The organism is Thermaerobacillus caldiproteolyticus (assembly GCF_013761245.1).
In the GTDB taxonomy this organism is placed as follows: Bacteria; Bacillota; Bacilli; order Bacillales; family Anoxybacillaceae; genus Thermaerobacillus; species Thermaerobacillus caldiproteolyticus.
In genome coordinates this window covers 1-115,343 of record NZ_JACDUT010000008.1, presented here as the reverse complement: position 1 = coordinate 115,343, position 115,343 = coordinate 1, and the positions used below count along the sequence as shown (strand labels likewise).

General features: G+C 39.9%; 106 protein-coding genes and 6 pseudogenes (1 of these 112 running past the window's edge). 89 read left to right on the top strand and 23 right to left on the bottom strand.

What is annotated here, in order from left to right; translation table 11 throughout:
* Window positions 1-50 carry the 3' portion of a class I SAM-dependent methyltransferase gene (locus HNR31_RS13035; protein ID WP_181556666.1) on the top strand. It extends 631 nt beyond the left edge of the window, so the window shows 50 of its 681 coding nt (coding positions 632-681); its start codon lies off the left edge, out of view; the stop codon is at window positions 48-50.
* Between the two features lie 239 nt (window positions 51-289).
* Here HNR31_RS13035 and HNR31_RS19350 read toward each other — a convergent pair whose 3' ends face one another.
* The 3 genes from HNR31_RS19350 to metA form a co-directional block, all read right to left on the bottom strand.
* Entirely contained in the window at window positions 290-370 is an 81-nt protein-coding gene (locus tag HNR31_RS19350) for a YjcZ family sporulation protein (protein WP_181556740.1), read from the bottom strand.
* Window positions 371-541: 171 nt separating this feature from the next.
* A complete protein-coding gene (locus HNR31_RS18845; RefSeq protein WP_258561079.1) occupies window positions 542-670 on the bottom strand; it encodes a hypothetical protein in 129 nt (42 codons plus the stop codon).
* A gap of 1,117 nt (window positions 671-1,787) precedes the next feature.
* Window positions 1,788-2,696, bottom strand: coding sequence for a homoserine O-acetyltransferase MetA (metA, locus tag HNR31_RS13025; protein WP_181556665.1), 909 nt, complete (start codon window positions 2,694-2,696; stop codon window positions 1,788-1,790).
* 141 nt (window positions 2,697-2,837) lie between these two features.
* Here metA and HNR31_RS13020 point away from each other — a divergent pair, with 141 nt between their 5' ends.
* From HNR31_RS13020 to HNR31_RS12950, 15 genes and pseudogenes are all read left to right on the top strand, one after another.
* Window positions 2,838-4,526, top strand: a complete 1,689-nt coding sequence (locus tag HNR31_RS13020; RefSeq protein WP_181556664.1) for a formate--tetrahydrofolate ligase — start codon at window positions 2,838-2,840, stop codon at window positions 4,524-4,526.
* A gap of 16 nt (window positions 4,527-4,542) precedes the next feature.
* Window positions 4,543-5,070, top strand: coding sequence for a hypothetical protein (locus HNR31_RS13015; RefSeq protein WP_181556663.1), 528 nt, complete (start codon window positions 4,543-4,545; stop codon window positions 5,068-5,070).
* Between the two features lie 60 nt (window positions 5,071-5,130).
* A complete protein-coding gene (locus tag HNR31_RS13010) occupies window positions 5,131-5,613 on the top strand; it encodes a glutathione peroxidase (protein WP_181556662.1) in 483 nt (160 codons plus the stop codon).
* 158 nt (window positions 5,614-5,771) lie between these two features.
* The gene (locus HNR31_RS13005; RefSeq protein WP_181556661.1) at window positions 5,772-6,434 is read left to right on the top strand and encodes an HD domain-containing protein; all 663 of its coding nucleotides are present in this window, start codon (window positions 5,772-5,774) and stop codon (window positions 6,432-6,434) included.
* Complete coding sequence (locus HNR31_RS13000) at window positions 6,415-8,307, top strand: ABC-F family ATP-binding cassette domain-containing protein (RefSeq protein WP_181556660.1); 1,893 nt, start codon at window positions 6,415-6,417, stop codon at window positions 8,305-8,307. The genes HNR31_RS13005 and HNR31_RS13000 overlap by 20 nt, the downstream gene beginning before the upstream one ends.
* A gap of 20 nt (window positions 8,308-8,327) precedes the next feature.
* Window positions 8,328-9,458 carry a conserved virulence factor C family protein gene (locus HNR31_RS12995; protein WP_181556659.1) on the top strand — a complete coding sequence of 377 codons (1,131 nt, stop codon included), beginning with the start codon at window positions 8,328-8,330 and terminating at the stop codon, window positions 9,456-9,458.
* Window positions 9,459-9,942: 484 nt separating this feature from the next.
* Entirely contained in the window at window positions 9,943-10,377 is a 435-nt protein-coding gene (locus tag HNR31_RS12990; protein WP_181556658.1) for a BrxA/BrxB family bacilliredoxin, read from the top strand.
* Window positions 10,378-10,434: 57 nt separating this feature from the next.
* Window positions 10,435-11,217 (top strand): class I SAM-dependent methyltransferase, encoded by a 783-nt coding sequence (locus HNR31_RS12985; RefSeq protein WP_181556657.1) that lies wholly within the window; start codon window positions 10,435-10,437, stop codon window positions 11,215-11,217.
* A gap of 43 nt (window positions 11,218-11,260) precedes the next feature.
* Entirely contained in the window at window positions 11,261-11,392 is a 132-nt protein-coding gene (locus HNR31_RS12980; RefSeq protein WP_181556656.1) for a YuzL family protein, read from the top strand.
* 500 nt (window positions 11,393-11,892) lie between these two features.
* Window positions 11,893-13,059, top strand: a complete 1,167-nt coding sequence (locus tag HNR31_RS12975) for an LL-diaminopimelate aminotransferase (RefSeq protein WP_181556655.1) — start codon at window positions 11,893-11,895, stop codon at window positions 13,057-13,059.
* Window positions 13,060-13,386: 327 nt separating this feature from the next.
* Window positions 13,387-13,455: pseudogene (locus HNR31_RS19345) on the top strand (hypothetical protein); the annotation flags it as partial.
* A 152-nt stretch (window positions 13,456-13,607) separates the two neighbouring features.
* On the top strand, window positions 13,608-14,303 hold the full coding sequence (locus HNR31_RS12965; RefSeq protein WP_181556654.1) for an anthrax toxin lethal factor-related metalloendopeptidase: 696 nt from the start codon (window positions 13,608-13,610) through the stop codon (window positions 14,301-14,303).
* A gap of 51 nt (window positions 14,304-14,354) precedes the next feature.
* Window positions 14,355-15,149, top strand: a complete 795-nt coding sequence (gene thyA / locus HNR31_RS12960) for a thymidylate synthase (protein ID WP_181556653.1) — start codon at window positions 14,355-14,357, stop codon at window positions 15,147-15,149.
* 14 nt (window positions 15,150-15,163) lie between these two features.
* Entirely contained in the window at window positions 15,164-15,652 is a 489-nt protein-coding gene (locus tag HNR31_RS12955) for a dihydrofolate reductase (RefSeq protein WP_181556652.1), read from the top strand.
* Between the two features lie 107 nt (window positions 15,653-15,759).
* A complete protein-coding gene (locus HNR31_RS12950; RefSeq protein ID WP_181556651.1) occupies window positions 15,760-16,206 on the top strand; it encodes a YndM family protein in 447 nt (148 codons plus the stop codon).
* 18 nt (window positions 16,207-16,224) lie between these two features.
* Here HNR31_RS12950 and trhA read toward each other — a convergent pair whose 3' ends face one another.
* A complete protein-coding gene (gene trhA, locus HNR31_RS12945; protein WP_181556650.1) occupies window positions 16,225-16,842 on the bottom strand; it encodes a PAQR family membrane homeostasis protein TrhA in 618 nt (205 codons plus the stop codon).
* Window positions 16,843-16,942: 100 nt separating this feature from the next.
* On the opposite strand from trhA, the gene HNR31_RS19340 reads away from it, so the two are divergent.
* From HNR31_RS19340 to HNR31_RS12910, 9 genes are all read left to right on the top strand, one after another.
* Window positions 16,943-17,101 (top strand): hypothetical protein, encoded by a 159-nt coding sequence (locus HNR31_RS19340; RefSeq protein WP_374058311.1) that lies wholly within the window; start codon window positions 16,943-16,945, stop codon window positions 17,099-17,101.
* On the top strand, window positions 17,079-17,579 hold the full coding sequence (locus HNR31_RS19335; protein WP_374058310.1) for an amidohydrolase family protein: 501 nt from the start codon (window positions 17,079-17,081) through the stop codon (window positions 17,577-17,579). Before HNR31_RS19340 ends, HNR31_RS19335 begins: the two co-directional genes overlap by 23 nt.
* Window positions 17,580-17,740: 161 nt before the next feature.
* Window positions 17,741-17,989 carry a hypothetical protein gene (locus HNR31_RS19330; RefSeq protein ID WP_374058309.1) on the top strand — a complete coding sequence of 83 codons (249 nt, stop codon included), beginning with the start codon at window positions 17,741-17,743 and terminating at the stop codon, window positions 17,987-17,989.
* 194 nt (window positions 17,990-18,183) lie between these two features.
* Complete coding sequence (gene ilvA / locus HNR31_RS12935; RefSeq protein WP_181556649.1) at window positions 18,184-19,455, top strand: threonine ammonia-lyase IlvA; 1,272 nt, start codon at window positions 18,184-18,186, stop codon at window positions 19,453-19,455.
* Between the two features lie 120 nt (window positions 19,456-19,575).
* Window positions 19,576-19,827 carry a YpmP family protein gene (locus HNR31_RS12930; protein ID WP_181556648.1) on the top strand — a complete coding sequence of 84 codons (252 nt, stop codon included), beginning with the start codon at window positions 19,576-19,578 and terminating at the stop codon, window positions 19,825-19,827.
* Window positions 19,828-19,950: 123 nt separating this feature from the next.
* A complete protein-coding gene (locus HNR31_RS12925; RefSeq protein WP_181556647.1) occupies window positions 19,951-20,793 on the top strand; it encodes a DegV family protein in 843 nt (280 codons plus the stop codon).
* A 20-nt stretch (window positions 20,794-20,813) separates the two neighbouring features.
* On the top strand, window positions 20,814-21,389 hold the full coding sequence (locus tag HNR31_RS12920; protein WP_181556646.1) for an SCO family protein: 576 nt from the start codon (window positions 20,814-20,816) through the stop codon (window positions 21,387-21,389).
* Window positions 21,390-21,454: 65 nt separating this feature from the next.
* Entirely contained in the window at window positions 21,455-22,246 is a 792-nt protein-coding gene (locus tag HNR31_RS12915) for an SGNH/GDSL hydrolase family protein (protein WP_181556645.1), read from the top strand.
* Complete coding sequence (locus tag HNR31_RS12910; protein WP_181556644.1) at window positions 22,243-22,815, top strand: YpmS family protein; 573 nt, start codon at window positions 22,243-22,245, stop codon at window positions 22,813-22,815. Before HNR31_RS12915 ends, HNR31_RS12910 begins: the two co-directional genes overlap by 4 nt.
* A gap of 39 nt (window positions 22,816-22,854) precedes the next feature.
* Here HNR31_RS12910 and HNR31_RS12905 read toward each other — a convergent pair whose 3' ends face one another.
* Window positions 22,855-24,222, bottom strand: coding sequence for an RsmF rRNA methyltransferase first C-terminal domain-containing protein (locus tag HNR31_RS12905; RefSeq protein ID WP_181556643.1), 1,368 nt, complete (start codon window positions 24,220-24,222; stop codon window positions 22,855-22,857).
* Window positions 24,223-24,387: 165 nt separating this feature from the next.
* Entirely contained in the window at window positions 24,388-24,951 is a 564-nt protein-coding gene (plsY, locus tag HNR31_RS12900) for a glycerol-3-phosphate 1-O-acyltransferase PlsY (protein ID WP_220129533.1), read from the bottom strand.
* A gap of 1,031 nt (window positions 24,952-25,982) precedes the next feature.
* Between plsY and HNR31_RS12895 the strand changes: the two genes are divergently transcribed.
* The 9 genes from HNR31_RS12895 to HNR31_RS12855 all read left to right on the top strand — a co-directional run bounded on the left by HNR31_RS12895 (window position 25,983) and on the right by HNR31_RS12855 (window position 36,857).
* Window positions 25,983-27,308: an FAD-binding oxidoreductase gene (locus tag HNR31_RS12895; protein ID WP_181556642.1), complete on the top strand. Its 1,326-nt coding sequence runs from the start codon at window positions 25,983-25,985 to the stop codon at window positions 27,306-27,308.
* Window position 27,309: 1 nt separating this feature from the next.
* Complete coding sequence (locus HNR31_RS12890) at window positions 27,310-28,668, top strand: (Fe-S)-binding protein (protein WP_181556641.1); 1,359 nt, start codon at window positions 27,310-27,312, stop codon at window positions 28,666-28,668.
* Window positions 28,668-30,146 carry an FAD-linked oxidase C-terminal domain-containing protein gene (locus tag HNR31_RS12885; protein WP_181556640.1) on the top strand — a complete coding sequence of 493 codons (1,479 nt, stop codon included), beginning with the start codon at window positions 28,668-28,670 and terminating at the stop codon, window positions 30,144-30,146. The genes HNR31_RS12890 and HNR31_RS12885 overlap by 1 nt, the downstream gene beginning before the upstream one ends.
* A gap of 166 nt (window positions 30,147-30,312) precedes the next feature.
* On the top strand, window positions 30,313-32,493 hold the full coding sequence (locus tag HNR31_RS12880) for a malate synthase G (RefSeq protein WP_181556639.1): 2,181 nt from the start codon (window positions 30,313-30,315) through the stop codon (window positions 32,491-32,493).
* Window positions 32,494-32,575: 82 nt separating this feature from the next.
* Window positions 32,576-33,772 carry an NAD(P)-dependent malic enzyme gene (locus tag HNR31_RS12875; protein ID WP_181556638.1) on the top strand — a complete coding sequence of 399 codons (1,197 nt, stop codon included), beginning with the start codon at window positions 32,576-32,578 and terminating at the stop codon, window positions 33,770-33,772.
* Window positions 33,773-33,785: 13 nt separating this feature from the next.
* Window positions 33,786-34,565 carry a fumarylacetoacetate hydrolase family protein gene (locus HNR31_RS12870; RefSeq protein ID WP_181556637.1) on the top strand — a complete coding sequence of 260 codons (780 nt, stop codon included), beginning with the start codon at window positions 33,786-33,788 and terminating at the stop codon, window positions 34,563-34,565.
* A 64-nt stretch (window positions 34,566-34,629) separates the two neighbouring features.
* Window positions 34,630-35,409 carry an IclR family transcriptional regulator gene (locus HNR31_RS12865; protein WP_181556636.1) on the top strand — a complete coding sequence of 260 codons (780 nt, stop codon included), beginning with the start codon at window positions 34,630-34,632 and terminating at the stop codon, window positions 35,407-35,409.
* A gap of 490 nt (window positions 35,410-35,899) precedes the next feature.
* On the top strand, window positions 35,900-36,325 hold the full coding sequence (locus tag HNR31_RS12860; RefSeq protein ID WP_181556635.1) for an OsmC family protein: 426 nt from the start codon (window positions 35,900-35,902) through the stop codon (window positions 36,323-36,325).
* A gap of 352 nt (window positions 36,326-36,677) precedes the next feature.
* Window positions 36,678-36,857 (top strand): hypothetical protein, encoded by a 180-nt coding sequence (locus tag HNR31_RS12855; RefSeq protein WP_181556634.1) that lies wholly within the window; start codon window positions 36,678-36,680, stop codon window positions 36,855-36,857.
* Window positions 36,858-36,985: 128 nt separating this feature from the next.
* Here HNR31_RS12855 and HNR31_RS12850 read toward each other — a convergent pair whose 3' ends face one another.
* Both HNR31_RS12850 and HNR31_RS12845 read right to left on the bottom strand, forming a co-directional pair.
* Window positions 36,986-37,258 carry a hypothetical protein gene (locus HNR31_RS12850; RefSeq protein ID WP_233414595.1) on the bottom strand — a complete coding sequence of 91 codons (273 nt, stop codon included), beginning with the start codon at window positions 37,256-37,258 and terminating at the stop codon, window positions 36,986-36,988.
* 691 nt (window positions 37,259-37,949) lie between these two features.
* The gene (locus HNR31_RS12845; RefSeq protein ID WP_181556632.1) at window positions 37,950-38,567 is read right to left on the bottom strand and encodes a sulfite oxidase-like oxidoreductase; all 618 of its coding nucleotides are present in this window, start codon (window positions 38,565-38,567) and stop codon (window positions 37,950-37,952) included.
* A 252-nt stretch (window positions 38,568-38,819) separates the two neighbouring features.
* Here HNR31_RS12845 and HNR31_RS12840 point away from each other — a divergent pair, with 252 nt between their 5' ends.
* The 11 genes and pseudogenes from HNR31_RS12840 to HNR31_RS12790 all read left to right on the top strand — a co-directional run bounded on the left by HNR31_RS12840 (window position 38,820) and on the right by HNR31_RS12790 (window position 55,973).
* The gene (locus tag HNR31_RS12840; protein ID WP_181556631.1) at window positions 38,820-39,857 is read left to right on the top strand and encodes an LLM class flavin-dependent oxidoreductase; all 1,038 of its coding nucleotides are present in this window, start codon (window positions 38,820-38,822) and stop codon (window positions 39,855-39,857) included.
* Window positions 39,858-40,819: 962 nt separating this feature from the next.
* Window positions 40,820-42,451 (top strand): bifunctional metallophosphatase/5'-nucleotidase, encoded by a 1,632-nt coding sequence (locus HNR31_RS12835; protein WP_181556630.1) that lies wholly within the window; start codon window positions 40,820-40,822, stop codon window positions 42,449-42,451.
* Between the two features lie 749 nt (window positions 42,452-43,200).
* The gene (locus HNR31_RS12830; RefSeq protein WP_181556629.1) at window positions 43,201-44,607 is read left to right on the top strand and encodes a cytochrome ubiquinol oxidase subunit I; all 1,407 of its coding nucleotides are present in this window, start codon (window positions 43,201-43,203) and stop codon (window positions 44,605-44,607) included.
* A gap of 1 nt (window position 44,608) precedes the next feature.
* Window positions 44,609-45,622: a cytochrome d ubiquinol oxidase subunit II gene (gene cydB, locus HNR31_RS12825; RefSeq protein WP_181556628.1), complete on the top strand. Its 1,014-nt coding sequence runs from the start codon at window positions 44,609-44,611 to the stop codon at window positions 45,620-45,622.
* Window positions 45,622-47,337, top strand: coding sequence for a thiol reductant ABC exporter subunit CydD (gene cydD, locus HNR31_RS12820; RefSeq protein ID WP_181556627.1), 1,716 nt, complete (start codon window positions 45,622-45,624; stop codon window positions 47,335-47,337). The genes cydB and cydD overlap by 1 nt, the downstream gene beginning before the upstream one ends.
* On the top strand, window positions 47,337-49,088 hold the full coding sequence (gene cydC / locus HNR31_RS12815) for a thiol reductant ABC exporter subunit CydC (protein ID WP_181556626.1): 1,752 nt from the start codon (window positions 47,337-47,339) through the stop codon (window positions 49,086-49,088). The genes cydD and cydC overlap by 1 nt, the downstream gene beginning before the upstream one ends.
* A gap of 376 nt (window positions 49,089-49,464) precedes the next feature.
* Entirely contained in the window at window positions 49,465-50,451 is a 987-nt protein-coding gene (locus tag HNR31_RS12810; RefSeq protein ID WP_181556625.1) for a carbon-nitrogen hydrolase family protein, read from the top strand.
* A gap of 751 nt (window positions 50,452-51,202) precedes the next feature.
* Window positions 51,203-51,730, top strand: a pseudogene (locus HNR31_RS12805) (GNAT family N-acetyltransferase).
* 593 nt (window positions 51,731-52,323) lie between these two features.
* Complete coding sequence (locus tag HNR31_RS12800; protein ID WP_181556624.1) at window positions 52,324-53,100, top strand: MerR family transcriptional regulator; 777 nt, start codon at window positions 52,324-52,326, stop codon at window positions 53,098-53,100.
* 2 nt (window positions 53,101-53,102) lie between these two features.
* Window positions 53,103-54,134 (top strand): C45 family autoproteolytic acyltransferase/hydolase, encoded by a 1,032-nt coding sequence (locus HNR31_RS12795; RefSeq protein WP_181556623.1) that lies wholly within the window; start codon window positions 53,103-53,105, stop codon window positions 54,132-54,134.
* Window positions 54,135-54,302: 168 nt separating this feature from the next.
* Entirely contained in the window at window positions 54,303-55,973 is a 1,671-nt protein-coding gene (locus HNR31_RS12790) for a DUF6044 family protein (RefSeq protein ID WP_374058315.1), read from the top strand.
* A 98-nt stretch (window positions 55,974-56,071) separates the two neighbouring features.
* Here HNR31_RS12790 and HNR31_RS12785 read toward each other — a convergent pair whose 3' ends face one another.
* Window positions 56,072-56,710 carry a DUF2238 domain-containing protein gene (locus HNR31_RS12785; RefSeq protein WP_373367407.1) on the bottom strand — a complete coding sequence of 213 codons (639 nt, stop codon included), beginning with the start codon at window positions 56,708-56,710 and terminating at the stop codon, window positions 56,072-56,074.
* Window positions 56,711-57,050: 340 nt separating this feature from the next.
* Here HNR31_RS12785 and HNR31_RS12780 point away from each other — a divergent pair, with 340 nt between their 5' ends.
* The gene (locus HNR31_RS12780; RefSeq protein WP_181556620.1) at window positions 57,051-57,479 is read left to right on the top strand and encodes a GNAT family N-acetyltransferase; all 429 of its coding nucleotides are present in this window, start codon (window positions 57,051-57,053) and stop codon (window positions 57,477-57,479) included.
* 195 nt (window positions 57,480-57,674) lie between these two features.
* A complete protein-coding gene (locus HNR31_RS18830; RefSeq protein ID WP_258561078.1) occupies window positions 57,675-57,809 on the top strand; it encodes a hypothetical protein in 135 nt (44 codons plus the stop codon).
* A gap of 170 nt (window positions 57,810-57,979) precedes the next feature.
* Here the strand turns inward: HNR31_RS18830 and HNR31_RS12775 are convergent, their stop codons facing one another.
* Complete coding sequence (locus HNR31_RS12775; RefSeq protein ID WP_181556619.1) at window positions 57,980-58,156, bottom strand: hypothetical protein; 177 nt, start codon at window positions 58,154-58,156, stop codon at window positions 57,980-57,982.
* A 5-nt stretch (window positions 58,157-58,161) separates the two neighbouring features.
* Between HNR31_RS12775 and HNR31_RS12770 the strand changes: the two genes are divergently transcribed.
* The 9 genes from HNR31_RS12770 (at window position 58,162) to HNR31_RS12740 (ending at window position 66,740) form a co-directional block, all read left to right on the top strand.
* Window positions 58,162-58,626, top strand: a complete 465-nt coding sequence (locus HNR31_RS12770) for a hypothetical protein (protein ID WP_181556618.1) — start codon at window positions 58,162-58,164, stop codon at window positions 58,624-58,626.
* 165 nt (window positions 58,627-58,791) lie between these two features.
* Window positions 58,792-59,076: a heterocycloanthracin/sonorensin family bacteriocin gene (locus HNR31_RS12765; RefSeq protein ID WP_181556617.1), complete on the top strand. Its 285-nt coding sequence runs from the start codon at window positions 58,792-58,794 to the stop codon at window positions 59,074-59,076.
* Window positions 58,982-59,176, top strand: a complete 195-nt coding sequence (locus HNR31_RS18825; protein WP_309505708.1) for a hypothetical protein — start codon at window positions 58,982-58,984, stop codon at window positions 59,174-59,176. Before HNR31_RS12765 ends, HNR31_RS18825 begins: the two co-directional genes overlap by 95 nt.
* Window positions 59,177-59,234: 58 nt before the next feature.
* Complete coding sequence (locus tag HNR31_RS12760; RefSeq protein ID WP_181556616.1) at window positions 59,235-61,199, top strand: putative thiazole-containing bacteriocin maturation protein; 1,965 nt, start codon at window positions 59,235-59,237, stop codon at window positions 61,197-61,199.
* Entirely contained in the window at window positions 61,199-63,142 is a 1,944-nt protein-coding gene (locus HNR31_RS12755) for a TOMM precursor leader peptide-binding protein (RefSeq protein WP_181556615.1), read from the top strand. The genes HNR31_RS12760 and HNR31_RS12755 overlap by 1 nt, the downstream gene beginning before the upstream one ends.
* A gap of 220 nt (window positions 63,143-63,362) precedes the next feature.
* Window positions 63,363-63,905: a transposase gene (locus tag HNR31_RS18820; RefSeq protein WP_258561075.1), complete on the top strand. Its 543-nt coding sequence runs from the start codon at window positions 63,363-63,365 to the stop codon at window positions 63,903-63,905.
* Complete coding sequence (locus HNR31_RS18815) at window positions 63,871-64,407, top strand: hypothetical protein (RefSeq protein WP_258561074.1); 537 nt, start codon at window positions 63,871-63,873, stop codon at window positions 64,405-64,407. The genes HNR31_RS18820 and HNR31_RS18815 overlap by 35 nt, the downstream gene beginning before the upstream one ends.
* Window positions 64,408-64,431: 24 nt before the next feature.
* Window positions 64,432-64,938, top strand: coding sequence for a hypothetical protein (locus HNR31_RS18810; protein ID WP_309505702.1), 507 nt, complete (start codon window positions 64,432-64,434; stop codon window positions 64,936-64,938).
* A gap of 221 nt (window positions 64,939-65,159) precedes the next feature.
* Window positions 65,160-66,740: a SagB family peptide dehydrogenase gene (locus tag HNR31_RS12740; protein WP_181556614.1), complete on the top strand. Its 1,581-nt coding sequence runs from the start codon at window positions 65,160-65,162 to the stop codon at window positions 66,738-66,740.
* Window positions 66,741-67,877: 1,137 nt separating this feature from the next.
* Here HNR31_RS12740 and HNR31_RS12735 read toward each other — a convergent pair.
* Window positions 67,878-68,393: a DUF2269 family protein gene (locus HNR31_RS12735; RefSeq protein ID WP_181556613.1), complete on the bottom strand. Its 516-nt coding sequence runs from the start codon at window positions 68,391-68,393 to the stop codon at window positions 67,878-67,880.
* A gap of 531 nt (window positions 68,394-68,924) precedes the next feature.
* Between HNR31_RS12735 and HNR31_RS12730 the strand changes: the two genes are divergently transcribed.
* Window positions 68,925-69,086: a DUF255 domain-containing protein gene (locus tag HNR31_RS12730; protein WP_181556612.1), complete on the top strand. Its 162-nt coding sequence runs from the start codon at window positions 68,925-68,927 to the stop codon at window positions 69,084-69,086.
* Window positions 69,087-69,173: 87 nt separating this feature from the next.
* Here HNR31_RS12730 and HNR31_RS12725 read toward each other — a convergent pair whose 3' ends face one another.
* The 3 genes and pseudogenes from HNR31_RS12725 to HNR31_RS12715 form a co-directional block, all read right to left on the bottom strand.
* Window positions 69,174-70,100 (bottom strand): recombinase family protein, encoded by a 927-nt coding sequence (locus tag HNR31_RS12725; protein WP_181556611.1) that lies wholly within the window; start codon window positions 70,098-70,100, stop codon window positions 69,174-69,176.
* 246 nt (window positions 70,101-70,346) lie between these two features.
* A pseudogene (locus HNR31_RS19325) lies at window positions 70,347-70,622 on the bottom strand (recombinase family protein); the annotation flags it as partial.
* A gap of 163 nt (window positions 70,623-70,785) precedes the next feature.
* On the bottom strand, window positions 70,786-71,076 hold the full coding sequence (locus HNR31_RS12715) for a hypothetical protein (RefSeq protein ID WP_128999959.1): 291 nt from the start codon (window positions 71,074-71,076) through the stop codon (window positions 70,786-70,788).
* 126 nt (window positions 71,077-71,202) lie between these two features.
* Between HNR31_RS12715 and dcm the strand changes: the two genes are divergently transcribed.
* Entirely contained in the window at window positions 71,203-72,192 is a 990-nt protein-coding gene (gene dcm / locus HNR31_RS12710) for a DNA (cytosine-5-)-methyltransferase (protein WP_253263640.1), read from the top strand.
* On the top strand, window positions 72,179-73,360 hold the full coding sequence (locus HNR31_RS12705) for a type II restriction endonuclease (protein ID WP_171334669.1): 1,182 nt from the start codon (window positions 72,179-72,181) through the stop codon (window positions 73,358-73,360). Before dcm ends, HNR31_RS12705 begins: the two co-directional genes overlap by 14 nt.
* Window positions 73,361-74,089: 729 nt before the next feature.
* On the opposite strand, the pseudogene HNR31_RS12700 reads toward HNR31_RS12705, so the two are convergent.
* Together HNR31_RS12700 and HNR31_RS12695 are read right to left on the bottom strand one after the other, a co-directional pair.
* Window positions 74,090-74,872 (bottom strand): annotated as a pseudogene (locus HNR31_RS12700) (IS256 family transposase); the annotation flags it as partial.
* A gap of 53 nt (window positions 74,873-74,925) precedes the next feature.
* A protein-coding gene (locus tag HNR31_RS12695; RefSeq protein ID WP_181556609.1) for an IS3 family transposase occupies window positions 74,926-76,094 on the bottom strand; the annotation gives its coding sequence in 2 pieces (ribosomal slippage) (window positions 74,926-75,827 and window positions 75,827-76,094; 1,170 coding nt in all).
* A gap of 176 nt (window positions 76,095-76,270) precedes the next feature.
* On the opposite strand from HNR31_RS12695, the gene HNR31_RS12690 reads away from it, so the two are divergent.
* The 7 genes and pseudogenes from HNR31_RS12690 (at window position 76,271) to HNR31_RS12655 (ending at window position 84,794) form a co-directional block, all read left to right on the top strand.
* Entirely contained in the window at window positions 76,271-76,672 is a 402-nt protein-coding gene (locus tag HNR31_RS12690; protein ID WP_181556608.1) for a hypothetical protein, read from the top strand.
* Window positions 76,673-76,907: 235 nt separating this feature from the next.
* Entirely contained in the window at window positions 76,908-77,075 is a 168-nt protein-coding gene (locus HNR31_RS12685) for a hypothetical protein (protein WP_181556607.1), read from the top strand.
* A gap of 90 nt (window positions 77,076-77,165) precedes the next feature.
* Window positions 77,166-79,287, top strand: a pseudogene (locus HNR31_RS12675) (thioredoxin domain-containing protein).
* A 132-nt stretch (window positions 79,288-79,419) separates the two neighbouring features.
* A complete protein-coding gene (locus HNR31_RS12670; RefSeq protein ID WP_181556604.1) occupies window positions 79,420-79,839 on the top strand; it encodes a CoA-binding protein in 420 nt (139 codons plus the stop codon).
* Window positions 79,840-80,002: 163 nt separating this feature from the next.
* Window positions 80,003-81,979, top strand: coding sequence for a DNA topoisomerase IV subunit B (parE, locus tag HNR31_RS12665; protein WP_181556603.1), 1,977 nt, complete (start codon window positions 80,003-80,005; stop codon window positions 81,977-81,979).
* On the top strand, window positions 81,979-84,423 hold the full coding sequence (gene parC / locus HNR31_RS12660) for a DNA topoisomerase IV subunit A (RefSeq protein ID WP_181556602.1): 2,445 nt from the start codon (window positions 81,979-81,981) through the stop codon (window positions 84,421-84,423). Before parE ends, parC begins: the two co-directional genes overlap by 1 nt.
* Window positions 84,420-84,794 carry a PilZ domain-containing protein gene (locus HNR31_RS12655; protein WP_181556601.1) on the top strand — a complete coding sequence of 125 codons (375 nt, stop codon included), beginning with the start codon at window positions 84,420-84,422 and terminating at the stop codon, window positions 84,792-84,794. Before parC ends, HNR31_RS12655 begins: the two co-directional genes overlap by 4 nt.
* 273 nt (window positions 84,795-85,067) lie before the next feature.
* Here the strand turns inward: HNR31_RS12655 and HNR31_RS12650 are convergent, their stop codons facing one another.
* Window positions 85,068-85,817 (bottom strand): MerR family transcriptional regulator, encoded by a 750-nt coding sequence (locus HNR31_RS12650; RefSeq protein ID WP_181556600.1) that lies wholly within the window; start codon window positions 85,815-85,817, stop codon window positions 85,068-85,070.
* Between the two features lie 289 nt (window positions 85,818-86,106).
* Here HNR31_RS12650 and treP point away from each other — a divergent pair, with 289 nt between their 5' ends.
* The 7 genes from treP (at window position 86,107) to HNR31_RS12615 (ending at window position 95,428) form a co-directional block, all read left to right on the top strand.
* Complete coding sequence (gene treP / locus HNR31_RS12645; RefSeq protein ID WP_181556599.1) at window positions 86,107-87,522, top strand: PTS system trehalose-specific EIIBC component; 1,416 nt, start codon at window positions 86,107-86,109, stop codon at window positions 87,520-87,522.
* Between the two features lie 77 nt (window positions 87,523-87,599).
* Window positions 87,600-89,291, top strand: coding sequence for an alpha,alpha-phosphotrehalase (treC, locus tag HNR31_RS12640; RefSeq protein ID WP_181556598.1), 1,692 nt, complete (start codon window positions 87,600-87,602; stop codon window positions 89,289-89,291).
* Between the two features lie 23 nt (window positions 89,292-89,314).
* Window positions 89,315-90,031 carry a trehalose operon repressor gene (treR, locus tag HNR31_RS12635; protein ID WP_181556597.1) on the top strand — a complete coding sequence of 239 codons (717 nt, stop codon included), beginning with the start codon at window positions 89,315-89,317 and terminating at the stop codon, window positions 90,029-90,031.
* Between the two features lie 134 nt (window positions 90,032-90,165).
* Window positions 90,166-91,578 carry a Na+/H+ antiporter NhaC family protein gene (locus HNR31_RS12630; protein WP_181556596.1) on the top strand — a complete coding sequence of 471 codons (1,413 nt, stop codon included), beginning with the start codon at window positions 90,166-90,168 and terminating at the stop codon, window positions 91,576-91,578.
* Window positions 91,579-91,747: 169 nt separating this feature from the next.
* Window positions 91,748-92,170, top strand: a complete 423-nt coding sequence (locus HNR31_RS12625; protein WP_181556595.1) for an acyl-CoA thioesterase — start codon at window positions 91,748-91,750, stop codon at window positions 92,168-92,170.
* A 520-nt stretch (window positions 92,171-92,690) separates the two neighbouring features.
* Complete coding sequence (locus HNR31_RS12620) at window positions 92,691-94,190, top strand: aminotransferase class V-fold PLP-dependent enzyme (protein ID WP_181556594.1); 1,500 nt, start codon at window positions 92,691-92,693, stop codon at window positions 94,188-94,190.
* A gap of 74 nt (window positions 94,191-94,264) precedes the next feature.
* Window positions 94,265-95,428, top strand: coding sequence for an acyl-CoA dehydrogenase family protein (locus HNR31_RS12615; protein ID WP_181556593.1), 1,164 nt, complete (start codon window positions 94,265-94,267; stop codon window positions 95,426-95,428).
* 216 nt (window positions 95,429-95,644) lie between these two features.
* On the opposite strand, the gene speE is transcribed toward HNR31_RS12615, so the two are convergent.
* The gene (gene speE, locus HNR31_RS12610; protein ID WP_181556592.1) at window positions 95,645-96,514 is read right to left on the bottom strand and encodes a polyamine aminopropyltransferase; all 870 of its coding nucleotides are present in this window, start codon (window positions 96,512-96,514) and stop codon (window positions 95,645-95,647) included.
* A 276-nt stretch (window positions 96,515-96,790) separates the two neighbouring features.
* Window positions 96,791-97,228: an Rrf2 family transcriptional regulator gene (locus HNR31_RS12605; RefSeq protein ID WP_181556591.1), complete on the bottom strand. Its 438-nt coding sequence runs from the start codon at window positions 97,226-97,228 to the stop codon at window positions 96,791-96,793.
* Between the two features lie 180 nt (window positions 97,229-97,408).
* On the opposite strand from HNR31_RS12605, the gene hmpA reads away from it, so the two are divergent.
* The 9 genes from hmpA to HNR31_RS12560 all read left to right on the top strand — a co-directional run bounded on the left by hmpA (window position 97,409) and on the right by HNR31_RS12560 (window position 106,403).
* Window positions 97,409-98,647, top strand: a complete 1,239-nt coding sequence (hmpA, locus tag HNR31_RS12600) for an NO-inducible flavohemoprotein (RefSeq protein ID WP_181556590.1) — start codon at window positions 97,409-97,411, stop codon at window positions 98,645-98,647.
* 84 nt (window positions 98,648-98,731) lie between these two features.
* Window positions 98,732-99,682, top strand: coding sequence for a peptide-methionine (S)-S-oxide reductase MsrA (gene msrA, locus HNR31_RS12595; protein ID WP_181556589.1), 951 nt, complete (start codon window positions 98,732-98,734; stop codon window positions 99,680-99,682).
* Window positions 99,683-99,754: 72 nt separating this feature from the next.
* On the top strand, window positions 99,755-100,657 hold the full coding sequence (gene purU / locus HNR31_RS12590) for a formyltetrahydrofolate deformylase (protein WP_181556588.1): 903 nt from the start codon (window positions 99,755-99,757) through the stop codon (window positions 100,655-100,657).
* Between the two features lie 161 nt (window positions 100,658-100,818).
* Window positions 100,819-101,193, top strand: coding sequence for a helix-turn-helix transcriptional regulator (locus HNR31_RS12585; RefSeq protein WP_181556587.1), 375 nt, complete (start codon window positions 100,819-100,821; stop codon window positions 101,191-101,193).
* Between the two features lie 190 nt (window positions 101,194-101,383).
* Entirely contained in the window at window positions 101,384-102,226 is an 843-nt protein-coding gene (locus tag HNR31_RS12580; protein WP_373367408.1) for an ATP-binding protein, read from the top strand.
* A gap of 10 nt (window positions 102,227-102,236) precedes the next feature.
* A complete protein-coding gene (locus HNR31_RS12575) occupies window positions 102,237-104,156 on the top strand; it encodes a vWA domain-containing protein (protein WP_181556585.1) in 1,920 nt (639 codons plus the stop codon).
* A 49-nt stretch (window positions 104,157-104,205) separates the two neighbouring features.
* Complete coding sequence (locus tag HNR31_RS12570; RefSeq protein WP_181556584.1) at window positions 104,206-105,447, top strand: DHH family phosphoesterase; 1,242 nt, start codon at window positions 104,206-104,208, stop codon at window positions 105,445-105,447.
* A gap of 674 nt (window positions 105,448-106,121) precedes the next feature.
* Window positions 106,122-106,262, top strand: coding sequence for a YjcZ family sporulation protein (locus tag HNR31_RS12565; protein WP_181556583.1), 141 nt, complete (start codon window positions 106,122-106,124; stop codon window positions 106,260-106,262).
* A 57-nt stretch (window positions 106,263-106,319) separates the two neighbouring features.
* Window positions 106,320-106,403 carry a YjcZ family sporulation protein gene (locus HNR31_RS12560; protein ID WP_081260451.1) on the top strand — a complete coding sequence of 28 codons (84 nt, stop codon included), beginning with the start codon at window positions 106,320-106,322 and terminating at the stop codon, window positions 106,401-106,403.
* A gap of 436 nt (window positions 106,404-106,839) precedes the next feature.
* Here the strand turns inward: HNR31_RS12560 and HNR31_RS12555 are convergent, their stop codons facing one another.
* Together HNR31_RS12555 and HNR31_RS12550 are read right to left on the bottom strand one after the other, a co-directional pair.
* Window positions 106,840-107,043, bottom strand: coding sequence for a YppG family protein (locus tag HNR31_RS12555; protein WP_181556582.1), 204 nt, complete (start codon window positions 107,041-107,043; stop codon window positions 106,840-106,842).
* A 710-nt stretch (window positions 107,044-107,753) separates the two neighbouring features.
* Window positions 107,754-108,368 carry a TetR/AcrR family transcriptional regulator gene (locus tag HNR31_RS12550; protein ID WP_181556581.1) on the bottom strand — a complete coding sequence of 205 codons (615 nt, stop codon included), beginning with the start codon at window positions 108,366-108,368 and terminating at the stop codon, window positions 107,754-107,756.
* A 122-nt stretch (window positions 108,369-108,490) separates the two neighbouring features.
* Here HNR31_RS12550 and cyoE point away from each other — a divergent pair.
* A pseudogene (cyoE, locus tag HNR31_RS12545) lies at window positions 108,491-109,410 on the top strand (heme o synthase).
* A gap of 435 nt (window positions 109,411-109,845) precedes the next feature.
* On the opposite strand, the gene HNR31_RS12540 reads toward cyoE, so the two are convergent.
* Complete coding sequence (locus HNR31_RS12540) at window positions 109,846-110,661, bottom strand: lipid II flippase Amj family protein (RefSeq protein WP_181556580.1); 816 nt, start codon at window positions 110,659-110,661, stop codon at window positions 109,846-109,848.
* A gap of 358 nt (window positions 110,662-111,019) precedes the next feature.
* Between HNR31_RS12540 and HNR31_RS12535 the strand changes: the two genes are divergently transcribed.
* The 3 genes from HNR31_RS12535 (at window position 111,020) to HNR31_RS12530 (ending at window position 111,902) form a co-directional block, all read left to right on the top strand.
* Window positions 111,020-111,484 carry a DUF4163 domain-containing protein gene (locus HNR31_RS12535; protein ID WP_258561072.1) on the top strand — a complete coding sequence of 155 codons (465 nt, stop codon included), beginning with the start codon at window positions 111,020-111,022 and terminating at the stop codon, window positions 111,482-111,484.
* On the top strand, window positions 111,481-111,618 hold the full coding sequence (locus HNR31_RS18805; RefSeq protein ID WP_258561071.1) for a hypothetical protein: 138 nt from the start codon (window positions 111,481-111,483) through the stop codon (window positions 111,616-111,618). Before HNR31_RS12535 ends, HNR31_RS18805 begins: the two co-directional genes overlap by 4 nt.
* A gap of 89 nt (window positions 111,619-111,707) precedes the next feature.
* Complete coding sequence (locus HNR31_RS12530; RefSeq protein WP_181556579.1) at window positions 111,708-111,902, top strand: hypothetical protein; 195 nt, start codon at window positions 111,708-111,710, stop codon at window positions 111,900-111,902.
* A 114-nt stretch (window positions 111,903-112,016) separates the two neighbouring features.
* Here the strand turns inward: HNR31_RS12530 and HNR31_RS12525 are convergent, their stop codons facing one another.
* Entirely contained in the window at window positions 112,017-113,066 is a 1,050-nt protein-coding gene (locus HNR31_RS12525; RefSeq protein WP_233414621.1) for a sulfite oxidase, read from the bottom strand.
* Between the two features lie 377 nt (window positions 113,067-113,443).
* Between HNR31_RS12525 and HNR31_RS12520 the strand changes: the two genes are divergently transcribed.
* From HNR31_RS12520 to HNR31_RS18800, 3 genes are all read left to right on the top strand, one after another.
* The gene (locus HNR31_RS12520) at window positions 113,444-113,803 is read left to right on the top strand and encodes a site-specific integrase (RefSeq protein WP_181556578.1); all 360 of its coding nucleotides are present in this window, start codon (window positions 113,444-113,446) and stop codon (window positions 113,801-113,803) included.
* Window positions 113,804-113,846: 43 nt separating this feature from the next.
* Window positions 113,847-114,143: a tyrosine-type recombinase/integrase gene (locus HNR31_RS12515; protein ID WP_258561070.1), complete on the top strand. Its 297-nt coding sequence runs from the start codon at window positions 113,847-113,849 to the stop codon at window positions 114,141-114,143.
* 186 nt (window positions 114,144-114,329) lie between these two features.
* The gene (locus HNR31_RS18800; protein ID WP_258561069.1) at window positions 114,330-115,154 is read left to right on the top strand and encodes a hypothetical protein; all 825 of its coding nucleotides are present in this window, start codon (window positions 114,330-114,332) and stop codon (window positions 115,152-115,154) included.
* The last annotated feature ends 189 nt before the right edge of the window (window positions 115,155-115,343 follow it).

The following is a 115,343-nucleotide window of genomic DNA, read 5'->3' as shown; positions in this document are numbered from 1 at the left end:
TAAAACAAGCGCTCACATTTATGTGGCTCTTTATGTTGCGAAAAAAATGACAACTTAGGGTGTATGCGCACAACAGCGGCTTCTTGCATAAACTAAAATAAGAAAAGCGTAAGTGCAAATGTTTCTTCCCATAGAAGTACTTACACTTCGTAGAGGGATAGTTTGCTCCCAACCTGCCTTGCGTAAGTGTTGCAGCAATGCTTGTTCAAGAAGCAAACCGGTTGAGCGATTTTCTTTTAAAAAAGAGTTGTTTTGATGAAGACAGTTCCCTATGTTTGATTTCTATTTCCTACATTAATAGCCGTATCCAACGAACGATAATTAATAAAATAAACAACACAACAATCAATGAAAAACGGTTACCAGCTATAACTCATCTTGTACTCACCTCCTATGCCGAAGCTATCGTATGTATGATAAAGGGATAAGAGATGCGCTGGACAGCTGTAGGGAAACAACAAAATGAGAAAGATACCTGTCGAAAAACGAAAAAAACCTTGGTATGAAACCAAGGTTTTTTTTCGATTCATAAATTTTTAGCTTAACTGGCTACATATTTTTCTTCCCATTTATGCCGCCATTTGTTGCGCCGCTCCATTCGCGAACCTTTATACAAATGTTTATACTTTCGCCAATGAGTTTTCCATTGCTTTCTTCGTTCTGCTCTCACTTGTCCTTCATCCTTTCTAGTTGCGTAAGTTTCTCCATATTCTCTTTTTCGTTCTTCCCGCTGTCGAACCCTTTGACTTTTTTTGTCGAGGAAAAAGAAAGTTTTGGGGATAGACGAAGCATTAGGCAAATTTCTTCACAACGGGATAAAAGTATGGGCTTGACCAACCTAGGCGAAGGGAGTTAGTGTATCAAACCGAATAAATAGAAAGAAATACATGACGATAGAAGGGGAGAAGCTCAAACAGAAAATGATTCTCTTTGTTTTTCTCCTGTATTAATTATACTCATTTTATGTGTTGGGTGTAGGGGAAATTCAAAAGAAATTGTCGGAAGCATTGTCCAAAAAAGATAATTGAATGGACATTTAGAATAGAAAAGTAAAAATTACCAAAAATAAAAACGTTGAAGACATCCTGCTAAAACAAGTGGAAGCAAAAGCGTAAAGGCAGAGATGTCACGAAAAAAAGATATATTGCTAACAATAGAGTATAAAATGATAAATAAGCTAGAAGTGATGAATTAAGGTATGGATGAATGGCAACAGAACAGCAACGAGGATGAGACAAAGAGGTGACGGAAAGTTAAACAAGGAGAATGATAGAGTCAAGTAACGAATATCGGCTTTATCTGATTTTATGGGAAAGCAGTCTCATTAAACCTTACTTGTTGAGCTATTTCTTGCATTTTTTTCAGTTAGACTATCTCTATTTACGATAGCTGCTGGATTGCCTTTGTTCGCTTTATTACTGAACGCATTGTAATGATATACCCTAACCTTCCAATGATGGTTGGTTACTTCTTCTATTCTTCTATTTGTTTAAAGCATATGGTTTGAGGCTATCAAATTCGTTAATGGAAAGGGGGGATATGCCAGCTTACCTGAATAAACTTTCTATTAATGGGGATTTAGGCGGTTTTATTATCATTCTCTACACAAATATGTTCCTATATAATCTGAAGAACCTAAAAAGAAGGCGGAGTGGGAGTTCCGCCTTCTTGACCACAAATAAAAATGAGTTGAAATCAATAAAAATGTTAGGAGGAATAAGTGGAAAGACGTTGATTTTATAGGCGTTCTATTCAAATTAAATTATTTTAAAGAAAACAGAATATATTTATTCCCAAATATACGGTGTTTCTTGATAGACGTAATAGTTGAGCCAGTTCACAAATAATAGATTCGCGTGAGACCGCCAAGTGTTCAACGGCGCTTTTGTCGGATCATCATTAGGGAAGTATGATTCCGGCATTTGGATCGGCAGTCCTTTCGCTAAGTCGCGCTCGTATTCTTCTTTTAATGTAGTCGCATCGTATTCAGGATGGCCGGTTAAAAAGATTTGCTTCCCGTCGTTAGAGGCTACTAGACAAACTCCGGCTTTCTCAGAAACAGATAAAATCGTTAAATCGGGAACTTGTTCGATATCTTCGCGCAGTACATCAGTATGGCGCGAATGTGGAATGCGGAACACATCATCAAATCCACGTAACAATTTTACATTTTTTACTTCTAACGAATGTTCAAAAATGCCGAAGCATTTTTGCGGCAACATATATTTCGGAATGCCGTAATGATAGTAAAGCCCCGCTTGTGCCCCCCAACAAATGTGCAAGGTAGAAGTGACATGGGTTTTTGTCCATTCCATAATATCCGCTAGTTCGTTCCAATATGTAACCTGTTCAAATGGCAAATGCTCGACAGGCGCCCCTGTAATAATCATTCCGTCAAACTTACGATGACGAATATAAGGAAATGTCGTATAAAACTGTTCAAGATGGTGTTTGCTTGTCGTTTTTGCTTCATGAGTTTCTGGACGCAAAAAGGTGATGTTTACTTGAAGCGGAGAGTTCCCTAGCAGACGCAATAATTGTGTTTCCGCCTTTTCTTTTTGCGGCATTAAATTCAAAATGACTATATTTAACGGACGGATGTCTTGAGAATACGCCCGCTCTTCATCCATAACGAAAATATTTTCTTGTTCTAGTATTTCTTTGGCAGGGAGATTTTTTGGAATATTAATTGGCAACGGTCTCATCCTCCATTCCTTTATTTTTTAAATAATTCAATTATAAAAATATTATAAATTTTATTCAACGAATTTTTTTTCGGACGATACGAATGGTACAATAAATATATTCAGTTTTTTATTTATAGTGGAGGAAAAGCAATGACAGTGACGGCAAATGGGAAAACTGACTTAGAAATCGCACAACAAACAAAGTTGAAACGAATTGAAGACATCGCTGGTGATCTTGGACTTTTAGAGGAAGAATGGGAACCGTACGGTCATTATAAGGCGAAACTCTCCTTAAACATCATGAAGCGGCTTGCAACGAAGCCTGATGGGAAAGTCATTTTAGTCACATCTATCAACCCAACGCCGGCAGGAGAAGGAAAATCAACAGTTACGGTAGGATTAGGACAGGCTCTCCATCGCCTTGGTAAAAAAGCGATTGTGGCCATGCGTGAGCCCTCGCTTGGACCGACGATGGGAGTCAAGGGCGGAGCGACGGGCGGCGGCTATTCACAGGTGCTGCCGATGGACGAAATTAACCTTCACTTTACGGGAGACTTGCATGCGATTACGGCTGCCAATAACGCTTTAGCGGCCTTTATCGATAACCACATTCACCATGGCAATGAATTGCGGATTGACCCACGCCGCATCGTTTGGAAACGTGTTGTTGACTTAAACGATCGGGCACTGCGTCACGTCGTTGTCGGTTTGGGAGGACCGGCACAAGGTGTGCCGCGGGAGGACGGATTTGATATTACCGTTGCATCGGAAATCATGGCTGTTTTTTGTTTGGCGAGTGATCTACAAGATTTAAAACAGCGTCTTGCCCGCATTGTTGTTGCGTACAATGTAGACAAGCAGCCAGTGACGGTAAGAGATTTAGGTGTTGAAGGGGCATTAACGCTTTTATTAAAAGATGCGTTCAAACCGAATCTTGTCCAAACGGTCGAACATACACCGGCGCTTGTGCATGGCGGTCCGTTTGCCAATATCGCACATGGCTGCAATAGCGTTATTGCGACGAAAATGGCACAAAAGCTCGGTGACTACGTTGTGACAGAAGCAGGGTTTGGCGCTGATTTAGGAGCGGAAAAGTTTTTACATATTAAAACGCGTTTTTCACAAATCAAGCCGGAAGTGGTTGTTATTGTCGCCACCATTCGCGCCTTAAAAATGCATGGTGGAGTGGAAAAGGAACATTTACATATAGAGAATGCAGAGGCGTTACGCGCAGGATTGGCGAATTTACAAAAGCACATTGAAACGATTCAAGCATTTGGATTGCCGTTTGTTGTGGCGATCAATCGCTTTATAACAGATACAGAACAAGAAATTAAAACGCTTACAAATTTTTGTGAAAAACACGGCTATCCGGTCGCATTAGCAGAAGTATGGGAAAAAGGCGGAGAAGGTGGACTTGATTTAGCGAAAAAAGTGCTTGACGCAATGGAAAGCGGCAATAGCAAGTTCACACCTTTATATGATGTCAACGAACCGATTCCCGACAAGATTCGCAAGATCGCACAAATCGTCTACGGAGCGAAGGACGTAGAATTTTCGCCAAAAGCGAAAAAACAAATGACCCAGCTTGAGATGCTCGGATGGGGTCATTTACCAATCTGCATGGCCAAAACGCAATATTCTCTTTCTGACGACCCGACAAAGCTTGGCCGACCGACCGATTTTACGATTACGGTACGCGAATTAAAACCATCGATTGGAGCAGGTTTTCTTGTCGCGTTAACCGGTGATGTCATGACGATGCCGGGGTTACCGAAACGACCAGCCGCGCTACGTATGGATGTAGACGAAAACGGAAATGCGATCGGACTGTTTTAGAAAAAGGGGGGAGTGTATGTTTGACCCAACCGTATTTGATAATTTAAAAACTGTACTCGAAGGAGCGATTTACGATCTTGATCTAGATGGAACCATTGTTATCACCGATCGTCACGATTTTGTCGACTTGGCTCATTTTTCGCGGACGTATCACATTACGTTTCGATTGCAGGAGAGCGAAGAGACAGGCGTTCTATGCACAGTAACGTTACAAACAAAATTAGAACAAATTGCCGGAGAGTTGCTTCAGCAAAACCTAACTAAGCCGGGCTGTATGTTAACAATTACGTTTTATATGCCGATACAGCAAATTGAAACAACATGTCCGCTCATCGAAGATACATTGTTAGGCATTTGGGGAGCTAACCGCCTTATTCGCCAAACGTTACGGCGTGATTATAAAAGCAAAACAGAAGCGTACGATAATGAAATTACAATCGAATTCGGCCGACTGATTCATGAAGAGAATGTCACTGATTTACAGGCAATGGTTCCGTACATGCTTAAATCGCTTCAACAGCTTCAACCATTTTACGGGATGTAAAAGCGCCGAAGTGGAAAAACGCCGGAAAATTTCTTATGATGAAAAAGAGAGGTGAGAATGATGAGCATTTATGATTTTACTGTCAAAACGATTCGTGGCGAGGAGAAATCGTTAGCGGACTACAAAGGAAAGGTGCTATTGATCGTCAATACAGCAAGCAAATGCGGATTTACTCCACAATATAAGGAACTTCAAGAACTGTATGAACAATATCGTGATCACGGGTTTGTTGTGCTTGGATTTCCTTGCAATCAATTTGGCCAACAAGAACCGGGAACAGAGCAAGAAATCGAACAGTTTTGTCAAGTGAATTACGGTGTGACGTTTCCGATGTTTGCGAAGGTGGATGTCAACGGAGAACATGCACACCCGCTTTTCGTATATTTAACAGAAAAAGCGCCGGGTATTTTTGGAACGAAAGCGATTAAATGGAATTTCACAAAATTTTTAGTCGATCGATACGGGAACGTTGTTGAACGGTTTGCGCCAAAAACGAAGCCGAGCGATTTAAAAGCCGAAATTGAAAAACTGTTGAACGCGTAGCGATAGAAACTGTCTTTCCGCTTAGGAAGGACGGTTTTTTGTGACACAAGGCTAGCTTTCTTGTGCCGAATCTTCTTTCTTCTTCAAACGGAAAGAAAGAACATGTGATTGTTGCGAGTAGGCAGAGCGTTTCCATTTTTCTAAACGGAAGGGATTGTATGAACAAACAAGAATGTATTCAACGGACAGCGGACTATGTGAAAATGCTATTGGAACATGACACAAGCGGTCATGATTGGTGGCATATCAAGCGCGTTCGGCGCCTGAGTCTAATGCTTGCGACACAAGAAGGAGCGGACCCATTTATCGTGGAAATGGCTGCACTTCTTCATGATATCGCCGATGAAAAAATTGCCGGAAGCGAAGAAAAAGGAATGGCGACGGTGAGAGCGTGGCTTACCCAGCTGCCTTTATCAACGGACGAAATCGAGCAAATAATCGAAGCCATTTCTACCGTTTCTTATAAAGGCGGGCACGGGAAAAAGCCGCTTACGCAGGAAGGAATGGTCGTCCAAGATGCTGACCGCCTTGATGCGCTTGGAGCGATCGGAATTGCGCGCACGTTTATGTATGCAGGCAGCCGCGGACATTCCATGTATGATCCGGCGATTCCTGTTCGTGAAACGATGACAAAAGAAGAATATCGTTATGGCCGCAGTACGGCGCTCCATCACTTTTACGAAAAATTGCTGAAGCTAAAAGATCTGATGAATACAAAAAGCGCTAGGAAACTGGCAATGGAGCGCCATCGATTTATGGAGCAGTTTTTACAACAGTTTTATCGAGAGTGGGATGGTCACGATGAAGATGTTAACCGTTGAAAACCTTGGAAAAAGCTATGGAGAAAAGACGCTGTTTCGCCATCTTTCATTTACGATTAAAGAACAGGAACGCATCGGCATCATTGGCATCAACGGCACCGGAAAATCGACGTTATTAAAAATCATTGCCGGTGCGGAGGCGGCTGATGAAGGACAAATCACTCATTCCAAAGACTATACGATTGGCTATTTGTCGCAGCATCCGGATTTTCAAGAGCATTTCACTGTGCTTGAACAAGTATTTCATCGCGATACACCGCTTATTCGCTTATTGCGCGATTACGAGTTGGCGCTCGCAGAGCTCACAAAGCATCCGCTTGATGAAAAAAGACAAGAGCGTCTGTTTTTCTGTCAACAACAAATGGATGCGATGAACGCTTGGGAGGCAAATGCCAATGCGAAGGCGATTTTGACGAAACTCGGCATCGATGATATGACGAAACGGATAGGGGAGCTATCAGGAGGACAAAAGAGACGCGTCGCGCTGGCACAAGCGTTAATCGAAGCACCGGATTTGTTGATTTTAGATGAGCCGACGAACCATCTCGATTATGAAGCGATCCGTTGGTTGGAAGAATATTTGGCCCGCTATCAAGGAGCGGTGCTATTTGTCACACACGATCGTTATTTTTTAGATCGTGTCACAAATCGCATTTTTGAGCTTGATCGCGGCACTCTTTACACGTACACAGGCAATTATGCTTCTTTTTTGGAAGCAAAAGCGATTCGGGAAGAGCAAGAGCGCGCTTCGGAAGCGAAGCGGCAAAACTTATATCGTCGCGAGCTCGCTTGGGTGAAGCGGGGAGCCAAAGCACGGACAACAAAGCAAAAAGCGCGCCTAGAGCGGTTTGAAGAACTGGAAAAATCGCTTCATGTCGAACAAAAAGCAAGTTTAGAAATAGCTTTAGGGGGCAGCCGCCTTGGAAAAAAAGTCATCGAGCTGAAGCAAGTCAGCAAATCATTTGGAAATCAAAAGATTCTCCATCGGTTTAGCTTTCTCATTAAACCGGGGGACCGAATCGGCATCGTCGGACCAAATGGAAGCGGAAAATCGACTTTATTAAATTTGTTGGCTGGACGGATTCAACCGGATGAGGGAGACATTGACATCGGGCCAACGGTCAAAATCGCCTACTATACCCAAGAACATATCGATATGAATGAGCAGCAGCGAGTGATCGAATATGTTCGCGAAGCAGGGGAAGCCGTTCGCACGATCGGCGGTGCCACGATTTCAGCTGCGCAATTGCTGGAGCGTTTTCTTTTTCCTATGAGCATGCACGGCACGCCGGTTCGTAAGCTGTCAGGCGGAGAAAAGCGCCGCTTATATTTATTGCGGCTGTTGATGACAGAACCAAATGTTTTATTGCTGGATGAGCCGACAAACGATTTCGATACGCAAACATTGACCGTTCTTGAGGATTATTTACAATCGTTTCCTGGCGTTGTCATCACGGTGTCTCACGATCGCTACTTTTTAGATAAAATCGCCGAGCAACTCTTCATTTTTGAAGGGAACGGACAAATCGCAACATATGTTGGGGAATATTCTGCGTACTTAGAAAAACAAATAGCTAAACAAGCCATGCAAAAACAAGAAAAGGCACCGGCCAAAGAAGCGACAGCGCCAAAAAAGACAGTGAAACGTCGTCTTAGCTTTAAAGAGCAAAAAGAGTGGGAAGAAATTGAAGACAAAATTGCTGCTTTAGAAACAAAACTACAGCAATTGACCGAAGAAATGGAGAAACACGCTAGCGACTACGAAAAAGTGCGAGAGCTAGCGAACGAACACGAAAAACTCACAGCGGAACTCGATTTGCTTCTTGAACGCTGGGCGGAGCTATCTGAACTTGTTGAATCATTGCAATCTTAAGCAAGAAGGAGGGGTACATGTTGCGAATCCAATCAATTGAACCAACACCTAGTCCTAATACGATGAAAGTGCTGTTAGATGAAGAACTTCCATTCGGCACAAGCCATAATTATAAGCCGGACAATGTTCATACCGCTCCCCCGATCATTCAGCAGTTAATGAAAATTGATGGGGTGAAAGGCATTTATCATGTTGCTGATTTTTTAGCGATTGAACGAAATCCAAAATACGACTGGAAAGAGATTTTAACTAAAGTGCGTGAAGTGTTCGGTGAAGATGTAGAGCGCGTTCAAGGTGAACAGCGGCAGCATAACGAACATTTTGGCGAAGTGAAAGTATATGTACAAATGCTGTACGGTTTGCCAATGCAAGTGAAATTAACGGACGGTGAACAAGAGCGACGTGTCGGTTTGCCAAAGCCGTTTATGGATGCCGTCATCGAAGCGCAAAAATATGCTGGAAACGTCGTTCTGGAGCGAAAATGGGTCGAAAAAGGTGTTCGTTACGGTACGTTCGAAGAAATTGGCAACGAAATCGTTGAAGAGCTTTCCGCTGCGTATCCACCGGAGCGGCTGGAACGCATCGTGCAAATGTTTCGCCGCGGAGAGCAGGGAAAAACGCAAAAGCGCACAAGCGTTAAGGTAACAGAAGAAATGTTAGACAATCCGGATTGGACAAAACGCTACGCCGCACTAGAGCAAATGGCAGAGCCAACAGAAGAAGATTTGCCGATACTAGCCAAAGCGCTCAAAGATGAAAAAGTTTCGATTCGCCGCTTGGCAACCGCCTATTTAGGCATGATCGGCGGCAAAAAAGTATTGCCTTATTTATACGAGGCGTTAAAGGATAAAGCTGTTTCCGTTCGCCGTACGGCCGGTGACTGTTTGTCCGATATTGGCGATCCTGAAGCAACTCCGGTAATGATCGAAGCGCTCAAAGACCCAAGCAAACTCGTGCGTTGGCGTGCGGCTATGTTTTTATATGAAGTCGGTGATGAATCAGCGCTCCCAGCCTTAAAAGCGGCAGAAAACGATCCAGAGTTTGAAGTAAGCATGCAAGTAAAAATGGCAATTGAACGCATCGAAGGTGGCGAGGAAGCGAAAGGTTCGGTGTGGAAGCAGATGACGGAAAGCAGGAAACAAGAGAAATAGCAATGAATTTTTTAGCGTAAAGGATATTATGATTTAACAAAAAAACAGAGAAGATATTGCTGGCGTTTTCGCTGTAAGTATGTATATAGTAAAGAAACGTTTTGACTTTTGTAAAATGATTCTACAAAAGTTTTTCCTCGAATCCTGTGAAAACGAAGGTGGAGGAAGAAATGATTGAACGAGTGTTTGCGGACATGGTCTGTGTTGGGCGGTCTATCTAGGGGGAATTTTTTATATGAGGACGATGCTTGTTTGTGCTGCTATGAATCGAAAGAACTAGCTGCATGTCTGTGGAGAGTGACTCAAAATTTCTATCTAGGCTCTTTTTTCAGCAAAATAGGGCTCAGAGCTATGATGTGGGTTCTATTTTGTTTGCAGTCTGAAGGGCTTGCTTATTTTTGCAAGCCCTTTGCTATTTTGGTTGATTTTTCGGGCATAAAATAGTATTCTGTTGACATTGAGCATGGTTTGGAGGGATGTATTGATGTCTATGGCTTATGAAGAATATATGCGTCAGCTCGTTCAACCGATGCGCGATGAGCTTGTTCGTGCAGGGTTTCAAGAGTTAAGAACGGGCGAAGAGGTAGAAGAGTTTATGGAAAACGTCCAAGGAACGACATTTGTTGTTGTCAATTCCGTTTGCGGCTGTGCCGCGGGATTAGCTCGCCCGGCAGCGACACAAGCAATTTTACGAAGCGAGAAAAAACCGGATCACTTGGTTACTGTATTTGCTGGACAAGACAAAGAAGCGACAGCGAAAATGCGCGAATACTTTGTCGGTATTGAACCGTCTTCTCCATCGATGGCGCTGTTGAAAGGAAAAGAGGTCGTTCATTTTATTCCGCGCCACGAAATTGAGGGAAGCTCGATGGAAGCAGTTATGGAAACTATTATGACGGCATTAGAAAAATATTGCTAATAGGATGTCTTATACAGGCATCCTTTTTATATACGTTAGGAAGGAATTTATGGTGGTATGATTGTCACAACAGCAGGAAGAACGAACAAAGAAATGATCGAAAAAGCAAAGCAAATCGCTGCGGAACTCCGCATCCCGTATGTAGCAAGGAGGAAAATGTCGGTGGAAGAGCTGCAAAAGCAGCAACACGATGATGTTCTTGTTGTCGGTAAAAAACGTCTTGAAATGTATTCTGCTGACGGGGCTCCGCCGTTCTTTTTCCATCCGAATTCGGCGATGTTTCGTGTCAAGCGGGTGTTGCGCGGGGAATCAGAGCCGTTTTTAGAAGCGACAAAATTACAAAAGGGGATGTCGTTTTTAGATTGTACGCTTGGACTTGCCGCGGATAGTATCGTTGCGAGTGTCGTTGTCGGTGAAAGCGGCAATGTGACTGGAGTGGAAGGAAATCGTTACATCGCTTATTTAGTTGAACAAGGGTTACACCAGTGGGATTCCGGCATTGCGCAAATGAATGAAGCGATGAAGCGCATCCGCGTGGTTCATGCCGATTATCGTTCCTTTTTATCTTCCCTTCCAGATCGCTCTTTTGACGTCGTTTATTTCGATCCGATGTTTGAGCACCCCATTATCGAATCCGATGGTATCCAAGGAATCAAATCGTTTGCAATTTATACAGAGTTAACGGAAGAAGTGATTCGCGAGGCAAAGCGAGTCGCACGTCAGCGAGTTGTACTTAAGGATCATTGGCAAAGCACCCGATTTCAACGGTTTGGCTTTTTTGTGTATGTGCGCAAAACAGCGAAATTTCATTTTGCGACGATAGAGCTTACAGAAGAATAGAAAAAAGAGAGGAAGGGAACGTTAAAGGCGGAGGTGAAACGACATGACAAAACGGCGAAAAGACCCATCTAAAGCCGGCCTAGGCGCTCCCAACGTGAAAGGGCAAGGAACAACTGAAACAGAAACAGGAACATATGAATTAGACTCCGCTCGCAAAAAAACAAAGACGCGCTAATGACAAAACTCGCAGCTTCACTGCGAGTTTTTTTTATCATATCAGAATTTGACTGCGATTTTTAAAGAGAACTGTCTAGCGCAAGCGCCCAAGAAGTTTGCCTGTTGAATCGACATTGATGCAACATTTGCACAAAGCATGACTTTGAAGCGTGGTGCTTGAGAGCTCCGGGGTCAAGCTGGCTTAAGGGAGAAGAACATTTGCCCATCGCAGGAGCCAAGGTGGCGAAATTAGAGGCACTTACGCTGTGCTTATGATCTCTTTCACATCCTACGGATACGTGAATGCTTTCCTTTTTATGATTCCGCAATACAACTATAAATAAAATAAATCAATGTCAGTAAGCTTGCCGCAAAAAAGATCGCATTCATGTTTGTTTCCCGCCTTTCTTATATATACATAGGTGAAAATATGGTAAACTACTTATACACCCATAGTATATACCATATAAAAGAAAAAAAGAAAACGGTTTTATACAGCAAGATAAGGGGGATGGAGTCATGAGGAAAGCAGAGCGCATGAAAGAATTTGGCACATCGGTTTTTAGTCAATTAGCGGCATATAAACAGTCGAAAATTTCCCAAGGTTATGACATGATTGATTTAAGTATCGGTAGCCCTGATTTACCCCCACCTTCTTTTATAAGGAAAACGCTTGCTTTTTACGCGAACAATCCAGATACGTATGGTTATACGTTGGAGGGAACGCACGAATTTCATGAAGCGGTCGCAAGTTATTACGAAATGAATCATCATGTATCTCTTAATCCGAACAAAGAAGTTGCTTGTTTAATGGGCTCTCAAGATGGCCTCGTTCATTTACCGATGGCGTTTGCGAATCCTGATGATGTGATTCTTGTTCCTGATCCGGGTTATACGGCGTATGCGACGGGAATTGCCATGGCCCAAGCTGTTCCTTTTTTTATGCCGCTTCGTAAAGAAAATTCGTTTCTTCCAGATCTTCAAGCCATTCCAGAAGAAATAGCGAAACGGGCAGCGCTCATGTTTTTAAATTTTCCGGGCAATCCTGTTCCTGCATTGGCGACGGAATCGTTTTTTGAAGAAGTCATTGAGTTTGCCAAACGATACGAAATCATCGTCGTTTCCGATTTTGCTTATAGTGAGCTTTATTATGATGGGCAGAAACCTATCAGCTTTTTATCGATACCGGGAGCAAAAGAAGTCGGTGTTGAGATGAACTCGCTTTCGAAAAGTTACAATATGGCTGGTTGTCGAATTGGCTATGTATGCGGAAATGAACAAGTGATTGAAGTGCTTACCCATTTTAAATCTAATTTAGATTACGGCGTATTTTTACCGATTCAAAAAGCAGCAGTGGCTGCCTTGACAAAGGGAGCATCGTTTTGTGAAGAAAATCGGAGAATCTATCAATCTCGTCGCGATCGCTTCATTGATGGGCTCATTTCGATGGGCTGGCATGTCGAGCGCCCAAAAGCGAGCATGTTTATATGGGCAGAAATTCCGAAAGGATGGACATCTGTTGAATTTGCTTATGCTCTCATGGACCGTGCTCATGTCGTCGTGACGCCTGGCCAAGCGTTTGGACCAAATGGGGAGGGATTTGTACGCATCGCTCTTGTTCAAGAGGAAGAGAGGCTTATGCAAGCGGTAGAGAATATGAAGAAGAGCGGAATTTTTACAGGATGAGGTGATAAAGTGCCAACCGACTACTACGTAGCAGAAATTTGAAGAGGGGGACTCGCGAGTGTCCAACAGTTCGAATGTGTACGTAATTTTGCCTTCAATTGCCCTCTGCATTAGGGGCAGGTTGACAGCTCCGACTACAAGACGCTTAGACGGTCTTTGTCTGCAAGAAAGATACACGATTAGGTTCAACGTTTTACGGCTGCAACGACTTCAATCTCATACGTTGAATTGTATTTATAACGCCGATACTGGAAAAGACAATATCCGCTTCCATGCTAGACAGGAACATCCGCCACAAGTGGATATTCGTTCGCATTTCACTACTATACGTATCGCAATGCGTTTCAAACTCATTATAAGCTAGGAAAAATTGATGGGGTAAAAATGCGTCACTGAAATGGTAAAGAGAACGGTAAAAGAAGTAGCCATGTCCATGCATTTCAACGTTTTCCTAATTTTATTCATTTCTCCGCCTTTCCTTGCATGCTATAATGTTTTAAAACTATCGATCATCATGATAGACAGCGAGTAAGACGGGGGAATGATAGATGAGACGGTTGGCTTTATTCGTAGGAATGATTATGCTTGTCGTTCCACTTCTTTCTTTTTCGCCTTATCCAGCAACTCACGGTGTACTGTTAAGTGCTAGTTCGCTTCGTTTGAAACATGTACCATCCTATGAAACATTGAAACAAATCATCATTTTACCAGATACATCATTTAACCATTCAGAAGCAAAAAAAATGATTAAAACGCTCTCGCATATCGATCCCCCTTTATTAAAAAAGATTGCTGATGAGCATATTTATGTAAAACTTTTTAACGGAAAACTTACTGATGAACCATCAGCACGCCATTTGCAGGGGAAAACGCCGCGTGGATACATATATTCTTCCGTCACGTGGGATGATGTTCCGGGTCTTGGCGGTTCTCATCTTGTCTTAGCGAAAATCGGCCATAGTGAGAAAGGAAGAGGGCACGGTTCAGTTAACTTGGAGTTGCACGAGTTGGCTCATTCTGTTGATTACATTGTATTTGACCGCATTCACGAAACTCCGGTATTTTTAATGATTTGGCAGGAAGAAGCAAGCCGCTTATTTCCTCATAACTACTATCTTTTACACTATCCTGAAGAATATTTTGCCGAATCGTTTGCCTATTACTATTATAATGACAAAACACGCGCCTATTTGAAAGCGACGGCACCGAAAACGTATCAATTTATTGATCACTTAGTGAAATAGAGCTCGAAAATGGGCTCTTTTTCGTTTATGATAGAGAGTGAGGTGAGAACATTGCAGCAATATTTACAATTATTAGAAGATATTTTAGAAAATGGAGTTCAAAAAGATGATCGTACAGGGGTCGGGACGTTATCCGTTTTTGGACGTCAGCTACGATTTGACTTACAAGAAGGTTTTCCGTTGTTAACGACAAAAAAATTACATATTCGTTCGATCATTTACGAGTTATTATGGTTTTTAAGCGGCAATACAAACGTTCGCTATTTGCAAGAAAATGGGGTCACGATTTGGGACGAATGGGCTGATGAAAACGGGGAATTAGGTCCTGTTTACGGAGCACAATGGCGTTCGTGGAAAGGCGCCGACGGAAAAACAGTCGACCAAATTAGCGAGGTCATTGAACAAATCCGAACAAATCCGAACTCGCGCCGTTTATTGGTAAGCGCATGGAATGTCGCGGAAATTGATAAAATGAAACTCCCGCCTTGTCATTACGCGTTCCAATTTTACGTCGCTAATGGGAAATTATCATGCATGTGGCAGCAACGCTCTGTCGATACGTTTTTAGGATTGCCGTTTAATATCGCAAGCTACGCATTATTAACACATATGATTGCCCAACAATGCGATTTAGAAGTTGGCGAGTTAATTTTTACAGGCGGAGATGTTCATTTGTATATGAATCATATCGAACAAGCGAAACTGCAATTAACAAGGGAACCGCGTCCGCTTCCAAAGCTCGTGATTAAAAGAAAACCGGCTTCGATCTTTGAGTATCAATTTGACGATTTTGAAATCGTGGACTATCATCCGCACCCGCATATTAAAGCGCCAGTAGCGGTGTAAAAAGGGGAGATACGATGATTTCTCTCATTGTTGCAATGGATAACAGTCGCGTCATCGGGAAAGATAACAAATTGCCGTGGCATTTGCCAGCGGATCTGGCTTATTTTAAAAAGGTGACAATGGGGCATCCGATCGTAATGGGACGAAAAACGTTTGAATCGATCGGTCGCCCTTTGCCGGGACGGGAAAATATTATCGTCACTCGAAATCGCTCGTTTCAACCAGGAGGATGTACTGTCATTCATTCCGTCGAAGGCATTAAACAAATCGCAGCGAAACGGAGCGATGAAGTATTTGTCATTGGCGGGGCGGAACTATTTGCAGCGATATTGCCGCTGGCGGATCGCCTCTACATCACGAAAATTGAAGCGAACTTCCCTGGTGATACGTTTTTTCCGGTATTTAACGAAGCGGAATGGCGCTTGATTTCCTGTGAGAAGGGACAAAAAGACGAAAAGAATCCATACGATTACTTTTTTCTTGTGTATGAACGCAAGTGTTAAAAGTGTTTCACTTGATGTGGAACACTTTTTTCTTTTGAAAAATCGAATAGAGACCGTACAGAAAAGGAACGATAAAATTATACGATCAAGGAAATGGAGGAATATGGATGAAACATGTCGTTCCATTAGCGCTAAAGTTCGTTTTATGGAGCACGGTCTTATTTTCGATTTTCACGATTTTTAATCCGCCGCTCCTTCTCATTTTTTTCATCGTTTTAGCAACAACAGTCGTTTCTTATGTGCTCGGTGACTTATTCGTATTGCCAAGTTTTGGAAATTTTTTTGCCGTCATTGCTGATCTTCCGTTGGCCTTCGCCGCTATTTGGTTATGCAGTTATGCTCTCATTGAGCCGACAATCAATATGGCGTATGCTTCTTTTTTTGCAGCGTTGGCAATTGCGGCGATTGAAGCGTTTTTCCATGTTTTTATGGAAAAACGCGTGCTCGATGAAACGGACGAACACAAGACGCCGCGATGGTTTGGTCAAGGGAGATGGGCGACAGAATTTGCCGAAGAATACGAAGAAAGAAAAGAAAGCGACGATCGCTCGTAGGCGAATCGCCGCTTTCTTCTAAATGTAAAAGAGTACACAAAAATACATCATCGCACTGCCACCGAGAACAAATACATGCCAAATCGCATGATGATAAGGAAGTCTTTTCCATAAGAAAAAGATCGCGCCAATTGTATATAATATTCCACCGCCTAACAATAAGGAAAAGCCGGCCGGCTTCAATAATTCATAAAGCGGCCGGATTGCAATAACCGCAAGCCACCCCATAAAAATATAAACAACAGTCGAGGCAATGACAAACCGATCGACGAAAAAAATTTTAAAGACGATGCCAACAACCGCAAGCCCCCAAACGATACCAAACAATGTCCAGCCAAGTGCACCGCGCAATAATAAAAGCGTAAACGGCGTATACGTGCCAGCAATGAGCAAAAAAATTGCTGAATGGTCAAAAATTTGTAAGAGCCGTTTTCCTTTATGCCAAAACAACGAATGTAGCAGCGTCGAACAAACATAAAGAACAATCATGCTCGCTCCAAAAATCGCAAAACTAATAATACGTGAAACATCTCCATATGCCGATATAAGGAGAATCACCAATGCAGGTATGCTGAGCAGCACCCCGAGTCCATGAGTCAGGGCATTGGCAACTTCCTCTTTCCAAGAACATTCCATTTTCTTCCCTCATTTTCATAAAATATTAGTTTCATTCTACTTCATTACAGCATAATAAACAATAAAAATTCATATCGGCCGCCAAAGGAGACGTAAGAATATGTTGACGTTAATTAAACGATCAGAAGTCTATGCCCCTTCGGGAATAGCTGGCGACAAAATTGGTTATATCAAAGACAATATTGATGTTCCAAAACAGCTCGTCAATATTAACGTCATTGATGCTGACGGAAAACTTGCTTTTTCCCGGATTTATTGACTCGCACATTCACATTATCGGTGGTGGGGGAGAAGGAGGCGATAAAACACGCACGCCGGAGCTAACGCTTACCGGCGCGACAGCTGGAATGACAACGATCGTTGGCGTAATTGGTACAGATGGAACTACGCGCACGATGCCTGACCTAATTGCCAAAGCGCATGCTCTTGAAGAAGAAGGAATCAGCTGTTATGTCCATACGGGTTCGTATCAAGTGCCAGTAAAGATGCTAACAGAAAAAATTGAAGATGATCTTATCTTAATTGACAACATTATCGATGTCGGCGAAATTGCCATTGCCGATCATCGTTCTTCCCAACCAACGTGGCAAGAGATGACGAAAATTGCAGCAGCTGCTCGGATCGGTGGCTTGCTTTCTGGAAAAGCAGGAATTGTCAACGTTCATGTTGGCGATAGTCAATCAAAATTAAAAGTATTAGAAGAGGTTGTGGAGTATACAGATATACCGATTTGCTAATTTCATCCAACTCATATCAATCGTAATCGTGATTTGTTTGAAGCGGGATTCGTTACGCGAAACAAAGGGATATGTCGATTTCACAACGAGCACGATTCCAACCTTTTTAGAACAAGGAGAAATCAAATGCAGCAAAGGGTTAAAAGAAATGTTAGCAACAGGTGTTTCCATCGAACAAATTACTTTTACATCCGACGGTCAAGCAAGTCTGCCGAGCTTTAACGAACGAGGAGAATTCGCTGGATTACAAAGTCGGGCGTGTTTCATTCCTTTACGAAGAAGTGTGTGCCGCGATTCTAGAAGAACAAATTCCGATTGAAATAGCGATTCGCGTCATTACCTCTAATCCTGCTGATCTCTTAAAGTTAACACAAAAAGTAAGTATATATCGAACAAGGCTGCACCGCTGATTTTGTCCTTGTCAATCAAAAAGACTTGCAAATTGATACGGTCATTTCCAAAGGAAAGATCATGGTTGAACAGCAAAATATCGTAGTAAAAGGGACGCTTTTATAAATTTTTCGAAAATTCTCTTTATTTTTTCTGAATTTGTGATATAATTTTCAAATTAAAAAAACAACATAGAAAGAAAGGAAACGAGAACATGGAACAACAGCTTAAACGAAAACAAGGAGCCGTATACGTAGAGGATATTTTAATTGCGCACCATACGTTAAAAGATGTTGTTTACCATACTCCTTTACAAAAAAATCCATTGCTATCGGAGCGGTATGGTTGTCATGTGTATTTAAAACGGGAAGATTTACAAGTCGTGCGCTCTTTTAAAATTCGCGGTGCCTACAACCGGATGAAACATTTAACCGATGAAGAACAAAAAAATGGGATCGTCTGCGCGAGCGCCGGAAACCATGCTCAAGGAGTGGCTTACTCATGCCGGGCGTTAGGAGTGCATGGAAAAATTTATATGCCGGCCACGACACCGCGACAAAAAGTCTCTCAAGTGCAATTGTTCGGAAAAGAAATGGTTGAGATCGTGTTAATCGGGGATACGTTCGATGATTCGTTTAATGAAGCAATAAAATGTGCAAGACAAGAAGGCCGGACGTTCATTCATCCGTTTGATGATGAGTATGTCATCGCCGGACAAGGAACAATTGGCGTAGAAATGTTAAACGATTGCGAAGAACCAATTGATTTTGTATTCGCTAGTATCGGTGGCGGCGGATTGATGGCGGGGCTTGGCACTTATGTGAAAAGCATTTCCCCAACCACAAAGCTTATCGGAGTTGAGCCGGAAGGAGCTCCATCGATGAAGGCTGCCTTGCAGCAAGGAAATGTCGTAACGCTTGAAGAAATTGATAAATTTGTTGACGGGGCAGCGGTCAAAACAGTCGGAGAGAAAACGTACGCGCTCTGTAAGGAGATGATTGATGACATTGTCATTGTTCCTGAAGGAAAAGTATGTACGACGATTTTAGAATTATATAACGAAAACGCGATTGTCGCCGAACCAGCAGGAGCACTTCCGATTGCTGCACTTGATTTTTATAAAGACCATATTCGCGGAAAAACAGTTGTGTGCGTTGTTAGCGGCGGAAATAACGATATTGACCGCATGCAGGAAATTAAAGAGCGCTCGATGATTTATGAAGGGCTGCAACATTATTTTATCGTCAATTTTCCGCAGCGCGCTGGTGCCTTGCGCGAATTTTTGGACGAAGTATTAGGTCCAACCGATGATATCACTCGATTTGAATACACAAAGAAAAACAATAAAGAAAATGGACCAGCATTAGTGGGAATTGAATTAAAACGCCGCGAAGATTACGCACCGCTCATTGAGCGAATGAAGAAAAAAGGATTTCCGTTCCAAGAAGTGAATAAAGATCCAAATTTATTCCATTTGCTTATCTAAAAAGTTTCCCGCATACAAAAAACGTCAAAAAATTTATAAATATTTCGCGCAATCCGACATACTTCTTCGCCGATTTCGTGTATAATAATAGTAAATCGGTGAAAAAAGAGGATTGATATTTTGCTATTCAAAAGCCTAGAGTTCAAAAATGCTTATGGACAGAAGGTAAAGATTATCGAAATCCCTGTATTGGAGGAAGATAACACGTATCGATTTATGATTCAAATGTGTTTAGAAACGTTTATCGCAAAAGTATATCGATCCCGTAACGTTCGTTCTGTTTACTCGTTTCGAGAATACTTGAAAAAAACATTAAAATGGCCTGTTTATGAGCAGATTTTTAAGACGGATATTTTGAAAAACAACGCATAAATCATGTCTAAAGTTGTTTTGCTTCGGCAAAACAACTTTTTTGTATATATCCTAGATTTTTATAGGAATTTTCCTTATTTAATTGTATAATAGTTACCAAGGCGTTATTTAGGAAGTGAATATATGAATAAAGTAAAAATCGTCACCGATTCAACTGTCGATGTACCGCAAGCGACATTACAAACGTATGGAATCGAAGTGATTCCATTAACATTTACAATAGGAAGCGACACCTATACCGATCGAGTCGACATTACTCCACAGGAGTTTATGAACAAAATGCGGGAAGCAAGCGAATTGCCGAAAAGCTCTCAACCTTCCGTAGGAGAGTTTCTCGAAGTATATAATCGTCTTGGTGAGGACGGATATGATATTCTTTCGATCCATATGGCGGGTGAGCTCAGCGGCACTGTTCGTTCTGCGCAACATGCTGCTACGCTAACCGAGGCGAAGGTGACCGTCATTGATTCCGAATTTATTTCGCTAGCGATGGGGTTTCAAGTCGTCGAAGCAGCAAAGTGGGCGGCAGAGGGAAAAAACGTCAATGAGATCGCTGAGAGGCTGAAGGAGATTCGCCGTCATACGCACTTATATGTAACAGTAGACACGCTGGAAAACTTAGTGAAAGGGGGCCGCATTGGGCGTGGAAAAGCGCTCATTGGCTCGTTGTTGAACATTAAGCCGATTGCTGCGCTGATGGATGGATTCTACACCCCGGTTGCGAAGGTGCGAAGCTATTCCCAACTAATTAAATATTTAACCAACCGATTTATAGAAGATGTATCAGAAAAAACGATTCGTACAGTAGCCATCGCTCATGCCGATGCGTTTGAGCTTGCTCAACATCTCAAACAATCGATCGTATCTGCCACCGGTTACGACGACATTGATATCGTCTATACGACTCCTGTGATTTCGACGCATACAGGCCCTGGAGCAATTGGATTTATGTACTATGCTGAATAAACGGAAAACGGGGGGTATCCATGAAAAAAGCACGAATCATGCTACTAATATGTGTATTACTCATTGTTTCCGCATGTGGAAAAACCATCCCAGACGCCAAAAATTGGCCGATTGCTGATTTTACGTTTACAGACCAAAACGGCCAACCATTTGGATTAGCTGATTTAAAAGGAAAAGTGTGGGTAGCTAGCTTCATCTTTACGCGATGTGCGGATGTATGCCCTCTAATAACAGCGAATGTGGCAAAACTGCAAAAGATGGCCAAAAAAGAAGGGGTGGACGTTGAATTTGTCTCATTTAGCGTCGATCCAGAAAATGATCATCCTCAACAATTAAAATCATATATCGAAAAATTTCACGCGGATGTTCGCCATTGGCATTTGCTCACAGGCTATAGTCAACAAGACATCGAAACATTTGCGCAAAAAAATTTTAAAGCGATCGTTCAAAAGCCGCAGAACCAAGATCAGGTCATTCATGGCACCGATATTTACCTTGTCGATCAGAAAGGAAATATCGTTCAATATTATAATGGTTTCAAAGATGTTCCGTATGAGCAAATTTTAGAGCATATAAAAATTTTACAATCGTCATAAAGGGGCAAAAATGTTCGCGCATTTTTGCCTTTTCGCGTTTCGATAGGGTAGGTGTAAATGGAATCATGAAAAAATGGGGATTATGTATATGGCTTATTCTTTTTTGTGCAGGTTGTTCCTCTACAGAAGCGATGAATATAGCAGATAGTCCGTTACGACAAGTTCACTTGTATCCTCTAACGATTGATCGTTATTTTTTCCCGAGAGATGTTAATGTGTTAGCGATCGGTGATTCATTGACAGAAGGAGTCGGGGACAATGATGATCAAGGTGGTTATGTTTCCCGGCTGCAAAAAAAAATGTTACAGCATAAAGGGATACGAGCGGTAACAGTGACGAATTTAGGAAAGAGAGGATTGCGCCTTTCGCAATTAGACGATGTCGTTGAAACCCATCCGCAAGCGGTCAAAGAAGCTGATATCATTTTTATCACGATTGGCGGTAATGATGTCATGAAAATCGTCCGCTCTCATTTATTCGATTTGTCATATTCGTTATTTGAACGGGAACAAAAAACATTTGTCAAGCGGCTTGATCGACTCATGGCAACGATTCGTACATGGAATGAAGATGCGACGATCGTGCTTATTGGATTATATAATCCATTTTCAAGCTCGCTTCAGGCGATCCCAGAAATCGACGACGTCATCGATTTGTGGAATAATGGAAGTAAAGAAGTAATTAGTCGGTATGATCATACGATTTTTGTTGATGTGAAAGATTTGTTTGATAACCGTGATGATGTACTTTATAGTGATCAATTCCACCCGAATGAATTGGGATATGAGCTTATTGCTACACGTGTTTATGAACAATTACAGAAGGAGAAGACATGGCTAGGGAGAATCGAACAATGAATTGGAAAAAGTGGTTTTTTGTTTTACTAACAATTAACATTGTGATTGTCAGCTTGTTCTTTTTTTTGATCTTTCAACCTTCTCAACCGTCCACATTGCCACCCGAGAAGAAAATGAAAGGGGCTACGTTCACGGTCTACTCTTCGAAGGAGCATGTGAATGCCGTCATCAATGACTATATTCGCAAAAAGACAAAAGACCATCCGCTACAGTACCGCGTTTGGCTCAGTGACCGTGTCTATGTCGCGAGCAAACTGCCCGTCTTCGGCCGGGACGTTGATTTAACGGTTTCTTTCGTTCCAAACGTCGTGCAAGGGGGGAATTTAGAATTACGTGACCCGGATATGTCATTAGGTGAATTGCAGCTTCCTGTTACGTATGTGCTCAAATATTTACAAAAGCATGCGCTCCTGCCGGAAGGGGTTATCATCGATCCGAACTATAATCGCATATATGTGGCACTTAACGAATTCCGCTTTGCAAATGGATATCAACTTTCCGCCAAGAAATTTGATTTACAGCATAATCAAATCGAGTTTACATTAACGGTTCCGGTCGGCAATGAGTAAAGAGGGCTTTTCTCGTTTGAAGCCCTCTTTGTTATTGCTTTACATGTTAATCCGTAAGCCTTTCGGATAAAAATTTTTGACCGTTCCTTTTACTTCCTTTCCCCAGCCGAGCGGGTAACCGTCAACGGTGATGAGGAGCCAGCCGCGGTCTTCGCCAGTCGATAACGTTTCCCCGCGCAAATATTTCATGCACTCGATATGATCGCTTTTTATATCGAGCGACTGCTGAACGTCATGACGTTGTAGCGCCAAAGCAAGGGCATGGTTCGGCTCAAAGCGCTGTTTTTTCAGCTCGCCTAAGTGTAAGCCGGCGCGCACGACTTTAAGGCCGTCAAAGCTCGGACAGTCCTCAGGCAAGGCAAAGAGATGGTGTTGGAATGCATACATTGTTTTTGTAATTTCAATTTGCAATGTTGCTTTTTCAAAGTTCCGGTAATCGCGTAATGCCTGCTTAGACACATTGGAAGAAGCGTATCTCCCCTTCCATACAGGTGAGGGGCCGGTTTTTTTCATTTTCGTAACAAAATGGCCTTCTCCTTGAAGATGGTGAGGCCAAAGCCGAGCTGTCCGCTCTATTGTTTCCAAACCAGTATTTGTCCACTCGCGCTTTCCTGATTGAATCCCAGCTGCTTTTTCAATCGGGACTAACACGATATCATCATGTTTTTGGAGAAACGCTTCAATCGTTTGTTCATTTTCTTCAGGGGAAAAGGTACACGTTGAGTAAACAAGGATGCCCCCTTCTTTTAACATTCGATACGCACACTCTAAAATATGCTGCTGCTGGCGGGCACACTGTTGAACATGTTCCTCGCTCCAATAGCGAATTGCCTCATCATCTTTCCGAAACATTCCCTCTCCAGAGCAAGGAGCATCGACTAAAATTTTATCGAAAAATCCTTCAAAACGGCTTGCAAGCTTTTCCGGCGTTTCGTTTGTCACAAGCGTATTTGTAATGCCAAGCCGTTCAATATTTTCTGACAATGCTTTGACGCGCTTCGGATGAATTTCGTTTGCCAGTAAAAAACCGGAATTCTTCATCATTGCCGCTAGCTGTGTTGTTTTTCCTCCAGGTGCCGCGCAAAGGTCAAGCACCTTCTCTCCCGGATTCGGCTGCAACGTTTCCGCGACAAACATCGCGCTTGGTTCTTGAATATAATAAAGCCCTGCTGCGTGATATGGATGTTTTCCCGGCTGTTCATGAGCATCGTAATAAAAGCCAGTCGGGCAAAACGGCACAGGAGAAAGTGCAAACGGGACGATGTCTAAAAAGGTATTGCGATCAATTTTAAGTGGATTGAACCGCAATCCGCTTGCTTTTTCTTCTTCATATGTGGCGAAAAAACGATGAGCTTCTTCCTGTAAAATTCCTTTCATTTTTTCAACAAATTCACTAGGTAACTTCAATGAACGAGCTCCTTTCTTTGTTTTATTGGCCGGTAAAAGAGGCTGCCCCTGTTGCGACTGGACAGCCTTTTAAATAAAGGTTTTTCTTTTGTTAAATAAGCCCTTCTAAGATGACAAGCATTTCTGCGGGTGAAAAGCATTTGGATTTGAGAGCGATTCGTTTTCTTATAACCATTTCACTTTTGGTTCTGTTTTATTAATAATTCGCTTAATGTTGGCGCGATGGCGGTAGAAAATAAACGCGGCTAATAAAGAAACGACAACCATCAATGGAATATCGTCGGTAAAGAAAATGGTATAAATGACTGCATACACTCCCGCTAGCATTGAAGATAGGGATACATATTTAGAAATATACAAAACGAGAAAAAATACAGCAAGAAGCGTTATGAACAGAAATGGTGAATAAAAAAGCAAAACTCCTGCCGATGTAGCAACCGCTTTTCCGCCGCGAAACCCGGCAAAAATCGGATATGTATGCCCAAGGACGGCAAACAGTCCGGCTAATAGCGGATGGACATGAACAGAAAACAACACCGGCAGACTTGCCGCCAATGTTCCTTTTAAAATATCTCCGCTTGTTACAAGTAATCCCGCTTTGACCCCTAACACGCGAAATGTATTTGTTCCTCCTAAATTTCCGCTTCCATGCTCGCGAATATCGATTCCGTATCCAACTTTCCCGACAACAAGTGCAAACGGAATCGACCCAAGAAGGTAAGCTAACATAAGTATCAACGTTTTTGTAATCAATCTTCATACACCCTTTACTCATCAAATTCCCGCATGATTTTATTTTACCATGCATTATAAAAAACGCTAGATACGAAAATAGTATCCGTGCTAAAGGAGTAATAGTCGTTTGGTGAAAGAAGGCATAAAGAAGGAAAGGGAACTCATCCGACGTTTGATGACATATATGTGTACTAGCAACAATCTACATGGCGAGATGCTGTAAGTCGATGCTGTTAACTGGATTTGTTGTGATCGTTTTATTTTTGTATGCACTCGGTTTCATCGGATGTTCTACATTTCAACGCAATAAGATTGTATCGTATTCGAAATCATTCAAAGCCCCTTCGTACTGGATAGATATTTGATAGGTTTTGTTTTTGACGATCACGATGTCGATGTTTTCCTCTCGAACTAACGAGCAAACTGCTTTCAAATATACCTTTTTGCAAATATTTCTTTTGTTATCTGCTACGAGCAATCTATAGTTCTAATTTCATATATCAAATGGATTGTATATTTTTATTATTTTTTAAATTCTAAAAATTAATTGAAAAATACTCAAATGAGTGGTTTAATAATAAATGTAAATATATAACATATTGGATGTGTAATATTAGAAAAGTAAGGTGGTGGATTTGTGAATGTAAAAAATCTCCACAAAAAAAGCGTCAGGATCAGTTGTAAAAAACTGAAAAAATGATAAAGTATGGAGCATTTCAGGTAGGTGAAAAATTCCCTTCCGTCCGTGAGCTTTGTCATTTATTCGATAAAGAGAAAAGGATCGGTTGGTGTGAATGTGAAATAGGGGAAGGGAGCGTTATTGGTGGATTTGATTCGAGAAAACTATAACCATATGTTGCTTCCGAACTCTAGAGATATTAATGAGCTTTTTCAATGTAGAAAATAAAGACTGGTATAGAGCGGAAATAGCTGTATTAAATCGGTTAGAGAGGGGATAGTTCGAGCATTTCTGTAGATTTATAGAAACGGTGTTTCTTATTACGAAACGTTAGGGGGTATTGGTGTTGATCGCTACAGAACTTTTAACAGAATTAATGTCTATTCTACCTGAACAACAAATTCGAGCATCCGGAAGTGAAAATCATCCGCTAGGAAATGATGGGAGAGTGACTGTATATCCGAAATCAGAAGAGGAAATCGCAACCGTCTTGAAATACGCCAACGATAATGGAAAAACCATTTCGATTGTTGGAGGAGGAACGAAAAGAGGGTTCGGCGGGCTGATTGAATCTGCTGACATCTTACTCTCATTAGCGGATTATACAGGAATTGTAGAACATACAGTTGGCGACATGACATTAACAGTTAAGTCAGGTACACCTTTTAAAGAATTGCAAGAGTATTTGTCAAAATATCATCAAAAAATTTCACTAGACCCTGCCTGGCCGGAGTATGCAACAATTGGAGGAATCATTGCAGCGAATGAAAGCGGTCCCAAACGCCTTGGTTATGGATCTGCCAGAGACGCAGTGATTGGAATAAGAGTGGTTTATCCGAATGGAACAGTGATTCGGACAGGTGGAAGGGTGGTAAAAAATGTTGCCGGCTATGATATGAACAAACTATTTATCGGTTCAATGGGTACGCTAGGAGTCATATCGGAAGTGACACTGAAGCTTCGGCCGCTGCCAAAGTATGAAAGTCTTATTTTACTATCTTTCCTAGAAGAGAATCTTGAGGAGATTCGATCATTTGTCATCAAATTTTTAGATTCAATGATGGAGCCTACATCTCTTGAGTTGTTAAGTCCATCTTTATCAGAAAGGGTAATGGGGCAAAATCTTTATACATTGGCGATTAGTTTTGAAGATGTCGAAAGTTCGGTCCATTACCAAGAGGATTTTGTAAAAAACATTCAACCTGCGAAAACAAAAATGACGATTTTTCAACAAACAGAAGCCCAGTCGTTTTGGGAGCAATTTTATAGAATCGGGCCGAATGGTACAAAGTATGTTGTTAGTGAAGAAATAGAGGCAGCTTTGAAAATAGGTGTAGTCAATCTCGATGTTCTCCAAGTCATAAAAGAAAGCCAAATCTTACAAGATTCCTACAATGTAGCGGTCGCAGCTCATGGTGGACTAGGTCACGGATTGTGTCAAGTATATTTAAAAGGCGCAAACGAAGATATCGTATCCGCAATCAATCAGCTAAGAGATTTTGTTACACGACTGGGGGGATACGTGATTGTGAAACATTTGCCTCTTTCGCTCCGTCAGAAAGTAGACGTTTGGGGAGAAAAACCATCGTATTTCTTCCTATTAGAAGGAATTAAATCGAAGATAGATCCAAACAGAGTTCTTAATCATAAACGGTTTGTAGGGGGGATATGACGTGAGTTTAAGAGAAAGTGATTTAAAGCAAGAACCAGCATGTACAATCAATAGATTAGGAAACTATCTTTGGAGCGACCTGCCGGATGAAAACAAATGGGCAGATTGTGTTCATTGCGGAATGTGCTTGGAATCATGCCCAACTTATGAGCAAACAGGTCAGGAACAGCATTCTCCCCGCGGACGTGTCCATCTTATTAAATCGGTTGCTGAAGGAAAGCTTGAAGTCAATGAAGCTTTTGCAGATCCGGTTTTTGCCTGTCTCGATTGCCGTGCATGTACCACCGCCTGCCCTGCTGATGTCGATGTCGGAGGGCTCATCGAAGAGGCACGAGGCCAAATTCGCCAAGCGCTGCCATTAACCGGCTGGAAAGGAGCTGTAAGCAGATTTTTCCTTGAAGGAGTATTTCCGCATCCAAGTCGTCTGCATCTATTAAGCAGTTTGTTGAAATTTTATCAAAAGAGCGGATTGCAAAAGGTGGCGCGCAAAACGCGGCTTATCAATATCATGCCGAAACATTTAGTGGAGATGGAAGCGATTTTGCCCAAAGTCAAGCAGCCAGTGCGCAAAAAATACAAACATGCGGGTGTCATTAAAGCAAAAGGGGAAACAAGGCGGACTGTTGCACTTTTAACCGGCTGTGTGATGGATGTGATGTTCAGTGATATTAATGAAGCTACGATTAATGTATTAACACGTAATGGAAATGACGTTATCATCCCGCAAAATCAAACGTGTTGTGGAGCACTGCATGTTCATGCGGGTGACCGTGAAACGGGAAGAAAGCTTGCGAAGCAGAATATTGAAGCGTTTAAAGATGTTGATCGAGTCATTGTTAACGCAGCTGGCTGCGGATGTATGTTGAAGGAATATCCAGAATTGTTCCGTGAAGACCCAAAGTGGCGTGAGAAAGCAGAAAAGTTTTCTTCAAAGGTAGAAGACATTTCCAAATATCTTCATGACACAGGATATGAAAAGCCAAAAGCAGAAATAAAGACGCGGATTACGTATCATGATGCGTGTCACTTAGCACATGGTCAAGGAGTGCGTCAGGAGCCGCGCGATATCCTGCTTAGCATTCCTGGGGTGGAAATGGTTCATATGCCAAATGCTGACCGCTGCTGTGGAAGTGCTGGTATTTACAATATTACCCATCCAGAAATGGCTGAAGCCGTACTCCAAAGTAAAATGCAGAATGTTCCTGAAGATGTGGAAATCATTTCAATGGGCAATCCCGGCTGTATGCTTCAGATGGCAATGGGAGTCCTAAAATACGGAAGAAATCAAAAAATTGTTCATACCGTTCAGTTACTAGACTGGGCATATCAAAAAGAAGACAGCTTAAAGGAGGTTAAGTAATGGCGGTAGCAAAAGAGGTCGAAACAAAAGATAAACATATAAAAAATCTAGCAAATATTGTTGGTGGGGCTCAGTCGATTCTTTACAAAAAAGAAGATTTGCTGGCGTATGATTGTGATGGCTTTACGATTCATAGGCATTTGCCTAAAGCGGTTGTTTTTCCAAAAAACACACAAGAAGTCGCAAATGTTGTGAAATATTGCCACGAAAATAATTTGCCCTTCCTTGCTCGTGGAGCCGGTACAGGTCTAAGTGGCGGGGCTATTCCGCTAAATGGCGAGGTTATTATTAGTTTAGTAAGAATGAAGCGTTTATTAAGTGTTGATCTAGAGAATAGACGTGCTGTGGTAGAACCGGGTTTTGTCAACATTAAGCTGACGAACTCCATTTCTGATAAAGGATACTATTATGCACCAGATCCTTCGAGCCAGTATTGCTGTACGATCGGTGGAAATGTCGCTGAAAATGCTGGAGGAGCACACTGCCTTAAATACGGCGTTACCACGAACCATATTCTAGGGCTAGAGGTTGTTTTGCCAAACGGAGAAATCATTGAAATTGGAAAAAATGGGATCCTTGATCCGCCTGGATATGATTTACTGGGACTATTAACAGGATCAGAAGGGACGCTGGGGATTGTTACAAAAATAACGGTTCGAATTTTGAAAAACCCCGAAGCAAAACAAACGGTGTTGGCTTATTTTGATAAGGTTTTAGATGCAAGCCAAGCCGTATCTGACATCATCTCAGCAGGTATTGTTCCGGCTGCCCTTGAAATGATGGATAAAATAGCCATTGAAGGTGTTGAAGCTGCTGCGTTTCCTGTAGGTCACCCTAAGGACATCGAAGCGCTATTGCTTATTGAAGTTGATGGAATTTCTGCCGGTATCGATGAACAGATTCATCAAATTTTGCAAGTATGTAAAAGTAGAAATGTTCGTGAAGTGAAAGTAGCCCAAGATGAGCAAGAAAGAGCAAGATGGTGGGCGAATCGCAAAACAGGATTTGGGGCAATGGGAGCTATTTCTCCGGACTATTTAGTACAAGACGGGGTTATTCCGCGAAGCAAACTGCCTGAAGTGTTGAGTAGAATCAACCAAATTAGTGAAAAGTATGGTCTGCGCATCGCTAATATTTTTCATGCCGGAGACGGAAATCTTCATCCGCTTGTGCTTTTTGATGCGAGAAAACCGGGCGAAACCGAAAAGGCACTAGAGGCTGGAAGTGCATGTTTGCAAGTATGTGCTGATGTTGGCGGGTCGATTACAGGTGAGCATGGGGTTGGAATTGAGAAAAGAGAAGAAATGCTCTTTATTTTCAACGATGAAGAAATTATCGCGCAGACGGATATTCGTGATGTGTTCAACCCTAAAAATCTATTAAACGCCGGAAAATTATTTCCGACACCGGGACGCTGTGTAGAAGTAAAGAAAGGGATGAAAGAAGTGATAACATCATCAAAGCATAAAATTTTATAAAAAATTAATTTTAAGAAAATTATTGAAATAATTTTGGCTCTGTGATATTATTTTTTAAACAAATTACAAAACAGTGTTTTGTAATAACAAACAAAGACCGTTTTTTCTGCCGCACAAACAAGTACTCTCACTAAATTGATCATTATGAAAAGGAGGAAATGTTTTTATGCAAGACTATATGAAAGTAGGCAACCTTCAAGTCGCCCGCATTTTCTATGAGTTTATCAATACGGAGGTTCTTCCTCAAAGCGGAGTAGACAGCGGACAGTTCTGGGCGGATTTAGAAACGTTAGTAAAAGAGTTGACGCCGAAAAACAAGGCACTGCTTGCCCGCCGCGATGAAATTCAAGAAAAGCTCAACGAATGGCACCGGAAGCATAGAAAAAATTTGGATTTCAATAAGTATAAATCATTTTTGCAGGAGATTGGTTATTTAGAACCGGAAGTAGAAGATTTTCAAATTACGACTGAAGGAGTAGACGATGAGATCGCTTTACAAGCTGGTCCACAGTTAGTTGTCCCGGCAAGCAATGCCCGCTATGCGCTGAACGCAGCGAATGCGCGTTGGGGAAGTCTTTATGATGCGCTTTACGGGACGGATGCGGTCAGCGAAGAAGATGGCGCCCAACGCAAGGATCATTACAACCCAGTCCGCGGCGAGAAAGTGATTGCCTATGCAAAGCAATTTCTTGATCAAGCTGTACCGTTAAACGAATACTCTTATAGAGATGCTGTCAAGTACGCCGTCGTCGATGGAAAATTGTCTGTTTCGGTCAAGGGAGACCAGACGACGAGCCTTCAAGATGAGGAAAAATTTGTCGGCTATCAAGGAAATCCGGAAGCCCCATCGGCAATCTTGCTGAGAAATAACGGATTGCATATTGAAATCCAAATCGATCGCAGTCATCCTGTTGGCAAGACAGATGCGGCGGGTGTGAAAGATATTTTATTGGAAGCAGCGGTGACGACGATTATAGACTGCGAAGACTCTGTCGCTGCCGTCGATGCGGAGGACAAGGTGCATGTATACCGTAACTTGCTGGGTTTAATGAAAGGAGACTTGACAGCGACATTCGCAAAAGGCAATAAAACAATAACGCGCACGCTCAATCCTGACCGCATTTATACAACGCCGAATGGAGAAGAATTGACATTGCCGGGCCGTTCACTCATGTTCGTCCGCAACGTTGGACATTTGATGACGAATAATGCGGTGTTAGATCAGGATGGACAGGAAATTTTTGAAGGAATTTTGGATGCGGTTGTCACAAGTTTAATTGCAAAACATGATTTATTAGGAAATGGCCGTTATAAAAATTCTTCTAAAGGATCAATATATATTGTTAAGCCGAAAATGCATGGTTCAGCAGAAGTAGCTTTTGCCAATGAGTTGTTTGATCGTGTTGAAGACATGCTTGGGCTGGAGCGAAATACAATTAAAATCGGCGTCATGGACGAGGAGCGCCGCACAACGCTGAACTTGAAAAACTGCATTTACGAAGTAAGAGACCGCATTGTGTTTATTAATACTGGTTTCTTAGATCGAACTGGCGATGAAATCCATACTTCCATGGAAGCCGGACCGATGATTCGAAAAAATGATATGAAAACATCAAAATGGCTGCAAGGCTACGAGAAATCCAATGTAAATATTGGCCTTGCCACCGGTTTCCAAGGCCGTGCTCAAATTGGAAAAGGAATGTGGGCGATGCCGGATATGATGGCAGAGATGCTGAAACAAAAAGGCAGCCAGCTTCAAGCAGGTGCCAATACGGCATGGGTACCTTCGCTAACTGCGGCAGTATTGCATGCTCTTCATTATCATCAAATCGATGTAACAAAAGTACAAAACGAATTAGGAAAAGAATTTAAAGATTTCCGAGATGATATTCTCCAAATTCCAGTTGCTGAAAATCCTCAATGGAGCCCTGAAGAAATTCAGCAGGAACTAGACAACAATGTTCAGGGCATATTAGGATATGTTGTTCGCTGGGTGGAGCAAGGAATTGGCTGCTCAAAAGTGCCTGATATTAATAATGTGGGACTGATGGAAGATCGCGCTACACTGAGAATTTCCAGCCAACACATTGCTAACTGGCTTCACCACGGAATTTGTACGAAGGAACAGGTGCTTGAGACATTAAAGCGTATGGCAAAAGTGGTCGATGAGCAAAACGCCGGCGATCCAGCATATCAACCAATGTCTAAAGACTTTGATAACTCGGTGGCATTTCAGGCTGCTTGCGATTTGATTTTCAAAGGTTATGAGCAGCCAAATGGTTACACTGAGCCGATACTGCACCGCCGCCGCTTAGAGGCAAAGGCTAAATTTGCTGTAAAACAGTAGCCGTATCCGTATATAACAGGGCATTCTAATCAGTTAGGGTGCCCTGTTATAAAATTATTTTTTTATATAGGGAGCTGTGGCTATGCAAAACCTTCGGGAAAAGTCGCTAGAACTTCATAAGCGGTTTAAAGGAAAATTAAGTGTGGGTGTTAAGGTTTCTGTGGAAGATGTGAATGATTTGAGTTTAGTCTATTCTCCAGGGGTAGCAGAGCCTTGTAAAGAAATTTACCAGAATCCAGAAAAGATTTATGATTATACCATTAAAGGGAATTTAGTAGCGGTTGTTTCCGATGGGTCTGCGGTATTAGGTTTAGGGAATATTGGTGGTGGAGCGGCGATGCCGGTAATGGAAGGAAAAGCAGCTTTATTTAAAGTATTCGCTGGCATTGATGCATTCCCGATTTGTTTAAACACCAATGATCCAGAACAAATCATTCAAATTGTAAAATCACTAGAACCAACTTTTGGTGGAATTAATTTAGAAGACATTTCAGCACCGAATTGTTTCATTATTGAAGAACGATTAAAAAGAGAAATGAATATTCCTGTTTTTCATGATGACCAGCATGGAACAGCAATTGTGACAGCGGCTGGGCTAATTAATGCGTTAAAGGTTGTGAACAAGCGCATTGAAGACACGAAGGTTGTTGTAAATGGGGCTGGCGCTGCTGGCATCGCAATTGCTAAATTGCTTGTAAATATGGGTGTCCAAGATATCATCCTGTGTGATTCAAAGGGAGCTATTTATAAGGGACGCCAAAATGGGATGAATCCAATGAAAGAATTTGTTTCTGAAATCACTAATAAAAGCAACGTTAAAGGAAAATTACATGAAGTAATAAAAGGTGCTGACGTGTTTATTGGTGTATCTGTAGCTGAAGCGGTAACGCCAGAGATGGTGAAGTCGATGAACAAAGACGCGATTGTTTTTGCGATGGCAAACCCGGTCCCAGAAATAATGCCAGAGGTTGCAAAGGCAGCCGGAGCAGCTGTCGTTGGAACAGGCCGCTCAGATATGCAGAATCAAATAAATAATGTGCTTGCATTCCCGGGGGTTTTTAAAGGAGCATTGCGGGTATTGGCTTCTGAAATTAATGAAGAAATGAAGTTGGCGGCTGTTTATGCAATTGCCAACTTAATCGAGCCTGAAGAACTTAGCAGTGATTATGTGATTCCGCATGCGCTTGATAAAAGAGTTGTAGAAGCAGTGGCGTATGCTGTTGCTGATGCAGCTATAAAAACGGGAGTTGCCCGTAAAATAGATTTAGAACCAGTTTGAGAGGAGTCGTTCGATGAAATTTACGAGATTCACCGTAAATGCTGAAGTTTATGCAGGTGTAATAGCAGATGGTACTATAAGAGAAATTAAGGGAGATATTTTTGGGGATTGGGAGTATACGGGAAAAACATTCCCTAAAGGCGAGGTAAAACTTCTCGCACCTTTAGAGCCGAACCAAATCATTGGGATCGGTGCAAACTACGTTTCAAAAGTTGAAGATCTTCCTGATGAATTCCCGAAAATTCCAGTATTTTTCTTTAAACCAACATCGTCAGTGATTGGACCTGAAGAAGAAATTGTCATTCCAAGAGGTATTGATCAAGTTAAGTTCGAATCAGAATTAGCAATCGTTATTGGGAAAGAAGCAAAAAATGTTCCTGAATCTGAGGCTTTAGATTATGTGTTTGGTTATACCATCGGAAACGACGTAACTGCCCCTCAATATTTCCATCAGGATGGCCATTGGACAATCGGTAAAGCGTTTGACACATTTACTCCATTAGGCCCTGTTATTGAAACAGAGCTTAATCCCTTTAATGTGAATGTTACAGCAACGCTTAACGGCGTTGAGAAACAAAACAGTCCAACTGAATTAATGATTATACCAATTCATAAAATGATCTCCTATCTTACGAATGTAATGACACTGAAGCCGGGAGATGTCATCTTAACGGGAAGTCCAGTGGGAGCAGAGTTCGTAGGGGCAGGAGATGTAATTGAATGCGAGATTAAAGAGATTGGAATTCTTCGAAATACGTTTGTAGCTGCGAAGGAAAGCGCCAAAATTTTTTAGTGACCTATCAAATGCCCGGTGACGATGTGTTATAATATATAAATAACCTAGAGGTGAGCGGATTATGGAAAGAGATAATATGGTAAAGTCTGTAAGCCGAGCATTGGATATAATTAGTATAGTAAGTTCGAAAAAGGACGGTTTAGGAGTTACAGAAATCTCCAAACAAATGGATATTAATAAAAGCTCTGTTTATCGAATCCTGTCAACTCTTGTTCAGTATGGATATATTGAGCAAGATAAAGAAACAGATCGTTATAAGCTTGGCTATAAATTTTTAGAGATTAGTTCAAAGTTGCTGGAATCAATCGATCTGAGAAAAGAGGCAAAACCATACTTGCAGGAGCTGGAAAGTGAAACGAATGAAGTTATCCATCTTGTTGTATATGATCAAGGGGAAGTTATCTATATCGAAAAATTAGAAGGAACCGAAACCTTACGCATGCATTCTAAAGTTGGAAAAAGGGCTCCGATGCATTGCACCGCAGTGGGAAAAGCTATCCTTGCTCATTTACCGTATAATGTTGTGTTAGATATTCTTGAACGTAAGGGAATGCCGATGCATACAGATAAAACCATTACTGACAAGGATGAGTTCCTCAAAGAACTGATTCAAGTGAAGCAGCAAGGGTATGCGCTTGACTTAGAAGAAAATGAATACGGAATTAGATGTATTGCAGTACCTATCTTTGACCATTTAGGAAGAGTCATTGCGGCTGTTAGTGTTTCTGGGCCAACAATTCGTATGACGGATGAACGAATCGAACAACTTCAAACGCGGATGCTGCAAATCGGCAAACAAATTTCAGCAAGGCTTGGATATACGAGCGAAATTAATGAATAAGATTTACTCGATTTCTTTGAAAAAAGATATATCGAGTAAATTTTTTGTAATAATTAATCAATATCATTTACAATGTTTACAAAATAATGTGTATAGTCGCAATTAAGTGGTTTTGGTTCTTATATTAATAAAATTGCTTTATTCACAACCATAATTATTTTTGCATTATGAAACAGAAAGCAAAAAATGTTTTACGAGTGCTGGAATGTTAGCTTTTATATATCATCGTTGTAATTTTTCTAAGTCGGCCTTAGATTGATACAAATAATTGGTTTCTTTTGCAAAAGAAGATTCAGTTTCTCTTATAGGGGCTTATTAGGAAGAAAGCAGCGGAGAAAATATTAATGAACCGTCTTCAGAAATGGGGCTGTTACAACCTTCCTCTTTGATTTTAGGAGAATACTATTAGAAATTGGCATTCTGTATAAAAGCATGAAAAGTAAGAATGCTGAATAAGTAGTGACATAAAAAATTGAAGGGATTGAAATCAATGAAAACAACAGTAACATGGACGGGACAAATGGCTTTTTCCGGTACCACTCCATCAGGACATGAAATCAAAATAGATGCGGCGGAGGAAGTGGGAGGACAAAATCGTGGAGCAAGACCTACGGAATTGCTTTTACATGCAGTTGCAGGATGTACAGGAATTGATATTATTTCGATTTTGCAAAAGATGCGTTTAGAGCCTACTTCTTTTCATATGGAAGTAGAAGGAACACGCGCAGAAGACCATCCGAGACGATTTATACATATTCACATTCATTATGCATTAGAAGGAGAGTTACCTGAAGATAAAGTGGTTCGCGCCATTCAGCTGTCGAAAGAGAAGTATTGTTCAGTTGCTCATTCACTAAATGCCAAGATTACGGTGAGCTATTCAATTAACGGCGTTGCCGGAAAGAAAAATTTATAAGCGGGCAACAAGATATGTGTGAAAACCGTTAAAAATTCGTCATTTGTAGGAAATTTATTGTATAACAAAAACTCGCCGCATGGAACATTCTCTTTTTGATGATGGGGCGGCTGTTTCGGGAAAACTTATAAAATGCCTTTGATCGATCTTTAGAGAACAAATAAGGATTAGGTAGTGCTGCACTTGCAGACCGCTATTAGATAAAATTTAAGGCTGAATACAAAGTTTTTAACTAGTTCGTATGGAATGCAGACATTTGCAAAACCCAAGAACCATACGATCATGATTGATAAGCCTCCAGTTATGGGTGAACAAGATAGCATTATTAAGTTCTCTTGCTGGATGTGAAAATGTGGCAGCCAACCTAGTGGTGGAAGAATTGAACATTGACTTGCAAGGAAGGAATTTTAGCTCCAAGAAGATCATGGGCGATCCGAATGTGGAGCTATATTTTCAGAATGTAACCATCAATGCAAAAGGAAAAACGGGAGAATCACAGAAACGAACTGAAGGATTGAAGCGAATAACTTGATCTGGTTACACGGCTCTTTAGGCAGCTGGGGGTAAACTGGAATCGAATCCCCCTTGGTTGAACAAAGGGGGGATTTGCTCTCTATTAACGGAAAGGGACTGTGGTAAGCCTATAGATCATGCTTATATTTATTCCTTGCCCATAATGCGGTACATTGGCTGAATTTGTTCTAAATCGTGTAACAATGCTTTTATTTCGTCTTGGGAGAGACGAACAAGCATTTGGTCATAAAGGGTAACGATTTGACCATCTGTTTCGTTCTTATGTTTTTTCAAATAATCGTATAGTTTTCTTAATTGATTTTCCTTTAAAACAGATTCAACGAAGAAATTTTTTATTTTTTGTATATAAAAAATGTTCAGCTTCTCATCAAATTCCCCTGAAATAATGTGTCCATTCATGTAAGGCACCATTTATCACTCCTCTATATAAGCAACATATTTATGATTAGTTTACCCTAATTTCTCGAGGACAAAATTAGATATTTGAGGAGATATGCAGAGGGAATATACTTTTAAATTGCTCGCAGTATATTTCGATCACCTGAAACAGTAAAATTATTAAACAAGGTGATTCCGAATGAAACGTAATATATATCGATGCAGCTGATGACTTTTTCAGAGGGATATGTTGGCCAATTATGGCAAGGATCTGATCAGTTTGTGGACAGTTTTTGGGCTGAAAATTTAATGGGGCTTATTTTGCTAAGGACTGCCGCGATGGTAAGTACTATCATATCTTAAACGGAATTGTTCGAGACCATAGGAGTCATGTATTAGTGTTGAATCTAATTTCCTTTTGGATTCTTCGCTGTTCATTAACATTTCTTGGCTCAGCGGTTGGGAAAAATAGAATTTCTCTCGGAATGGGGATCAGCTTTATGATCAGCAGTATCATTGCTTTCTCGTACTATCGAAACCATTATTTTTAAATCAAAAAGGATAAGACCACGATTAAGGGAGGTGAGGGGGCTGGATCTGTAGTGAACGTGTGAATGAGTCAAAAGTTTTTTTATCATTGCGCCCCCGATTAAAAGACAGCGTCTTTTCTATCATGATACGAAAGATAGTTATGATTCAGAGGATTTTCATTCTAAAATTTTCCGAAAATAAAATTTGTATCAGCGAAGCGCTCTTCTTTAAAAGGATTCGCCGTCATAGAATAGCCTCTTTGTTCCCAATATCCTGCTTCATCCTCTTTCATAAATCGAATTCCTGATGCCCATTTTGCTCCTTTCCATAAATAAAAGGAAGCAGGAGGAATGAAACGAAGAGGATAGCCGTGCTTAGGAGAAATCTCTTGCCAGTCGTGATTCTTGTCTTTCCACCGGTATACAAACAAAGCGTCATCTCCTAACAAAGGTTCAATCGGCAAATTGGCCGAATATCCGAATCGATTTCCATCTAAATATCCATAAATTTTAACATATTTGACATCCGGTTCGATTTCCACTAAGTTTAAAAATTCGCGGAACGCAATGCCTTCAAATGTCGTGTCGAATTTGGACCATGTAGTAACACAATGCATATCGGTAGTTGCGATTGTTTTCGGTAAATTCATGACTTCTTTATAGGATAAAGTGATTTCTTTTTTTACGTCGCCAAACAGTCTAAAGTTCCACGTCTCTTCTTGAAATTCGTAGACATCCCCTTCATGAAGAACTGGCCATTTTTCTGTTTCAAATTGGCCGGGAGGCAGTTGTTTTCCCACTTCTTTTCATCCTTTCTTTCGGCAGTTATTTTAAAAATAATGATACTGTTTTGTTCATGGTTATGCAAGGATGGAAAGGACGAGATAGGTCCCATATCTAATGGATATGACGGTCATTTTTGTTGTTTTCCGAAGTTAAGTTCAATTTTGTTGCATGGTTGTGGAAGAACGTTATATTCTAACAGATAAAGGATGCTTATCATTGAGATCAAATGCCTAAGTTCTATTACAAGAGAAAGAGGATGAAAGAGTATGTCCAAAGAAAAGAGTGTGAATAAAGGAGCAAAACAGCTTCGTGATATTCCGTTGTCGGTTCTCGATCTTGTCCCGATTGTAGTCGGAGGTACAGCGGCCGACTCTTTTCGAAATAGTCTCGATCTTGCTCAACACGTTGAAAAGTGGGGATTTCATCGTTATTGGCTGGCTGAACACCACGGGATGCCTGGTGTCGCCAGTTCAGCGACATCGGTAGTTATAAGCTATATAGCATCCGGGACTTCCAAAATTCGTGTAGGCTCCGGTGGCATTATGCTGCCGAATCATGCTCCATTGGTGATTGCCGAACAGTTCGGTACCTTAGAGTCGATGTATCCCGGCCGCATCGATCTTGGGTTAGGACGTGCTCCGGGCACCGATCCGCTCACTGCCCGTGCATTAAGACGCGATTTTCAAAGCAGCGGTGACGATTTCCCTGAACTATTAGCCGAACTGCGTTCTTACTTGAATCCATCTTCATCTGGCAGCTCGAGCGTAAGGGCGATTCCTGGTGAGGGGCTAAACATTCCGATTTGGTTATTAGGTTCGAGCGGATTTAGTGCTCGATTGGCCGGCGAACTCGGATTACCTTTCGCTTTTGCGAGTCATTTTTCTCCAGACTACACTCTTCCAGCTTTAGAAATATACCGTAGCAGTTTCCGGCCTTCAGAGGTGCTTGATGAGCCATATGTGATGGTCGGTGTTAATGTGGTTGCTGCCGATACGGATGAAAAAGCACAATGGTTGGCTACCTCACAGGAGTTACAATTTTTAAATTTATTACGCAATCAGCCGACTCCGTTGAATCCACCGGTAGAAAACATGGATGAAATATGGAATGATTACGAAAAGGTCGCTGTGAAATGGCAATTGCGCTCCATGATCACCGGCAGTCCGGAGACTGTCAAGGAAAAACTGCAGGCATTTTTAGATGTTACTCAGGCGGATGAATTGATCATCCATACGCAAGTTTTTGATCATAAGGCGCGTTTACGCTCTTATGAAATTCTTGCTGAAATTGTCATGGGGAAATAAGCTGGTCTTTTTTATGAGCGGCTGTAGCCAGCTATTTGTTTTGAGATGATTGTTTAAAATAACAGTCATAATAGAGGAAAATGGGATGCCCAAGTTGATTCGCATGCCATTTTCCTCATAAAAACAAATTTATGTATAATCTCACCAAAGAAAAAAATGCAGTTATGAGAGATTAGGGCAGAAAAACAACAGAATGGAATTTTGTGATAAGATTTACATTACAACATAAACAATAAATATATGAAAAAGGGAAGAAAAATTATGAATTTCTTCACTTCTGTTACGGGACAAATATCAGTTTATATGTAGGCGCAAAAGGATCGATAGAACAATTTTACAAATCAACTTGGGAAAAGAGCAGTAGGATCAAGAAAATTAATATTATGTATTGTACCGGAACCTGTTATGTTATAAAGAATTTTTTACAACGGAAGAGATAGAATCATTAACTTGCTAAATCAGCTGCATTTGGACAGCTAGTTGCATACCACGCATGGTCATGTTTTTAGTCAGTGAGGAGACAAAATTCCTTAGTCGAATAGAAGCATTCATGCAGATATTCCGAAATGTGGGGATTTGAAGGAACCAAACGAAAACGAGCAGACAGTGAGTGATAATCACTTATACTCACCATCTTACTCTTACAAGACGAAAAACTAAACGTGAAGTAATTAGGGGACTAATCTAGTTTAACTCTTTTGTAAAACAAGTGGAAAACGTTTTCATCATATTTATGTTTTATGTGTAAATTTTATATAAAATTGAATCATTCGCGGCTCAAATCAGCGTCTTTTTTATGAAGAAGATTACTATTTCCATAGATTATATGTGGAATCGTAAGCGATTTCAAGATTCGTTACGATATAAATTTACAGAAAATTTACAACAATGTATCAAAAAATAAGTATTTCATCTCTATTATTGTAATTGAGTGTAAAAGATTTATGAAAGGGGATATGAGAATGGAGTTTCCATCTAAACTGATGAAAAAGGCGATACCTATGCTTGCGTTATCGGTTGGTTTTTCTTCTGGAAGTGCATTCGCATCCGAACGATCAGAAAATCTGGGAATTCCAAAACAAGCCGATTCCTATCAACACCGTTATATTAACGTACAGTTGTTAGGAATCAATGATTTTCACGGGCAAATTGATGTCACTCGGAAAGTCGGAGGAAGAGCAGTTGGTCGAGCGGATTATCTTGCTGCTTATTTAAAGCAGCGTGAATCCGAAAATAAAAATACACTTCTTGTTCATGCGGGCGATGTCGTCGGAGCAAGCTCTCCTGTATCTGCTCTTCTTCAGGATGAACCAACGATCGAAATTTTAAATAAGTTAGGTTTTGATGTTGGAACTCTTGGAAATCACGAGTTTGACGAAGGTGTTGACGAAATGTTACGACTCATCTATGGTGGAACGCATCCGGTGACAGGCTATTTTTCAGGAGCCAATTTTCCATATGTAGCAGCCAATGTGATCGATAAAGAAACAGGGAAGCCGATTTTACCACCTTATGTGATTAAAAAAGTTAACGGTATTCCGATCGGGTTTATTGGAGTCGTTTTATCTGATACACCGAACATCGTGACCCCAAGCGGAGTAGCTGGCGTTGAATTTACCGATGAAGCAGAGGCCATTAACAAAGCGGTAGCGGAATTGAAAAAGAAAGGAGTAGAGACGATCGTTGTACTTGCGCATAACCCAGGAATTTCTGGTACAAATGGTTCGAACGCAAGCGGAGAAATCGTGGACATCGCCAAAAACGTAGATGACGAAGTAGATGTAATGTTCGCTGGTCATAACCATTCTTATTTAAATGCAGAAGTGGATGGAAAACTTCTTGTTCAATCGTATTCATATGGAACGGCATTTTCTGATGTCGATTTACAAATTGATCCGCGTACAAAAGACGTGGTGTCCAAGAAAGCCGAAATCGTCACAACATATCAAGATGCGATGGAACCTGACAAAAAAATTAAACGGTTGATCGAAAAATACGAGAAAAAAGTGGCGCCAATTATCAATCAAGTCATTGGCACGGCGAAAGAGACGATTACAGATGAGCAAAGCGCAAGTGGCGAATCAGCTTTAGGCAACCTCATCGCTGATGCACAGCGCGATTCGATGAAGACCGATTTTGCTTTCATGAATCCGGGCGGCATTCGAGCAGATATTGAGCAAGGAGAAGTAATATGGGGAGAATTATATAACGTCCAGCCATTCAGCAATCAGCTAGTGAAAATGACATTGACGGGTGAGCAAGTGCGTCGTCTTCTTAATCAGCAATGGCAGTCGAACCAAACCCGCATTCTTCAAATTTCAGGACTGAAGTATACATGGGATGCGAAAAAGCCGATCGGAGAGAAAGTCGTCGATATTTACTTGCCGGATGGAACAAAACTTGATCCAAACGCAGAATACACCGTCACTGTTAATAGTTTTCTTGCTGATGGGGGAGATAACTTTACTGTATTAACAGAAGGGAAGAACCGCGAAGTCGGTCCTGTTGATCTTGATGCTCTTATCAACTACATTAAAAAGCTCCCTCAACCATTTGACGCTAACACTGAAGGTCGAATTCAAAAGATTTCTTAAGCTTTACATATCGCGCAATAAAGACAACAAGAGACCATTTTCATCTACACCGCAGCGTTTTCTGTTGCGGTGTTCTCAACAAGAGGGATATCTTATCAAGGCAAGGAAGAAAAACAACGTCTCTAAGGCGTTGTTTTTTATATTAGTGGAATAATAGAAATCTAAAAATGGTGATGAGTAATACTGATCTTACATATGAATTTAGTTTATTCCAATTAGGCTTTACGTTTGTTTCCTCTAATGGATATATGATCCTCATATATAGCTAATTTATTCCTCTTTTAGCGATTTTTGATTATATGTATAAGATTTTTTACGAATTTCGTCGTAATTTTGTAACATATTTGTCAAACTGTCAAAGAAATTATGACCGTTTTTTTGTTATAGTATTAGCGAGATTCTCGTTCAATAGAGATTCTAAATAGAAATTGTTTTCGTTACCCAGAAAGTACCAGTTCTTTAGGGAGTTTTCATGTTTCCTATATTAATTATGTTTCATTTTGTGAAATTGTGAACATGGTATAACTTCAGGTCAAATTTGATGAAATTATTAAGGGAGGAAGTAAGCTGGATAGTTATGTGAAATAATGAACATGATATCACCTGAGGTCAAATTCTGATGAAAATCTTAAGGGAGGAATCAAGATGCATAGTTATGTGAAATCATGAACATATAGTTGGTTATGTGAAATTATGAGCATGATGCAACCTAGATCGAATTCTGGCGAATACTTAAAGGAGGAACTACTATGGATCCAGTCATGTTGGCAAGAATACAATTTGCTTTGACTACAATTTACCACTTCTTCTTCGTGCCGCTTACCATTGGTTTGGCATTTATTATCGCTTTAATGCAAACATTATACGTTGTGAAGAAAAAAGAGATTTATAAAAAAATGGCGAAATTCTGGGGGCATTTGTTTCTGGTTAACTTTGCTGTAGGGGTTGTAACAGGAATTATTCAGGAATTCCAATTTGGGATGAACTGGTCGGATTATTCTAGATTTGTCGGTGACGTCTTCGGGGCACCTCTGGCCATTGAAGCATTGCTTGCCTTTTTTATGGAATCCACTTTTATCGGCCTTTGGATTTTTGGCTGGGATCGTTTACCTAAAAAAGTGCATTTGGCAAGCATTTGGCTTGTATCTATTGGGACTATGATTTCCGGTTTTTGGATTTTAACGGCAAACGCCTTCATGCAAGTGCCTGTTGGTTATGAAATTAGAAATGGTAGGGCGGAAATGGTTGACTTTCTTGCGCTGATAACCAATGGACAATTATGGGTGGAGTTTCCGCATGTCATCACAGGTGCATTAGCTACCGGAGCATTCTTTATTGCTGGTGTAAGTGCCTATAACCTATTAAAGAAGAAACATATCGAATTTTACAAGAAATCCATGAATATCGCCTTAATCATTGGTTTCATTGGCAGTTTGGGTGCTGCCTTCAGCGGACATGCCCAAGCACAATATCTTGTGAAAACACAGCCGATGAAGATGGCAGCTGCAGAGGGTATTTGGGAAGATACTCCTGATCCTGCGCCATGGTCAGCATTTGCATGGATTGATACAAAGAATCAAGAAAATAAGTTTGAGCTAAATATTCCTTATGCATTAAGCTATTTATCTTATTCTAAATTTGAAGGCAGTTTAAAAGGAATGAAAACTCTCCAAGCCGAATATGCGAAAAAATACGATCCAATCGTTGGTGAAGGTACGAATTATATCCCTCCAGTCAAAACGACGTATTGGAGCTTCCGTCTAATGATTGGCTTTGGTATGGCGATGATCTTATTATCGATGATTGGTTTGTATTTGTGGAAAAAGGGACGAATTGAGCAAAGCAGTATGTTCTTGAAAATCCTTGTTCCGGCTATCTCATTTCCGTTTTTGGCAAACACTTTCGGATGGATCATGACCGAAGTGGGCCGTCAGCCATGGACAGTATTTGGATTGATGACAACAGCTGATGCTGTATCACCAAATGTTTCTTCAGGGACCATTTTATTTTCAATCATTATGTACGCACTGATATTCACCATTCTTGCAGGTGTGATGGTTTATTTAATGGTCCGTGAAATTAAACGAGGACCGGTAGAGCATCAAGATGCAAATTCAACAGTATCAATAGATCCATTCAATAAGGCAGGTGCTTAAGATGGAATTGAGTGAACTTTGGTTTGTTTTAATCGCTATACTCTTTATTGGGTTTTTCTTTCTTGAAGGTTTTGATTTTGGCGTAGGAATGTCGACTCGTTTCCTTGCTCGTGATCAAAAAGAGAGAACTATTATGGTGAATACAATCGGTCCTTTCTGGGACGCGAATGAAGTATGGCTAATCACTGGAGCGGGCGCCATTTTCGCAGCCTTTCCGCACTGGTATGCAACGATGTTCAGTGGCTATTACTTGCTGATGCTGGCCGTCTTGCTGAGCCTAATTGGACGCGGTGTCGCTTTTGAATATCGCCGCAAGGTTGAAGACGCACGCTGGACGAATGTGTGGGACTGGGTGATCTTTTTCGGAAGCTTGCTGCCGCCGTTCCTTCTAGGTGTTCTGTTTACAAGCATGCTTAAAGGTATGCCGATCCATGAAGATATGAATATGGAAGCCAGCTTCTCGGATGTTATGAATATGTATTCCATTTGGGGCGGTTTAACGATTACATTATTGTGTTTATTGCACGGTTTGACTTTCCTGTCTTTAAAAACAGAAGGAGAGATCAGACAACGGTCGGCTGCATTGGCTAAAAAATTGGTGTTGACCGTAATTGGATCACTTATCGTTTTTGTAGGGTTCTCTTGGTTTATGACAGATATTTTTGAGGTACGTTTCATTCCTGAACTGATTATTGTCGCATTAATTGTGCTTGCTTATGGATTATCATACTTTTTCATTTCCAATAAACGTGAAGGAAGGGCATTTACCATGACAGGACTTGGAATCGGGTTAACGGTATTATCGATTTTCGTTGGACTGTTCCCAAGAGTGATGGTGAGTTCCTTGAATAAAGCCTTTAATTTAACGGTCTACAACGCATCCAGTGGAGCATATTCCCTAAAAGTAATGACAATTGTAGCTTTAACTATTTTACCATTTGTATTAGGGTATACTATTTATAGCTATTATGTATTCCGAAAACGAGTATCTGACAAGGAGCATTTAACATACTGATGGATAAAGCGTTGTTCTCTTACAAAGGAATTAAGCCGGTTTTAGCTGGGCTGGCGATATTAACAGCTATTCAAGGTGCGATCATTATTATTCAGGCTTATTTTTTGGCAGACGCAATCTCCTCCCTGTTCGGGGGAGATTTGTTTGCCAATGTCTTTAAAAAGTTGATCATTTTCTTTCTTGCGTTAGTTGTTCGCCAACTGCTTACCGTTTGGAAAAGAAATATAGCCTACCACTTTGCTGTCAGAACGAGTAAAGAGTTCCGGGAATCATTGTTGCAAAAGCTGTTTCAACTCGGCCCTCGTTTTGTAAAAGAAGAAGGCTCCGGACAGACAGTCACCTTGGTTATGGAAGGAATGATGAAATTCCGCCGATATTTGGAGCTTATTCTTCCGAAATTGATGAATTCGGCCATTATCCCTTTCATGATTTGCATGTTTATCTTTTTTGTAAATATCCGTTCCGCTGTCATCTTAGGCCTAGCCGTTCCGATACTTATTGTCTTTATGATTTTGCTTGGATTGGCGGCAAAAATGAAAGCTGATCGCCAATATAAAACCTATCAAATGCTGTCCAATCATTTTGTTGATTCATTGAGAGGATTGGAGACACTCAAATATTTGGGATTAAGCCGGCAGCACATCAACAAAATTATTTTAGTAAGCGAAAGATATCGACGGGCTACCATGGGAACTTTGCGTATTGCCTTTTTATCTTCGTTTGCATTGGATTTTTTTACAATGCTTTCCATAGCGACCGTCGCCGTTTTCCTTGGAATGGATTTAATAAATGGGAAGATGGAGTTGCATCAAGCGTTGACGATTCTGATCCTGGCGCCGGAGTACTTCCTGCCAATCAGGGAGGTGGGGGCCGATTACCATGCGACGCTTGATGGGAAGGAAGCGGGCAAAAAGATTCAGGAAATCCTTAATAAGGAATCATTGCAGCAAAAACAGGATCCTATCCCCCTTTGGAAATCAACAAGCACATTTTCTGTTGAAGGAGTAAGTGTACATTTTCCTGACAGCGATCGTCCAGCTTTGCGAGATATCCAATTTTCTGTTTCAGGCTCCAAAAAAATTGGAATTATTGGAGCCAGTGGTGCAGGAAAATCTACTTTGATTGATGTATTAAGTGGATTTTTAACACCTTCATCAGGTCAATTTCAGGTAAACGGCAAAAGGCTAACAACTTTATCTCAATTGAATTGGCAAAGTCAAATAACGTATATTCCCCAACACCCTTATATATTTCACGATACCGTTTTAAACAATATTCGTTTTTATAATCCGGAGGCAACAATGAAAGAAGTAGAGGAGGCAGCAGAGAGAGCGGGTCTCACTGAAGTGATTCATTCGTTGCCGAAAGGGTTTGAGACAATCATAGGGGAAGGTGGACGGAGCCTAAGTGGCGGACAAGAACAGCGGATCGCCCTCGCACGTGCATTTTTAAGCAATCGTCCTGTTATCATGCTGGATGAGCCAACTGCCCATCTTGATATTGAAACGGAATACGAATTAAAAGAGACGATGTTACAATTGTTTAACGGCAAGCTCGTATTTTTTGCTACACATCGCTTGCATTGGATGCTTGATATGGACCAGATCATTGTTCTTGATCAAGGCAAAATAGTGGAAATCGGAACACACGAACAGTTAATCGGGCAGAATTCTACTTATTATCAGCTTGTTAAAACACAAATGGAGGGCCTCTAATGGACAAGGATAATTGGATCTTCCCATATTTGCGTCAATATCGCGGTTTGTTTGTGCTGGCTATTCTTCTTGGTTCGCTAACCATTCTCTTTGGCGGAGCCTTGATGTTTACTTCGGGTTATTTAATTTCTAAAGCGGCGACACAGCCTGAATCAATTTTAATGGTTTATGTGCCGATTGTTGGTGTTCGTGCATTCGGAATTGGTCGAACTGTGCTTAGCTATGTGGGGAGACTGACAGGACACCAATTCATTTTGAAAATACTTTCGGAAATGCGCGTCCGTTTATATAAAATCATTGAGCCACAAGCTTTGTTTCTTCGTTCTCGATTACGCACAGGTGACGTTCTTGGCGTACTCGCCGATGATATTGAACATTTGCAGGATTTTTACTTAAAAACACTGTTTCCTTCGCTTGTTTCTTTAGTTATTTACACAGTGATTATTATTTGTACAGGACTTTTCTCGATTCCATTCGCAATTCTCCTGGCTGTATTCATGGGGATGTTGATTTTTGTCGGTCCAATTATTTCATACATTTATATGAAAACAAAAAATGAACAATTGAAAAGGGGAAGACACCAACTTTATCAACAGTTTACCGATACGATTTTTGGCATAAGCGACTGGATATTTAGCGGGAAATACGCGACTTTTATTCAGCGATATGAAACACAAGAACAAAAGTTGCTTGAACTTGAAACGAAGAAATATGCCTTTGTGAACTGGCGGGACGTTACAAATCAGGTTGTGCTTGGTGCTATTGTGATCTTAGCCATCTATTGGGCCAATGAGCAAACGCTAAGAGGAGAATTCCCGCCAACGATGATCGCTGCTTGTGGTCTTGTAGCACTGTCCTTAGTGGAATCCTTTTTACCGATTGCAGGGGCAGTTAGTGAAACATCAACCTACCAAGATTCATTAAAGCGTCTTGAAGCTATTCAAGCAGAGTCCTCTCTCCCATGGATAGAAACAGATGGATGGAAAGATTCGCTAGATTTATCTCAAGCTCAAGTAACGATTGAAATCAACCATTTATCATTTGGATATACTTCTGAAACACCACTGCTGGACGATTTTAGCTTAAAAATAGGACAGGGTGAGAAAATTGCCATTATCGGGCGCAGCGGATCCGGAAAATCGACGCTGTTAAAATTAATTCAGGGTGCACTTGTACCGACTCGTGGAGAAGTCCGTATAAATGGGATCAATGCACATGAACTGGCTTCGACTATTCCAAAATTAATGGCTGTTCTCAACCAAAAGCCTTATTTATTTAATACATCCGTCATGAACAATATCCGCCTTGGCAACCCGGAAGCGACGGATGAAGAAGTATACGAAGTAGCCAAGATGGTCCAATTGCATCAGATGATTATGCAATTGCCTAAAGGATATGAGACGAACATGCATGAAACAGGACAGCGCTTTTCCGGTGGTGAACGGCAAAGAATCGCACTGGCACGGATATTATTGCAAAAAACTCCAATAGTCATCATGGATGAACCGACAGTTGGGCTCGATCCAATCACAGAAGCAAACCTATTGGCTACCATTTTCGATACACTGAAGGGGAAAACTATCATTTGGGTAACGCACCATTTGATGGGGGTGGAGAAAATGGATCGTATCCTTTTCCTTGAAAAAGGAAAAATCACCATGGATGGCAGTCATCAACAACTGCTTAAAAGCGAGGAAAGATATCGACGATTATATGCACTGGATCGTCCGCTTTACAGAAGTGAGTCGTAGGTAATGGGTGGCTGTGATTCATCAATTTTGGTAACTATTTAGCCTCTAACGAGAGAAAGTTAGAAAGATGCGCTTAATACTCCTTAATTCTTGTCCAAACTTCTATAGAAGAACAAATTTTCTTTCATAATCTATGGTGCCACGAAGTGAGGCATGGTTGGCTAATGGGAGCATTACTTCATAAGCAGGAAGTAATGCTTTTTTGTTGAAGTAAAGGCTTTAGTGGAATACGAGAAGGAATTTTGAGCAAGAAAGTTTAACTTAAATAATTAACTTATTGATTTTGAGAAAGACAATGTTTGCAAAGCGGTTGCAGGATTACTTTCCTCGATGAAGAAATATTAGAAAAAAACACACTTAAAGAGGAGAGTTTCAAATGACGAACAAACAATCGAATGTGCGTGTAGCGGTTGTACAAGCTGCTTCAGTGATTATGGATCGAAAAGCAAGTACGGAAAAGGCGATTTCATTAACTCTACACGCGGCAGAAAAAGGGGCGAATATCGTCGTATTTCCAGAAGCTTTTATCCCAGCTTATCCGAGAGGGCTTACTTTTGGAACGACGGTCGGCAGTCGTTCACCAGAAGGACGAAAAGACTGGCTTCGCTACTGGGAAAATTCTGTAACCTTACCAAGTGAAACAACAGAAATGTTAGGAGAAGCAGCCCGTAAGGCCGGAGTCTATCTCGTGATCGGTGTAATTGAAAGAGACAATGAGTTTAGCAGAGGCACCCTTTACTGTACTGTTTTATTTTTTGGACCAGATGGCACTTTGCTTGGGAAACATAGGAAGCTAAAACCTACAGCCTCTGAACGGCTCATTTGGGGCGAGGGGGACGGAAGCACGCTGCCTGTTTTCGATACGCCATATGGAAGAATCGGGGCGTTGATTTGTTGGGAAAACTACATGCCATTAGCTAGAGTAGCGATGTATGCCAAAGGGGTTCAAATTTATATCGCTCCGACGGCAGATTCTAGAGAACTCTGGCAGTCTACGATTCGCCATATTGCAGCGGAAGGAAGATGCTTCGTGTTATCCTGCAATCAGTATGTTACAAAGGATATGTATCCCACTGATTTAGCATGCTATGAAGAATTAGCGTCTGCACCGGACGAGATGTGCCCTGGAGGAAGTGCCATTGTGGGTCCGCTGGGAGAGTATATTAAGGGACCTGTCTATGGTAAGGAGGACATCCTTATAGCCGATCTTGACTTGCGTGATATCGCCTATAGTCAATTTGACTTTGATGTGGTCGGCCATTACTCAAGACCTGATGTGTTCCAACTGTTCGTGAATGAGGAGAAGAAGGATAGCGTGAAATGGGTAAAATCAACGACTTTAATACGAAATGAGGATGCTTGACTTTTCATTACTAAAAAACTTTCGAGGCATCCATTATTGTTTTAAACGAGGCAATGAATTGTTTAAACAAATAATTTTCTTTACAACTAAGGAATCGATATTTCCGGTTGAGCAGGATTATCAATTTAATTATATTGCAAGGATTGATTTAAATGAGCGCAGTACAATTCAATTCGGTTTGTTTCGTTGGGAACCTCTTGTTTTTCATTTTGCTGAAAGTCACCTGGTTACTCTTATGACTGTAAATTTCCATTGATCAAAGAGTAGATTAGTTGGTACTTAATAGACAAGCTTAATGGTTCGGTTTTGTGGTAGTACCAAAGAAATTTGAAGGAGTTTCCGTTCAGCAAAGAGGCAGTTGTGATTATTTATAATGATTAACAAATGATAATTTTTGGATTACTTTGCTAAAGGAGAAAATAAGATGATTTTGTTCTTTATATATGGAAACGGTGGCAGAGAACAGACCAGTGATGTTCACATATGATGGAAAAAAGGTGCATCGGCAGTTTATATAACACAATGGGGAAAGCTGCTGAAAGAGAATTCAGCAGCTCTGTTTATTGGCATATTAAATTACTTAATGAAAGTTTCTTCTTTGATCTTTAACTTGATATAAGAAAAATCTGGATGACTTTATAACAAGATGGGCGGTTTAGCACAATAAGAGGAACGGTCTTGCTATACTGATTAAAAAGAACTTTTTTATAAAGAGAGAAGGTTTACTTAATAAATTTTATGGGGGGAAATTATGTTATTTCCAACACTTGAAACAGAACGGCTACATCTAGTAGAAATCGGTCAACAATATAGTCAAAAATATTACGAGATTATGTCATTGGATGAAGTAACAAGATACTATGGGATGGAAAACCTTAAGAGTATAGAAGAAGCAGCGAAAATGATTGATTCTTTTAAAACAATTTCTTAAGTAACCGTGGCACTCGTTGGGGGATCATTCTAAAAGAAAATCAGGAGTTTATTGGAACAATAGGATTAAATAATTTGAGCCTTCCCAATAAACGGGCGGAAATTGGCTATGAAATACATCCTGATTATTGGAGACAAGGTTTTACTTCTGAAGCTGTTAAAGAAGTATTGCGCTATTCTTTTGAAGAATTAGGCTTATATCGAATCGGAGCTGTAACATATCCTGAAAACATTGCTTCATCTTCTTTATTAAATTAAAGAAGAAGGACTATTGCGAGGTTATATTTATCAAAAAAATCGCTCTCATGATGCTTTCATTTTTTCTCTGTTAAGAACGGAATGGAAATGAAACGGTTGAGCAAAACAGTGTTATTATCCAGTGCTATGTCCTATATATGATGGTTGTGGAGGCTGACACTTTGCTTAGGATCAGTCTTGTTTTTGTTCGATTAAAAGTATAATGAAATAGCTGGAGTTTAGAAATATTATACAGGCAAGCGTATCGAAAAAAGGGAGTATTTCATGAAGCCTTCCAGCGAATGTTTGAAAAACGGTATATATTGTAAATCAACAAAATAAAGAGATTCCCCCTTTTCCAAACAGCCCCTCACTCTATTCTAAATCCATTTCAGAGATAGCTTATCTAATCTTACATGAACAAAATTCTTGATGGTATCTAATTTTTTTGAGAGAAATATAAAAAATGATTAAATAATCCTTAAATCCAACAAGAATTTAAAAAACATCTTTCATTTTAGTGTCCTTACGAAATAAGTTTATGAATACTAATGATTCTCTTGTTAAACTAACAAATGCCATACTTCAATAACGATATTGTTTTTCGTTATTCGATTAACAGCCAGATTAGTTTTATTTTGAAATTCATTCTTGACCTTAAAGTTACTTTAAGGTGTAACTTCGATTATAAGGGATGTGAATGAGATGAGTGAGTTAATGACGATACAAACTTTTTCTAAAAGGACCGGCATTTCCAAAAGCGCTTTGAGGTATTATGAGTCAGAGAATTTACTGCATCCAATAAGAAGCAAAAATGGTTACCGGCTTTATTCGGAAGATCAGATAGCAACCGTAAGATTGATTTCAAGTTTACGTTTAGCCGGTGTACCAATAAAGGAGATTCAGATATATTTAAAAGAAAACGAAGCAGTCCGTCAACAAATGATAAAAAATTGGATGAAAACTTTAAGGCAAAAACATCATCTTTTAAGTGTAAGTTTACGTTTTTTAGAAAGTTACCAAGAAAGTGGCCAGGGTTACCTGTTAGAAAAAAACGCTGAGAAAATTGTATGGTTTGCTGCCGAAGCGAATCCCGGTAAATTTGGGAATCATTTTAGACAAAGAAAAAGAGAATTGGAGCGCTTGAACATTCCCATTAATAATGGTTACTTAAGATATTTATCTGGCAGGGAATCAATTAAAGCCCAAATTGGATTTGGTGTATCTGACGATGTAGAAATAGAGGGGGTATCTGAAATAGACTCTATTGAAATAATGTCTCCATGTCTATGTATAGCGTTATCGTACACTTCTCCTATAACAGAAATAAAAAAAGGATATGCGCAATTAATGAATTATGTAATTGAACATGAGTTGATTCCCGCAGGCCCGATTATTGAATGGTATAGAAGAGAGGATTTTAAGGATTTGGATTTATTAATGCCCGTTGCTCACATCCCAAGGATGAAAGGGAGGGGATAAAAGTGGATAGAGGAGAGGAGTTAATCATAAAAGTAATTGATTTGAAAGGCAGTTATGATCAAATAGGTCTTGAGCAAGGACGTCAATTAAAATCTAAAATATTTACACATGTAAATGATCAAGATCGTGTTAGTAACGGAAAATCCCAATTTCTTAAAGTGAAGAAATTATTAGAGAAGTTCTCACCTAATTTGTTAAAAGAATTAAGAGGATTAGCAAAAGGTTTAAATATGTCACTAAATGCAGCAATAGAACAGTATAGTGGTTACGATGTATCGTTCCCAGAAATGGGATGTACTACATTGGTACAAGACTCATATTATGTACGCAATTATGATTTTAGTCCAACATTATATGATGCAAGACTTGTATTTATGCAGCCTGTAGATGGCTATGCGAGTGTAGGTTTTAGTCAGCAAATTATAGGTAGACTGGATGGAATGAACGAAAAAGGGCTTGTAATAGGATTGCATTTTGTTAATTCTATGCACAGTCAAGAAGGATTTATAGCTACAACGATTGTTAGAATGATCCTTGATCAATGTGCTAACACGGAAGAAGCGATAGAACTCATTACTAAAGTTCCACATGGATTTTGCTATAATTATTCCATTACAGATGTTAATGGAAATAGCGTCATTGTCGAGGCATCCCCACAACAACAAATGATAAAATATACCCATCCGCTTATATGTACCAATCATTTTGAAACAGAAGAATTGAAACAGAAAAATAGAGTAGAGATACAAGGTTCTATTAAACGTAAACAATATCTTCAGGCATTATTAAAGGAGAAGCTAGATCCTCTGTCTGCTTTTCATCACTTTAATAGTGAAAAATCACCTTTATTTTTCGATGATTACAAAAATTATTTTGGCACCTTGCACACGGTTTTATATTCACCAACAGATTTGAACGTCATTATTGGTGTAGGAAGAAATAGTGATCCGTTCATCTTTTCTTTTAAAGAATGGTTACAGGGCTCACTGACCCTTCCTAAAATGATAAGTGGAACAATTGTGCAAGGAGAGTAAATATGAGATAATCGCCGCCCTAAGGCTTTTCATATCCAATGGAATAATTTCCTCCATATTGCAGACCTTATAAATGAGATTTTTTAGAGCTTTTCCTATTTTTGCTCAGCATGGTTGCTTATAACGTCTTTAAAAGAATTTCCTTGGGGTGGAAAGAGAGTGGCTTCAATCCGAAACAAAAAGGAACAAAAGTTAATAGCTTTCGCTGTTATTGTACTAATTCTTTATTTATCTCCTTTGTTTATTTTAGGGGAAAATGCTCATATTCGCGTTCATGATAATCTCGATTCCAATGTGGCCTGGTATAGAGTCCTGGCAAGAAGCGGAGAGATGACAGGTTCAGTTAATGCTACTATTCCCCAGGTGATTAATGGCCAACTGTCAAGAAATGCACTTGGCTCTGAATTCAGCGGAATTGTGTGGCTGTATGCCTTTTTTCCAACGATGATCGCCTATGCTTTGAGCCAAGCGATTACAAGAGTTTTTGCTTTTATAGGCATGTACCTCCTATTAAAAAAGCACTTTTTGCCCAATCGAGAATGGATGATCATTCGTGTAGGAGCTGCATTGGCTTTCTCTCTTACTCTTTTTTGGCCGCCTGGGATGCTCAGTACTCTAGGAATGCCGCTTGCGCTCTGGGCGTTTTTAAATATCCGAAAAGGGGAAAGGTCTTGGAAGAACTATTTAGTATTAACTCTTCTTCCTCTGTATTCAAGCTTTGTTTTAGGCTTCTTTTTCTTTTTAACCGGTATGGCAATTCTTTGGCTTGTGGATATTGTCAAAGGAAAGGGATGGAACTTCAGATTTCTTTTTTCGATCGGATATATGATGTTCATTTATTTAATAGTCGAGTACCGATTAGTATATTCTTTTTTATTGAATGATGAACCTACCAGCAGGGACGAGTATTTTCACGCCAGATTGCCGTTATGGCGGTGCCTGCTTCTTACATTGAAAAATTTTCTCTTGGGGCATCACCATGTCATGACAGTTCACACGTTTATCATTTTGCCTGTCACGCTAATCGCTCTGTACTTTGTCATCTTCAAAAAGCTCTGGAGGCAAGAAAAGGGATTTGTCTTTTTGTTTTGGTTAAACCTTGCGTTATCATTCTGGTATGCTTTTTGGTTTTATGAAGGGTGGCTTCCGTTAACGGAACGCTTTCATTTTTTGGATACCTTTAATTTTGCCCGCTATCATTTTTTGCGACCGTTAGTTATTTATGTTTTATTTGCTCTGGGATTAAAGATTTTATGGTCTCAAGGAGGAAAATGGAGGAAGGCTGTAAAAGGTTTTGTTGTAGCTCAGGTTGTTTTATTAAGTCTTATCAATGAGGAAATTATTTTCCAAAACGAACCTTCAGTAAAGGAATTTTTTGCAGAAAACCAATTTCAGGAGATAAAAAAATACATAGGATTGCCCGTGGAAAATTATCGTGTCGCAAGTATTGGCATACATCCTGCTATTGCGCAATATAACGGTTTCTACACTCTTGATACATATAACAATTTTTATCCACTGTCTTATAAACACGAATTTCGGAAAATCATTGAGAAAGAATTGGCGAAGAATAAATCGATTCGTACGTATTTTGATGAGTGGGGCGGACGCTGCTATATTTTTACTGCTGAATTGGGAAAACACTATATGTTCACGAAAAACTCGAAAAAACGATTAAAACACCTGCAGTTAAATACGGAGCAATTAAAAAAAATGGGGGGCCGTTATATTTTTTCCGCTGTTTCCATCGAAAATGCGGTAGAAAACAATTTGTTCCTTGAGAAAGTTTTTGAATCAAAAGAGTCCGCTTGGAAAATTTATTTGTACAAAGCAATGTAGGCTTAGAAGAACTTCTTCGTTTTTGCATGAGTTTCATTTATCCAGACGAATCCCCTTATTTCAACCGAAACGATGAAGTAAGGGGAGCGTCTTCTTTTTTATTCTTTTATGATTTCTTTTTTTAACAGTCTGTCATGTAGTTTAGAGAAGACGAATAATGCAATAACCGAACCGATCAAGCAACATAACATATCCCATTGTGTATCCCAAATATCCCCTTGGATTCCTAAAAAGTCTTTAGACGCTTCTCCTCCCTTTGATATTTTAGAAACTAACCATTCGATAATCTCGTACAACGCAGCGATGGCCAGCGACATACTTACAACAATGGCAAATAACCAAGGTCCTTTCGTTAATGGAGTTTTTCGTAATAAGATTTCTCTCAGCACAATCACGAATAAGCCTTTAAGTAAATGCCCAAATCGGTCGTAATGATTTCGCTTTAAGTCAAAAGCGTCCTTGATCCAGTTAAAAAGCGGAACTTTGGAATAGATATAATGCCCGCCGACGAACATAATAATGGCTAGAATAGCAATAATGACATAAGAGAGAGTAGTAAAACGGAATTTATTATATGCTGCAATGATGATGATCAAACCGACAACGGCAGGACTAACCTCCAACAGCCATGTCAGATAACTTGCTGGTTTGATCGCTGACCAAATAAAAACGGCAATAACAACCAATAGTAAAAATAGATGAATTCTTATATTTCCATCTGTTCTCACTTTATTCACTCCTTCAGGGAGATGCTTTACTTACAGTATTTCACAACAGATCATTTTCATACAGTGAATAATCTCCCTTGTTATGCGAAGAACGAACGACTTTAGTTACAAGGAATTCCCACTTTAAACATAGAATATCGTAATTGGGTTCATACGATAAGTAACTGTATTTCACATAGTTCGGTGTTTAGGACCAATTGTCCTAGACATTGCATAAGAATAGGTCGCTGGATATTTTAATGAAAGTTAGGTTCTGTTAAAGAATGTTGTTAATTTTTTAATAACGAGCATTTTAATCGAACAAGGAATTGCACTCGATATAAAGAATATCAAGTGGGGGAAATGTTTTATGAAAATTAGAAAAGCACATGCAAGGGATATCCCCAAATTGGCTTATTTGATGGGAGAGTTAGGTTATCCAACTTCTATTGAAGAAATGAGTATCAGATTTAAGAAAATTGAATCGAGTTCAAGCTATTGTACTTTGGTGGCCGAATATAATGAAGATGTCGTTGGTATGATTGGATTATGTTCTGGTTACTTTTATGAAAAAAATGGACTTTACGTTAGAATTGTCGCTTTAGTTGTGGATTCAAATTATCGAAATAGGGGGATTGGGAAAAGGCTAATAGAAGAAGCAGAGAGCTGGGCAAGAAAACAAAGGGCGATTTCAATTGGCTTAAATAGTGGAAATCGTGATGAACGAAAAAAGACACATCAATTTTATCTTCGAATGGGGTATCAGGAGAAAAGTAAAGGGTTTGTAAAAAGTCTTTAATAGACATTTTCTGTTTTACAGCCCCTATGAAAAGAATCCCCTCCTTAATCTATGGTGCCGCAAAGCGATGCATAGGTGGCTAACAAATACGATGCTTAATAAGGCATCGTTTTTTTATTCATATAAAGGAGCAGGAAGAGTTTTAATGGAGCTTTCTAAATGGTCTACGACTTTATGAGATAGGGAGGGGAATCAATGAGAATTAAAAAGTTTTTATTTTCTTTAACCACAATGATGTTGTTAATGGTAGCTGGTTGCTCAATTGGTACAGAACCACCTGAAGCAATTGTGAAAATCTTAAAAGATGCTTATGTAGGAAACATCGAGTAAAGGTGATTAACAAAGATGTTGCTTGTACTGTTTCAAATAGCTGACGAAATGCAAGCAAAAATTAACATTTGGTTTTCGAACGGCTAATTTAGTCCATTATTTTTTAACTAAACTATGTTCTAAATAATCAATGTAAATAAAAAAGATAGTTTCGATCATCCAAAGGCGATTTAGATCGATTGTACACTTGTAATCGAAAGTCTGACCGTGTTTGGAACGGATGTCTTCGATTGACGAAGGAACATCTCCTCAAATACGGCCGCTGGATCACTAAAGACAAGCAAAAAGAAAGTTCCATCTTCACAGCCAATCGATTCCAGTGGTCCGCTACCAATATCTCCGCACAAGAAACTTGATCACCGAGCCATTCAACAAGGACGGACAGCCTGCTTGTTATCCTTACAAGAAAAAGAAGTACTTCAACACAAAATGGGCGAAAGACGGATTCAAAGTATATGAAAACGAAAAAATCGAACTCTCCATGGGCATTTATCATGGAAAACAAGAAAAGCCGATCGTCTTGTATGCGTCGCATCTGCCAAAGGGAACGATCAAAGAAATCGAATGTTGCTACGGATTGCGTAAGCAAAAAGTAGTAGAAGGGGTGAAACTCTCCATCGGTATGATGCCACTGTTGCTTACAGAATTCATCGAGAAGGTTTTCGATACAGTCATCGATGGAAGGAGACCACCTTCTTCTACGCAGAAGCGAAGTGATAAGAAACTCTCACCTCTTCATGGAATGAATGGAATGAGGGGAGGAGAGGTTCATACGGTTTTACGAAGTCTCAATGAAAATAGGCACCTCAATCAGTAACAACAGCCTAACAGAGTTCATAGTTTGTTGAGGAGAGGACTCGAAGTAGTTGGTGGATTTATCTGCTCCACAGATATCTTGCTGATTACCTTCGTTCTACTCCTCCTTTCCGTTTCTAGTTACGTCGCTGGAAACAACAAATTTATAACAATAGGATGGTGTAAAATGTATAATTTCCAAAATGAACTTCAAATGTTAGGTATGGATGATTTCGTAGCGGATGAGGTGATGGTTTGGGATCCTCAAACCCAGACCTATTTGATTGATGATGCTCGTCAATGTGGTGGACGCTGTGGAGGGCGTTGTGGTGGACAGTGTTTTGGACGTTGTGGAGGGCAATGCTTTGGACGTTGTGGTGGACAATGCTTTGGGCGTTGTGGTGGACGTTGTTTTAACTGCTTTAGCTGCTTTAGCTGTTTCAATTGCTGGGGAGGTGGTTTTGGAGTTTAGTTCCCTAGCTCAAAAAGGTGATTACCTAAGAAGAAAGGACTACCCCTGTATAATTCTCTGCAGGGGTCCTCTCTATGAAATGAACATAAGGGACAAATAGAAGTACATAAAATGATACTACGCATTCAGGAACAAACTCACGGATAAGGAGGAGTAGAATGATAAATCTGAACGATTTCTCGCGTCTGAAGGTGAAAGGAGACACGTTTTTTATCCCTGATCCAAACGGTGGTGTGTATTTTAGGAATAACTCAAGTTCATTTCGTATGAAAGGCAGTACAATCTATCAGTGGATTGAAAAACTGATGCCAATGTTCAACGGAGAGCACACATTAGGAGAATTAACAGATGGATTACCGGTCTCATATCGGAACAGGGTGTATGAAATCGCAGAAATTCTGTATCAAAACGGCTTTGTTCGGGATGTGAGCCAAGACTGTCCGCATCAATTGGATAGCAAGATTCTTAAAAAGTATGCTTCGCAAATTGAATTTATAGAAAATTTCGTTGATTCCGGTGCGTTCCGTTTTCAAGTATATCGTCAATCTAAAGTATTGGCAATCGGCTCTGGCCCCTTTTTTATCTCATTGGTTTCTGCGTTGATCGAATCAGGATTGCCTAAGTTCCATGTTCTTGTTACAGACTCGATGCCTACTAATCGACTGCGGTTGAAGGAACTGGTGGACAATGCCCGCAAAATGGACTCCGAAGTGGCAATAGAGGAGATAGACTTACAAGGGGGAGCTGACGGGAGTTCTTGGCGAGAAGTTGTGCAGCCATTTGAGTGGATTTTATATGTCTCACAGGAAGGCAATGTAGAGGAACTACGGGCTCTTCATGCGATTTGCAGGGAGGAAAAGAAGGGGTTTCTCCCCGCCATATCTCTGCAGCAGGTGGGCTTAGCAGGGCCATTAGTGCATCCGGACTCTGAGGGATGTTGGGAGTCCGCATGGCGTCGCATACACCGATCCGCGCTTCGCAAAGACCGGCCATTGCAAACTTTTTCTTCAACATCGGGAGCGATGTTGGCGAATGTGATTGTGTTTGAATTATTCAAAAAAGTGACAGGAGTGACAAAATCAGAACAGAGAAATCAGTTTTTTCTTCTCGATCTGGAAACGTTGGAAGGCAACTGGCATTCGTTCATCAAACATCCGCTGGTGACGACTGAATGTGTGGCGGCTGAATTGGTTCAAGACCTTGATTTGAGGCTTAAACAGAATTCGAGCTGCGATGATCCGAGTAGATTGTTTCATTATTTTAGTCAATTGACATCCGTGGAATCTGGAATTTTCCATATATGGGAGGAAAGGGACTTGAAGCAGCTTCCGTTGGCGCAGTGCTGCGTTCAAGCTGTTAACCCATTATCAGAGGGACCGGCTGAGCTGCTTCCAGAAGTTATTTGTGCAGGTCTGACACATGAAGAGGCACGGCGGGAAGCGGGATTGACTGGAATTGAATCGTATGTATCGCCAATGATAGATTTACTTGTTACGGCATCCTTAAACCACGAAGAGGATGTTGATGTGATAACATCACAGGAATTTATCGGTGTCGGAGCAGGGGAAACGATTGCGGAAGGCATTTGTCGGGGATTGCAAAGGTGTTTAAACGAAGAGCTGAACAAACGACAGGTTAATCAAAGAGAATCTATTTTTCGGGTACGGCTGGGTACGGTAGAGGATGAACGCTGCAGATTTTATTTGCAGGCGCTGACTACGATGCATGGAACGCCGACGATCGGCTTGGGAGAGAGGGTGTCGGGTTTTCCTGTGATATGGGTCGGCACGAGCGGTCGCTGGTACGGCAGCGCAGGCTTGAATATCACAATGGCGTTTCGGAAAGCGCTAGAGCAGGCGCTTATGGATTCACAAAATCAAACGGCTTCATTCCGAACACAAGCGCTGGAGGAATCGTCCGTTCTTCTAAATGAAGAGGCACCATTAAGACTTGAAATTCTCAATTGTGAAGAGAAAACACAATTGGAGTTCTTGCAGTCTGCCATGCAGATCTTGAAACAAAACAGAATGCAGCTCTTCGTCTTTGATTTAACGATAGAACCTTTTTTGAAAGAGGAATTGGCAGGGGTGTTTGGAGTGCTGTTAAGAGAGGAGAAAGCCTGATGGATACTTGCGTATTAATTGTTGGAGAAGGAATATTGGCGGATTTTGTGTGTGAAAAATTATCCGTCCAGTATCGGGTCATTCGCCAAATTGATTTCGAGGAAGGGGTTCCGAAAGAAACGAATTTTGCTCTAGTGTTGCACGATACCTGGTATCCCACCGTTCATTACAAGGCAGAAGAGGTGCTACGATCGTTAGGCATTCCATGGCTTCGAGGCTTCGTTTCATTTGGGGAAGGCGTGATCGGTCCGCTAGTTCGCCCTAGTACCTCAGGATGCTCTCAGTGTGCCGACATGCGACGCCTTATAGCGGGGTACGACCGCAAGGAGATGTGGGAACTGCAACAGAGGATGGCGGTGCAAGGAGGAATACAGTGTGATGCATGGGCATCGCGAACAGGACTTTTGCAGATGGCTCACCTGATTGTTACGGAGACGCAGAGGGTGTTAGAAGGCAGTCGTACCCACTTAGAAGAAAGGTTGTTTCTAATCAATCTGAAAACATTAAAGAACTCATGTCACTTTTTTCTGCCCGACCCGTTATGTCCAGTATGTGGTCAATTACCTGATGATTCACCGGCAGCAGCCCGCATATCATTGCAATCCAGTCCGAAGATCAGCGCTGACAGTTACCGCTGTCGTCCGATAGAGGATTTAAAAAAAGTTCTGGTCAAAGACTATCTCGATTACCGAACTGGATTATTGAATGGTAAAATGCATAATTTCGTGCCGCCGTTTGCTGATGTCATTGTAAATATGCCATTGTTTATAGGCGACGAGGGGGTAGCAGGCCGGACTCATTCTTATGAGGTTAGCGAGTTAACTGCCATTTTGGAGGGATTGGAGAGATATTGCGGTATCGAACCTCGTGGCAAGCGAACGGTGATTTATGGCAGTTACCGAAACCTCGAAGATAAGGCGCTCAACCCAGTAAAGGTGGGGATCCATGCACAGGAACAGTATGAACGGCCTGATTTTCCGTTCAAACCATTTCATCCTGATCGCCAAATGAATTGGGTATGGGGCTATTCGTTTTTACAAGAGCGTCCGATTTTGGTTCCAGAGTTATTGGCATACTACAGTTTAGGATGTGGGGATGGCTTTGTCTATGAAACTTCCAACGGATGTGCATTAGGCGGGAGTTTAGAGGAAGCGATTTTCCATGCCATTTTGGAGGTGGTGGAGCGCGATTCATTCTTGATGACTTGGTATGCGCAGTTGCCTCTTCCGCGCCTTGACCTTAGTTCCGCTAACGATAAAGAATTACAGTTGATGGTCGACCGTGTACGTGTGGTGGCGGGATATGATCTGTATTTGTTCAACTCGACGATGGAGCACGGGATTCCAAGCGTCTGGGCAATGGCGAAAAACAGGAAACAAGAGGGGATGAATCTCATCTGTGCTGCCGGAGCTCATCCGGACCCTATACGGGCGGTGAAAAGCGCGATTCACGAGTTAGCAGGCATGATGCTTGTGCTTGACGAGAAATTGGAGGCAAACCGAGAGAAATATGAGAAAATGTTACGCGATCCGTTATTAGTACAGCAGATGGAGGACCATGGCATGCTGTATGGCTTGCCGGAAGCAGAGGAGCGCCTGCAGTTTTTGCTGGATGATCATCGTCCGTTGCGAACGTTTGAAGAGGAATTCAAGTGGCAAACGAAGAATACAGACTTGACTGATGACTTGCAGGACATTCTTCAGAAGTTCCGACGATTGAACCTCGAGGTAATTGTGGTGGATCAGACCACTCCCGTAACGAAACGAAACGGATTATATTGCGTGAAAGTACTGATTCCGGGAATGCTACCGATGACATTTGGACATCACCTTACCCGCGTGACAGGTCTGGAGAGGGTGCTCCGGGTACCAATGGAACTTGGGTATACAAAACAACCGCTCACGCTTGAACAGCTTAATCCACATCCCCATCCGTTCCCATAGGAGGTATAGCCAGTTCATTCCGAATCTACAAAAATGTGTGAAATCATTTAAATATCTCTTGTTTTTTACCTGAATTTATGGATTTCGACTATCTTCTGAACCTTCCCCCCTAGGTCATGCTGAGAAAATTAGAACTCCCTTTCCTCATGTAAAAAGGAAATGAAGAATATTTGGCGAATATATGTTCTTAAGAATCCAAACATAGGGGGACGGCAAGGGGATGAAAACGGTTCGGGTGGTAAAAATCGTTTCCGATGATGAAACACAACTTCACTCATTAGACGAGTTGATGCGTGTCCTTTGTTCAGCCAAGCGATATGCGTTCAACCGGTTGCTGGAGGGAATGAACGCCCAAGACATCATCAAACACCTTCGGCACCAATTTCCGCTCAACAAACGGTATGCTGAAGACGCGGTCTTGCTTGCTCAATCGCTGATTTCTTTTCAACGTGAGTTACTTCCAATGCGGCTGGAGGATGTGCAGGTGAAAATGGAAAAAGCAGCGAAGAAAATGGATGAATACCAACATGGACGAAAAACACCGAAGAATGTCGATATAAAAACTTGTCTCAACGGATTGCACCAACGGTTAGAAAAGCTAAAAGCTACAGAAGCTGAGCTGCAGGATTCATTTGAATGCCGGTACCATTCCAAAAGTGATTTTTGGCGGAAAACAAAACTTTTACAAGCGCCTGAAAGGAAACATCACGAACGAAGAATGGAAAGATTTGCGATCGAATCAGTTGTATGCCAGAGGCGATAAAAGCAAAAAAGGAAATTTGAATATTCGTCTAGTGTATGACGACCACACGTATGAATGTTATGTAGAAATCGCGAATCCACTTGGACAACAAGAAGGAAAACAAGCTCCCTGTTTGAGGTTTTCGGTCTATGTTCCTGAAAAATATGAACAGGAAATTATCGATGTCATCATGGGCGAGCAGGTGGGCGTGAATTCAAAAGGTAAGCCCATCATCGAATATCAACCGTACACTTTCGAAATCAAACGCAAGAACGGGAAATATTACATCCATCTCATTTATGAAGAAGAGATATACGGAAGGGAACTTACCTGCGATGAACCGATTCAAGCGGAGCGAATTGCTGGGATTGACATCAATATCAACCGAATCGCTGTAAGTATTGTTTCGAAGCAAGGGAACTTTCTTAAATCAAAAGTGTTTTACTGTCATGAACTGGAATATGCGAAAGCGAATAAACGAAACAACCTCATCGGCGAAACGGTTCGCGATATGTATAATTGATTGCTTCAAGAAAACGTGGGCGCAGTGGTCATCGAAAACATCCAACTAAGACAACAACATGATACGGACAGACGATTCAATCGCTTGACACACCATTTCAAAAAGAAAAAGCTGACGGAAACGATCCTTCGTCGGGGTTTACGGCTTGGGGTTCGCATCAAAAAGGTGAATCCGGCGTATACAAGCGTCATCGGACGTTTCAAGTATATGAAAAAGTATGGGTTATCCGTTCATGAAAGTGCTGCATTTGTCATTGGCAGACGAGGGTTAGGATATCGTGAACGGTTGCCAAAAGAACTCATTGACACCATAAAAGCGAAAGTGAAACGCCATTTGATTGCCGTGTTAGGGTCGATGGAAGAATCCTACAAGCAATCAAAAAGCGGAAAAAAACAACGACAATATCTAGGTATGATGCTGAAAAAAATAGAGAACTTCAAATTCAAAGAGGAACATGAATGGTCATTATGGAACATGTTTCATAAATTCTGTTGGCTGAATCAGTACCAAATTCAACTGAAGGAGGTGTAGACTTGGTTATTAAAATCGTTGTCGTGTACTGACCGATGGAAGGAATGGTGCGCGACAGATGCCGTCGCTAACAGCGAGCCACGGGGTGTCTTTCACAATAGGTGAATGACAAGGGACTTCCCTTCCCGATGGAACTCGGTGAAAATCCGAGCGGCAAGTGATGTTTCCTGGTTCCATCGCGTTTTGTAGATGTTTATAGATTTTAGTAACCAGGCAGGAGGATGAAGCTAGAGACGTTTTTACACCATCTTCATTTTGATGTCGATAAGGTTGTACCGCCAGATTGGGAGGTAGACTGGGAAGATGCGCCGCTTGCGTATAAGCTGTACCGTAGCTTGCCAGTGATTCCGCTTTCTCCAGAGATACCGTTAACGCTCGAGGGAAGGGAAGTGTCTGAAAAGCCCGACCTAGAAGAAATAGGTCATTTTCTCTGGTATGTTTTCGGCCTTACCCAATTTTGCCAAGCGGACTTTGCGTTGGATTCCACCGAACAGGCGGCAAACCTAATGCACTTGTACCGGCGGTTTGTTCCCTCCGGAGGGGCGCTGTATCCAAACGAATTATACGTCTATTTGAAAATAAAGGATGTTCCAGATGGAGTGTACCATTACGATGTGGCACATCATCGCTTGATATTGTTGCGGGAAGGCAATTTCGATTCCTATCTAACTGGGGCCCTAGGCAATCGATGTGACGTGTCGGCTTGTTTCGGTATTGTTTTTGTATCGACAATGTTTTGGAAGAATTTCTTTAAATACAATAATTTTGCCTATCGTCTGCAAGGGCTGGATGCTGGCGTGCTAATCGGGCAACTGTTGGAAGTGGCGAAACGGTTCGACTTCGCATCGGCAGTGTATTTCCAATTTCTTGATAGGGCCATCAACCATCTGCTTGGACTATCCGAACAGGAAGAGAGTGTATATGCGGTTATTCCATTATCTGTGGAGTCTTCAACCACTTGGTTTGATAACGATAATCACTTAGAAGAAAGTGCCTCTGCCGCTGAATTATGCCGAGAAGTGCCAGCAGTTCAGCATCATTATTATATTCGGTCACGGAGGATCATTGACTATCCGATGCTGAGAAAAATGAATGAAGCATCCATGCTAGAATCACCACGATCATTTCGACAGATTAAGGGAGAGAAGAATGTTACTTGTGGGATGCAAGCGGTAGTTATGCCTTGCGTGAAGCGATTATCGTATGATCTGGCGTCAGTCTGCCAGAAGCGGCATTCACCAGATATGGATTTTATTTTGGGAAAGGTAAGTCAACAACAATTGGCCACTTTGCTACAAGAAGCAACGCTTTCTTTCTCGTATCGAAATGATTTAGATGGAGAGCATGAGAAGCCGCCGTCCCGTGTCTCACTGTATGGCTGTTTTTATAACGTTGAAGACGTTCCCAATGGGGCTTACTGTTATGACAGTGATACTCATGCGTTAAAACGGATACGTTTCGGGGATTATCGACACGTCCTGCAATACGGAATGTCAATGGATAATGTCAATCTATTCCAAGTGCCGCTCTGTCTACATGTGGTAGGAGACAAGGATCACCTCAAAACGGAATTAGGATACAGAGGATATCGCATTCAACAGATGGAGGCGGGCATGCTCGTGCAACGACTGCTCTTGGCGGCGTCTGCCATGGGGATGGGCGGGCATCCACTCCTTGGATTTGATGTGAACTTATGCGATAAACTTTACAAGATCGATTCGCAAGGGAAAACAAGCTTAATCCAAATCCCTGTCGGATCCTATCGTCCTCGCGCCTGGTTAAAAGGGAGTTTGCGTAGTTAGAAGAAACATTTTATAGTTTATTACTAACATAGGAAAGGATATTCCTATTCAACGTTTTAAGGAATGACTCGACAGTTTTTTGGTAAACGAAAATGCTTTTATATACTATTTCGAAAGCAAGGTTTTCTTAGGTTATGTACATGTGCTTTGTACCAAAGATGAATATCAACTACTTACATTCTTAATTATAAAGAATACAAAGTAAACGTTTTGAAGTCCCTTACCAAACGGCGCGAGAAAAGCAGCTGTTGAAGGATGGTAATGATAGCACAAAATATTCACTCTATAAATGGAAAAAGATGAAGGTTACACCCGGATGATTATGGACCAAATGGAGTGGAATACTCAACTGATGCTGGTCTAATTGACTTTTTAGCCGTTGATGAAATTTTGAATTGAAACTCAGTAAAGGACCGGCTGTAGCTATTGGTCAAATCGCTAGATACATGGAGTTGAGTAAAAGAGTATAGCAAAAGAGAAACAGGTTAGCGGAGTAATAGTACAAAGAAAGTTGGTGATACATTAAAATATGCCGCTTCCATCGTTCTTGAAATTTCTCTATTTGAGTATCAACTTAACTTCACAATTCAGAAAGTAAATATAATACCTAATGCGAATATGCCGAATACACCGATACCAATTTTTATTCATAATTATCTTCCTTTATCTTTTATTGGATCTCTTTCTTTCGCATTTGTACAAAGCATGAAGGCAGATGAGGATGAAGTGAAAAAGGTAAAAATCCAAGCACAGGAATATATAAAAAATACATTTAAAGATGAAACTGTTATTTATGGTACGGTACACTCTTTGATAATATGGGTAACTTTTCAACATTTGAATACGCTGCTAAAGCAGTGAACAAACAGGATCATACACAGTTTTTAGTCTACTACAATGACGAAACAAAACAGATGGAAGACACCTATATCCTAAAGGAAGTAATGAACCAAAAATGGAGATACACTGGAAAGAATATAAAAGGTAGAATTATTCTAACAGTTTCCGTTTTGAGGTGCAAAATGACAATTAACACACCAAAAATGTCTAAATAGCATTAGAATTAGATGATAAAAATGCTAAAGGTGTGGTTATATTTAACCACGCTTTTAGCATTGTAATTAGCAACAATAAATATTAACTTTTTTGTTTCGATTGAAGTTTTTTCTTTCTCCAAGGTTTTAAAAATGAAATAATAAATATAAAAATTGTGACGACAACTTGAAAGTAGACCGCATATTGTCTTATCTCGTGATTTTGAATGAAAATTGGATTACTTAAAGCCAATTCTTTTTGAGTTTCCAATAATTTCATATTAGCCACCATCAACTTGTCTATAACAAAAATCCCAACAATCGTTTGGATAATATAAAGAACAAATTTTACGCCAACCCATCTATGCTTAAAAAATCCCCAATTGGTGAAAAATCCATATGTGAAACCCACTAGTAAAGTTCCAATTGCACCCCATCTGACAATATTATCACTGATAATAATAATGTTCTTATAACCAAGATAGGACTCGTCATATTTTGTAAGGTCAATATGAAGGTTTAATGCCAATGAACTCAAAATTCCACCAAAGAATAATACAACTAGAAAAACATGGATAATTTTCAACCACTTCATACCATTAGGTCCTATTTTTTTCATTTTCCATACCTCCAAGATGCTCTATTATCTTTATATTTTAGAAAAATGTTTGGATTCCTTTATATAAGCATTTTTCTATGTAGTCGTTGTACTGGCACTTTTCATTATAATAGTGATAAAAATAATTAATATATGTGCTGCAGTCTTAATTATCTCTACTCCTGCGGTCTTATTTTTATATAAGATTGTTTGTTGTATTCCGTAACAAAACCTTTGATTAAAAAAGGTAACAGCCATAAAAGCTGTTACCATCATTGCATATAGATTATGTTTTTTAGGATGAATGCCTTTTGTGTTAACCCTAACGAGTATATAAATCCATGATACTCGCTAAATTTTTAGATTTGGATATACCTCGAACCTATTGTAATTATGTTTATTATCATCTCTCTGTTTTCTGTGTCCAATTTTTAGACTATTTAAGGTATGGAACTTAATTGTTCTGCACCCTATTTTTTATTGAATTGTCAAAGGTATTTTGTGGTAAATTAAGATAGATGAAGCTCTAATAAATAAAGGAGGTGGTGCCCAATGACAACAAATCGGAAACCCAATCGATTAATCGCTGAAAAATCTCCGTACTTACTACAACATGCATATAATCCAGTAGACTGGTATGCATGGGGAGAAGAAGCTTTTGAAAAGGCGAAGCGGGAAAACAAGCCTGTTTTCCTATCGATTGGGTATAGCTAGATTTGGTTATTCTAACGCACATGTCATTGGTGTCACATCCAGTAATACTCCAAAAATAAAAAACCCTTGATAAATAAGGGTTTCTTATTATAAAGGCTGTATATGGATATGAACTGTTCCGTCTGGTTGCTCTGTAAGAATAATCTTATCAATAATTGTTTTTAGCAAATTGTTAGCCGTTTCAGTGTCTAATTTTTCTAAATCAAAATTTTTAACAAATTCTTCAAATCGTTTCTTTCTCTCTTCTGCGGTTTCTTGTTTGGAATAGTAATAAACAGTTTCAAGTTTTCTTAGTTCGCTTTTTGCTTTTTCAATCTCCTTTTTCTGTTTTTCGTTTCGCTCTTTTAATTCATCGATAGTAATGACTTCGGCAATAAACATTTCTTTGTTTTTTTCAAGCACTTGTTCCATTTTCGGAATCATCTTCTTATATTCTTCAATTAAATTTAGTAAGCGGTTTTCTTCTTGAATTTGTTTTTTTGTCTTTTTATTTTTAAACAACTGCTTTTCATATCTTTTAATAAATGTATTTATTGCTTCTAGAATGTAATCTCCATGTATCCCTTTATTGCCGCATACGTTTCCGTTTTCATCAATTGCTTGACATTTCTTTACGATAAAAACTTTCTTTTTTCTTCTAGAAGAGTATTTTCTATTAGATGTCATGGCTTTACCGCATTTTCCGCAAAACAATAAGCCAGAGAATAACTGCTTGGACTTTTTCGAGTGTGTAGGAAATTTCTGTTCTTTAATTAGTTTCTGCTGTATTTGTGCAAATTCCTCTTCAGTTAAAAGAGGGGGATGAGTGTTTTCAACAATAACCCATTCTTCTGGATCTTTAACCTTAAACTCACATGTAGGTCTGTTCTTATGCAAACTACCTTCTGTTTTTCCGTCAATGATTCTGCCTAGGTAAACTTGATTAGTAAAGAGCCTACGAATACTGTTATCGTGCCACAATGCCCCGCGCCGGGTTCTAACTCCTTCTGACGTAGTAATCGTGTAATCTTCCATATTCCCATATCCTGATGTAAATAACAGTCAACCATAAAACGGAAAATTTGCGCTTCTTGTTCATCAATCTCTAATTTCTTCGTTTTTCGATTGTATTTGTATCCGTAAGGGGCCGGACCATTTCCCCATTGCCCCTTTCTTATTGATCGTTTTTTCCTCTATATAGTCGTTTTTTAATTTGCAAATATTCATATCGGGAAAGAACACCTTTGATTTCGCCAAGAATATCTTCTTCATCTGTCAAATCTATAATCTGTCCCTGATATCAACGATCAATGTTTTAGATTCTTTGAAATACGATTTAATAATTGCCCGCTGCATGTCATCGCCACGTGTAAGTCTGTCGTAATCCATGACAACAACCGCATCATATAGTTCAAGAGCAATATTATCTAGCATTTTCTTAAACTCTGGGCGGAAATCAATTGAATCTGAACTTCCTAAGTCTTCGAAAATAGCGAGTATCTTCCAACCTTTTTCATTGCAAAATTCAATCAATGTTTCACGGTGATTTTCTAGAACATCTTCTTGATTTTCTTACGCGCGGGATTTGCGAAGATAAATGGCAACATTTTTAATTTTGGATTCCATTACCTTATACCTCCATGCAAATATGTGCTATATCCATAATAGATTAATTAGAGTTGGTCCGTAAACAAAAAAACAGATATAACCAAAAAGAAGGTTATATCTGTCCAAAATATTTTATATGTATATTTTCCATTTTTGCTACTTCAAACAATAATTTTTTATCAAACTCGTCTTCCAACGGTTTTTCAAGAAAGATAATATCGATTTCATTTAATGGGGAATTAAGTAATTCATAAAATTCATTTCTCTCATTGAGATTATCTATAAATACTCCTTTTATAACATAGTTTGTTTCTAATTGTTGTATTAAGTTATTTATAAATTCAATTGCTTCTTCCGTCTTTTCTGTTTCTTTTGTTTGGTAATAAATTACGACGTTTGCCACTTGTATCAACCCTTTCTTTTAGGGTATTGTAAAAGGCAACTATGATATTTTATCATTTAAACGACCATTAAACAACAAAATTTGCTATAATTGAGTTAGGACTAGTGTTCGAAGGAGGTGTCAAATTTGCTATATCGTTTTATTGATCTTTTTGCAGGAATTGGAGGTATGCGGCTTGCCTTCGAACCGTACGGTATTTGTGTGTTCTCATCTGAATGGGATGTAAAAGCACAGGAAACCTATATGGCTAACTTTGGTGAGAAACCACATGGTGATATTAGACAGATTGATGCTAAGGATATTCCCGATCATGATATTTTGCTCGCTGGCTTCCCATGTCAGCCATTTTCTATTGCAGGTGTAAGCAAAAAAAAATCTTTGGGAAGACCACATGGATTTCTCGACGAAACTCAAGGAACTTTATTCTTTGATATCGCTCGTATTTTAAAGGAAAAACAGCCACAGGCTTTCCTATTGGAAAATGTAAAAAACCTTAAAAGTCATGATAAAGGTAGAACATACAAAGTAATAAAAAATGTCTTGGAGAACGACTTAGGTTATACGGTTTACGATGCGATATTAAATGCAAAAGGGCTTGTTCCTCAAAATCGTGAGCGTATATATATTGTAGGCTTTAAAAAGCCCCTTAAATTTGAGTTTCCGAAAATACCTGAACAGGGACCACCACTAAGAAGCATCTTGGAAGAGAATGTAGATGATAAATACACATTAAGCGACAAACTTTGGGAATACCTACAAGCATACAAAGAAAAACATGCTAAAAAAGGAAATGGTTTCGGTTATGGGTTAGCCAATTTAGATTCATATTCCCGTACTCTTTCTGCCAGATACTATAAGGACGGTTCAGAAATTCTAATCCCGCAAGAAGGGAAAAATCCGAGAAAATTAACTCCACGCGAATGTGCGCGCTTGCAAGGATTTCCAGATTCTTTTAAGATTGTAGTTAGTAACACTGCTGCATATAAGCAATTTGGCAACAGTGTTGCTGTTCCCGTTGTTAAATTGATAGCAGAAAAGATGATACAAGCCATAGAACGGGATGAAACAATTGAAGACAATCTGGAAGAGGGTCGGGCCGAGTATGCAACAAAATAATTCTGAAAAACTGACTAATGCTATTGAGGCGGCCAAGAAATTTGGTCGCTTTTATTGTAAGTTTATTTCTGCTAATGATGTTGATTTGACAGGAGCACATCAAGTAGGACTTTACATTGCAAAACAGGCTTGGAATATCTTTTTTGAGGAGAAAGGAGTAAAAGGGGAAAATAAAGATAAGTTTATAAAAGTACATATTGACGGTTATCATCCTTTTGAAAGCCGTGTGATTTATTATGGAAGAAGAACACGAAATGAATATCGAATTACTAGGTTTTGGAGTAATTCGCCTTTTGATAAAACAGAGCAGGTAGGAAACTTAATTATCTTTATTCCAATGGACATGGAGAATTATAAAGTTTATATCTTAGACACAGAAGAAGAGATTGAAATATTTATAGATACATTCTCTTTATCTCTTATGGATAATAATGCAGTATACAATGGAGGTAAAGTAAAAGATATTGACTTATCAGCAAAGTTGGAAAAAGAAATTGAAGATGTTGCTGCTCAATTTGATGATTTCCCTGAAACTATTCAACTTGCAGAAATAGCAAGAAGAATACATCAACATGTATACAAGAAAAAGCAATTTTCACCAGACAATATTATTTTAGAGTGGGTGAAAACAGAATATAGTGTATTTCGATCGATTGAAAGAAATGTTTATAAAGACTATCTAACAAAACCTTTGAATGATTTAGAGACATTAATTACTATTGCAAACAGTGTTATAAATAGAAGAAAAAGTCGTGCAGGAAAGTCTTTAGAACATCATGTTGATTTCTTGTTATCTTCATACAATATCCCATTTAGTCATCCCGGCAAATCTGAAGGAAATAAAAAACCAGATTTCTTGTTTCCTTCAAATGCTGCATATGCGGATATGTCATTTCCTGAAAACAATTTGATCTTTTTAGGAGTAAAGACCACCTGTAAGGACAGATGGAGACAGATACTTAATGAAGCAAACAGGATAAAAGAAAAGCACTTATTAACACTTCAACAAGGGATATCTCCAAACCAGTTGGATGAAATGGCTGAAGAAAAAGTTATTCTAGTTGTGCCAAAACCTTATCACTCATTGTATCCAGCAGAATATCAGGATAGATTATGGACCGTTGAAAAGTTCATTCACTATGCAGAAGAAAAATATTCGTTGATATAAAAGACCTTTACGGGTCTTTTTCTTTTGGATTAACCTAAAATTAAGTTTAAATCTACTCTACATTCGAGTTAGGAATGGGTTAGGGTGTTTATACATGCAAATAAAAAGGAGGAATGACTAACAGGTTCTGTTTTCGGGTGCAAAATGAAATATGCCATGCAAAATGACGTGCGAACTGACGGAGGTTTTGTCACGTCATTTTTTTGATTGTTATGGCAGGATTTATCGATTTCTTAAAAGACAATTTGGTATTTAATGTAAAAAATAAATACATAAAGAATATTAAAACAAACTTTTATTAGGAAGGGAAATTTCTATGAGTAATTTTAGTATAATTTACGACTACAAAAAGAAAGAAAAGAAACAATGGAAACTGTTTGGTGTCTATTAAGGAAAAGGTGAAAATGCTTTATTAGAAGTTGAGAAAAAGGGAAATCAAGTTGAAATAGTTACTTATTAGCGTAGTGATAAAACAACAAAGTTTACATTGCCATTGGAACTGTTTGAGAGAATGTATAATGATATTATTCAAAGTAATTGATAGTTATAGTTGACAAGCCAAAAGCAGGGGTACCGTCAAGAATTTTGTGTAATGTAAGATAGATAGGGTATCTCTGAAATGGATTTGAAATGGATAGGGAACCGGTTTCCTTCACACAGGAGACTGAATATTCAGTCTCCTGTGTGGAAAGGGAGAATTCCCTTATTTTGTTTATTTACAGTATTTGGTTAATGATAACGTTCTTCAAACATTCGCTCGAGGGCTTCCTGTGCTTCGGCAAATCCTCGTAACTTTCGTCCTGCCCATTTCTCATTAAAATCTTGAATGGTCAAATATACGACTTTTTCAGCGGCTTCTAAACTATTCAAACTGTTCATCGGCTTTAGACGTTTCCGAATCTCCTTGATCGTTCGTTCGATGGCATTGGTCGTATAAATCACACTTCGAATACTGCTTGGATAATCCATAAATGTAAGGAGGACATCCAACTCATTGGCCCAAGATTGGACTTCCCTTGGGTACTTGCGAGACCATTTGGATTCAAACTGTTGAAACATCTCCAATGCGATTTCTTTATTCGGAGAACGATAAATGAGTTTCAGATCCTCCGCCATTTCGAATTGGTCTTTTTTCCGAACACGATTTAAGGTGTTACGGACTTTGTGAATGATACAACGCTGTACATCAGCTTTCGGATAAACGGCCTTAAAGGCTTCCTCCAGCCCCGGAAGACCATCGAATACGCCCAGAAGCACTTCCTTGACGCCTCTTTGGTAGAGCTGTTGAAGAATCTCCTGCTATCCATAGGCACTTTCCTGTCCTCCTATGAAAAAATCAAGAATTTCACGATACCCTTCTTCGTTGACCCCCAACACCACATAAATGACTTCTTTCTCCACGGTTTCGCGACGAAGTTTTACGTATAAACCATCCAAATATAAGACGGAATAACGCTTGTGCAGTGGACGAGTGTGCCATTTCTCGATGTCTTCCTTCACGACATCGGTAATACTGGTGCTATGTCAAGAAAACGGACACGTTAAACAGAGAGAAATAGCTGAACTTAGGCAGCTACTTTTCTCTGGTTAGCGTAGTAAGCAGCCTCAAATTCACATGGCGATACATATTCAAGAGCGGAATGACTCCTTTTTCGGTTGTAGAAGCATTCGATGTACTCAAAAATGGCTTGTTTCGCTTCTTTTCGCGTACGGAATCGATTGGGATAGATGCATTCTTTCTTGATTAAGCTATGAAACGACTCCATACAAGCGTTGTCGTAACAGTTTCCACGTCTCAACATACTGACTTGAAAATGATGCTCTTGTAACAGTTGTTGATAATCATTCGACGCATACTGGCTTCCACGATCCGAGTGGTGAATCACTCTTCCTGTTGGTTTCTCGCTGTTTAACGCTCGTTGTAAGGCTTTGATGACTAACTCTTTGGTCATTCGATTATCGATATACCAACCTACGATCTTTCGTGTATATAAATCCATGATGCTGGCTACATACAACCATCCTTCATCAGTAGGAATGTACGTGATATCGGCCATCCATACTTCATTGGGAGCCGTTGCTTGGAAGTTCTGGTCTAACAGATTCGCATACACGTTGTAAGGGTGATTACTATTGGTCGTTGCCTTGTATTTACGCACCGTAATCGATCTCAATCCTTCTTCACTCATGATACGAGCGACTGTCTTTTGAGACACACAAATCCCTTGTTTGCGTAGTTCTTGCGTCATTTTCGGACTTCCGTAAATCTTGCGTGACTTGAGATACTCATTCCGAATCTGTTGGGTCAGTTGTTCTTTTTTCTCTTTTTGGTTGCTTTTTGGGCGTTTCAACCATGCATAATACCCACTTTTAGAAACACCGAGAACTTGGCACATCTTCACAACAAGAAATTCATTTCGATGTTGAAAAATGAACGCGTAAATTACTTCTGGTTTCTGGTGAAGATGCCTAACGCCTTTTTTAAAATCGCTAATTCCTCTTCCAGCTCTTGATTGCGGCGGCGTAGCTCGATGATTTCTTGATTTTGTGGCTTGATGTTTCCTGAACCTACAAAGCTTGTGCCATTGCTTTCTTTGTATTCTTTGACCCAACGGTGAAGAGTGTTGTATGCCAATCCTAATTCTTTTGCCACTTGGGCGATGGACTTGTCCCCCTCCAAACATAACTCAACGGCTTGAATCTTGTATTCTTGATCAAATGTTCTCTTTTTCATGATTGGACACCTCGAACCGATTGTAATTAAGTTTATTATAATCTCTCTGTTCTCTGTGTCCACTTTTTAGACTAACATCAACTTTATTAATAAATCCCTAATCGGAGTTATATGTAAATCCATTTGAAAGGGAATTATACATTCCATATAACCAAAAACGATTAGGGGGAATTTAAATGTCTAAAAAAGTTTATTACTTTACTTATTTACTTAAAAGCCACTTGGCAGGGCAAGTATTGCTAGATGAGTTTAAAAAACATTGTTTTGTTCTATCTGAAATTGAAGAAGAAGAACAAATAAAATTTGATGATGCTTTGTTTTTTGATAGGAATTTTCGGAAGTTATTCGAGTTTTACAAAAGACTTGAACATAACAGTACAGTAGTAGTCTTTCATCCTTGTGTATTAGTAGGGGTTTTTCCTCAAGTTTTACCACTTTTTGCTTTAAAAAATATTACTATTCAGTTTCTTGAGTATGAAATTGGTAATAATACTGTGAAAAACAAGAAATTTAAGGCCAATGATCTACTAGAACTTTTTTATGAGGATAAGATAGATTTTATACCTCAGCATGTTTAAATGTAAAGCAGGGTTAATCCCTGCTTTACTTAACATTACATTTACATTGATAAAAAATAAAAACAGCAAGTGGTTGCCGTTAAAATACAAACTAAAACTAATATTTGTATGACTATTTGTAACACAGTTTAAACTACATGTATTAGCAATAATAATTAAAACACTGTTTAAAAATAAAATTTATAGCACTAATATAATACATACCACTCCTGCTAGCGATCAGGAGGTATGTATTATGTGCGGAGAACAAGAAAAATTAATTATTAAAAATAAAAACACTAACATAATTATTACTTTTTCTGAGCGAAGCGTGGAAGCGATTGAACAGTTTAACGAAATGTTAAACCAAATAGCCGCTTTCATTTCTGTAGAATTACAAAACGATGACACTTTGTCTGCATAAATGACAAAGTGTCTTTTTTATTTCTCAAATAAAAATGTTAAAATAATCCTATAATAAGCAAGAACAATATTTTAAAAAGGGTGGTTAAATATGAGCAATAAACATAAATACACAAACGAATTAATACATAGCAAAAGTCCGTACTTGTTACAACATGCACACAATCCTGTTAACTGGATGGAATGGAGTCCTAGAGCGTTCCAGAAAGCGAAAGAAGAAGGAAAGCCAATATTTTTAAGCATAGGCTATTCCTAGCCCTCGAATAGGGGGCTTGGAATAGAAATACGCAGAAGAATTGGAGTATTAGTCTACATGTCACTGGTGCCATGTCATGGCGCATGAAAGTTTTGAGGACGAAGAAGTTGCAAAGATATTAAATGAAACATATGTGTCCATTAAAGTGGATCGGGAGGAACGACCGGATATTGATTCTATTTATATGCGTGTTTGTCAAATGCTCACAGGGCATGGCGGCTGGCCGCTAAGTGTATTTTTAACTCCTGATCAAAAGCCGTTTTATGCAGGAACGTATTTTCCTAAACGAAGCCGGTATGGACGCCCGGGATTTATTGAAGTACTTACACAGTTATATGAGAAATTTAAAAAACATCCGGACGAAATCATAAAGATTTCAGAACAAATCACGAAAAGCCTCCATCAATCTGTTCAAGCTCATGAGAAAGATCGGCTTCCATCAACCGCTTTAGATCAAACATACCGACAGTTGGCGAACAGTTTTGACGGGATTTATGGCGGCTTTGGCGGTGCTCCGAAGTTTCCCATTCCGCATATGCTGATGTTTTTAATGCGTTATTACAAATGGAAAGGGCAAGAACACGCGCTGCTCATGACAGAAAAAACGTTGAACAGCATGGCTAACGGAGGAATTTACGATCATATTGGATACGGTTTTGCTCGTTATTCGACCGACGCGATGTGGCTTGTGCCGCATTTTGAGAAAATGCTTTATGATAATGCCCTGCTTTTAATAGCCTATACAGAGGCATATCAGCTTACTAACAATGAACGCTACAAAGAAATAAGCGAGCAAATTATCGAGTTTGTGAAACGGGAGATGACATCGACGGAAGGAGCGTTTTACTCGGCGATTGACGCAGATTCAGAGGGGATCGAAGGAAAATATTATGTATGGGATCAAGATGAAGTGTTGAACGTGCTCGGAACGGAATTGGGTGAATTGTATTGCGAAGTGTACGACATTACAGAAGAAGGGAATTTTGAAGGACATAATGTACCTAATTTAATTCATACGAACTTAGCGGGGATTGCAAAACGATATGGACTGGCGAAAGAAGGGCTAAAAGAAAAGCTCGAAGCGGCGAGACAACAGCTGTTTGTTGAGCGTTCGTCACGCGTTTACCCGCATGTTGACGATAAAATTTTAACCGCTTGGAATGCGTTAATGATTGCAGGTTTAGCAAAAGCGGCGAAAGTATATGAAACTGGCTCCTACCTTGACATGGCAAAGCAAGCGCTGGCATTTATTGAAACACATGTCATTCAAGATGGAAGAGTGATGGTGCGCTACCGTGAAGGCGAAGTAAAAAATAAAGGGGTTATTGACGATTACGCCTATTTGATTTGGGCTTATGTCGAGATGTATGAAGCGACATTTGAACGATCATATTTAAAAAGAGCAATGGAACGTACTCAAGAGATGATCGAGCTATTTTGGGACGAGGAAAACGGCGGTTTTTATTTTACAGGAAAAGATGCAGAACGGCTAATTGTTCGCGAAAAAGAAATTTATGATGGGGCTTTGCCATCAGGAAATAGTGTTGCGGCTGTGCAAATGATTCGCCTTGCTAGACTCACCGGTGACTTACAACTATTAGACAAGGCGGAAAAGATGTATTCGACCTTCAAACGTCAAGTGGAAGCGTATGAAAGCGGCCATACGTTTTTCCTTCAAGGCTTGTTGCTTTTCGAGATGCTGACAAAGGAAATTGTGATTTTTGGGAAAAAGGGCGACGAAAAAAGAGAAAAACTATTGAAGCTATTGCAAAAAACATTTGTTCCGAATTATTCCGTATTGGTTGCGGAACATCCATCTGATTTTTCCGCAATTGTCCCCTTTGCAGCGGAATATCAACAAATCGGAGACGAAACGACTATCTATATATGTGAAAATTTTGCTTGTTTACAACCGACGACTGATGTTGAAGCAGTGTTGAAGCAGCTGCTCGAGTAAAAGTGGTTGTATTAATTCAATATGGTTTTGCGAAATGTCAAAGAAAGAGAATGTTTTTAAAATAGACAGCAGGATTCTTTTTCTTGATGAAGAAATACTAGAAAAAAGAACAAACAAAAGGAGAGAAAAGGAATGCCGATCACAAATCCAAGCCGCGAGGAGATTGCACAAATCTTGCAAAAAGCAAAACGCATTGCGGTCGTTGGTTTATCCAATAATCCTGAGCGCACGTCTTACATGGTAACGAAAGCGATGAAAGACGCAGGATATGAGATTATTCCGGTGAACCCGACGATTGATGAATGGGAAGGAATTAAAGCGGTGAAAACGTTAAAAGACATTGACGGTCATGTCGACATTGTCAACGTTTTTCGTCGTCCGGAGCATTTGCCTGAAATCGCCCGTGAATTTGCGCAAATCGATGCGGATGTATTTTGGGCTCAATTAGGCGTTGTCAATGAGGAAGCTTACGAGTTTCTAAAAGAAAAAGGGTATACCGTTGTGATGGATCGCTGTATTAAAGTCGAACATGCATTAACGAAAAAGGGGTAAAACGGATTCGACCATCTTTGTTTTATAAAGATGGTCATTTCCATTTTTAGAGAGAAAATTTGCTTATTTTGCAGGAATCGTTAAAATAGGCATAGACGTTTCAAAAATTTATGTTACAATAAACAGATAGAAACAAATGTTCTTGTTTTACGTTGAAAGGGGTATGTGCGTGACGAATAAACAAGTATATGAATATAACGATGATGCGATTCAAGTGTTAGAAGGACTTGAAGCGGTTCGGAAACGTCCGGGAATGTATATCGGCAGTACCGATAGCCGTGGGTTGCATCATCTTGTGTATGAAATTGTCGATAATTCCGTTGATGAGGCGTTAGCAGGGTACGGAAATTATATTCTTGTCAAAATACATAAAGACAATAGCATTACTGTGTTGGATGAAGGACGGGGCATGCCGACCGGAATGCATAAACTCGGAAAGCCGACGCCGGAAGTCATTTTAACGGTGCTTCATGCCGGCGGGAAATTTGGACAAGGTGGCTATAAAACGAGCGGCGGCTTGCATGGAGTCGGTGCGTCTGTTGTCAATGCCTTATCGGAATGGCTTGTCGTGACGATCCATCGCGACGGTTTCATCTATCAACAACGTTTTGAACATGGCGGAACACCGGTAACGACATTAGAAAAAATCGGGACGACGAAAAAAACAGGAACGATCATTCAATTTAAACCTGATCCAACGATTTTCAGCACGACGACATTTCATTACGAAACGTTAAGCGAGCGGCTGCGGGAATCGGCGTTTTTGCTGAAGGGATTAAAAATTGAATTAGTTGATGAACGGACAGGAATGCGTGACGTTTTTCATTATGAAAATGGCATTGAAGCGTTTGTCTCGTATTTAAACGAAGAAAAAGACGTTTTGCATCCGGTCGTGTATTTTGAAGGACAACAAAACGGAATCGAAGTTGAATTTGCGTTCCAATTTAACGATGGTTATTCGGAAAATGTGCTTTCTTTCGTGAACAACGTGCGCACAAAAGATGGCGGAACGCATGAAGCGGGTGCCAAAACCGCGATGACGCGCGTATTTAATGAATATGCGCGAAAAGTGGGCCTGTTAAAAGAAAAAGATAAAAACTTAGAAGGTTCCGATATTCGCGAAGGATTGTCCGCAATTGTGTCTGTACGCATACCGGAACATTTATTGCAGTTTGAAGGGCAAACAAAAGGAAAACTAGGAACAAGCGAAGCGCGTTCTGCTGTTGATTCCGTGGTGTCTGAGCATCTTACGTATTTTCTTCAAGAAAATCCGGACATCAGTGCAATGCTCGTAAAAAAAGCAATCAAAGCCTATCAAGCACGGGAGGCGGCACGAAAAGCGCGCGAGGAAGCGAGAAGTGGAAAAAAGAAAAAAGGAAAAGAAGCAGTATTAAGCGGGAAGCTAACGCCGGCGCAGTCGCGCAATCCAAAGAAAAATGAGCTCTACTTAGTCGAAGGAGATTCTGCGGGTGGTTCGGCCAAGCAAGGGCGCGACCGACGTTTTCAAGCGGTATTGCCATTGCGTGGAAAAGTGATTAACACGGAAAAAGCGAAGCTCGCTGACATTTTTAAAAATGAAGAAATTAATACGATTATTCATGCGATTGGCGGAGGAGTCGGACCAGATTTTTCTTTAGAAGACGTCAACTATGACAAGGTGATTATTATGACGGACGCGGATACGGATGGCGCTCATATTCAAGTGTTGCTGCTTACGTTTTTCTATCGCTATATGAGACCATTGATTGAAGCGGGAAAAGTGTATATCGCTCTTCCGCCGCTTTATAAAATTAGTAAAGGTACCGGAAAAAAAGAAATCGTCGAATACGCGTGGACCGATGAACAATTAAAAGAAACGGTAAAAAAGTTTGGCAAAGGCTATACAGTGCAACGTTATAAAGGTCTCGGTGAAATGAATGCCGATCAATTATGGGATACGACGATGAATCCAGAAACTCGTACGCTCATTCGCGTTCGGATTGATGATGCGGCAAGAGCAGAGCGGCGTGTTACTACGCTTATGGGTGACAAAGTTGAACCGCGTCGTAAATGGATTGAAGCCAATGTCGCCTTCGGATTAGAAGACGATCCAAACATTTTAGACAATGAACATGTATCGGTCGCAGGAGGGGATTATTGATGACAGAAAGACTGCTAGATTTACCGTTAGAAGACGTATTGGGCGACCGTTTCGGGCGTTACAGCAAATACATTATTCAAGAGCGCGCGCTTCCGGATGTGCGCGATGGCTTAAAACCGGTGCAACGCCGCATTTTATACGCGATGTACATAGACGGCAATACGGCTGATAAAGGCTTTCGCAAAGCGGCGAAAACGGTCGGAAACGTCATCGGGAACTTCCATCCTCACGGGGATTCTTCCGTCTATGAAGCGATGGTACGGATGAGCCAAGATTGGAAGCTGCGGAACATTTTAATTGAAATGCATGGGAATAACGGCAGCATTGATGGCGATCCTCCCGCAGCGATGAGGTACACGGAAGCGCGTCTATCCGCGATTGCTTCTGAATTGTTGCGGGATATCGACAGACAAACGGTAGAATTCGTTCCAAACTTTGATGATACAACGAAAGAACCTGTTGTATTACCTGCGATGTTTCCGAACTTGTTAGTAAACGGCTCTACCGGAATTTCGGCTGGATATGCGACAGAAATTCCGCCGCATTCGTTAGGAGAAGTCATTGATGCTGTCATCATGCGCATTGACAAACCGAATTGCACTGTCGATGAGTTGATGACCGTACTGCATGGTCCTGATTTTCCAACCGGTGGCATTATCCAAGGAAAAGACGGGATAAAAAAAGCGTATGAAACAGGAAAAGGGAAAATTATCATTCGCGGCAAAGCGACGATTGAGTCATTAAAAGGCGGCAAGCAACAAATTGTCATTACGGAAATCCCGTATGAAGTCAATAAAGCAAATCTTGTCAAAAAAATTGATGAACTTCGCTTTGATCGAAAGTTAGAGGGGATTTCCGATGTTCGCGATGAAACGGATCGTACCGGTCTTCGTATCGTTATTGAAGTAAAGAAAGATGCCGATGCAGAAGGAATTTTAAACTATTTATACAAAAATACGGATTTGCAAGTGCCATATAGCTTTAATATGGTTGCCATCCACGAACGACGCCCGAAACTGTTAAGCCTTCCTGAACTGTTAGACGCGTATATTGAGCATCGCAAGGAAGTCGTCACAAACCGTTCGCAATACGAATTGAAAAAAGCGTACGACCGCCAGCATATTGTTGAAGGATTAATAAAAGCTTTGTCGATTCTTGATGATGTCATTGCGACGATTCGTGCTTCTAGCGACAAGCGTGATGCAAAAGATAACTTAATGGCGAAATACGACTTTACGGAAGCGCAAGCAGAAGCGATTGTCTCTCTGCAATTATACCGCTTGACGAATACGGATATTACTGCATTGAAACAAGAAGCGGAAGAGCTAGAGAAAACCATCAGTGAACTAACGGCCGTTCTAGCGAGCGAAAAGAAATTATTGTCAGTGATCAAATCAGAATTGAAAAAAATGAAAAAAATGTATGCTGATGAACGAAGAACGGTCATTGAAGACGAGATTGAAGAGATTAAAATTAACCTTGAAGTGATGATTCCATCTGAAGATGTCATTGTCACGGTGACGAAAGAAGGATATGTCAAACGAACAAGTCTTCGTTCGTACACAGCCTCGAACGGACAAGACTTCGGGATGAAAGAATCAGATCATCTATTAGCGCAGCTAGAAATGAATACAACCGATGTGTTGCTGTTATTCACCCGCCGCGGTAACTATTTGTATTGTCCTGTGCATGAATTGCCGGATATTCGTTGGAAAGAGCTAGGGCAACACATTTCGAATCTCGTGGCGTTAGATCGTGAAGACGAGATTATTGCAGCGATTCCGGTATCCAATTTCGATGAGCCGTTAGACCTCATCTTTGTGACGAAACAAGGAATGGTCAAACGAACAGAATTAGGACAATATAAAGTGCAGCGTTACACGCGGCCGTTCGTCGCTTTAAATGTAAAAGAAGATGATGAAGTCGTCACCGTTTATATGACGGATGGACAGCATGGCATTTTCCTCGTTACCTACCAAGGATATGGGCTGTGGTTTCATGAGAACGAAATTAGTACCGTTGGTGTACGGGCAGCCGGTGTAAAAGGGATTAACTTAAAAGAAGGCGACTACGTTGTTTCCGCACATCAAGTCAAACAGGGGCAAGTTTCGTATCTTATTATTGCCACACAGCGAGGTGCGGTGAAGAAAATGGGGATAAACGAATTTGAACGAACATCTCGCGCCAAACGAGGGGTCGTCATGCTTCGAGAATTGAAAACAAACCCTCATCGCATTGTAAGCTCGGTGCTAACAGAAAACGAGGAAGACGTTCTGTTTATACAAACAGCAACAGGAGCGATAGAAACGATTCGTTCCTCTCAACTGCGCGTGACCGATCGATATAGTAACGGTTCATTTGTCGTCGATAGCGAAGAAGCGGGAGAAGTCATCGATATGTGGAAACAACCGATAACGGATTCAGGGAAAGAGGAGATTCGGTGAGATTTAGGCGACAAGAAGCGTTTCGTTACGAGTTTGGGCAGCCACTTCCTTGCACCTTTCGCCTTGTGCGCATTGACGGAAGAAGTGTAGAAAGCGAGGAAGGGAGAGCGCACATTCATGATATTAGCCCGCGTGGGATGAAAATTGAAACATGGTTACACATTCAACCTGAGCAACAAGAAATTGAAATCCAAGTAACGTTTGCATTAAACGACATTGTATTTCGCTTTTTAGGAATGCTCGTATGGCAAAAACCGTTGGCCAGTCACTATTATTATGGAGTACGCCTTATGCTTTCCGATGTGCAGGAAGAGATGCTTGTCCGCGAAATTAAACAGCATGCGGCGCTCCGTCATGGCTTTCGAAGGTAGGGGGAGAAGACAAACCGGCTTGACGTCGTACTGCACGACATCAGCCGGTTTTTTTAGTAAAGGAGAACTGTCTAGCTCAGCGACCAACCCGTTTGCTTCTAGGTCAACATTCATGCAAAATTTGTGTAAAGCAGATAGGAGATGTTTTAAACAGGTCAGGGGAAAACTAGTCTCTTGGGATAGCAACAGCATCCGATGAAGACATATTTGCTCATCGCACTTAGCGGAGCGCTTTTTCTTATTGAGCGATTTACAAACCGATTGAGATTTTGTTTACCAAAATTTCCACCACTTATTTGACCGTTTTCCGTTGGCACTTGCCGCTTGTCGGAAGGAGAGCACAAGTTCGCGAAATGACTTTTCGCGTTCCATAATGCGTTCTTCATATTGTTTTCTCTCTTTTTCTCGTCGTTCGTATTCATCGTGTAAAAACTCCATAATTTCCTCAAGCTGTTCACACATATGATGAGTCTCTTGTTTTAGAGATCCCGTCCATTCATTTATTGATTGGTGGATATTTTGTTTGACGGAAGCGGTATCTTCTTTTATTTCTGCTATATAAGCAATGATTTGTTGGAGTGCTTCAGCCGTTTGTTGCTTCATTTCACCGGCAAATTCTTCTTTCACCCGCTTGGCAATTTGTTCAATAGTTTGCTCTACCATATAATGTGTGTCGTTGCACGGCAATTGAGATGCGTCAATGACTTCCCCTTCCATCACTTTTGTTTCTATGCTTTGCGTTGGACTATGCCTTGGCTTTGACGTTACAACTTTAGTATCCTCGTGATTGGATGTTGTTTGTTCTGCTTTCAAATAATGGTGAATCTCTTGTTTTGTTCGCTTTTCTGAAGACCATTCCTTTATCATAGAACATTTGTGTAATAGTTCATTTGTATAAATGCGCGCCCCTTGATTAGTTCGAGGAATAACGAGAAATTCAGCATATTCTTTTTCCCATTGTTTTAATGTTCGCGGCGGGATACCAAGTTTTTTAGCTGCTTCGCGAAGGGTGTACGATTCCATATATGTGTCATCCTTTCTTGTAAAATGGCTATATGTTTATTTCCAATCTAATCATCCATTTTCCTGCGGGGATACAAAACATTACAAAAAAAGATGGATTTGGATAGAAAATTACAAAAACCTACAACTTAAACGTCAATACAAAAGTGTCGAAATTTGTTGTTGACGAACTTGTATATACAAGATAAAATAAAATTAGCTTGTATATACAAGTTTTTTGAAAGCGTTTTTTGAAAGCGGTTAACAAGGAGCGGGATTTTGTGAAAAGACAGGGGAGGTCATTATAATTATGGGAGCTTATGATCAATCAGTTGCACAAATTGTCGAAGCAATTGGAGGAAAGGACAATATCGTCGCAGCGACACATTGTGTGACACGTTTGCGATTTGCATTAAAAGATGAAGGGAAAGTGAATAAAGAAGCATTAGAAAACATTGACATTGTGAAAGGTTCGTTTTCTGCTAACGGTCAATTCCAAGTCGTTATCGGTCAAGGACTTGTCGATAAAGTATATAATGAAATGGTTGAAATGACTGGTATTAGCCGAGCAACGAAACAGGAAATCAAGGATGCAGCGGAAGCGAACTTAAATCCATTACAACGCGCCATTAAAACATTAGCGGATATTTTCATTCCAATTTTACCGGCAATCGTCACAGCTGGTTTGTTAATGGGGATTAACAATATTTTAACAGGGCCTGATATTTTTTATGACGGGAAATCATTTGTTGAAGTCCATAAAGAATGGGCAGATCTTGCAAACATGATTAATTTAATTGCTAATACGGCGTTTGTCTTTTTACCGGGACTCATCGGTTGGTCGGCAGTCACGAAATTTGGCGGTAGCCCATTATTAGGTATTGTACTTGGACTTATGCTTGTACACCCTGACCTGTTAAACGCGTGGGGATGGGGGGCTGCGAAGGAGAAAGGAGATATTCCTGTTTGGAATTTATTTGGCCTTGAAGTACAAAAAGTCGGTTATCAAGGTCAAGTATTACCGGTATTAGTAGCGTCTTATGTATTAGCCAAAATTGAGCAATTTTTTCGTAAGCGCATTCCTGATGCATTTCAATTGTTGCTTGTTGCACCGCTTTCCTTATTAATTACTGGGTTTTTAGCGTTTATCGCCATCGGACCTGTCACGTTTGCGATTGGTAATGCGATTACTAGTGTATTTGTTGCTATTTTCCATAACGTCCCAGCGATTGGCGGATTTTTATACGGTGCTTTATATGCGCCGCTCGTTGTCACCGGAATGCATCATACGTTCTTGCCAGTGGATTTACAGCTTATTTCAAGCACAGGCGGAACATTCTTATGGCCAATTCTCGTCATGTCGAACATTGCTCAAGGTTCGGCGGCATTGGCAATAATGTTTTTAGCAAAAGATGAGAAGGTAAAAGGACTTTCTTTTACATCGGCGGTGTCTGCTTATCTCGGTATTACGGAACCAGCGATGTTCGGTGTGAACTTGCGCTTCCGTTACCCGTTCATTTCGGCGATGACCGGTGCGGCGATTGCGGGAATGTTTATTACGATTAATAAAGTATTAGCGCCATCGATTGGTGTCGGTGGGTTGCCAGGATTTTTATCCATCGTTCCGCAAAAATGGACGCCATTCTTTATCGGTATGGCGATTGCGATTGTCGTTCCGTTCGCATTGACATTTGTGTTTGGTAAGTTACGAAGAGAAAAGCAATAACGATGAAGGTACCATTGGTGGGGGATGTTTCGCCAATGGTATCGTTTTTATCAATAAATATAGAGGTGGTGCCAGCAATGAACAAACAACCATGGTGGAAAAAAGCTGTTGTCTATCAAATTTATCCGAAAAGCTTCAACGATACGAATGGTGATGGAATCGGTGATTTACAAGGTATTATTGAAAAACTTGATTATTTAAAAACACTGGGAGTCGATGTCATTTGGTTAACGCCGATTTATCAATCCCCACAGCGCGACAATGGTTACGATATTAGCGACTATTTCCAAATTCATCATGAGTACGGCACGATGGCAGATTTTGAACGGTTAGTCTCGGAAGTACATCGACGCGACATGAAAATCATTATGGACATGGTCGTCAATCACACCTCGACTGACCATGAGTGGTTCCGACAGGCTCGCTCTTCCAAAGACAATCCGTATCGTGATTTTTATATTTGGAAAGATGGAAAAGCCGATGGTAGTGCTCCAACGAACTGGGAATCAAAGTTTGGAGGATCGGCTTGGGAGTACGATGAACAAACAGGGCAATATTACTTGCATTTATTTGACGTGACGCAAGCGGATTTGAACTGGGAGAACGAAGCACTTCGCCGCCGCGTTTATGAGATGATGCATTTTTGGTTTCAAAAAGGTATTGATGGATTTCGCTTAGATGTCATTAATTTGTTGTCGAAAGATCAGCGATTTTTAGATGATGACGGTTCTGTACCTCCGGGAGATGGGCGAAAGTTTTATACTGATGGGCCGCGCATTCATGAATTTTTGCAAGAAATGAATCGGGAAGTGTTTTCGAAATACGACATTATGACGGTCGGGGAAATGTCATCGACAACGATTGACCATTGCATCAAATATACAAACCCAGAGCGCAAAGAATTAAATATGACATTTAATTTTCATCACTTAAAAGTCGATTATCCGAATGGGGAAAAATGGGCAGTAGCCGATTTTGATTTTCTAGCTTTAAAACGAATTTTATCGACATGGCAAGTGGAAATGCATAAAGGCGGCGGATGGAACGCACTATTTTGGTGCAACCATGACCAGCCGCGCATTGTGTCACGGTATGGAGATGACGGGAAGTATCATAAGGAATCAGCGAAAATGCTCGCGACGGTCATTCATATGATGCAAGGAACACCTTATATTTACCAAGGAGAAGAAATCGGCATGACCGACCCGAAATTCGAGCGAATTGAAGATTATCGGGATGTCGAATCGTTAAACATGTACAAAATTTTACAAGAAAAAGGAAAATCAAAAGAAGAAGTACTTGACATTTTAAAGCGAAAGTCACGCGATAATTCACGCACCCCGATGCAGTGGGATGACAGTGAGCATGCAGGATTTACAACGGGTACGCCTTGGATTCGTGTGGCATCAAACTACAAAGACATTAATGTCAAAAATGCGCTTGCGGATCCGACATCGATTTTTTATCATTACCAACGCCTTATCCAATTACGAAAACAATATGACATTATTACAACAGGTGATTATCAACTATTACTTGAAGATCATCCAGACATTTTTGCCTATATACGAAACGGGAAAAATGAGAAGCTTCTTGTTGTCAATAACTTTTATGGAAAAGAGACGACGTTTATTCTTCCAAGCGAAGTAGATGTGAGCGGATATACAAGTCAAATTTTGCTTTCGAACTATGAGGATTCACCAGAGCAGTTTAAAACAATCGTCTTGCGCCCGTATGAAGCGATTGTTTATTACTTAACGAAATCATGATACAATACATGTCGGTGATCGATATGTATGAAAACAAATATTTATCCATTTATCATGATATTGTCTCAAAAATTCGCCAAGGACATTGGAAACCCTATGATAAACTTCCATCGGAAAACGAATTAGCCGAGCAATATGAAACATCGCGGGAAACGATTCGCAAAGCGCTCAATCTGTTATCTGAACACGGGTATATTCAAAAAATGAAGGGAAAAGGTTCCATCGTTCTTGATGTTGGAAAATACGATTTTCCTGTATCGGGCTTAGTCAGCTTTAAAGAGTTGGCACAAAAAATGAAAACGCCGGCGAAAACGATTGTTCATGAATTAGAGGTCATCAAGCCGGGAGAATATTTAAAAAAGCATTTGCATGTAACGAACAAAGATGAGATATGGAAAGTCGTTCGTTCTCGAAAAATCGATGGAGAACACATTATTTTAGACAAAGATTTTTTTCATAAAAAATTTGTTCCTGTTTTGACGCGGGCGATTTGTGAGGATTCCATATACGAGTATATTGAAAATAAATTAAAATTGAAAATCAGCTTTGCAAAAAAAGAAATGTTTGTCGACAAAGTGACTGACGAGGACCGAAAATATTTAGACTTAAACGGGTATGATCATGTCGTTGTCGTGAAAAATTTTGTTTATTTAGATGATGCCAGTTTGTTTCAATTTACGGAATCACGACACCGACTAGATAAATTTCGCTTTGTTGATTTTGCGAGAAGAAATCATTGAACAGCACTTGCAAGCGGGCAAGTGCTGTTTTTGTATTTTATTTAATTAAACTATGTTTTAAATAATCAAATTAAGAACTGTAATAGTTTTTCTCATTTATGGCTATCCTTGTAACGACAAAGGTGGTGAATACGTTGCAAGGAACATGGATTTCGTTATTGCCATTTCTGATTGTCATTCCACTCTCGATTTGGCTTCGCGAAATATTGCCGGGGCTCGTAATAGGGCTGATTGTTGGAGCTTTTTGCTTAGAGAAGCATTGGCTCTATGCGATTAAAAGGGCTGTAAATGCATTATTACAGACGATAACAGATATCGAACATGTGAAAGTTGTCATGTTTCTGTACTTATTCGGCGCGCTGATTGGTATGATGCAAATTACTGGTGGAATCAAAGGGTTTGTTCAATGGATTAGTCAAAAGCTTCATTCGAAGCATCGTATGTTATTGTTTATATGGCTTACTGTTCCATTTACATTTTTTACTCCGATGTTTCGCACTATGTTAATCGGTCCAGTCATGAAATCGATTCTCGGAAAGTTTCGGATCGATAAACGGAGAATGGCGTATATTATCGATGTTTCAACTGAACCGATTATCGTGTTGTTACCGGCCGCAACGGCATTTGTCGGCTTTATGACGTCTGTTGTTGAAGGAGCGCTCAACCAAAATGGAGTGAAGACGTCAGCGTATCAACTTTTTCTTGCCAGCTTACCATATAATTTTTTTGCGATCATTGCTCTTATCGTAGGATTAGTGACAACATTTATGAATATTCGGATCGGGAAAGAAGGGAGGGAAAGAGCAGAAGGGGAAACGAATCAATTTCACCGATTAGGATTGAAAAAAGAGCTTGCATTAGTCGTCGGTGAACCGCTTCATCTATTTTTTCCGCTTTTTCTCGTTCTTGTATTGACGATATTTTTCTTTTGGTATGACGGAAGTAAAAAAGGAGCAAATACAATTTTAGCAGCCTTTTCCACAGCAGATGCAACGTTAGCGATGCTGCTTGCGCTTTTTGTCACGATCATCATCACCACGCTGTTTTATTTATTTCGTCGTCAGCCGCTTCATGAGCTCATTTATCACTTTTTTGATGGTGGAAATCAACTCATGGCACCGATCGGCATGCTTCTCCTTGTTTGGGCGTTGTCGCTGACAGCGGAGGATTTGGGATTCTCGCGGTATATCTCGTCTACGTTTGGGACATTGCTTCCGAAAGAAATTGTTCCGGCTACGATGTTTGCTCTTGGTTCATCAATTTCCTATTTTATCGGAACATCTTGGGGGACATGGGGGCTCTTTATGCCGCTTGGTGTTACATTAGCAGCGGCGACAGGAGCATCGTTGCCCATGACGATTGGCGCAGTATTTGCAAGCGGGACATTCGGCGCTTTTGCTTCTCCATTAGGGGATACGACGATTACAACTGCTTCAATCATGGATTTAGACTTAATGGAATATGCAAAGTATAAACTAAAAATTTCTTTATTGTGCGGCGGTCTTTCTTTAATTAGCTACGTGATCGCTCCGATATTTTTGGCGTAAATAAAAGCCGATGGTTTGTTCCATCGGTTATTATATTATTTATACAAACTATGTTCTAAATAACCAAATATAAATTTACAAAATATTTTTGAAATAAGAAACCATTCTCGCTATGATAAAAGAAATAACTATTGCATACTGACTGGTCAATAAAAGAAGGGGTGATCGTATGGCAACCCATGTTACAAACGTAACAGTGCGTTTTAGTGAGACAGATGCGCTTGGACATGTGAACAATACGAGTTATTTCGTTTATCTAGAAGAAGCGCGGATTCGTCTGTTTGAGCAATTAGGCTACGGAACAGACGTTACAACATGGCGATTTATTCTTGCTTCTGCGAAATGTGATTTCGTCAATCAAGCGTATTTCGGGCAAACACTGAAAATCGAAACAAACGTCTCAAAAATCGGCAATAAAAGTTTTCAGCTCGTTCATCGCATTTTGGATGCGAAAACAGGAACATTGATTGCTCTTGGCGAAGCAGCCGTTGTTTATTTTAATTTCGAGACACAGCAAAGCGAATACCTTCCCGACGATTTACGAGAGAGACTGCAATGTTATGTTCTTTCCGATTCAGAACAAGTGAAATAGCACAACGAATATATGATTAACTGTTGGAAATAGTCAGTCCCCTACGACGCCAGCCGCCTCTTACAATCCGAATGTTTTAATAACGGTATGATATTGAACATCCCTTTTAATAATTACAAATATCAATAAGGAACTAGAGAAAAACCGCTCTAATTCCTTTTTGTTTTGTTGTTCAAAATCATATGGACAACTTTTCTTGTTCCCATTATGCTGAATAAAAACTGATTGCACCAATGCTCATAAAAAACACCAGTATTTCATTAATTGTTTTTGTATAGAATATTCTAGCTCTTTTCCGTTTTTATTTGTTTTTTCACTATGAAACACACTTGATAAGCGATTGTCTTGATCAAAAATAATATTTTTTGTTAGCTCTATGATGAGTTTCCTATATCGTAAGAAATAAACAATTTTCCGCCGTCTGTACAGCTGTTCCTTATTTATGACAGCTTTTTTTATTGACCATTTTTCCGCTCCTCACATACTGTATGAGTAAAAAGTACAGGAAGGAGGAACCACAATGGAAATCAAAGCAACTATTGGAGATACGACGTTTATATGCCGTGGAGAGTTAGAAGCGTACTTTCAACCATTTCGTGAGGCGACCATTGGAACGAATTATCCGTTTACCTCCCCCTTCGGACAACAGCGAATGATTTATGCTGACTGGACAGCAAGCGGACGTCTTTATAAGCCGATTGAACAAAAAATCATAGAAGAATTAGGTCCGTATGTTGCCAACACGCATACGGAATCGAATATTGCAAGTACAAAAATCACACTAGCGTACAAACAAGCGAAAGAAATTATCAAACATCATGTTAACGCGGGACAAGATGATATATTAATTATGGAAGGATCAGGAATGACCGGTGCCATTAATAAGCTTCAACGCTTACTTGGGTTACGTGTACCTGAACAACTCAAGTCCTATATACAACTCCCTGAAGACAAAAGACCGATCATCTTTATCACTCATATGGAGCATCATTCCAATATGTTATCATGGATGGAGACGATCGGAGATGTCGTCACGATTCGGCCAACAGCAAACGGCGATGTCGATATCGATCATTTACAAGAACTGTTGCAACAATACGCCCATCGACCGTTAAAAATCGGCGCGTTTACTGCTTGCTCGAATGTCACAGGTATTCAAACTCCTTATCATACGCTAGCAAAAGTCATGCACGAACATGGAGGGATTTGCTTTATCGATTTTGCTGCTTCAGCTCCATACGTTTCCATCAATATGCATCCAGATGATCCACTGGAACAATTAGACGGCATTTATTTTTCGCCCCATAAATTTTTAGGAGGGCCAGGTAGTGCTGGCGTGCTCATTTTTAATGCACGCTTATATAAAAATCGTATTCCTGATCATCCGGGGGGCGGAACTGTACTATGGACTAATCCATGGGGAGAATATCAATATGTCGATGATATTGAATCGCGTGAAGATGGAGGGACACCGCCATTTTTACAAACGATTAAGGCCGCATTAGCCATTAAGCTGAAAGAAAAAATGGGCGTTGATCGTATTTTGCAACGGGAAAAAGAATTAGCGACATTACTTTTATCGCATATGAAGCGAATTCCCGGGGTTCGTATTTTAGAAGGAAAGAGGGAAGACCGGCTTGGCATTGTCTCATTTATTATTGAAGGAATGCATTATAACTTAGTTGTCAAAGTATTGAATGACCGCTTCGGCATTCAAGTGCGTGGAGGATGCTCATGCGCAGGTCCGTATGGTCATTATTTGTTGAATATTGACCAAGCAACATCACATGAAATCATGAAACAAGTCAAAGCGGGTAATTTGTTGTACAAACCGGGATGGGTGCGGATTTCTGTTCATCCGATTATGACAAACGAAGAAATATACGAAATCGTTCGTGCCATTCGACTCATTACGCGGCATAAAGGCGAGTGGAAACAAGAATATATGTATGATCAAACAAAAAATGAGTTTTATCATCATCAAGATGACAGAGATGTTCGTCAGTTATTTGCGCTTTAAGCTGCATATCATTTTCATTCTTCTTGGATAACGGGTAAAATGAAGAACAAATGAAAAAAGAAAAGGGGAGAGTCATGAGCGAGTTATATCATTTATTTCTTCGCACCGAACGGGAGAAACGACTGCATGAACAAGCAGCACAGCTAGCAGAACAGTTTCGGAAGCGCGCTCATTGGTATGACGAACAGGCAACATTTCCATTCGAAAATTTTACCGACCTAAAAAAAGCGCGTTTTCTTTCTCTTACCGTTCCTAAACAATACGGAGGGGAAGAAATTTCTCTCTATGAATTTTTACTAGTTCAAGAGACGATTGCGCAAGGAGACGGAGCTACGGCTTTATCGCTTGGTTGGCACTTAGGACTCGTCATGAATCTTGCGCAAGAGAAAAAGTGGAATCCATCCTTGTTTGCGCGTGTGTGCAAAGAAATTGTTGAAGAGCAACGGCTACTTAACAGCGCTCAATCGGAGAAAGCAACAGGAAGTCCTGCGCGCGGCGGAAAGCCGGAAACGACAGCAGAAAAGCGAAATGGCCGCTGGGTGATTCATGGTCGGAAAACGTATACATCGCTCGCTCCGGCGCTTGATTATTTTATCGTGTCCGCCACCATTAAAGAAACGGGGGAAGTAGCTAATTTCCTTATTCCGAAATCCGCTGATGGCCTCAAAATTGAAGAAACATGGAATACTCTCGGGATGAGAGGAACAAGGAGCGATGACTTAATACTCGAGTATGTAGAAGTGGAAGAAGAGGCCCTTGTGGAAAGATTATCACCACAGAAAAAAGGCCAGCCACAAGGGTGGTTATTGCATATTCCTGCTTGTTATTTAGGCATTGCCATCGCGGCGCGCAATGAAGCGATTGCATTTGCAAAAACGTATCAGCCAAACAGCTTGCCCCACCCGATTGCCAACGTGCCGGAAGTGCGGAGAAAAATCGCAGAGATTGACATTAACCTCATGACCGCACGTCATTTTATGTATTCGATCGCCGATCAATGGGATCGCAATCCAGAGAAACGAGCCGAGATGAAACAAGAACTCGCCGTTGTTAAATATGTCGCCACAAATACAGCAGTGAAAGTTGTTGATTTAGCGATGCGCGTAGTCGGAGGACAAAGTTTATTTTCATCTCATCCGCTCCAACGTTATTATCGTGATGTACGTGCCGGATTACATAATCCGCCTGCTGATGATATCACGCTTTCACTTGTTGCCAATCATACTTTGGATGGGTGATGATCTCCTATCCTCGAAGCGTTTCAGAGGGCCAGCGAGGAAGGGTTCATTGAATTCGGCTCTGTCACGTTTTGTGGCCGGCCGAATGTCCGGCAGCATATCCTCCCGCTGCAGTGGGATTGAAGCGTCGTGAGGAGATGGTCGCCATTTAGATGAAATGTACTTTTTATTCAAAAAGAGCAGTCAGATATCTGACTGCTCTTTTTTTGTGAAGGATTAAACAAGCTCCTTCCGCATAAATTGCGGCAACTGGAAGCATTGTTTAAGCACCGCTTCATTAATATATTTTGTATCAGATGGTAAGGACGTCGTTTCCGGAAGTGAAAGAGGAATGTTTGCCCCGATGGTAAAACTCCATAACCCACCAGGATATGTTGGTACGGTTGCGGTATAAATCGACGCATACGGGAATAATTGACAAATATTTGCGTACGTTTGTTTTAATACATCCATATGAAAAATCGGAGACTGGCTTTGACAAACCATAAGCCCGTCTTCTTTTAATGCGCGACGGACACTTGCATAAAAGTCATATGAAAACAGTTCTTTCGCTGGTCCAACTGGATCAGAGGAATCAATAATAATCACATCATACGTATTAACATGCTCTTTCACAAAAGCAACTCCATCAGTATATACATAACGGACGCGTGGATCCGAAAGATTACCAGAAACATCTGGAAGATAGTTTTTGCATGAAGTAACGACCATCTCATCAATCTCAACGAGGTGAATTTCCTCGACTTGTTCATATTTCGCCACTTCTCTGGCTGCACCACAATCTCCACCGCCGATAATTAATACCTTTTTCGGTGCTGGATGGAATTGAAGTGGAACATGAGAAATCATTTCATTATAAATATGACCGTCAATCGACGTTGTTTGTACAACTCCATCAAGAACGAGCATTCTTCCGAAATCGTAGGAGTCCAAAATCATTACATGTTGGAATGGAGACTGCTCGGAAAAAATGATGTCTTTAATCCGATAGCTGATTTTTAAGTTTTCACGATCATCTTCTGTTAACCAAAGTTCACCGTTTTCTGTTTTCATATAAGGTGGTAATGGCTTTGATACGTGCTTCATTGTAACCTCCTTCAACAATCTCTAGTTTTTCTCATACCTTTCTAATATTAATATATTTTGCGAAATGTGACAAACGAAGGAGATTCATTTAAACAGAGAGCCATTGGTCTGTGTCGAATATCTCCACACGTTCGGATTGGGATTGCTTCTTTTTTCATTATTGACCAGCTGGAATCCCTATAGAAGCTGTAAGCACGTGGCTTTCTCTACCTGTTTATTAGTATGTATAAAAAACGGAAAAATAAAAGAGGTTTGCTCCTAAATGATAAGCAAACCTCAAACTTGTTTGAAAATTGTTTGCAAGCTTTGTTTATTATGAAGTAAATCCGCTAATGTATATGAATCAAGTACACACAAAAACGCTTCTAGCGCTTCATGTAGCACGTGTTTTAATTGACAGACAGGAGTAATGACACAATGGTTTCCGTGACTAGCAAAACATTCCACAAGGGATAGATTATCTTCTGTCTTTCGAACAACCGCACCAATTCGAATTTCTTCTGGCTGCATAGCAAGGCGAATGCCCCCGTTTCGTCCGCGGATTGTTTCGATAAATCCCAGCTTCCCAAGTTCATACACAATTTTGCTTAAGTGATTTTCTGAAATTGCAAATGCCTGGGAAATTTCTTTAATGCTCGTTTTTTCCCCGGCTTCGAGCGTTCCTAAAAAGAGGAGTACGCGCAGGGCATACTCTGTATAGTTTGTTAACTGCATGATATTCACACCTTTAAAGTCTTGTTCTATCGTTCATTTTAGCATAAAAAAGCTTCAATTTTAAAATCATTCAATTGTGAACAATTTATTAAAGATGTATTTGAAATATTGCTTTTAGATAAACTATATGCTTCAATAAAGATGTATATAAAATACATCTTTTTGCGAGGGGATATAGGAATGAGTACGACAAAGCCACTATTAAGTGAAAAAACGATTCAAATCGTCCAATCTACCGTTCCTGTTCTTGAAGAGCACGGAGAACAGATTACAAAGCATTTTTATCAACTCATGTTGTCCAATCATCCAGAACTACTCAACATTTTTAACCATGTCAATCAAAAACAAGGGCGGCAACAAAAGGCGCTCGCAGCCGCAGTATATGAGGCAGCCAAACATATCGACCGTTTGGAGATGATTTTACCGGTTGTCAAACAAATTGCTCATAAGCACCGAAGCTTAGGAGTGAAGCCGGAACATTATCCGATTGTCGGAAAGTACTTACTATTAGCGATTAAGGATGTATTAGGTGATGCGGCGACCGATGACATTATCGAAGCGTGGAAAGAAGCATACGAAGTGATTGCTGATGTGTTTATTCAAATAGAAGAACAAATGTACAACGAAGCGGCGACGAAACGAGGAGGATGGAAAGACTTCCGCAAGTTTGTTGTACAGAAAAAAGTGAAAGAAAGCGATGTAATTACGTCCTTTTATTTAGTGCCGGAAGACGGTGGCGATATTAGCGAGTTTTTACCGGGGCAATATGTTAGTGTCAAAGTTCGCATTCCTGGCGAGACATACACGCATATTCGCCAATACAGTTTGTCGGATGCACCAGGAAAAGAGTATTATCGCATTAGTGTAAAACGAGAAGCAGCGACCGAGGAAAAACCAGCAGGAATTGTTTCCAACTATTTACATGAACATATCCATGCAGGAGATATATTAGAATTAAGCGCCCCAGCAGGCGTTTTCACGCTTGATATAACGGATGATACGCCGGTAGTTCTCATAAGCGGCGGAGTTGGAATTACACCACTACTCAGCATGGTCAATACGCTTGTCGAGCGGCAACCAAAGCGGAACGTGACATTTATTCACGCGGCAATCAACGGAAATGTTCATGCGTTTGATGGGCATATGCGCCGCTTAGCGGAACAACATCCAACACTTTCTTATTATGTGTGCTATCAATCTCCTTCTGATAAGGATCGACAAAATCCTTATTTTGCGAAGGAAGGATTCATTGATTGGCCTTGGCTTCAATCAGTTGTTCATGAGAAAAAGGCAAACTTTTATTTCTGCGGTCCGATTCCGTTTATGAAAACGGTCTATCACGCCTTAAAAGAATGGGGCGTGCCGGAAGAACGAATTCACTATGAATTTTTTGGACCAGCTGGTGATTTAACGAAATAACTTGAAAAGGCATCTCTCCCGTTCACAAGAGATGCCTTTTTCGTTATTTTCGGGTATTATAAAGAAAAGGAGGTATAGTGACGGATGGGATACGAATTAGCCACGTTTGCCGGCGGCTGTTTTTGGTGCATGGTATCGCCATTTGAAGAACAGCCGGGGATTATCAAAGTTGTATCGGGATATACAGGCGGCCACAAAGAAAACCCAACGTACGAAGAAGTGTGCACACAAACAACCGGCCATTATGAGGCAGTGCAAATTACGTTTGATCCGGACATTTTTCCTTACGAAAAACTGCTCGATATTTACTGGCGACAAATTGACCCAACCGATGAGGGCGGGCAGTTTCATGATCGCGGTGAATCATACCGAACAGCGATTTTTTACCATAGCGAGGAACAACGCCGTTTAGCGGAGAAATCGAAACGAGAATTAGAAGAAAGCGGTCGTTTCTCCAAACCGATTGTAACCAAAATTTTGCCTGCTTCAACGTTTTATCCAGCGGAAGATTATCATCAAGATTATCATAAGAAAAATCCGATTCGTTATAAGCTTTACCGAGTCGGTTCTGGACGCGACGCTTTTTTGAAAAAGCACTGGCTTGATAAAGAACGGGATGAGATGTTGCGAAAAAAACTAACTCCTCTTCAATACGAGGTGACGCAGAGAAACGGAACCGAACCGCCATTTGATAATCCATATTGGAATAATACACGAGAAGGAATTTATGTCGATATTGTATCAGGAGAGCCGCTATTTAGTTCGTTGGACCAATTTGATTCCGGTTGTGGCTGGCCAAGTTTTACTAAGCCGCTTCATCCGGAAAATATTAAAACTGAGCTAGATCTTAGTCACGGGATGATTCGTACCGAAGTCCGCAGCCGCCAAGCCGATTCTCATCTTGGTCATGTCTTTAACGACGGTCCGGCACCAACGGGACTTCGTTATTGTATTAATTCGGCGGCATTGCGATTTATTCCAAAAGAAGATTTAGAAAAAGAAGGATACGGACAATATTTGTCTTTGTTTAAATAAAAAACGGTTGGAATTCCGACCGTTTTTTTGTATGATGAATAAAAAATTGTCATAATAGGAGGAACAGCAAACATGCACACATTTCGAGAACGTCGTTGGCAAACGTTTTTACAAAACTACCAAAATCGCGCCCGTTTAGTAATTTCATGCCCAGACAAACCGGGAATTGTTGCAGCAGTTACATCTTTTTTATACGAACAAGATGCAAATATCGTAGAATCTAGTCAATATTCCACCGATCCTGAAGGTGGCACGTTTTTCTTGCGAATTGAATTCGATTGCCCAAACATTGCGGAAAGAAAGCAAGAAATCGAAAACGGATTTACATCAATTGCTCAGTCGTTTCAAATGAACTGGCGACTTCATTTACATAACGATATTAAACGAATTGCGATTTTCGTTTCAAAAGAAGAACATTGCTTGCTAGAGTTGTTATGGGAATGGCAGGCAGGGGAGTTGCTTGCTGATATTGCACTTGTCATCAGCAATCACGAACATATGAGAAATAGTGTGGAATCACTTGGGATTCCTTACTACTGCATTCCTGTCACAAAAGAAAATAAATCGGAAGCAGAACAGAAACAATTATCATTATTAAAAGAATATCAAGTTGATACTATTGTTCTTGCTCGTTATATGCAAATTTTGTCGCCAAATTTTGTCGCTGAGTTCCCGTCACGAATCATTAACATTCATCATTCCTTTTTGCCGGCTTTTGTCGGAGCCAGACCATACGAACGCGCCTATGAACGTGGCGTAAAGTTAATCGGCGCGACATCGCACTATGTAACTGATGATTTAGATGAAGGCCCGATTATCGAACAAGACGTGGCGAGGGTTGACCATCGACATCATCCGGAAGATTTAAAACGAATTGGACGAATTATTGAAAAAACCGTACTTTCCCGCGCGTTAAAATGGCATTTAGAAGATCGCGTCATTATTTACGGCAATAAAACGATCGTCTTTCATTGAACGAAGAAAGGGGAAACTCTTTCTTCCTTTTTTACTGTATCCTACTAATAAAACTATGTTCTAAATAAAAAACAAACACAAAAAGCAGGATTTTCATTAATACAATGGAATTAGTACAATAAAAGAAAAGAATCTTTGTTCGAAAGAGGTGAAATCAATCAATGGGTGAAAAACGAACATCCAGCGGTTTTCTTTTAAAACAACGTGCGTTTTTAAAATTGTATTTAATCACATTGACAGAACAAGAACGTCTATACGGACTCAAAATATTAGATGTGCTTCGGCAAGAGTTTAAGCCATATGGCTACAAGCCGAACCACTCTGAAGTATATAAAGCGCTCCATGACTTAATCGAAGACGGGATTTTAAAACAAGTCAAACAAAAGAAGGAAGGAATGAAATATCAAGAGGTAGTGTATTATCGGTTTGCCGATGGCGGCTATGAAAAAGCGAAGTTGTATAAAAGGCAATTAAAAGCGGAATTAGACCGCTGTGAAGCGCTCATTCGAAAAGCGATTAAGGACAATTTCAGCTAATGGGAGAGCATTTTTACATATTTGCAAAGCTCTCCTTTTTCTTTTTGTTTACATAATATTTTTATATAAAACAATCATCTTTTTTTGCGTCACTGTCATTTATCTAGTAGAATAATAACGTATTTATGAAAACAAGAGAAAGGACGAATACATCGTGAAGCTTACATCACTGCCGTATGACATCGAACAAATCATTCAACATAGAAAACAGCAATTTTCTAATAGCGAAAATGCCGATCTCATCGGAAAAGGAGGCTATACTCCAGCCGATGAATCGATTTTATACGACGCCATCGTGGCGCTGTCACTTGGGAAAAATGTATTATTAAAAGGGCCGACGGGTTCTGGAAAAACGAAACTAGCGGAAACGTTATCGTTTTTATTCGGCCAACCGATGCATAGTGTTAACTGCTCCGTCGATTTAGATGCGGAAGCACTGCTTGGCTTTAAGACGATTCAAAATCGCGACGGAAAAACGACCATTGAGTTTATTCCAGGTCCTGTTATTCAGGCAATGACAAAAGGGCATTTGTTATATATTGATGAAATTAATATGGCCAAACCGGAAACATTACCGATTTTAAACGGGGTATTAGACTATCGAAAAATGATCACAAACCCATTTACAGGGGAAGTCATCAAGGCAAAAGAGACATTTGGAGTTATTGCTGCCATCAATGAAGGCTATGTCGGTACGGTGCCGCTGAACGAAGCGCTAAAAAACCGATTTGTTGTTATCGATGTTCCGTATATTCAAGGAGATACATTAAAATCGGTGTTAATGGCACAGACAAAATTAACGGACAAAACGCTCATTGATCGCTTTGTGACACTATCCGCCGACTTAATTACGCAAGCCAAACATGGACACATTTCTGAGGAAGCCGCTTCCATTAGAGCGCTCATCGATACGTGTGATTTAGCCGTGTACTTGCCACCGCTTCGTGCTATTCAGCGCGGAATTATCGAAAAACTAGAGGATGAACGGGAAAAAGCGGCGGTGCAAAACATCGCGGAAACGCTCTTTGAGTGAGGGATCATCCATGAAACGGTTCATCCAATTTAATGACAAAAAAATCGATTCATTTTTGTTCATGCAGCTATCAGATTTAGCGAAAACATTGACAAAACAAAGCGATTGGGAAGTCGAATTCGGTTATCAATCCTACCTTGATTTCCGAAACCGCAAACTGTACGTCAGCTATTTTTGGGACAATCGACCAATCGAAGAAAAAGTAAACGGTTTAAAAAGCGATGTATGCTTGCGGGCAATCGGGAACCTTTTTCATATGGATGTTTCCGAAGTGGTGGCCTTCATCGAGCAAGTCAAAGCCACATCTCTTCCCAACTTTGCCAAACAACTATTTATGCTTGCCGAAGATTTACGTCTCGAAGAAATTTGTAAAAAAGAACGCCCAGGAACAAAAAAGTGGTTTCGTGTTCGCCGCGAAGTGTACCGACGCTATTTTCAAAGTCAAGCAAACGTCAACCTTGTCAAAAGCGTTCATACCGATGCCTTATTTAATGTTATGTACTTATTATTAACATCAGAATCACCACTTGAAGATGTACCGTCCATTCACGAAAACATCAACCGTATGATGCCTTGGATTCGCCAAACGATCAGCCAATTTTTTGATGCCGTTTCTACAAAAGACATAGCTCGTGTGACATTCACCCTCATCGATGCACTTGATGGGGTGTTAGAAAATGATATGTTGAATACGTATTTTTATCTTCCCGAGCATGGCTATGAACTTGAAGAACCGGCATTTACAATTGATGACCTTAAACGAAAAGATCCGCTAAACAATTGCGATGTGCTCGATAAAGAGAAACAGGGAGACGAAGACATTCATGAAGAAACGTTACCGACATGGCATCGGGAAACAAGTGACATGACAAAAAGCTTCTTGCGGTTTGAGCTTGAACAAGGCTCACAAACAGATTTATTAGGAGAAGGGGTGCGCGAGGGGGAAGAAGGGGATCAAGCGTTAGCGATTGTTCAAGGTTCCGCTCGAAAAAGCACACAAAACGATTATGCAAAACGAAGCGCATACGAGCAAAAACGTGACGTTCGTAAAAGCGGAGAGGGCTATGTTTATGGAAAAGAAAATCGCTATGCACAAGCGATCTTTTTATCTCCAAATCCCCCTTCTTTTCAGCAAATGGCTGAGTACGAGAAAAAGAAAGCAGAAATTATACCGTACCAGAAAAAACTCAAACAAATGATCGAAAAAACATTAGAGCATAAAAAGACATTACCGCGCACCGACTTACATTTTGGCCGCTTGCATAAAAAATTGCTTCGATTATGGACCGATGAACAGCCACGACTATTTTATAAAAAGCATGAGCCGTCTGCACAAATTGATGCGGTGTTTACGTTGCTTGTAGACTGTTCTGCGTCCATGCACGATAAAATGGAAGAAACGAAACGGGGGATTATTTTGTTTCATGAGGCATTGAAATCCGTGTTTGTTCCCCATCAAATTGTCGGGTTTTGGGAAGATCCGAACGAAGCAACTGAAACAAAGCAGCCAAATTATTTTCAAACGGTCATTTCATTTTCTGAGTCACTAAAAAAACAGAGCGGTGCAAAAATTATGCAACTGGAACCAGAAGAAGATAACCGTGATGGCTTTGCAATTCGCATCATGACAGAACAGCTGTTGCAGCGCACTGAAAAGCAAAAATTTTTACTTGTGTTTTCCGACGGAGAACCAGCGGCATTTGGATACGAACAAAACGGAATTATCGACACCCATGAAGCGGTGCTAGAAGCGCGAAAACATGGAATTGAAGTCATTAACGTCTTTTTGGCTAACGGAGATATCGACGAAGGCCAACAAACAACGATTCAAAATATTTATGGAAAACATAGCATTCTCGTTCCGAACGTAGAACAATTGCCTGACATATTGTTTCCGCTTTTAAAAAAATTGTTGTACAAAAGTTTGTAACAAATCATCAAAGAATGGGAATGATGATAAAGAAAAGGAAGGATCGGCGATGATTAAACTGTTTACGGACAGCGATTTAGATGGAATTGGTTGTGGACTGTTGGCGAAAATCGCCTTTGAGGATGAGGTAAGCATTTCTTATTGTTCATATCGGAACTTAGACGAACGAGTGCAGCAATTTATTGAAAACGAAGAACATGACGAAGCACACATATTTATTACAGATTTAGCGGTTGGAGCAGATGTTGAAAAAAAACTGGCGGAACGATTTGCGGCCGGGAAACATGTACAGGTGATTGATCATCACATTACCGCTTTGCATTTTAATGAATACCCGTGGGGATGGGTTCAACCTACTGATGAGTCTGGAAAAAAGACTTGTGCGACGTCATTATTTTATGAATACCTTGTTCGCGAACAAAAATTAGAGCGTAACGAAACGCTTGACGAGTTTGTCGACCTCGTTCGCCAATATGATACATGGGAATGGGAAGAAACGAATAATGTGCAAGCAAAACGGCTCAATGATTTGTTTTCGATTTTAGGAATTGATGAATTTTTTGATCAAATGAAAGAGCGCCTAACTGCAAATGCTCCATTTTCGTTAACGGAGACGGAAGAGCTTATTCTTAATTTGGAAGAAAAGAAAATCAATCGGTATATTCGCATGAAACAAAAACAAATGGTTCAACTTTGGATCAATGACCATTGTGTCGGTGTTGTGTTTGCAGAGCGGTATATATCGGAGTTAGGGAATGCCTTATCAAAGCGGTGTCCGCATTTAGACCTTGTCGCAATGGTCAACCTCGGCACGAAACATATCGGATTTCGGACGATTCATGATACGATCAATGTGGCAGAGTTTGCGAAGCAATTTGGCGGAGGCGGCCATCCGAAAGCATCTGGCTGTTTTGTCGACGATAAAACGTTTCCACTCTTTGTTGTAAATGCTTTTGGCTTACCGCCCATTTACCATGATGTCGAACAAAATCAATACAATACAAAAGAACAAGAAAGAGGCTTCTTTTTTAAAAACAATGAAGAAAAATGGTTTTTCCTTTTTGCGAACGACGAACATAAATGGGTGATTTCTTACGAAGATGGTAAGAACGAGTCATTTCAAAGTCTAGAAAAAGCTGAGCGATTTTTAAAACGCCAATTTGCTGCGGGATTAGCGGAAGACGCCGCAGTCATTGATTATTTGCACGAACACCTTTCACTAGAGAAAGAAACGATTCTCAACCATTATTCAGAAGCTGTGCAACAATATAAACATAAACAAAAAAGCTGATGTTGATGATTATCAAGACCTAAAAATAGCATATCAATTCTAAGACCAAATCGCATACTGATTTGGTCTTTTTAATTGTCTTGGTGAATTAATGAGTCACCAATATCGCACCAGGGATGAATAGTGATATAAGCGAACACGGGTATGGTTCGATTTTTACTGCTTCTATAGATTCAAGCCCTTCATTTGTGGATCTTGATGCTCATGGTGAAGCCTCTCAATCATCTATTCTCACAGTTATTATTCTTTTGTCTGAGTGGAATAATATTCGTAATATCCGTCCTCATCCTCGAAAGGAATACATCCAATATGATAGATATTTAATAATTCATTGCTAAAAATTCCGCGTTTACATCCACCCTTGTCCATTATCATTTATGATATTTTGCATATCTTATAACATGGGAGAGAAAAGTCTCCTAAGTAGCCACCGATAAATATATGCACCTCCTTCATCTTTACTAAAAGCGCATGTCATAACATGCGCTTTTAGCCTTTGTTGAATCTAAAAAAATGATCAGAAATGCAATCCAATAACATTAATAGGGTAAATATTGAATTTTCTTATCGATTAGTGAGTTTGTCCAATCCAACTATTTTTTGAGAGCATAATTTAAAAGTAGGGATTGAAGTTTAGTAATCCCTTCATACTCAATAGGGGGGGTGAAACATTTATGTGTTGGGGATGTGGAAGATATGGCGGTGCAGGATATGGCTACGGTGGCTACGGTGGCGGTGGCTTCAATTTTGCGTTGATTGTTGTATTGTTCATTTTATTAATTATTGTAGGAACTTCTATTTGGAGTTGGAGCTAACTAATAAAGCCTAACGTTCTTATAAAAAACATAAACAATAAATAGGAGGTGTGAGATATGAGCGCTTTTGCCTTAATTGTTGTTTTATTCGTCTTACTTATTATTGTAGGATGTTCTTGTACAGGTCTAGGCGGTTATTAATTCCTCCACAAGTTAACATTAAATTACCTTCTTAAATTCCTCATTTAATCGGAATGGCTAGTTTCGCTTATTTTCAGAAAGGCAAAGGACAGATTGGAATGATCTGTCCTTTTTTAAAAGATCCACTTGGTACAAACATTTACTGTGCCAGAAAGGAGAGATAAAATACAAAATTTAGTTCGAAGATATCAGGGAAAGCCTGTTGAGGTAATAGATCGCTACGGCGCGCTTTCTAAAAAAGAAAACCAAAAATCCTTGATTCATTATTTGAATCCTCTTTTCTCGATTCGCAAAATGAATAAATGATCAATGATCAATGAATGATTTAATCAACACATCTTTAAAGAGCCTATAGGTTCTTTAAAGATTGGCAATTTTGTCGACAAGCCAAAAGAAACCTACTTTTTTGTAGGTTTCTTTATGTTTTTATAATAGGCTATTTTTTAAGAAATTTTGTAATTAGAGGACTTATTTGATCAAACATTTTCTTAGCTTGTTGAGCCGTTCCTGCAATCTTTATAAAATCTAAATTTCCTTCTGATGTACGAAAATAAGACATGAAATCTTGTTTATTTTGCTTTATTGGGGGGCGCCGTAATGGAGCACGAGGAAAAATAGGGGGCATGGATCTTCTAGGCATCAAATGAAAAACCTCCTTTGAGTTACATATCTTTTCTTTAATAGATATATGAAAAATTGAACCTTTAAGGAAAGGTACATGTCCCTAAAAACACATAATTAATTACTATTCCTATACATAATAAAAAAGCAATCATACATAAAATGATTGCCCTCTAAAAATAATGAGGATGATCAGAAAAAGAGTGACAACAAGCATAGAGCATAAATACCCTCGGTCCTTTAATTTTAGAGTTTTATTCAATGTCAATAAAACCATCTGTTTAGATTTCTTTTAGGAGTGACAATTCTTAATTGCCATCTTTATAAGTAGCTCTAGTGTCTTTTTCTAAAATAGAAAAACGAGATGAATCTTTCATTTTTTAAAGATCGTACGGTAGTACGTATTTTCATCATTCTATAGTTAAACTATACTGACCCTTTACTTTAATGGAACAATATAGATGAAGTTTTTAAACAACATTTTTGTAAATTAAACAACTTTATTGTCACTCATTGTTAAAATTATTGGGTATTCGGATTATCGAGTTGAAAGTCTAAACTGCTAAATATTGTTATTTACTTTATAAATCGGATAAAGGTGTGGAATTGTTCCTTTAACAGCTAATATTTTTAATAACTGAGTATTAGCAAATTGAACAATTCCACTTATTCAATTCATTAAAAGTTTTTTTGATTAATATATTTAAAAACCGTAGAATTAGAGTTATTTTAATTTTCCTTTTGTGGGGAAAGAAGCAATTTTTTTAATGCTTTTCCATATAGATCAAAGGGAACACTATCTTCATTAATATAATGGAATATAGCCATGCCATTTTCTAACGAAAGAATTGTCCATGCAATTTCTTCCGATGAAAGAGTAAACTCATGATTCTCTTTCTTCATTAATATTTCAATAGATTTGGATATTTGTTCTACTGATTGCCTTATCATATTAGACCATTTATTACGGACTGACTCTTTACGCATCGCATAAAGAAGAAATTCTATATTAAGCATACTCCACGTTCGATTTTCCTCTCTAACCAAATTAAAGTATTCATCCATTTTTTCAATAAAATGCGAAAGTGAATATTGTTGGTCTATTACTCGATGGATGTTCTCTACATGCAAATTCATTTGCCGTTCCAATAGAGCCAGAAAGAGCTCTTCTTTGGAATTAAAATTAGCATAAACTGCACCTTTACTAAATCCAGCATGTTCTGCAATTTTATCCACAGAAGCACCGTGAAAACCAAATTCGGCAAAGATCTCAACAGCTGAGTCTAAGAGTAATTTCCTTGTTTCCTCTTTTCGCTCCTTTTGCGTTAATCTTCGTCTAACCATTCTTCTCCTCCTTCTCTTGACAATCATACCATATAGCATTAATATACCATATAGTATTTATATCCTGCATAGTATCTATTTTACATTATAATCGATATAGATGATAAGGGGAGGGAAGAACAATGAGAGAGGAAGAAATCAATATAAAGCAAAACAAACCTTGGTCAAAAATACTTTCACAAACAATTAAAACAGGGATTATTAAGTCAAACCTGATTCCAATGTTCGCAGGATTAACATTGTCATTATATACATATCAAATCAGCCTATTTGAGAAATTACCTGAAATAATATTTTCGTTTATTGGTTCTACTCTAGTAATAGGGGCAGCAGGAGCTTTTAATAATTTATATGATCGAGATATAGATTCTATCATGCAGAGAACTAAAAAGAGACCAACAGTAACAGGAGAAATAAAAAACCGAAAGCAGTATTCTGGCTTGGGGTCTTCATGTCTTTTTTCGGAATACTAGCTCTTGCATTAACTACTCCTTTAGCGGCATTTCTAGGATTACTAGGTTTATTTTTTTATATTTTCCCTTATACAATGTGGAGTAAGAGAAGAACAGTTTATAATACGGAGATTGGAAGTATCTCAGGAGCGATGCCACCTCTCATTGGTTGGGCTGCTATTTATCCAGATATCACACATCCTGCTATCCTTGGCCTTTTTGTTATAGCTATTATCTGGCAAATGCCACATTTCTATTCTATAGCTATTCGAAAACACGATGAATATAAGGCTGCAAAAGTTCCGATGCTTCCTGTTGTAAAAGGAGTTAAAAGGACATATATACAAACTAACATTTATTTAATTGTATTAATTGCAATAAGTTTTCTTTTTAGTTCTTTAAGCATTGGACTTATGTTAGTGGCACTTCTTTTAAGTGTTATATGGCTTATTTTAAGTGTTTTCGGTTATAAGAGGATGGATTCAGAGAGATGGGCAAAATCAATGTTTATTTATTCCTTAATTCATATGACGATTCTCTTTTCAACTGTAATTATATATTCTCTTATGGGTATTATTTTTAATTTATAAAATGGTGTTATGGAAAGGGGGAATGATGAAAATTAATATGCTTAACCTCCCGAATTTTAAGGTTCTTAATATGCAAGAAAATGAGGACGATTATCGATTCTTAGTAGAGACAGTAAATTCCACCTCCTTCATATCGCCCAAAATGTGGAACTGTTGCTAATCTCTTTAAACATGGCAAGAAAAAACAGCTATTCTTTGACCTTCCTAAGGTGTGTTTATTTTGAAAATAGGGGTTCCGCTATTTATAAATATGTACCTACCTTTGATATTTCTTATTCAATGTAGTGTTAAGTGCTTTAGGATTTTTACAAACACAGATACACATGGAAAATCCCCTGATTTTTGATTAAAAACAGAGGATTTTCGTTTTTAAAACACTTAGGGAATGGATAAAATATGTTCTCCTTAAGCATCACTTCCGTTAGGAGAATAACGTTAGGCTATGAACTTAGTAAGCCATGCTATATAGTATGCTCCGGGGACAAATAAAAATTGGGCTAAAATAGTTCCGAATAGCCTTGAAGTAACCATCATGATAGAAATGCTTTTTAGTGTTGTATAATTTCCTTTTCGATTCACCACATCATCGGCAAGAATTGAAATTTTAGGGTCAACGAACAGAGCCAATAGAATAGTGGCTATGCCGTTGATTAGACCAGAAGCGTTAATTGCAGTTGTAGACCGTTCAGGTGCCATTAGAGATGCATACAAAGCAGCGAACACTCCTACTGTATATATGGCAGTAATCGCCATATTAAAGAAAAACAATTGTTTAGGTACATTGCTGAGGTTTATGTCTTTTATGTAAGACCATCTTGGTAAGTGTATATGTTTTATGCCTCTTTTGAAAAAAGCCATATTTGTTCCTTTTTTCATCAACGCTGATATGGAGCCTCGGTTGTTTGAAAGATGAATGATGGCTCTCGAGAAGATGGCAATGAAAGTGGGGAGAAGTAATATTCCTAATAACGTACCAAGAGTAGATGAACCTATGAGTACCCGAAACTCCATTTTTACAAACTCCAGAGCTCCATGCTTTGGAGCCGTATCAATCAAACTCCCTGTAAATGGCTGCTGCATCATATTAGCTAATCTTGAAACTATCACCATTACGTTAAATAAAGATAAAGCAGAAGCGATTAACTTTACTCTCGCACCTGATAACCTTACTGCATAAGCCAATGTCTCTATGCTATGAATAATCAAAATGAACAGAGATATAAATAAAACTTTTTCATTGACGAAGTCCATATTCTTCCCTTCCTTTTCGAAGATACTCCTATTATAATTTATAATCCAAAAATTCACAAAATTTTATTGCATATCCTGACTGTTTGTTGAATAAGGAGGAGAATAATGTTTCCTGCTATCCAATAGTTTATAAACCTCCGCGTATGCTTCTTTCAACTGTTCTCTCAATTCTTTGTTTTCGTCTTCTAATTTTTCGTTTCAAATCAACGATTCAATGAGAGTGTCTTTGTTTCGGCTACATCTGCTTCGTTTGCTACGCTATTCTATGATTCGTCCTAATCGTCCAAAATAGCGTTGCAAATTGAGTGCACGGCTTTGATCATGATCGAATATCGTGAAGGGGAGGGGGGAGGAAAATATGGTCACGCTACCGGTTAACATTCATACGGAATATGTAAAACAAAAACGTCTTGAACTTTATTATCCTGTTATTTATGGATTACCGAACAAAGAAACGGAGAAAAAAATAAACTATGAGATACTAGCTGCTGTTCAACAAATTCTCATGGACCAAGGGTTTTACGAAAATCCGTTGACTGAAATCACAGGACACTTTGAGCTGAAAACAAATGAAAAAGATGTTTTAAGCTTAACGATTATCAATTACGCTTATTCTGGCGGTGCCCATGGGCTTACACTCATGAAAGGGTTAACATTTGATGTTTCGACAGGAAAAAAATATTTGCTTTCTGAATTATTTTTAGACGACAGTGATTACGTGAAAGTACTATCGTCGATGGTGTCAACTCAAATTAAAGAGAGAGACATTTTTTTTAAATCCTCCGTTCAAAAGCGTCTCACCAGAACAAGATTTCTACATTGAAAGCACTTGTGCTATTTTATCAGTTGTATAAGTTAACGGCTTATGCATTTGGATTCCCGTATTTTCCGATTTCCGTATACGACATAGAAAAAGTCGTTGATCCGCAATCGCCTTTAGGGAAAATGCTTCCATAATACTCATAAAAAGTTAACACAATTGTAACAGTTTTTATATTTGAATAGACACAGTTTTTCTTTATAATTATGAATAGGAGGTGAGAAGAGTGAAACAGTATGTCTTTTCTTTCTACACAGAGCAAGCCAAGCCGGTTGTTTGGGAAGAGGCTATTCTGGCTGAAGGGATGATGGATGCTTTTTTGAAAGCAAAAAAGCTTATGAAAAAATACAAACAAGAAAAGGGAGCCCCTGTCCGCGTTCAATACAAAGGTGTATGTTATCGCCACATTGATATCGCGTAACTAGCACGGAAGGATGGTACCATGATTTCCCTACTGCAACAACTTGGATATTATGATTAAATGTGTAGCGGTTCACTGAAAAAAAGAAGAAAAACACCGCTACACATTTTTATTTTATTCGATTTTTACGTGTACATTTTGTATCGCATTGTATCCATAACCTTTTCGATTCCATATAGGAACAGATGGTTGTGTGCGGCCGCTTGAATCTGTCGCTTTAACTAAAATCGTATATTCTCCTTTTTCACGTACGTTCCATGCAAAATGCCAATGTATCCAGGCATAACGTTCTTGTTCACAGAGCATAAGCACCGCTTTCTCCCATGTTTTTCCGTCATCCACGCTAATTTCAACTTTTTTGATCCTTCCGCTTCCAGTCCATGCAATTCCCTCAATAAGAAGAGTGCCGGCACGATGAGTCGAGTAATCGAGAGGAGATTGAATGAGTGAATTGACATTGATGGTAGTGACCGGTTTTTTATCCTCATCGCTATATTTGTAAGGGTAATATACATAATCAATGGTTTGAAACGGGCCAGTGAAAGGTTGATCGGTGACAATAATTTGTTTCAACCATTTGACCGACGCCATGGCGTACCATTGTGGAACGATAAGACGAAGCGGGAAACCATGTTTGAAGGGAAGAGGGGTTCCGTTGTATTCGTATGCAATGATCGTATCTGGATGAAGCGCTTTTTCAAGCGGCAAACTTCTTGCGTAATAAAAAAGACCATCCATATCTTGACGTTTTCCAAAATCAGCTCCAATAAATATAACTTCTTTAGCATTGCTTTGTATGTATGCTAACGACAGAAGCTCTCGCAACGAAACACCCGTCCAGACAGCTTGGCTAATGGCACCATCTTTCCATTGTTCACCAAATATAGGAGGAGTAAACTTCGCGCGTTGATTTCCTGCACATTCCAAGGGAACAAGTAATTTTTTGGAAGGCATCATCTTTAGTTGAGATACGCTGATGGAAAAAGGACGCTGCACTTGACCATGAATGAATAAATCACTTGATTCCAGTTCCGGAAATGGAAAATGATTACGTCGAAAGAAATAACGCGCCGGAAACACTGATTCCCGCAACAAAAAGTGAATCGGCGTTTCCTGATTTTCCGGCATAAGACTCCGCGTCGTCAAATAAGGACGTAATTTCAATGCAGCAAACAACTCCTTAATAATCAATTTTTATTTTATGTATTGTATTATGTATATTTGACAAATAAACTGAGTTGAATTTTAAATTTTATTTTTCTTTTTCTTTTTTGTCTCAATATAATAAGTTTACTTTTAAATTGAGATAAAATTCTTCTTTAAATCAATAACTTCCTATAATTTATATTATGTCTACTAGATAATTTCTGCACAAATGGAGGGTTTCTTCCCTCAAGTGCCCATAAAATCAATTATTCGGAACTTGTTATCTTAAGTTCCTCATAATTTTTTGTGTCTACGAATTATCATTTTTTAAACGAATTATCATTATTTTTTTACCGATTATCATCGGTCGTTTATTATCAACTGGAGGTGTTTTTATGTTGTTTCGACAAGCCATTGATGAATTTGTGTTGTACTTGCAAATTGAAAAAAACTATTCACTTAACACCGTTGATGGTTATGCTTATGATTTGAGATGTTTCGAGAACTTCTTAATTCAACACGGTTATTCTGTACAACTTAATGACATTACAAAAACACATGTTCGTCGCTTCATCCAGTATCAGATTACAAAAGAAAATGTCAAACCTCGAACGATCTATCGGAGAATTTCTTGCTTGAAATCGTTCAGTAAATACTGTGTCAAAGAAAATCTAATCGACAACGATTTTATGATCGGAATTGATACTCCTAAAACGGATAGTAAATTACCGACCTATATGTATGTCTTTGTCTGAACTACGAAAGCTATTTCATTTTTTGGAGCAAGACAATAGCCGAATGGCGATGCGAAACCATCTTCTATTTAAACTGTTAGCCACTACGGGTATGCGAAGATCTGAAATTGTTGAACTAACTTGGAAACAAATTGATTTATCTAACAACACGATACGTATATATGGGAAAGGAAAAAAAGAGCGCTTACTCCCCCTTCATCCCATGGTTGTCCCATTAATTAAAAGCTATATGGGAAGTTTAGAAGAATATCAGCTCCATCCTTCCCAACCAGTGTTTTTAAATAAAAACGGTAAAAAACTGAATCCGCGTGGTTTACATAAGATATTTATATTTATCTAAGGAAATCTTCCGGGTATCGCGAATGTTAAGGCCTTGACATCTCGAACATTCGCCTCATAAGATAAAAAAGCAAAGGCAGCTTTAATGAGCCACAATGGCATCTGTTTCTGAACTGCCCACAAATTCCAGGAGCGGCATGCCCTTCTCCTTATTTTTTACTTAATCCCTGCGAAAGGAAGTTGGAACATGGGTATTCGTTATGAAGTGATTTCCGAAGACGAGATTCTTTGTATTAAAGATTTATGCAATGAATTAATGGCCTATCAAAAATCTAAAGCAGCGATCCATCCGGAGTTGTTTGACGGTATGTGTTTTGAAACGAGAATGATTCCATCGATCGAAAAAGCGAAAGCGAACTACATCATCGTAGCGAAAGATGGCGATGAAATTGTTGGATATGCATATAGTAATATTTCTCCAAAAACAATCTATTCCAATAATTTCGCGACTTTGCCGTGTGATGCATTTTTTGATTTTGATTCTGTTCCAACCGACACGATGAAATTATGGGGTACAGTTTATAAAGTAACCTCTGATCGGGCAAACAACGATAAATTTTATATCTACGCTAATTTTCAATGGCTGAAATCACCTTTTTACGAGCTTGTTGATAAAATGACTTTCGGTTTTCCTTCGAGTGCAGGATTTTATCTTCCAACTAGTAATGGATCAGTAACACAACATCAACATAGATATAGTCAAGATCCACAAGGTAATGGGAACTGGGTAGATTATGCAATTGATTACACTCCTAGTGATTGGGAACCAAATGCTGGAGTTGCTGGTGAATTTGACTTAAGAAGCTCTACAGAATTTACTTTACACAAAGGATATATGGGACAATATGTTTATGTACCAACATCAAAAAATGGTACAATTAATATTAAAATTCAATATGGACACAAATTATATTCCGGTCAACCTAGTGTATCAGTATATCCAGCAGGATTATCAATAACCCCAACATCTTCAGTAGATACTGCTTCTTACGCTTTAACACTAACTTATTAGTAGATCTTATACTTCCTACATTTGTTATCTTGTTAGAGAAAAGAATAAAAATTAAAATATTTTAATAACTTTTGTATTAATCTATACTTAACAAGATGGTGTTGCAAAACTAGAGTAAAAACTCAAAATTATGCATAAGAATGCATAATTGTACATGCAGTAAATAGCGATGAAACCCATACCAACGTG

Excerpts from the sequence above, each read along its gene's own strand:
- HNR31_RS13020 (WP_181556664.1), top strand. The coding sequence starts at position 2,838 with ATGACAGTGACGGCAAATGGGAAAACTGACTTAGAAATCGCACAACAA.
- HNR31_RS13015 (WP_181556663.1), top strand. The coding sequence starts at position 4,543 with ATGTTTGACCCAACCGTATTTGATAATTTAAAAACTGTACTCGAAGGA.
- HNR31_RS13010 (WP_181556662.1), top strand. The coding sequence starts at position 5,131 with ATGAGCATTTATGATTTTACTGTCAAAACGATTCGTGGCGAGGAGAAA.
- HNR31_RS13005 (WP_181556661.1), top strand. The coding sequence starts at position 5,772 with ATGAACAAACAAGAATGTATTCAACGGACAGCGGACTATGTGAAAATG.
- HNR31_RS13000 (WP_181556660.1), top strand. The coding sequence starts at position 6,415 with ATGAAGATGTTAACCGTTGAAAACCTTGGAAAAAGCTATGGAGAAAAG.
- HNR31_RS12990 (WP_181556658.1), top strand. The coding sequence starts at position 9,943 with ATGTCTATGGCTTATGAAGAATATATGCGTCAGCTCGTTCAACCGATG.
- HNR31_RS12985 (WP_181556657.1), top strand. The coding sequence starts at position 10,435 with ATGATTGTCACAACAGCAGGAAGAACGAACAAAGAAATGATCGAAAAA.
- HNR31_RS12980 (WP_181556656.1), top strand. The coding sequence starts at position 11,261 with ATGACAAAACGGCGAAAAGACCCATCTAAAGCCGGCCTAGGCGCTCCC.
- HNR31_RS12975 (WP_181556655.1), top strand. The coding sequence starts at position 11,893 with ATGAGGAAAGCAGAGCGCATGAAAGAATTTGGCACATCGGTTTTTAGT.
- HNR31_RS12965 (WP_181556654.1), top strand. The coding sequence starts at position 13,608 with ATGAGACGGTTGGCTTTATTCGTAGGAATGATTATGCTTGTCGTTCCA.
- HNR31_RS12955 (WP_181556652.1), top strand. The coding sequence starts at position 15,164 with ATGATTTCTCTCATTGTTGCAATGGATAACAGTCGCGTCATCGGGAAA.
- HNR31_RS12950 (WP_181556651.1), top strand. The coding sequence starts at position 15,760 with ATGAAACATGTCGTTCCATTAGCGCTAAAGTTCGTTTTATGGAGCACG.
- trhA (WP_181556650.1), bottom strand. The coding sequence starts at position 16,842 with ATGGAATGTTCTTGGAAAGAGGAAGTTGCCAATGCCCTGACTCATGGA.
- HNR31_RS19340 (WP_374058311.1), top strand. The coding sequence starts at position 16,943 with ATGTTGACGTTAATTAAACGATCAGAAGTCTATGCCCCTTCGGGAATA.
- ilvA (WP_181556649.1), top strand. The coding sequence starts at position 18,184 with ATGGAACAACAGCTTAAACGAAAACAAGGAGCCGTATACGTAGAGGAT.
- HNR31_RS12925 (WP_181556647.1), top strand. The coding sequence starts at position 19,951 with ATGAATAAAGTAAAAATCGTCACCGATTCAACTGTCGATGTACCGCAA.
- HNR31_RS12920 (WP_181556646.1), top strand. The coding sequence starts at position 20,814 with ATGAAAAAAGCACGAATCATGCTACTAATATGTGTATTACTCATTGTT.
- HNR31_RS12915 (WP_181556645.1), top strand. The coding sequence starts at position 21,455 with ATGAAAAAATGGGGATTATGTATATGGCTTATTCTTTTTTGTGCAGGT.
- HNR31_RS12910 (WP_181556644.1), top strand. The coding sequence starts at position 22,243 with ATGAATTGGAAAAAGTGGTTTTTTGTTTTACTAACAATTAACATTGTG.
- plsY (WP_220129533.1), bottom strand. The coding sequence starts at position 24,951 with ATGTTAGCTTACCTTCTTGGGTCGATTCCGTTTGCACTTGTTGTCGGG.
- HNR31_RS12885 (WP_181556640.1), top strand. The coding sequence starts at position 28,668 with ATGGCGGTAGCAAAAGAGGTCGAAACAAAAGATAAACATATAAAAAAT.
- HNR31_RS12880 (WP_181556639.1), top strand. The coding sequence starts at position 30,313 with ATGCAAGACTATATGAAAGTAGGCAACCTTCAAGTCGCCCGCATTTTC.
- HNR31_RS12875 (WP_181556638.1), top strand. The coding sequence starts at position 32,576 with ATGCAAAACCTTCGGGAAAAGTCGCTAGAACTTCATAAGCGGTTTAAA.
- HNR31_RS12870 (WP_181556637.1), top strand. The coding sequence starts at position 33,786 with ATGAAATTTACGAGATTCACCGTAAATGCTGAAGTTTATGCAGGTGTA.
- HNR31_RS12865 (WP_181556636.1), top strand. The coding sequence starts at position 34,630 with ATGGAAAGAGATAATATGGTAAAGTCTGTAAGCCGAGCATTGGATATA.
- HNR31_RS12860 (WP_181556635.1), top strand. The coding sequence starts at position 35,900 with ATGAAAACAACAGTAACATGGACGGGACAAATGGCTTTTTCCGGTACC.
- HNR31_RS12850 (WP_233414595.1), bottom strand. The coding sequence starts at position 37,258 with ATGAATGGACACATTATTTCAGGGGAATTTGATGAGAAGCTGAACATT.
- HNR31_RS12840 (WP_181556631.1), top strand. The coding sequence starts at position 38,820 with ATGTCCAAAGAAAAGAGTGTGAATAAAGGAGCAAAACAGCTTCGTGAT.
- HNR31_RS12835 (WP_181556630.1), top strand. The coding sequence starts at position 40,820 with ATGGAGTTTCCATCTAAACTGATGAAAAAGGCGATACCTATGCTTGCG.
- HNR31_RS12830 (WP_181556629.1), top strand. The coding sequence starts at position 43,201 with ATGGATCCAGTCATGTTGGCAAGAATACAATTTGCTTTGACTACAATT.
- cydB (WP_181556628.1), top strand. The coding sequence starts at position 44,609 with ATGGAATTGAGTGAACTTTGGTTTGTTTTAATCGCTATACTCTTTATT.
- cydD (WP_181556627.1), top strand. The coding sequence starts at position 45,622 with ATGGATAAAGCGTTGTTCTCTTACAAAGGAATTAAGCCGGTTTTAGCT.
- cydC (WP_181556626.1), top strand. The coding sequence starts at position 47,337 with ATGGACAAGGATAATTGGATCTTCCCATATTTGCGTCAATATCGCGGT.
- HNR31_RS12810 (WP_181556625.1), top strand. The coding sequence starts at position 49,465 with ATGACGAACAAACAATCGAATGTGCGTGTAGCGGTTGTACAAGCTGCT.
- HNR31_RS12800 (WP_181556624.1), top strand. The coding sequence starts at position 52,324 with ATGAGTGAGTTAATGACGATACAAACTTTTTCTAAAAGGACCGGCATT.
- HNR31_RS12780 (WP_181556620.1), top strand. The coding sequence starts at position 57,051 with ATGAAAATTAGAAAAGCACATGCAAGGGATATCCCCAAATTGGCTTAT.
- HNR31_RS18830 (WP_258561078.1), top strand. The coding sequence starts at position 57,675 with ATGAGAATTAAAAAGTTTTTATTTTCTTTAACCACAATGATGTTGTTA.
- HNR31_RS12765 (WP_181556617.1), top strand. The coding sequence starts at position 58,792 with ATGTATAATTTCCAAAATGAACTTCAAATGTTAGGTATGGATGATTTC.
- HNR31_RS12760 (WP_181556616.1), top strand. The coding sequence starts at position 59,235 with ATGATAAATCTGAACGATTTCTCGCGTCTGAAGGTGAAAGGAGACACG.
- HNR31_RS12755 (WP_181556615.1), top strand. The coding sequence starts at position 61,199 with ATGGATACTTGCGTATTAATTGTTGGAGAAGGAATATTGGCGGATTTT.
- HNR31_RS18820 (WP_258561075.1), top strand. The coding sequence starts at position 63,363 with ATGAAAACGGTTCGGGTGGTAAAAATCGTTTCCGATGATGAAACACAA.
- HNR31_RS12740 (WP_181556614.1), top strand. The coding sequence starts at position 65,160 with ATGAAGCTAGAGACGTTTTTACACCATCTTCATTTTGATGTCGATAAG.
- HNR31_RS12735 (WP_181556613.1), bottom strand. The coding sequence starts at position 68,393 with ATGAAAAAAATAGGACCTAATGGTATGAAGTGGTTGAAAATTATCCAT.
- HNR31_RS12730 (WP_181556612.1), top strand. The coding sequence starts at position 68,925 with ATGACAACAAATCGGAAACCCAATCGATTAATCGCTGAAAAATCTCCG.
- HNR31_RS12725 (WP_181556611.1), bottom strand. The coding sequence starts at position 70,100 with ATGGAAGATTACACGATTACTACGTCAGAAGGAGTTAGAACCCGGCGC.
- HNR31_RS12705 (WP_171334669.1), top strand. The coding sequence starts at position 72,179 with ATGCAACAAAATAATTCTGAAAAACTGACTAATGCTATTGAGGCGGCC.
- HNR31_RS12690 (WP_181556608.1), top strand. The coding sequence starts at position 76,271 with ATGTCTAAAAAAGTTTATTACTTTACTTATTTACTTAAAAGCCACTTG.
- HNR31_RS12685 (WP_181556607.1), top strand. The coding sequence starts at position 76,908 with ATGTGCGGAGAACAAGAAAAATTAATTATTAAAAATAAAAACACTAAC.
- HNR31_RS12670 (WP_181556604.1), top strand. The coding sequence starts at position 79,420 with ATGCCGATCACAAATCCAAGCCGCGAGGAGATTGCACAAATCTTGCAA.
- parE (WP_181556603.1), top strand. The coding sequence starts at position 80,003 with ATGTGCGTGACGAATAAACAAGTATATGAATATAACGATGATGCGATT.
- parC (WP_181556602.1), top strand. The coding sequence starts at position 81,979 with ATGACAGAAAGACTGCTAGATTTACCGTTAGAAGACGTATTGGGCGAC.
- HNR31_RS12650 (WP_181556600.1), bottom strand. The coding sequence starts at position 85,817 with ATGGAATCGTACACCCTTCGCGAAGCAGCTAAAAAACTTGGTATCCCG.
- treP (WP_181556599.1), top strand. The coding sequence starts at position 86,107 with ATGGGAGCTTATGATCAATCAGTTGCACAAATTGTCGAAGCAATTGGA.
- treC (WP_181556598.1), top strand. The coding sequence starts at position 87,600 with ATGAACAAACAACCATGGTGGAAAAAAGCTGTTGTCTATCAAATTTAT.
- treR (WP_181556597.1), top strand. The coding sequence starts at position 89,315 with ATGTATGAAAACAAATATTTATCCATTTATCATGATATTGTCTCAAAA.
- HNR31_RS12625 (WP_181556595.1), top strand. The coding sequence starts at position 91,748 with ATGGCAACCCATGTTACAAACGTAACAGTGCGTTTTAGTGAGACAGAT.
- HNR31_RS12620 (WP_181556594.1), top strand. The coding sequence starts at position 92,691 with ATGGAAATCAAAGCAACTATTGGAGATACGACGTTTATATGCCGTGGA.
- HNR31_RS12615 (WP_181556593.1), top strand. The coding sequence starts at position 94,265 with ATGAGCGAGTTATATCATTTATTTCTTCGCACCGAACGGGAGAAACGA.
- speE (WP_181556592.1), bottom strand. The coding sequence starts at position 96,514 with ATGAAGCACGTATCAAAGCCATTACCACCTTATATGAAAACAGAAAAC.
- HNR31_RS12605 (WP_181556591.1), bottom strand. The coding sequence starts at position 97,228 with ATGCAGTTAACAAACTATACAGAGTATGCCCTGCGCGTACTCCTCTTT.
- hmpA (WP_181556590.1), top strand. The coding sequence starts at position 97,409 with ATGAGTACGACAAAGCCACTATTAAGTGAAAAAACGATTCAAATCGTC.
- msrA (WP_181556589.1), top strand. The coding sequence starts at position 98,732 with ATGGGATACGAATTAGCCACGTTTGCCGGCGGCTGTTTTTGGTGCATG.
- purU (WP_181556588.1), top strand. The coding sequence starts at position 99,755 with ATGCACACATTTCGAGAACGTCGTTGGCAAACGTTTTTACAAAACTAC.
- HNR31_RS12585 (WP_181556587.1), top strand. The coding sequence starts at position 100,819 with ATGGGTGAAAAACGAACATCCAGCGGTTTTCTTTTAAAACAACGTGCG.
- HNR31_RS12575 (WP_181556585.1), top strand. The coding sequence starts at position 102,237 with ATGAAACGGTTCATCCAATTTAATGACAAAAAAATCGATTCATTTTTG.
- HNR31_RS12570 (WP_181556584.1), top strand. The coding sequence starts at position 104,206 with ATGATTAAACTGTTTACGGACAGCGATTTAGATGGAATTGGTTGTGGA.
- HNR31_RS12565 (WP_181556583.1), top strand. The coding sequence starts at position 106,122 with ATGTGTTGGGGATGTGGAAGATATGGCGGTGCAGGATATGGCTACGGT.
- HNR31_RS12560 (WP_081260451.1), top strand. The coding sequence starts at position 106,320 with ATGAGCGCTTTTGCCTTAATTGTTGTTTTATTCGTCTTACTTATTATT.
- HNR31_RS12555 (WP_181556582.1), bottom strand. The coding sequence starts at position 107,043 with ATGCCTAGAAGATCCATGCCCCCTATTTTTCCTCGTGCTCCATTACGG.
- HNR31_RS12550 (WP_181556581.1), bottom strand. The coding sequence starts at position 108,368 with ATGGTTAGACGAAGATTAACGCAAAAGGAGCGAAAAGAGGAAACAAGG.
- HNR31_RS12540 (WP_181556580.1), bottom strand. The coding sequence starts at position 110,661 with ATGGACTTCGTCAATGAAAAAGTTTTATTTATATCTCTGTTCATTTTG.
- HNR31_RS12535 (WP_258561072.1), top strand. The coding sequence starts at position 111,020 with ATGGTCACGCTACCGGTTAACATTCATACGGAATATGTAAAACAAAAA.
- HNR31_RS12520 (WP_181556578.1), top strand. The coding sequence starts at position 113,444 with ATGTTGTTTCGACAAGCCATTGATGAATTTGTGTTGTACTTGCAAATT.
- HNR31_RS12515 (WP_258561070.1), top strand. The coding sequence starts at position 113,847 with ATGGCGATGCGAAACCATCTTCTATTTAAACTGTTAGCCACTACGGGT.
- HNR31_RS18800 (WP_258561069.1), top strand. The coding sequence starts at position 114,330 with ATGGGTATTCGTTATGAAGTGATTTCCGAAGACGAGATTCTTTGTATT.